The sequence below is a fragment of the Shewanella sp. AC91-MNA-CIBAN-0169 genome, assembly GCF_040310165.1.
Lineage (GTDB): Bacteria > Pseudomonadota > Gammaproteobacteria > Enterobacterales > Shewanellaceae > Shewanella.
Window position 1 is genome coordinate 115,344 of sequence record NZ_JBEOPM010000004.1, and the last position, 115,343, is coordinate 230,686.

General features: G+C 42.0%; 96 protein-coding genes and 1 riboswitch (2 of these 97 cut by a window edge). Of the genes, 50 read left to right on the forward strand and 46 right to left on the reverse strand.

Translation table 11 applies throughout. The annotated features are described in order from the left end of the window. The 5 genes in view from AAEY98_RS05835 to AAEY98_RS05855 are tightly spaced (at most 17 nt apart) and all read right to left on the reverse strand, a layout consistent with a single transcriptional unit that may run on beyond the window. A protein-coding gene (locus AAEY98_RS05835; RefSeq protein ID WP_351015548.1) for a bifunctional molybdopterin-guanine dinucleotide biosynthesis adaptor protein MobB/molybdopterin molybdotransferase MoeA crosses the window boundary here: on the reverse strand, positions 1-1,652 show its 5' portion. The gene continues 166 nt to the left of window position 1, outside the view; the window shows 1,652 of its 1,818 coding nt (coding positions 1-1,652); the start codon lies at positions 1,650-1,652; its stop codon lies off the left edge, out of view. Positions 1,653-1,669: 17 nt separating this feature from the next. Beyond that, on the reverse strand, positions 1,670-2,260 hold the full coding sequence (mobA, locus tag AAEY98_RS05840) for a molybdenum cofactor guanylyltransferase MobA (protein WP_011639329.1): 591 nt from the start codon (positions 2,258-2,260) through the stop codon (positions 1,670-1,672). Beyond that, on the reverse strand, positions 2,244-2,993 hold the full coding sequence (locus AAEY98_RS05845) for an energy-coupling factor ABC transporter ATP-binding protein (protein WP_101088590.1): 750 nt from the start codon (positions 2,991-2,993) through the stop codon (positions 2,244-2,246). The genes mobA and AAEY98_RS05845 overlap by 17 nt, the downstream gene beginning before the upstream one ends. Before the next feature lies 1 nt (position 2,994). Then, the gene (locus AAEY98_RS05850) at positions 2,995-3,702 is read right to left on the reverse strand and encodes an ABC transporter permease (protein WP_101088589.1); all 708 of its coding nucleotides are present in this window, start codon (positions 3,700-3,702) and stop codon (positions 2,995-2,997) included. Next, entirely contained in the window at positions 3,699-4,463 is a 765-nt protein-coding gene (locus AAEY98_RS05855) for an ABC transporter substrate-binding protein (protein WP_392343379.1), read from the reverse strand. Before AAEY98_RS05855 ends, AAEY98_RS05850 begins: the two co-directional genes overlap by 4 nt. A 353-nt stretch (positions 4,464-4,816) precedes the next feature. Between AAEY98_RS05855 and AAEY98_RS05860 the strand changes: the two genes are divergently transcribed. Together AAEY98_RS05860 and AAEY98_RS05865 are read left to right on the forward strand one after the other, a co-directional pair. Then, positions 4,817-6,205 (forward strand): sigma-54-dependent transcriptional regulator, encoded by a 1,389-nt coding sequence (locus AAEY98_RS05860; RefSeq protein ID WP_351015554.1) that lies wholly within the window; start codon positions 4,817-4,819, stop codon positions 6,203-6,205. 56 nt (positions 6,206-6,261) lie between these two features. Then, on the forward strand, positions 6,262-8,352 hold the full coding sequence (locus AAEY98_RS05865) for a sensor histidine kinase (RefSeq protein ID WP_351015662.1): 2,091 nt from the start codon (positions 6,262-6,264) through the stop codon (positions 8,350-8,352). 644 nt (positions 8,353-8,996) lie between these two features. On the opposite strand, the gene AAEY98_RS05870 is transcribed toward AAEY98_RS05865, so the two are convergent. Together AAEY98_RS05870 and AAEY98_RS05875 are read right to left on the reverse strand one after the other, a co-directional pair. Continuing rightward, positions 8,997-9,677: a 7-cyano-7-deazaguanine/7-aminomethyl-7-deazaguanine transporter gene (locus AAEY98_RS05870; protein WP_101088586.1), complete on the reverse strand. Its 681-nt coding sequence runs from the start codon at positions 9,675-9,677 to the stop codon at positions 8,997-8,999. Between the two features lie 306 nt (positions 9,678-9,983). After that, entirely contained in the window at positions 9,984-11,366 is a 1,383-nt protein-coding gene (locus tag AAEY98_RS05875; protein ID WP_101088585.1) for an isochorismate synthase, read from the reverse strand. Between the two features lie 318 nt (positions 11,367-11,684). On the opposite strand from AAEY98_RS05875, the gene AAEY98_RS05880 reads away from it, so the two are divergent. Next, complete coding sequence (locus AAEY98_RS05880; protein ID WP_101088584.1) at positions 11,685-12,878, forward strand: cyclic di-GMP phosphodiesterase; 1,194 nt, start codon at positions 11,685-11,687, stop codon at positions 12,876-12,878. 28 nt (positions 12,879-12,906) lie between these two features. On the opposite strand, the gene AAEY98_RS05885 is transcribed toward AAEY98_RS05880, so the two are convergent. The 4 genes from AAEY98_RS05885 to AAEY98_RS05900 are packed head-to-tail and all read right to left on the reverse strand — an operon-like array spanning position 12,907 to position 17,184. Next, the gene (locus tag AAEY98_RS05885) at positions 12,907-13,338 is read right to left on the reverse strand and encodes a group I truncated hemoglobin (RefSeq protein ID WP_351015557.1); all 432 of its coding nucleotides are present in this window, start codon (positions 13,336-13,338) and stop codon (positions 12,907-12,909) included. Further along, positions 13,338-14,180 (reverse strand): DUF3034 family protein, encoded by an 843-nt coding sequence (locus AAEY98_RS05890; RefSeq protein WP_351015560.1) that lies wholly within the window; start codon positions 14,178-14,180, stop codon positions 13,338-13,340. Before AAEY98_RS05890 ends, AAEY98_RS05885 begins: the two co-directional genes overlap by 1 nt. 15 nt (positions 14,181-14,195) lie before the next feature. After that, the gene (locus tag AAEY98_RS05895) at positions 14,196-16,511 is read right to left on the reverse strand and encodes a putative bifunctional diguanylate cyclase/phosphodiesterase (protein WP_351015563.1); all 2,316 of its coding nucleotides are present in this window, start codon (positions 16,509-16,511) and stop codon (positions 14,196-14,198) included. A gap of 1 nt (position 16,512) precedes the next feature. Beyond that, entirely contained in the window at positions 16,513-17,184 is a 672-nt protein-coding gene (locus tag AAEY98_RS05900; RefSeq protein ID WP_351015566.1) for a methylamine utilization protein, read from the reverse strand. A 154-nt stretch (positions 17,185-17,338) separates the two neighbouring features. On the opposite strand from AAEY98_RS05900, the gene AAEY98_RS05905 reads away from it, so the two are divergent. From AAEY98_RS05905 to ccoG, 3 genes are all read left to right on the forward strand, one after another. Continuing rightward, positions 17,339-17,977, forward strand: coding sequence for a paraquat-inducible protein A (locus AAEY98_RS05905; RefSeq protein WP_351015569.1), 639 nt, complete (start codon positions 17,339-17,341; stop codon positions 17,975-17,977). A 214-nt stretch (positions 17,978-18,191) separates the two neighbouring features. Further along, positions 18,192-19,634, forward strand: coding sequence for a sigma-54 interaction domain-containing protein (locus AAEY98_RS05910; RefSeq protein ID WP_351015572.1), 1,443 nt, complete (start codon positions 18,192-18,194; stop codon positions 19,632-19,634). 172 nt (positions 19,635-19,806) lie between these two features. Continuing rightward, positions 19,807-21,270: a cytochrome c oxidase accessory protein CcoG gene (ccoG, locus tag AAEY98_RS05915; RefSeq protein ID WP_182744914.1), complete on the forward strand. Its 1,464-nt coding sequence runs from the start codon at positions 19,807-19,809 to the stop codon at positions 21,268-21,270. Between the two features lie 148 nt (positions 21,271-21,418). Here ccoG and AAEY98_RS05920 read toward each other — a convergent pair whose 3' ends face one another. Then, a complete protein-coding gene (locus AAEY98_RS05920) occupies positions 21,419-21,931 on the reverse strand; it encodes an aldolase/citrate lyase/malate synthase family protein (protein ID WP_049763561.1) in 513 nt (170 codons plus the stop codon). Between the two features lie 153 nt (positions 21,932-22,084). On the opposite strand from AAEY98_RS05920, the gene AAEY98_RS05925 reads away from it, so the two are divergent. Continuing rightward, on the forward strand, positions 22,085-23,620 hold the full coding sequence (locus AAEY98_RS05925; RefSeq protein WP_101088576.1) for a DUF3612 domain-containing protein: 1,536 nt from the start codon (positions 22,085-22,087) through the stop codon (positions 23,618-23,620). A gap of 76 nt (positions 23,621-23,696) precedes the next feature. Here AAEY98_RS05925 and AAEY98_RS05930 read toward each other — a convergent pair whose 3' ends face one another. From AAEY98_RS05930 to AAEY98_RS05955, 6 genes are all read right to left on the reverse strand, one after another. Further along, positions 23,697-25,037: a sensor histidine kinase gene (locus AAEY98_RS05930; protein ID WP_351015576.1), complete on the reverse strand. Its 1,341-nt coding sequence runs from the start codon at positions 25,035-25,037 to the stop codon at positions 23,697-23,699. Continuing rightward, positions 25,001-25,678, reverse strand: coding sequence for a response regulator transcription factor (locus AAEY98_RS05935; protein ID WP_351015579.1), 678 nt, complete (start codon positions 25,676-25,678; stop codon positions 25,001-25,003). Before AAEY98_RS05935 ends, AAEY98_RS05930 begins: the two co-directional genes overlap by 37 nt. 43 nt (positions 25,679-25,721) lie before the next feature. After that, the gene (locus AAEY98_RS05940; protein ID WP_182744918.1) at positions 25,722-26,480 is read right to left on the reverse strand and encodes a COG4705 family protein; all 759 of its coding nucleotides are present in this window, start codon (positions 26,478-26,480) and stop codon (positions 25,722-25,724) included. 25 nt (positions 26,481-26,505) lie between these two features. Next, positions 26,506-27,315 (reverse strand): COG4705 family protein, encoded by an 810-nt coding sequence (locus AAEY98_RS05945; RefSeq protein ID WP_351015583.1) that lies wholly within the window; start codon positions 27,313-27,315, stop codon positions 26,506-26,508. A gap of 275 nt (positions 27,316-27,590) precedes the next feature. Continuing rightward, the gene (locus tag AAEY98_RS05950; RefSeq protein WP_182744920.1) at positions 27,591-28,223 is read right to left on the reverse strand and encodes a type 1 glutamine amidotransferase; all 633 of its coding nucleotides are present in this window, start codon (positions 28,221-28,223) and stop codon (positions 27,591-27,593) included. Continuing rightward, the gene (locus tag AAEY98_RS05955) at positions 28,220-29,077 is read right to left on the reverse strand and encodes a hypothetical protein (RefSeq protein WP_351015586.1); all 858 of its coding nucleotides are present in this window, start codon (positions 29,075-29,077) and stop codon (positions 28,220-28,222) included. Before AAEY98_RS05955 ends, AAEY98_RS05950 begins: the two co-directional genes overlap by 4 nt. Before the next feature lie 331 nt (positions 29,078-29,408). Here AAEY98_RS05955 and ardA point away from each other — a divergent pair, with 331 nt between their 5' ends. The 5 genes from ardA to AAEY98_RS05980 all read left to right on the forward strand — a co-directional run bounded on the left by ardA (position 29,409) and on the right by AAEY98_RS05980 (position 35,655). Further along, a complete protein-coding gene (gene ardA / locus AAEY98_RS05960) occupies positions 29,409-30,929 on the forward strand; it encodes an acrylate reductase flavoprotein subunit ArdA (protein ID WP_101088569.1) in 1,521 nt (506 codons plus the stop codon). 28 nt (positions 30,930-30,957) lie between these two features. Next, positions 30,958-31,311 carry an acrylate reductase cytochrome subunit ArdB gene (gene ardB / locus AAEY98_RS05965; RefSeq protein ID WP_124016726.1) on the forward strand — a complete coding sequence of 118 codons (354 nt, stop codon included), beginning with the start codon at positions 30,958-30,960 and terminating at the stop codon, positions 31,309-31,311. A gap of 338 nt (positions 31,312-31,649) precedes the next feature. Further along, positions 31,650-32,894, forward strand: coding sequence for a dimethylsulfoniopropionate lyase DddY (gene dddY / locus AAEY98_RS05970; protein ID WP_351015589.1), 1,245 nt, complete (start codon positions 31,650-31,652; stop codon positions 32,892-32,894). Between the two features lie 40 nt (positions 32,895-32,934). Next, positions 32,935-34,062: a hypothetical protein gene (locus tag AAEY98_RS05975; protein ID WP_351015592.1), complete on the forward strand. Its 1,128-nt coding sequence runs from the start codon at positions 32,935-32,937 to the stop codon at positions 34,060-34,062. A 291-nt stretch (positions 34,063-34,353) separates the two neighbouring features. Further along, positions 34,354-35,655 carry an anaerobic C4-dicarboxylate transporter gene (locus tag AAEY98_RS05980; RefSeq protein ID WP_101088568.1) on the forward strand — a complete coding sequence of 434 codons (1,302 nt, stop codon included), beginning with the start codon at positions 34,354-34,356 and terminating at the stop codon, positions 35,653-35,655. Positions 35,656-35,731: 76 nt separating this feature from the next. Here the strand turns inward: AAEY98_RS05980 and AAEY98_RS05985 are convergent, their stop codons facing one another. Further along, complete coding sequence (locus AAEY98_RS05985) at positions 35,732-36,598, reverse strand: LysR family transcriptional regulator (protein ID WP_162024128.1); 867 nt, start codon at positions 36,596-36,598, stop codon at positions 35,732-35,734. Between the two features lie 121 nt (positions 36,599-36,719). On the opposite strand from AAEY98_RS05985, the gene AAEY98_RS05990 reads away from it, so the two are divergent. Beyond that, positions 36,720-37,352 carry a TetR/AcrR family transcriptional regulator gene (locus AAEY98_RS05990; RefSeq protein ID WP_101088566.1) on the forward strand — a complete coding sequence of 211 codons (633 nt, stop codon included), beginning with the start codon at positions 36,720-36,722 and terminating at the stop codon, positions 37,350-37,352. Between the two features lie 45 nt (positions 37,353-37,397). On the opposite strand, the gene gorA is transcribed toward AAEY98_RS05990, so the two are convergent. From gorA to AAEY98_RS06005, 3 genes are all read right to left on the reverse strand, one after another. Beyond that, positions 37,398-38,753 (reverse strand): glutathione-disulfide reductase, encoded by a 1,356-nt coding sequence (gorA, locus tag AAEY98_RS05995; RefSeq protein WP_351015596.1) that lies wholly within the window; start codon positions 38,751-38,753, stop codon positions 37,398-37,400. 76 nt (positions 38,754-38,829) lie between these two features. Continuing rightward, positions 38,830-39,375, reverse strand: coding sequence for a hypothetical protein (locus AAEY98_RS06000; RefSeq protein WP_351009184.1), 546 nt, complete (start codon positions 39,373-39,375; stop codon positions 38,830-38,832). A gap of 78 nt (positions 39,376-39,453) precedes the next feature. Beyond that, on the reverse strand, positions 39,454-40,218 hold the full coding sequence (locus tag AAEY98_RS06005) for a hypothetical protein (protein WP_254439839.1): 765 nt from the start codon (positions 40,216-40,218) through the stop codon (positions 39,454-39,456). A 368-nt stretch (positions 40,219-40,586) separates the two neighbouring features. Between AAEY98_RS06005 and prlC the strand changes: the two genes are divergently transcribed. Together prlC and AAEY98_RS06015 are read left to right on the forward strand one after the other, a co-directional pair. Then, complete coding sequence (gene prlC / locus AAEY98_RS06010; RefSeq protein ID WP_162024123.1) at positions 40,587-42,626, forward strand: oligopeptidase A; 2,040 nt, start codon at positions 40,587-40,589, stop codon at positions 42,624-42,626. Between the two features lie 197 nt (positions 42,627-42,823). Then, positions 42,824-43,504 (forward strand): PilZ domain-containing protein, encoded by a 681-nt coding sequence (locus tag AAEY98_RS06015; protein ID WP_351015601.1) that lies wholly within the window; start codon positions 42,824-42,826, stop codon positions 43,502-43,504. Between the two features lie 278 nt (positions 43,505-43,782). Here the strand turns inward: AAEY98_RS06015 and AAEY98_RS06020 are convergent, their stop codons facing one another. Together AAEY98_RS06020 and AAEY98_RS06025 are read right to left on the reverse strand one after the other, a co-directional pair. Next, positions 43,783-44,160: a carboxymuconolactone decarboxylase family protein gene (locus AAEY98_RS06020; RefSeq protein WP_351015604.1), complete on the reverse strand. Its 378-nt coding sequence runs from the start codon at positions 44,158-44,160 to the stop codon at positions 43,783-43,785. A gap of 58 nt (positions 44,161-44,218) precedes the next feature. Beyond that, the gene (locus AAEY98_RS06025) at positions 44,219-44,575 is read right to left on the reverse strand and encodes a MerR family transcriptional regulator (protein ID WP_192116178.1); all 357 of its coding nucleotides are present in this window, start codon (positions 44,573-44,575) and stop codon (positions 44,219-44,221) included. 338 nt (positions 44,576-44,913) lie between these two features. Between AAEY98_RS06025 and AAEY98_RS06030 the strand changes: the two genes are divergently transcribed. Genes AAEY98_RS06030 through AAEY98_RS06040 form a run of 3 tightly spaced genes read left to right on the forward strand, consistent with a single transcriptional unit; the run spans position 44,914 to position 46,577 of the window. Continuing rightward, a complete protein-coding gene (locus AAEY98_RS06030) occupies positions 44,914-45,489 on the forward strand; it encodes a DUF2975 domain-containing protein (protein ID WP_351015608.1) in 576 nt (191 codons plus the stop codon). Beyond that, positions 45,489-45,698 (forward strand): helix-turn-helix domain-containing protein, encoded by a 210-nt coding sequence (locus AAEY98_RS06035; protein ID WP_011639279.1) that lies wholly within the window; start codon positions 45,489-45,491, stop codon positions 45,696-45,698. Before AAEY98_RS06030 ends, AAEY98_RS06035 begins: the two co-directional genes overlap by 1 nt. Positions 45,699-45,713: 15 nt before the next feature. Further along, entirely contained in the window at positions 45,714-46,577 is an 864-nt protein-coding gene (locus tag AAEY98_RS06040) for an alpha/beta hydrolase (protein ID WP_351015611.1), read from the forward strand. A 63-nt stretch (positions 46,578-46,640) separates the two neighbouring features. On the opposite strand, the gene AAEY98_RS06045 is transcribed toward AAEY98_RS06040, so the two are convergent. The 3 genes from AAEY98_RS06045 to ribB all read right to left on the reverse strand — a co-directional run bounded on the left by AAEY98_RS06045 (position 46,641) and on the right by ribB (position 48,455). Then, the gene (locus AAEY98_RS06045) at positions 46,641-47,027 is read right to left on the reverse strand and encodes a VOC family protein (RefSeq protein WP_351015614.1); all 387 of its coding nucleotides are present in this window, start codon (positions 47,025-47,027) and stop codon (positions 46,641-46,643) included. Positions 47,028-47,170: 143 nt separating this feature from the next. Further along, positions 47,171-47,599 (reverse strand): GNAT family N-acetyltransferase, encoded by a 429-nt coding sequence (locus AAEY98_RS06050; protein WP_101088558.1) that lies wholly within the window; start codon positions 47,597-47,599, stop codon positions 47,171-47,173. A gap of 199 nt (positions 47,600-47,798) precedes the next feature. Continuing rightward, positions 47,799-48,455 (reverse strand): 3,4-dihydroxy-2-butanone-4-phosphate synthase, encoded by a 657-nt coding sequence (gene ribB / locus AAEY98_RS06055; protein ID WP_182744069.1) that lies wholly within the window; start codon positions 48,453-48,455, stop codon positions 47,799-47,801. 94 nt (positions 48,456-48,549) lie between these two features. Further along, a riboswitch (FMN riboswitch) is annotated at positions 48,550-48,720 on the reverse strand. A 275-nt stretch (positions 48,721-48,995) separates the two neighbouring features. On the opposite strand from ribB, the gene AAEY98_RS06060 reads away from it, so the two are divergent. After that, on the forward strand, positions 48,996-49,526 hold the full coding sequence (locus AAEY98_RS06060; RefSeq protein ID WP_101088556.1) for a thioesterase family protein: 531 nt from the start codon (positions 48,996-48,998) through the stop codon (positions 49,524-49,526). A 97-nt stretch (positions 49,527-49,623) separates the two neighbouring features. After that, positions 49,624-50,310 (forward strand): DNA-3-methyladenine glycosylase I, encoded by a 687-nt coding sequence (locus tag AAEY98_RS06065; RefSeq protein WP_351015617.1) that lies wholly within the window; start codon positions 49,624-49,626, stop codon positions 50,308-50,310. Between the two features lie 17 nt (positions 50,311-50,327). Here the strand turns inward: AAEY98_RS06065 and AAEY98_RS06070 are convergent, their stop codons facing one another. Then, positions 50,328-50,945: a TetR/AcrR family transcriptional regulator gene (locus AAEY98_RS06070; RefSeq protein WP_192116172.1), complete on the reverse strand. Its 618-nt coding sequence runs from the start codon at positions 50,943-50,945 to the stop codon at positions 50,328-50,330. Between the two features lie 96 nt (positions 50,946-51,041). Here AAEY98_RS06070 and AAEY98_RS06075 point away from each other — a divergent pair, with 96 nt between their 5' ends. The 6 genes from AAEY98_RS06075 to AAEY98_RS06100 all read left to right on the forward strand — a co-directional run bounded on the left by AAEY98_RS06075 (position 51,042) and on the right by AAEY98_RS06100 (position 60,198). Continuing rightward, on the forward strand, positions 51,042-52,151 hold the full coding sequence (locus AAEY98_RS06075) for an MBL fold metallo-hydrolase (protein ID WP_351009199.1): 1,110 nt from the start codon (positions 51,042-51,044) through the stop codon (positions 52,149-52,151). A gap of 327 nt (positions 52,152-52,478) precedes the next feature. Next, a complete protein-coding gene (locus AAEY98_RS06080) occupies positions 52,479-53,627 on the forward strand; it encodes an efflux RND transporter periplasmic adaptor subunit (protein WP_101088552.1) in 1,149 nt (382 codons plus the stop codon). A gap of 9 nt (positions 53,628-53,636) precedes the next feature. Then, a complete protein-coding gene (locus AAEY98_RS06085) occupies positions 53,637-56,792 on the forward strand; it encodes an efflux RND transporter permease subunit (RefSeq protein WP_101088551.1) in 3,156 nt (1,051 codons plus the stop codon). Positions 56,793-57,211: 419 nt separating this feature from the next. Continuing rightward, a complete protein-coding gene (locus AAEY98_RS06090) occupies positions 57,212-57,751 on the forward strand; it encodes a hypothetical protein (protein ID WP_162024116.1) in 540 nt (179 codons plus the stop codon). 298 nt (positions 57,752-58,049) lie between these two features. Beyond that, a complete protein-coding gene (locus AAEY98_RS06095) occupies positions 58,050-58,745 on the forward strand; it encodes a lytic transglycosylase domain-containing protein (RefSeq protein WP_502959391.1) in 696 nt (231 codons plus the stop codon). Between the two features lie 91 nt (positions 58,746-58,836). Beyond that, complete coding sequence (locus tag AAEY98_RS06100) at positions 58,837-60,198, forward strand: M28 family peptidase (RefSeq protein WP_502959636.1); 1,362 nt, start codon at positions 58,837-58,839, stop codon at positions 60,196-60,198. A 150-nt stretch (positions 60,199-60,348) separates the two neighbouring features. On the opposite strand, the gene AAEY98_RS06105 is transcribed toward AAEY98_RS06100, so the two are convergent. Beyond that, positions 60,349-61,194 carry a 23S rRNA (adenine(2030)-N(6))-methyltransferase RlmJ gene (locus AAEY98_RS06105; protein ID WP_101088548.1) on the reverse strand — a complete coding sequence of 282 codons (846 nt, stop codon included), beginning with the start codon at positions 61,192-61,194 and terminating at the stop codon, positions 60,349-60,351. Positions 61,195-61,324: 130 nt separating this feature from the next. Here AAEY98_RS06105 and AAEY98_RS06110 point away from each other — a divergent pair, with 130 nt between their 5' ends. The 3 genes from AAEY98_RS06110 (at position 61,325) to AAEY98_RS06120 (ending at position 63,746) form a co-directional block, all read left to right on the forward strand. Continuing rightward, positions 61,325-62,101, forward strand: coding sequence for a class I SAM-dependent methyltransferase (locus tag AAEY98_RS06110; protein ID WP_335691895.1), 777 nt, complete (start codon positions 61,325-61,327; stop codon positions 62,099-62,101). 11 nt (positions 62,102-62,112) lie between these two features. Further along, entirely contained in the window at positions 62,113-63,021 is a 909-nt protein-coding gene (yddG, locus tag AAEY98_RS06115) for an aromatic amino acid DMT transporter YddG (RefSeq protein ID WP_101088547.1), read from the forward strand. A gap of 176 nt (positions 63,022-63,197) precedes the next feature. Continuing rightward, a complete protein-coding gene (locus tag AAEY98_RS06120) occupies positions 63,198-63,746 on the forward strand; it encodes an HPP family protein (RefSeq protein WP_101088546.1) in 549 nt (182 codons plus the stop codon). Positions 63,747-63,930: 184 nt separating this feature from the next. Here AAEY98_RS06120 and AAEY98_RS06125 read toward each other — a convergent pair whose 3' ends face one another. Further along, positions 63,931-65,139, reverse strand: coding sequence for an MFS transporter (locus AAEY98_RS06125; RefSeq protein ID WP_162024112.1), 1,209 nt, complete (start codon positions 65,137-65,139; stop codon positions 63,931-63,933). A 103-nt stretch (positions 65,140-65,242) separates the two neighbouring features. On the opposite strand from AAEY98_RS06125, the gene AAEY98_RS06130 reads away from it, so the two are divergent. Next, on the forward strand, positions 65,243-66,031 hold the full coding sequence (locus tag AAEY98_RS06130; protein ID WP_351015625.1) for an AraC family transcriptional regulator: 789 nt from the start codon (positions 65,243-65,245) through the stop codon (positions 66,029-66,031). 211 nt (positions 66,032-66,242) lie between these two features. Here AAEY98_RS06130 and AAEY98_RS06135 read toward each other — a convergent pair whose 3' ends face one another. After that, the gene (locus tag AAEY98_RS06135; protein WP_351015628.1) at positions 66,243-68,378 is read right to left on the reverse strand and encodes a TonB-dependent receptor family protein; all 2,136 of its coding nucleotides are present in this window, start codon (positions 68,376-68,378) and stop codon (positions 66,243-66,245) included. 886 nt (positions 68,379-69,264) lie between these two features. Here AAEY98_RS06135 and AAEY98_RS06140 point away from each other — a divergent pair. Together AAEY98_RS06140 and mdoH are read left to right on the forward strand one after the other, a co-directional pair. After that, positions 69,265-70,944 carry a glucan biosynthesis protein G gene (locus AAEY98_RS06140; RefSeq protein ID WP_351015631.1) on the forward strand — a complete coding sequence of 560 codons (1,680 nt, stop codon included), beginning with the start codon at positions 69,265-69,267 and terminating at the stop codon, positions 70,942-70,944. A gap of 11 nt (positions 70,945-70,955) precedes the next feature. Continuing rightward, entirely contained in the window at positions 70,956-73,139 is a 2,184-nt protein-coding gene (gene mdoH, locus AAEY98_RS06145) for a glucans biosynthesis glucosyltransferase MdoH (RefSeq protein ID WP_350978413.1), read from the forward strand. 401 nt (positions 73,140-73,540) lie between these two features. On the opposite strand, the gene AAEY98_RS06150 is transcribed toward mdoH, so the two are convergent. Next, entirely contained in the window at positions 73,541-74,950 is a 1,410-nt protein-coding gene (locus AAEY98_RS06150; RefSeq protein WP_350978378.1) for an FAD-binding oxidoreductase, read from the reverse strand. Positions 74,951-75,382: 432 nt separating this feature from the next. Between AAEY98_RS06150 and AAEY98_RS06155 the strand changes: the two genes are divergently transcribed. Next, entirely contained in the window at positions 75,383-76,372 is a 990-nt protein-coding gene (locus AAEY98_RS06155) for an AraC family transcriptional regulator (RefSeq protein WP_350978380.1), read from the forward strand. Positions 76,373-76,567: 195 nt separating this feature from the next. Here AAEY98_RS06155 and AAEY98_RS06160 read toward each other — a convergent pair whose 3' ends face one another. Then, the gene (locus AAEY98_RS06160) at positions 76,568-77,455 is read right to left on the reverse strand and encodes a hypothetical protein (RefSeq protein ID WP_350978382.1); all 888 of its coding nucleotides are present in this window, start codon (positions 77,453-77,455) and stop codon (positions 76,568-76,570) included. Positions 77,456-77,953: 498 nt separating this feature from the next. On the opposite strand from AAEY98_RS06160, the gene AAEY98_RS06165 reads away from it, so the two are divergent. After that, positions 77,954-79,387, forward strand: coding sequence for an MFS transporter (locus AAEY98_RS06165; RefSeq protein WP_350978383.1), 1,434 nt, complete (start codon positions 77,954-77,956; stop codon positions 79,385-79,387). A 94-nt stretch (positions 79,388-79,481) separates the two neighbouring features. Here AAEY98_RS06165 and AAEY98_RS06170 read toward each other — a convergent pair whose 3' ends face one another. After that, on the reverse strand, positions 79,482-80,282 hold the full coding sequence (locus tag AAEY98_RS06170; RefSeq protein ID WP_351015634.1) for a sulfotransferase family protein: 801 nt from the start codon (positions 80,280-80,282) through the stop codon (positions 79,482-79,484). A 233-nt stretch (positions 80,283-80,515) separates the two neighbouring features. On the opposite strand from AAEY98_RS06170, the gene AAEY98_RS06175 reads away from it, so the two are divergent. From AAEY98_RS06175 to AAEY98_RS06190, 4 genes are all read left to right on the forward strand, one after another. After that, complete coding sequence (locus AAEY98_RS06175) at positions 80,516-81,622, forward strand: Fic family protein (RefSeq protein WP_351015637.1); 1,107 nt, start codon at positions 80,516-80,518, stop codon at positions 81,620-81,622. A gap of 115 nt (positions 81,623-81,737) precedes the next feature. Further along, complete coding sequence (locus AAEY98_RS06180) at positions 81,738-84,893, forward strand: DUF3427 domain-containing protein (RefSeq protein ID WP_351015665.1); 3,156 nt, start codon at positions 81,738-81,740, stop codon at positions 84,891-84,893. 306 nt (positions 84,894-85,199) lie between these two features. Beyond that, positions 85,200-85,934, forward strand: coding sequence for a glycoside hydrolase family 19 protein (locus tag AAEY98_RS06185; RefSeq protein ID WP_351015640.1), 735 nt, complete (start codon positions 85,200-85,202; stop codon positions 85,932-85,934). Continuing rightward, a complete protein-coding gene (locus AAEY98_RS06190) occupies positions 85,924-86,400 on the forward strand; it encodes a hypothetical protein (RefSeq protein ID WP_162024103.1) in 477 nt (158 codons plus the stop codon). Before AAEY98_RS06185 ends, AAEY98_RS06190 begins: the two co-directional genes overlap by 11 nt. Before the next feature lie 412 nt (positions 86,401-86,812). Here AAEY98_RS06190 and AAEY98_RS06195 read toward each other — a convergent pair whose 3' ends face one another. The 3 genes from AAEY98_RS06195 to AAEY98_RS06205 all read right to left on the reverse strand — a co-directional run bounded on the left by AAEY98_RS06195 (position 86,813) and on the right by AAEY98_RS06205 (position 90,754). After that, positions 86,813-88,129, reverse strand: a complete 1,317-nt coding sequence (locus AAEY98_RS06195; RefSeq protein WP_011639250.1) for an anaerobic C4-dicarboxylate transporter — start codon at positions 88,127-88,129, stop codon at positions 86,813-86,815. A gap of 222 nt (positions 88,130-88,351) precedes the next feature. Then, positions 88,352-89,560, reverse strand: coding sequence for a winged helix-turn-helix domain-containing protein (locus tag AAEY98_RS06200; protein ID WP_351015643.1), 1,209 nt, complete (start codon positions 89,558-89,560; stop codon positions 88,352-88,354). 330 nt (positions 89,561-89,890) lie between these two features. Continuing rightward, positions 89,891-90,754, reverse strand: a complete 864-nt coding sequence (locus AAEY98_RS06205) for a YicC/YloC family endoribonuclease (protein ID WP_182744054.1) — start codon at positions 90,752-90,754, stop codon at positions 89,891-89,893. A 176-nt stretch (positions 90,755-90,930) separates the two neighbouring features. Between AAEY98_RS06205 and rph the strand changes: the two genes are divergently transcribed. Beyond that, on the forward strand, positions 90,931-91,644 hold the full coding sequence (gene rph, locus AAEY98_RS06210; protein ID WP_011639245.1) for a ribonuclease PH: 714 nt from the start codon (positions 90,931-90,933) through the stop codon (positions 91,642-91,644). A 72-nt stretch (positions 91,645-91,716) separates the two neighbouring features. Next, on the forward strand, positions 91,717-92,358 hold the full coding sequence (gene pyrE / locus AAEY98_RS06215) for an orotate phosphoribosyltransferase (RefSeq protein ID WP_101088525.1): 642 nt from the start codon (positions 91,717-91,719) through the stop codon (positions 92,356-92,358). Between the two features lie 83 nt (positions 92,359-92,441). Here pyrE and folE read toward each other — a convergent pair whose 3' ends face one another. From folE to coaBC, 6 genes are all read right to left on the reverse strand, one after another. After that, a complete protein-coding gene (gene folE / locus AAEY98_RS06220; protein ID WP_011639243.1) occupies positions 92,442-93,092 on the reverse strand; it encodes a GTP cyclohydrolase I FolE in 651 nt (216 codons plus the stop codon). 178 nt (positions 93,093-93,270) lie between these two features. Continuing rightward, complete coding sequence (locus AAEY98_RS06225) at positions 93,271-95,247, reverse strand: alpha/beta hydrolase family protein (RefSeq protein WP_101088523.1); 1,977 nt, start codon at positions 95,245-95,247, stop codon at positions 93,271-93,273. 447 nt (positions 95,248-95,694) lie between these two features. Continuing rightward, positions 95,695-97,647, reverse strand: coding sequence for an alpha/beta hydrolase family protein (locus AAEY98_RS06230; protein WP_242445218.1), 1,953 nt, complete (start codon positions 97,645-97,647; stop codon positions 95,695-95,697). A gap of 168 nt (positions 97,648-97,815) precedes the next feature. Beyond that, positions 97,816-98,409 (reverse strand): nucleoid occlusion factor SlmA, encoded by a 594-nt coding sequence (gene slmA / locus AAEY98_RS06235; protein WP_011639240.1) that lies wholly within the window; start codon positions 98,407-98,409, stop codon positions 97,816-97,818. 35 nt (positions 98,410-98,444) lie between these two features. After that, positions 98,445-98,903, reverse strand: coding sequence for a dUTP diphosphatase (dut, locus tag AAEY98_RS06240; RefSeq protein WP_351015649.1), 459 nt, complete (start codon positions 98,901-98,903; stop codon positions 98,445-98,447). Continuing rightward, complete coding sequence (gene coaBC, locus AAEY98_RS06245; RefSeq protein WP_351015668.1) at positions 98,900-100,096, reverse strand: bifunctional phosphopantothenoylcysteine decarboxylase/phosphopantothenate--cysteine ligase CoaBC; 1,197 nt, start codon at positions 100,094-100,096, stop codon at positions 98,900-98,902. Before coaBC ends, dut begins: the two co-directional genes overlap by 4 nt. Positions 100,097-100,598: 502 nt before the next feature. Between coaBC and radC the strand changes: the two genes are divergently transcribed. The 4 genes from radC (at position 100,599) to argA (ending at position 103,612) form a co-directional block, all read left to right on the forward strand. Continuing rightward, positions 100,599-101,276, forward strand: coding sequence for a RadC family protein (gene radC, locus AAEY98_RS06250; RefSeq protein WP_351015652.1), 678 nt, complete (start codon positions 100,599-100,601; stop codon positions 101,274-101,276). A 121-nt stretch (positions 101,277-101,397) separates the two neighbouring features. After that, positions 101,398-101,634 (forward strand): 50S ribosomal protein L28, encoded by a 237-nt coding sequence (gene rpmB / locus AAEY98_RS06255; RefSeq protein ID WP_011639236.1) that lies wholly within the window; start codon positions 101,398-101,400, stop codon positions 101,632-101,634. Positions 101,635-101,640: 6 nt separating this feature from the next. Next, entirely contained in the window at positions 101,641-101,814 is a 174-nt protein-coding gene (gene rpmG, locus AAEY98_RS06260) for a 50S ribosomal protein L33 (protein ID WP_011494790.1), read from the forward strand. A 478-nt stretch (positions 101,815-102,292) separates the two neighbouring features. Beyond that, complete coding sequence (gene argA / locus AAEY98_RS06265; protein ID WP_011639235.1) at positions 102,293-103,612, forward strand: amino-acid N-acetyltransferase; 1,320 nt, start codon at positions 102,293-102,295, stop codon at positions 103,610-103,612. Between the two features lie 114 nt (positions 103,613-103,726). Here the strand turns inward: argA and rarD are convergent, their stop codons facing one another. Together rarD and AAEY98_RS06275 are read right to left on the reverse strand one after the other, a co-directional pair. Then, complete coding sequence (gene rarD, locus AAEY98_RS06270) at positions 103,727-104,635, reverse strand: EamA family transporter RarD (RefSeq protein WP_101088519.1); 909 nt, start codon at positions 104,633-104,635, stop codon at positions 103,727-103,729. A 125-nt stretch (positions 104,636-104,760) separates the two neighbouring features. Then, complete coding sequence (locus tag AAEY98_RS06275; protein ID WP_162024097.1) at positions 104,761-105,225, reverse strand: thioesterase family protein; 465 nt, start codon at positions 105,223-105,225, stop codon at positions 104,761-104,763. Positions 105,226-105,424: 199 nt separating this feature from the next. Here AAEY98_RS06275 and recQ point away from each other — a divergent pair, with 199 nt between their 5' ends. Then, positions 105,425-107,272: a DNA helicase RecQ gene (gene recQ, locus AAEY98_RS06280; RefSeq protein WP_192116157.1), complete on the forward strand. Its 1,848-nt coding sequence runs from the start codon at positions 105,425-105,427 to the stop codon at positions 107,270-107,272. Positions 107,273-107,276: 4 nt separating this feature from the next. On the opposite strand, the gene AAEY98_RS06285 is transcribed toward recQ, so the two are convergent. Then, positions 107,277-109,124 carry a hypothetical protein gene (locus tag AAEY98_RS06285; RefSeq protein ID WP_192116153.1) on the reverse strand — a complete coding sequence of 616 codons (1,848 nt, stop codon included), beginning with the start codon at positions 109,122-109,124 and terminating at the stop codon, positions 107,277-107,279. 521 nt (positions 109,125-109,645) lie between these two features. On the opposite strand from AAEY98_RS06285, the gene leuA reads away from it, so the two are divergent. From leuA to AAEY98_RS06310, 5 genes are all read left to right on the forward strand, one after another. Beyond that, positions 109,646-111,214 carry a 2-isopropylmalate synthase gene (gene leuA, locus AAEY98_RS06290; RefSeq protein ID WP_162024095.1) on the forward strand — a complete coding sequence of 523 codons (1,569 nt, stop codon included), beginning with the start codon at positions 109,646-109,648 and terminating at the stop codon, positions 111,212-111,214. Then, the gene (gene leuB / locus AAEY98_RS06295) at positions 111,211-112,305 is read left to right on the forward strand and encodes a 3-isopropylmalate dehydrogenase (protein ID WP_162024094.1); all 1,095 of its coding nucleotides are present in this window, start codon (positions 111,211-111,213) and stop codon (positions 112,303-112,305) included. Before leuA ends, leuB begins: the two co-directional genes overlap by 4 nt. Next, positions 112,305-113,717, forward strand: a complete 1,413-nt coding sequence (gene leuC, locus AAEY98_RS06300; protein ID WP_101088514.1) for a 3-isopropylmalate dehydratase large subunit — start codon at positions 112,305-112,307, stop codon at positions 113,715-113,717. The genes leuB and leuC overlap by 1 nt, the downstream gene beginning before the upstream one ends. A 19-nt stretch (positions 113,718-113,736) precedes the next feature. Beyond that, entirely contained in the window at positions 113,737-114,342 is a 606-nt protein-coding gene (gene leuD, locus AAEY98_RS06305; RefSeq protein WP_351009231.1) for a 3-isopropylmalate dehydratase small subunit, read from the forward strand. A gap of 480 nt (positions 114,343-114,822) precedes the next feature. After that, a protein-coding gene (locus AAEY98_RS06310; protein ID WP_351015655.1) for an outer membrane protein transport protein crosses the window boundary here: on the forward strand, positions 114,823-115,343 show its beginning. 832 nt of this gene lie beyond the right edge of the window; 521 of the gene's 1,353 nt are visible here — the first part of the coding sequence; the start codon lies at positions 114,823-114,825; its stop codon lies off the right edge, out of view.

The window sequence follows — 115,343 nt, forward strand, 5'->3', positions numbered from 1 at the left end:
GCATAAATACCGCGTAAAAATTCAGTACGCCCCGTTTTACTGCGTAATGCATGCTGTGCAATGGCAGGAATAAACTGAGGTTGCCAGTGAAGTTCGCCAGCTAATTTACGGATAGCAGGTTGCACAAACTGTAAAAATGCCACCATAACCGCCACAGGGTTTCCCGGTAAGCCAAAAAATAGGCTGCGATCAATATTTCCTACCGCGAGAGGGCGACCTGGTCGCATGTTAATTCGCCAAAATTGAGTGTTGCCCACATTGGCGAGTGCCGTTTTAATGTAATCGGCATTACCCACAGATACGCCGCCAGAGCTGATGACGATATCTGCTTGCTCTGCCGCACTGCGTAACGTCGCGGTGAGTATGTGTTCATCATCTTCAATAATGCCTAAATCGATAACCTGACAACCGAGCTTTTTGGCCATCGATAATACGGTATAGCGATTTGAGTCATAGATGCAGTTTGGTTTGAGTGTTTGTCCTGGTTGGCTGACTTCATCGCCAGTTGAAAATACCGCGACGGTAGGGCGTTTAAATAAAGGTAGTCGATCAAATCCAAGTGATGCTAGTAGACCTAGTTCAGCGGCACCTAAGCGTTTTCCTGCCGCTAAAGCGACGTCACCGCTAGCAATATCTTCACCTGCTAGACGTACATGCTGACCTTTAATAATGTGTTCATGTTCAAAAAGGGTTAACAGGTTATCTTGTTCGTTTGCTAGCTCCCGTGGCTGAATGGTGTCAGCGCCTTTTGGCACTGTTGCTCCGGTCATAATGCGCACGGCTTCGCCGTCTTGCAGCATATTGGAGTAATGATGTCCTGCTAATACTTCTGCCACGATTTTAAGAGGTTTATTAGATAAGTTACTAAACGCAAAGGCATAACCGTCCATTGCTGAGTTAGTTTGTTGAGGTACGTTTATTTCAGAAATAATATCATGTGCCAGTACGCGATTATCAATATCGAAAAGACTGACTAATTCAGTGTCCACAATAGGGGTAACTTGGCTTAATACCGCCGCAACGCCTTGGGATACACTAATGCCATGTGGACTGTTTTCCGTATCGTCCATTTGAGCTGCTTTGCTCGCATCAATCGGCAAGCGGACCTCTTCTGCCTGCCAATTTTGTTGATAGTGTTGTACAAAATCAGCAATTTGCGCCACGTTGTTTAAATCTAAGCGCGTTAATGAATCAGGTACTGTGGTTTCATCACAACAGGCAATCGCAACGATATTGTCATCATGTATATGAATCAAAGGTTTATTATGTGCTGCACGGTGTAATTCAATTTTAGGTAATGCCAGCTTCTTAAAGCCTTCTACCAGTACGATATCGACTTTGTCGGCTTCAATTTGACGCAGTAAATGTTGTAATTGTGGGTCGTCATCAACAGGATCTTCAGTCATTAATGCCCAGCGTACATGAGACGCTACCAATACTTGCCTTGCCCCAGCTTTGCGCATTTCGAAACTGTCTTTACCCGGAACATCAACATCAAAATTATGATGTGCGTGCTTAATAACGGCTAAACGTAAACCGCGTTCAATTAAGACCGGAATAAGCTGTTTAAGTAGAGTGGTTTTACCTGTGCCACTGTATGCACAAAATCCCAAAACGGGAATGGACAATGGATTAGAAAATAATGCTGTCATGAAGTACCTCTACTGAATTACTTGGCAATTTGCGTTGCTAACTGCTGTTTTTGTTCTGGTGTATTGATGTTAACGAATGCATTGGGTTGGTCAGCAAAACTTTCTACTGCCACTTTATGTTGGCGATACCAAAAATCAATTTTGCGCTCTCCCGCATCTAAAAAAGCCTGCATCGATGCTGCCAGATGTGGTTTTAGCAATAACACTACGGGTTGTTCATATTCACCATCACTAGCAACAGCAAGGTCGGCTTGTTGTTGCTCTAAAGCCGCTAATAACCTTGCTGTTAAGTCGGTTGGCAGCATAGGACAGTCACAAGGGACCACAAGTAAATAATCAGCTTGAGTCTGTTTTAAGGCGGTAACCATTCCAGCTAAAGGGCCTAAATAACCGCTGTCTTGATCGCTGAAAACGGTGTAACCCCATTGCTCATATTGAGCTTGGTTTCGATTTGCGTTAATCAGGATCTGATCCACTTGAGTCGACAGCTTATTAATTGTATGACAAATCATCGCTTGGCCATTGAGATCCACTAAGCCTTTGTCATTGCCGCCCATTCGTCTTGCCATGCCGCCAGCTAAAATCACCGCATCAATTTGTGGTGCCATAATGTAATTCCGTTGTGTGGGTATCATGTAAATCATCTGTTTGGGGTACATGAATACTGGTATGAATTGTGCGTTGCTTTATATGCCAATGTTGTTGACACAACGCGGTCAGGCCACAAGTTTGATGACTGCTAATTAGCAGTCCTGTGCCGTCTTGTTTGAGTTGATTAATCATCGCGAGCACTAAGCGCTGTGAGTGTTTATCCATATTCGAAATCGGTTCATCAAGCATTAATAGTTTAGGTTGCGCAATCCAAGCTCTGGCAATGGCAAGACGTTGTCTCTCGCCACCCGATAGATCACTAGCATTATGATTCAGTAAATCGGTGAGTTGAGCCATATGAATGGCCTGTTGGATCCGTTTTTTACGTTGTTCAGGCGCTAAAGCCCGCTGATCCAAGGCGTAGGTTAAGTTGTACTTTACTGTGCCTTCAAAAAGATAAGGATGTTGATGTAAATAAACCGCTTTACCTAAAAGAGAGGACGGTCTCCACCACGTTTGAGGCGCAAATCCTTGGCTGGTGATCTGGCCTTGGTTTGGTTTAATTAATCCAGCGAGGAGTTTCATTAAGGTCGATTTACCCGAGCCATTGTCACCTTGCAGGTAAATGACATCACCTTGGCTAAAATGTAAATCAGTTGCGCTAAAGAGTCTCTGCTGATTAAAGGTTACCAGTAGGTTAGTTGCATGAATACTGGCCAAAGAGGTGTCTGAGTCATGTGATAATGTCATTTTAATGACTCCTCGGGACGGCTTTGCCTCGCAATGAACCTAAGATGAAGTTTAACACTACCGCTAATATCAATAAGACTAATCCTAGCGCGATAGCTTGTGCAAAATCGCCTTTGCTCGTTTCAAGTGCTATTGCGGTGGGAATATTACGGGTAACATTCATAATATTACCCCCTACCATCATCGAGCAACCTACTTCAGTTAAAATGCGACTAAACGCTGCAATAATGGCGAGTAGTAAGGGGCCCCGCAGTTCACGACATAAGGTCCAAACCGCGCGTAGCCATGAGGCTCCTAATGTACGAGATGTTTCCCACGCTCTACGATCTACACTGGCAAAAGCGGCTTGCGACAATGCGATTAATACTGGAGCACAAATTAACATCTGTCCTAAAATCATTCCTTTTTGGGTGAATAGCCACTTTAAATCGCCTAAGACACCATTGCGAGTTAACAATAAATATACTAATAAACCAATCACGACAGTGGGAATGGATTGCAATGTTTGCACTAAGTTAGTGACGATCCAGCGGCCTTTGAAATGACTAAACGCGAGGATAAAGCCTAACATCATCGACGGAACAATGGTGATCAACAGCGCGGCAAAAGACACCGAAAATGAGATGTTAATAATTGCCCACACATGTGGGTCAAAAGATAGCAGCAAGCTAAATGCTTGCTGCAATAGGGCTAACCAGCCGTCACTCATTTTTTATAAGTTGCCTTAAACAATTGCTCTCCTTGCACTTTATAATTATTGATCATAGTTTGCGTTGCAGGGCTAATAAACCAATCGCTTAATGCTCTTGCCCCTTTATGATTCAAGTCTGGGTATTTTGTAGGGTTGATCAAAATAATTTGGTAAGGGTTAGCTAATTCCGCGCCACCTTCAAAACTAATATTAAGGTCTAGCTTAGCTTTATAAGCAATAAACGTACCGCGATCCGCTAATGTATAAGCCTGAAACTCATTGGCCATTAATAAGGTTTTACCCATGCCTTGCCCAACGGAGGTATAGCCGCTAAATTCAGGTTTAACGTCCGCATCTTTCCAAATGGCTAACTCTTTCATATTAGTACCAGAGTTATCACCACGAGAAATAAATTTACTTGGCTTATGAGCTATTTTGCTAAATGCTTCAGTGGCATCTTTGCTCGACTTGAGCCCAGCCGGATCATTTTTAGGCCCTAATACAATAAAATCATTTTCCATAATTCCGCGAGGCTCAATACCATAACCGTCAGCAACAAACTGTGCTTCGGCTTCTGGAGCATGAGTCATAACGACATCAACATCTCCCTGACTTGCCAGCTTCAATGCTTTACCTGTACCCGTAGCAATCACTTGTACACTATAGCCTGATTCTGCTTCAAATTTAGGTAACAGCGCACCAAGTAATCCTGAGTTTTCAGTACTGGTCGTGGTCGCTAACTTAATCACTTCATTTGCGAATGCCGTTGTGCTGAACATTGCTCCGCTGAGTACCGATGCCGCCAACAGAATACTAACGCTTGCTTTGAGTTTTAACATTGCCGCTCCTTGATATATTAATAATCATGATGTTCATACTGAAAACTTGTACAAAACATTAAGCCGTTTTGCTTAATTACTAATGCAATAAGCAAGTTAGATGCCAAGCAGTGTTAATGCAATTACAGTTCACGCATAAAATCGAAACTGTGAACTTGCTCCCAAGCTTTAACAATTTATATTAGACAAATTGTCCCACGATCACTTTTCTGTGGTTCATAGTGACCAAGTGATGTGAATTCGATGATACAGTGGTGAAAAGCGCGACAAAATGTCCAAATAAGAGTCCATTTATGAGTCCAAATGAACATATTTCCCCAGTAAGCAAGACCACTATGTCGGTTCTTATCGTTGATGATGAGCCTGGCATGCGTAGTTTTTTGATGAAAGCCTTGGCAAAGAAGTTTGCCTTGGTAGAAACCGCCTCCACAATTGCCCAAGCTGAAGAGTTACGCAGTCACGGCCATTTCGATTTATTGATTGTTGATATTCGATTGCCCGATCGTTCAGGTATCGAGTGGCATGAAGCGCTAGATGATCCAGATCGTCAATCAGATATCATTTTTATGACCGGTTATGCTGATATGGATGTGGCAATCAAAGCATTACGTGCTGGCGCCTCTGATTTCATTATGAAACCGTTTCACTTAGAACAAATGATTACCGCCGTTGACCGCTGTATCGAGAAACGATTGCTAAAGCGTGAAAATTTTATGCTAAGGCGAGAACTATCGCACGGACAGTCATCCACCATTATCGGCAACAGTGAAGCTATCCGTGATGTGAAAGAGGTCATTGAACGCATCGCACCGACTAACGCAGTTGTATTAATTGAGGGCGAATCAGGCACAGGTAAAGAGCTGGTGGCCAGACAATTACATTTACAGAGTGGCCGAAGTGGTGCATTTGTCCCAGTAAACTGTGGTGCCATCGCCCCTGAATTGTTAGCCAGTGAACTATTTGGCCATACAGCGGGCGCATTTACCGGGGCTAAAGGTAATCGTGAAGGGTTATTTAGTTATGCCTCTGGTGGCACGATATTTTTGGACGAAATTGGCGAAATGCCGATGAACATGCAAACCGCTTTACTCAGAGTGCTTGAGCAACGTGCTATTCGTCCTGTAGGAAGTGAAAAAGAAATCGATATTAATGTGCGCGTTGTCGCGGCCACTAATCGTTTATTAATTGATGAAGTTGAAGCGGGTCGTTTCAGACGTGATTTATTTTATCGTTTGAATGTATTGAACATTGTTATTCCATCTTTGCGCTCTCGGCCAGAAGATGTTGTTGAGCTGACTCATTACTTTACCTTGCAGTTGTCACAAGAGCTGGGTATTAAAGATGTTATTTGGAGTCACGAAGACCTACAAGTACTGCAACAGCATGATTGGCCCGGTAACATTCGTGAACTGCGTAATATGATTGAACGTTGCATCTTATTAGGCAAACCGCCTGCGGAATATTGGAAAAAACCAGTGTCAGTTATGGTGAATGATGCGATGGGCTACCCGTTAAATTGGCCATTAAAAGAAGTTGAAAAACAACATGTGACCAAAGTGGTCGATAGTCATAGTGGTAATAAATCTGCTGCAGCGCGAGATTTAGGAGTGTCACGAAAAACATTAGATAGAAAATATAAAGATTGGCTAACCCATGAAAAACAAGGCCTTGAGGAAGAATAATAGTGGTGCATTCTACTGGTATTTTTACGCGAGTTTTCGGTATTAGTTGGCTGCAAATGCAAGCCAAAGTGCGTTATCGGATTTTGTTTTTGACATCATTACCCATCTTATTAACCTTAATTAGCTTAGTATTTATTACCATTTACTGGAATGTCATATACACAGGTAAGCAATTGTTTATGAAGGTAAAGGCTGACTTGGTTGTCGCTAATAGTACCTTGGTGCAAGTGCAGGAACGCCAGCAAGACAAGCTCGACTCGATCAGTGAATCATGGGATTTTCAACATGCATTTAGGCTAATAAAACACAGTGAGCAACAACCTAATCCAAGTGCGATAAGTGCATTAAATATTCTTTTGGCACAACAGAAAAAAGAGTTAGGGTTAGACTTTTTACGTTTAATTAGTGTTGCCGATGCCGCTGGAGATCCTGATTTACGTTTGATGTTACATCAAACCAAACAGAAGGTTTTTTCGGGTTTAATGGTATTGCCAGCCAAACGTCTCGAAAGAATTAACTCAGGTTTAGCAAAACAAGCTCAAATTACATTGATCCCGACATTACATGCTAAAAACCCTAAACAAACCATGGAAACCCGAGGTTTATTAAGTCGAACGCTACTGCCAATAGCCGATCAGTCGGGAAATGTATTTTGGTATTTAGATGGTGGGATGTTGTTTAACCACAATACCGACATAGTCGATAGTATTCGTGACTTAGTATACGGCAAAGGCACTTTGCCTGAACGTTCAATCGGTACCGTAACCCTTTTTTTGGATAATATTCGCATTAGCACCAACGTGCCTATGGAGTTGTTTCCAAAAGACAGCAATAAATCCAATAGAGCCATGGGGACCTTAGTGTCTGATGAGGTTTATCAGCAAGTACTGATAGAAGGTCAAACGTGGATAAATCGTGCCTTTGTACTTAATGATTGGTATATCTCGGGTTATCTACCTTTACTCGATGTTCGTGGCAAAAGGGTTGGGATGGTGTATGCGGGCTTCTCTGAGTCGCCTTTTTTACATAATTATTTACTCAATATTATCGAGCTCGGCACTATTTTAGTTTTCGTGTTATTGATTTCAGGGTTTTTAGTTTATCGCGCTGCTAATAGTTTACTTCAACCTATTGAATATATTCACCAAGTTGTTACCGCAGTACAGTCTGGTCGAAATGTCAGAATTGGTAAATTAGACATCAACGGTGATAACGAGTTGGCGCATTTGGCCGAGCAATTTGACCGAATGTTAGATCAGTTGCAGCGACGTAATACTCAAATTCAAGCGGCAGCAGAGCAGTTGGAAATAAAAGTAGAACAACGTACCCGCAGCTTGCAAGATAAAACAGAAGAGCTCGAACGCAATGTTGCGTTGTTGCATGCCACCAGACAGCAATTAGTGACTAACGAAAAACTGACCGCACTGGGCGAACTGATTGCCGGTATTGCCCACGAAATTAATAATCCTACTGCCGTTATCTTGGGGAACATGGAGCTATTAAAATATGAGCTGGGTGACAATGCTGCGATAGTCGAAGAAGAAATTGAATTGGTTATTCAACAAGTCGGTAGGATAACGACTATCATCCGTAGCCTGCTGCAATATAGCCGTCCTGGTGAGTTTAATGCGCCGATAACATTACAACCTGTGACGCCAATTGTTGAAGAGATGCTGTTATTAGCGCGTCACTCTATTGAGCAACAAGAAGTGAAGTTGATCAAGGAGTTTACGGCTACAGGTTCAGTAGAAGTCAATCGACCTCAGCTATTACAAGTGCTGATTAACTTAATGGTTAATGCTGCCCATGCGATTGAGAATAAAGGACGGATTTGGCTACGAACCTACGACTGGCTAGAAGACGGAATCGCTATTGGGGTAAAAATTGAAGTTGAAGATGAAGGGATGGGGATTTCGAAACAAGATTTGAGTCGTATCTTTGATCCATTTTATACCACCCGTAAAGATGGTACTGGTTTAGGGTTATCTCTGAGTTATGGGATTATTAAACGACTTGGCGGGATGATCGAAGTGAATTCGACGGTAGGCACTGGCACGATATTTACCATTGGGCTTTACCATAAAGCCAAAGATGATCAGCAGCTTGGGCCTTATGAAGGCCTACATTTTGGTGACAGTACACAGTAAAATACTTTACTAAATAGGCAAGAAATAGACAAAAAACAGGCAAAAAAAAGCCGGGTGATTAACCCGGCCACAAAGAGTGTGTGAGCAATGTCGTGCTTGCGAACTCTGCAGACTAATTAAAGGTGATGAAGTCTCTATTTAGCAAACCGAGCTTTGGAACGCAAGTTAATAATAATCATTCTCATTTGTATTTGCAAGTGTTTATCGTCATAAATTTCATTTTTATATATAACTTCTTAAAATTATTAGGTTAGTCATTGATTAATAAGGAAAATATTTTCTCTATTAGCCTTTTGCCATTATATTTAGATGGGTTTATTAAATGAAACTATTTTTATGTGGATTTCAGCGTTGTTTAGCGTAATGGCAAATGGGTTTGTGCTGTCGGAATATACTATTAGCCTTACTAGAGCTACTGCGCAGAGATATAGAGTGAAGTTCTGTGTAAATCCGCTTTAATCTACACTATTTAGTTATATAGCCTCAGGTGAGAATTAGAACGGAATGTCGTCATCCCAGCTGTCGAAAACATTGTAAGCGACATTGATTAACTGCTTATGTAAATCAAGCAATCATTTAAATAAACCTATTATCTAGATTAAACCTATTATCTAGATTAAACGTTTACGCAAATACTATGATGCTCACTTACTTACTTGGATAACAACGTTGTCATTATCGTTGCTGTCATTAAGTAGAATCTTGTCTTGCAGCACTTTTAGTAACACACCATAAGCGGGCAAAAACAAACCTAGGCTCACTATCAGCTTAAAGGCGTAATCCACCGTGGCTATTTCTGGCCAGTGTGTTGCCATAAACGCATCGTTTGAGGCATAAAACGCTACACTGAAAAACACTAAGGTATCAACTAAGTTACCAATTAATGTTGATGCAGCAGGTGCGACCCACCAAGCTTTGGCCTGACGTAATTTTGCAAATACAGTGATATCCATGAGCTGACCAATTAAGTAAGCCACAAAGCTGGCAAAGGCGATGCGAAATACAAAACTATTCCACTCAGCTAAGGCGCTAAAAGCTTGTAATTGACCTTGATGAAACAATACGCCGACTAAATACGACACTACAAGTGCCGGTATCATGGCTTTGAGGATAATGCCTCTAGCGGCTTGCTGACCAAACACTCTCACGGTTAAATCGGTTGCTAAGTAAACAAATGGAAAGCTAAAAGCACCCCAAGTGGTGTGGTAGCTAAACAGCTGAAATGGCAGTTGGACAAGGTAGTTGCTTGCGCAAATAATTAAGATATGAAAACTGACTAATAGCATCAGTGCTCGGCGATATTTCGCCTGGGTTAACGTCAACATATTGTGGCCTTTTTAATTGGGTTAGCGCGGGGTGAGGGAACCCGCTATTAGTTTGGTTAACAGTATTTACTGGTGTTAACGAGGCTATTTAGCCGCCGTTAAACAGATAAGCTAATGTCTGTTATAGAGATTATTATTATTTTAGTTTATTGGCCGAGTTTACGTTACACACATCCATTAGTTAGGCCATATTGAAGGCAATACCAAGGTGTTGGCAAACGCGGGGGCGAGATAATAGCATGTGCTTTGCACAAGCGAAAGATTTCGTCGAGGATAACGCTATTGGTTTTAGTTCGCTGAGGAAGATTAAAAGTCGATTAAAATAGACAGAACTGTGGCTAACTTATTTTCCAGTTCTTGCCATTCAGCTTCAGGATCTGAGCCTGCAACAATGCCTGCGCCAGCAAATAAATTGATTCTTCTCGGCTCTATCAGTGCACTTCTAATTGCGACTGAAAACTCTGATTCATGGTGATTTAAATAACCACAAGCTCCAGCATACCAACCTCTAGCGTAACCTTCACGCTGGCGAATAAAGTTCAGTGCAGCCTCGCGCGGTAATCCACCCACTGCGGGAGTGGGGTGCAGTGCGCGTAATAATTCAAAATCACTAACGCCCGGCTTTAACTGCGCTCGAATAGCGCGGTGCAAATGTTGAATATGATTAAGCTTGAAAATTTTAGGTTGCTCATCAGCACCTACATATTGGCTTAACGGTGTGAGCACATCGACAATATGTTTTCTGACTAACTGATTTTCATGGCTATTTTTAATGTCATCTAATAATGCCTGTGCCAGTACATTATCTTCTTCTGGATTGAGCCCTCGGACAGTTGTTCCTGCTAATGCTTCGGTAAACAGTTCCTGTTGGCGACGTAAATATAATCGTTCTGGTGAGCAAGAAATAAATGCGCGTTCAGGGCTAAATTGGAATCCAAATTGAAAACTATTCGGATTACGGCCTTGCCAACATGCTAGTACTGTCCACGGGTCAATATTGTCATCTACATCTATTTGGCTGTGGCGTGATAATACGACTTTAGGTGTTGAGTTGATAAAATTTGCTTGAGTGACTTGTTCAACTAACTCTTTCCAACGTGAAAAATTAGGTAAATCACTCCGACCCATTAATGTGAGTTTATTTGGCGGCGACAAAGGACGTGGCTTTTGCACCATTGCGATAGCATTTAGGGCAGATTGTATTTCGTCTTCAGGCTCACCATTTTCAAAATTAAGATTCACTAATACTCTAACGTGATTACCGCTACGGCGTAATTCAATTCTGGGTAATATAAAGTGCGCACGACCAAACTCAGGCCAACATTCTACAGTGCGATCAAACGCTAAACCGCCATAATAACGAATATCTTGATGATTGGTTTTATTGCGTTGCTGTTGATAAATTTGCGCTAGGGCATTGTCGTCAACTTGGTCGGCAAAATAAAACGTTTTGCATGAGCCTATGGCGGCGACATCTTCGTTTCTATCGCGGCCGTGCCAATAGATTTTTGGGTATATGGTTTGAGCGCTTAACCAAGATATTAATGGCAGCGCAGCAGTCTCTACAGATAACTGCACGATAGGGTCACAGATCGGCACATTGCGAAGTTGTTCGAGCTTAGTAATTAACTCGCTAAATTGTGATGAAAAAAAGTGACCAGCCAATCTATACCTCTCGTATAACAACATAAGAGTTAACGTTAATAAACCTATTAAATTGTGTCAATTGGCAAGATGAAAGCGTGTGATCTGAATTGCTAATATAGCGTACTCTTTACCAGCATCTTTGTACTGTAAATGGTGCGGCAGCAAGTTGCTCAATATCATCAACAACAGCTTGATTGTTTCTCGTTGAGGTTTTTTACAAAGATCGTGAATCGGAATGTGACCATACGGTAATATTTCCCTAAAAGAAGTAGGCGAACGAGCTAAAGTAGTTCAAAATATAGCTAGTATTATGTGAGCTAGATCCCGTTATTAAAGTTCTCTTTCGGAGTAATTGTTACAATGAATGATTCTGTGGAATCAAGCAATGTCATTAAAATCCCCATCGATAAACTTGCTTTAGGCATGTTTGTGACGGCAATAGATCATCAGCAAAGTAAGGTGGCTATTCGTAATCCCGGACAAATCAAACATCGTGATGCAATTTTAAAGCTGAAAAAAAATAACATTCTGCTTGTGTGGGTTGATGTTGATCGATCTTCAGATACTTGCGGGCTAAAAACAGCAGGTAAATCGAGCTCTGCTAGCAGTTTATTGGTACGTAAAGCGACTGTCACTCGAGATGGTCAACAAGTACAGGCAAAAAAGCTACTTGCTGAAGCAAAAGGCTTAATTCAAAAAGTGATGTCGGAAACCTTCAGCGGTAAAGCCATTGAAGTCAGTCAATTTGAAGATGTCGCCGACAAAATGATTGAGTCTGTTATGGACGATGCGGATGCATTTAAGTGTATTTCTGCACTGCGTACCAAAGATGCTTATTTGCTTGAACATTCTATTAATGTTGCCTTTTTATTGGTGACTTTTGGTAAACATCTTAAGCTTGATCGTGAACTGCTAAAGCAGATGGCTGTGGGGGGGATTTTGCATGATATTGGCAAAATCCAGGTCGATAACGAAATTTTGCACAAACCAGGTAAGCTAACCCCAGAAGAATTTGAGCACATGAAATTGCATCAGTTTTATGCAATTGAAATCATGAATGAAACAAAAGGCTTATCGCAAGTGAGTAAAGATGTGTGCTTAATGCATCATGAAAAACTCGATGGCCGTGGTTACCCTAATGGTTTAAAAGATGAACAAATTCCTCAACATGGGCGTATGAGCTGTATTGTTGATATTTTTGATGCATTAACTGCTTCGCGTTGCTACAAAGAAGCCATGAGCCCGGCGGCAGCGTTTAAAATTTTGATAAGCTTGACCCCATTTCATCTTGATCAAAAGCTTGTTTATGAGTTCATTCGCTGTGTGGGAATATATCCTGTCGGTTCATTGGTGCAGCTATCGGATGAACGAGTCGGAATAGTATGGGACTCTAAAGGGCGTGATGCGTTGCATCCTATTGTTAAGTGTTTTTATTCGATTAAACATAAGCGCTACACTGAAGTGACTATGGTTGACTTACTGAAATCGGAATTGCATATTGAACGTGGTGTATCACCAAGTATGCTTGATGTAGATCCCAGCCAGTTTTACTAATCGGTTATCATCATAAACGGTTGCTCAGCTAATGTTCGATAATATCTTGATACAGTGGTGCTAATTTAGCCAGTAATGCATTGCGGGTTGCTAGTGGGATATGCTGTTGTTTAAGTGCTTCGATTAAATGACCCACAACGGCATCAAAGTCAGCTTGGCTAATGTGTAATCCAATATGTGCATCAAACATGGATGCACCTTGGTACACGCATTCTCCGCCACTGATTACACATAAATGCTCAATAAGCCGTTGGCGAAAAATCTGAATATCAGTTTGTTCAAAATGATGCAGAATACGTTTGTCTTGGGATAAATGGGCTAGAAAGTCATCGGTAATCATACTGACGCCTTTATCTCCTCCCAGTTGCTGATATAGAGTTGTGGGTTGGCTTGCACAGGCAACAGACAGGAATAACAACGCGCCAAAAACGACTATATGATGTTTAACAATATTAACCATTACAGCGTTCCCTCTACAGATAAATACCACCCTTGCTGTTGCTCAAATCCGGCAATGCTGCCTAAATCAACATAAGCGCCTACAACAGAAAGGTGTTTATTAACAAACCAAGCCATAAAAATATCCTGCCAATCATTTTCTTCTGCAAAACCAAGTTGATCAGGCTTTTGTTTGTATTCATAACCCAGTGCAATATTATCGGTTAATAACACCGCAATAGAGGCTTCAGCTTGCAGTTGGTAATCGTTGTTTGTCGCAGTACCAAAACCAAGCAAACCAGTTTGGTTAGCTTTGGTTGCTCTGAGGGTTAAGTTAGTCACCAGATTACGGCCAGCAATGGCATCAAAATAGACTTTACTGGCAGCCAAATAGATATCAACTCCCCAGTCATTCCTTGCCCCAACGGCTTGTGGTAACGCAAAATCGTCCACCCGTTTATATTGTAGCCCTAAGCTAATTTGTGGCATGGCGGTGTATAGCACTTCACCGGCTAGTTTGTATTTTACCCCAACAATATCTTGGCCCAGTTTGCCGCCTAGGGTGTCTAGATCAAAAGTTTGCTTAGCAATACTGAGTTCAAAGCGGTTATCAATGCTTAAGGATGCGCCAATAGAATGTAATGTAAAATCGTCAACATAGACTGCAGTATTCATTGCTGTGAAAGACCATTGGTCTGAGCTTGCATAGCCATTAATGACTGCCCAAGACACTATTCCTCCACCGGCACTACCCTCAATAGTTGTGGCGCCACCAGTAGCGATTACTTTACTTGTCTCAGCGTGAGCAGAAGCACTGATGAGGCTTAATAGCACCGATAATAGAATGCACATTAGTTGATACATTAACGTAGCGTATCCTTAACTGGGGGGCTGATTGTTAGATTGATTAAACTGTTGGAACCACACAATAAAATCATCAGCTTTTAGCGGTTTTGAATACACATAACCTTGAATTATATCGCAATTGAGTTCGCGCAAAATATTGATGCCTTCTTCAGATTCAACGCCTTCAGCCACGACAGATAAATTGAGCCCTTTAATTAATCGAATGCTGCTATCGACAATCATTAAATCAGTTGCATCGGTATGAATATCTTTAATAAAACTGCGATCAATCTTCACTTCATTAACGGGCAGTAACTTTAAGTAAGCTAATGAAGAGTGCCCGGTACCAAAGTCGTCGATGGCAATGGCTAAGCCGATATTTCTAAACTGCTGTAAAACAGCAATCACCGTTTGTGCATCTTTCATCACAGCACCTTCGGTCACCTCTATCGACAGAGCGTTAATCGGTAAATTATTGCTAATCAGTAACTGTTCAATGTCTAACGGCAGCTGAGGATTAGTGAGATCATGGGCAGATAAATTAATCGCCACCGTCAGCGAAATACCTTGTTGCTGCCATTTGGCTAGCTGCTTAATGGTGGTATTTAATACCCAGTCGCTGATCATCGAGATATTACCTGAGTTTTCCGCTAAACGAATGAACTCATCCGGCGGGATAAACCCCAGTTCAGGATGCTGCCAGCGGATCAGGGTTTCTGCGCCATGGCAATGATTGCTCTGAATATTCACTTTAGGTTGAAACACCAAATGCAACTGCCCTTGTGCTAAGGCAATCGGTAAATCACGGATAATCATTAATTCACGTAAATAGCGTTCATCTTCACCTTGTTGATAAGTGGCTATGCCTAGGGATTCCACTCGGGCTTGATTTAATGCAATTTCAGCATGGCGAATTAAAGTATCAATATCATTACAGTCATAGTCACTGGATAAATCAACAATCCCTACCCGCACATTGACACTTATTTTTGAGCCCTGAATAGAAAATGGATTGGTTAATTGTCGTAGATAGTTATCAAGCTTTTCAAGCGGAATACTCGGTTGGAATAGCAACAAAAACGAGTCGCCATCTAAGCGCGATATTAGTTGGGCCGTTGGGGATAAGCTTTCTAAACGGCTGGAAAACAACACCAATAAATCGTCGGCATTGGCAAATCCAATGATGTTATTTAAATGGCGAAAGTTTTTAATGTCTATCATCACTAAACTGCCATGCATTTTACTCAGCAGCAGGCTGAGTTGTTGTTTAGCGGCCAAGCGATTATATAAACCCGTGAGGTTATCGTGTTGTGATTGATAAACTAAATCGTTTTCGCGCGATTCAATATTTTCACGCATTATCGATAAGGTGTTGGCTAATACTTGTAACTCAGCGGGTGCACCTTTAATCGGCGGAGGGTTTTCACCTTGGCCGACTTTGCGAGCAAAATTAACTAATGCATAAATGGGTTTCGTTAAGCCGTCAGAAAACCAAGCGGCAATCATAAACGCCAGTAAACACGTTATCGCGAATATAATTAACATGTTATTGCGCAGGGCATCGAAATTTTGCTGCCACTTAACATTTGACTGATGCAGTACCGCCCACTGATGGCCACTATTTTTATTTAACGCAATGGTGGTCGATAAGTAGTTTGATGGTATGTCATCACTGACCTTATCCACTGTTTTTGCGAGTAGGTTAATACGCGCTAAAACATCTTGTTGTTGAGCTTGGGCTAGGGTTGAGACAATTTCAATTCTGCCAGCGGACTGGTTGATAAAACTGATATCAATTCCGGTAATGGTTTTGGCTTGGTTTGCGACATTCTTGTCCATAGTGAAGCCCATGCCGACCCAGGCTATTAATGTTGGCGCTTTGACGGGTTGCAACACAAATTGGTAACTACTGTGGTCATAATTAAAAATTTCAAATGTGGTTGAGCGGTTTTTGGTTAATGTAAATAACTCATCAATATTGGCAGCAGTGAGACCTTGTAAGCTTGAAGAAAGTAATTTCCCCTGTGGAGATAATAAAATAGCAGCGTCAGCATTAATGCGCCTGCCATGGTTGGCTAACACTGACGATATTGTATCTTGCTCGCCAGTGGCAACAGCGCGTTTAAAACCAAAGTCAGCACTGAGTAACGACAAACTTTGGTTTAGCTGATCGCTTCGATTCGACAACATTTCGACAAAAATATTGGAGCCAATATTAAGATTCTGAGTTTGTTGTTGGCGAAAATCTCGCTGAGTTGCGCTTAATACAAACAACGCAGTAGTTAACTGCATTAAGGTTAATATTAATAGGAAAGCTATTATCAGTCGGTTGCGAAAACTAGTTGGCATGTTATCCCGTGGTATCGCTTGCTTGAAGGTAACTACCAAAGCCGCTAGGTGGTGACGATGGTTTTTCTTGGTGTTCAACATCAATACTCAGCGTTAGTTGATTATGGTCATTGTTTACTATGACCAAAGATGATGGTGTTGCTGTAATCTGCCAAGGATGCCAAATGTTGACTTGGTATTCGCCTGCAGGTAAATCTGTTAATTGGATTTTACCTTGTGCATCACTCACCGAAAAGTAAGGGCTGCTGGCCACATAAATAAAGGCCTGCATGTAATCATGAATATTGCAGCCTATGGCAACTAAACCTGGTTTATCAAATGTAATCGGGTCTTCAGTTGTGCCTACATACAATTTTAACTCAAATTGTTTAGCTTCAGAAAAAGAATAAACATGGTGCCTAGTGCGATCTAAATTAGGAAAATCAACCTTGGCACCTTGTGGCACAGCCAATACAAAAGGTGAGAATACTCGATTTTGTTGGCGCATTTGGTAATGTGCCAAGGTCGATGGCGTTGTATTAGATGGTGACATAGAAATTAACTCTACCACGCTATCGCTTAGCATCACGCCTTGCGCATCGGTAACATTAATCGTCAAAGTAGCCGCTGTAACTGCCGCTGAAAAAAAATACGTTAAACACAACAAACATGTCGTAAATGGATTTATTGGCATGTATTGGCCTCATTATTAAGAGTGTAGCAAGAGTGCCGCGTAGTGGTTAATGGTCTACGTAATATGGCATCATAACCTACAAGAATCAAAATACAGCATCATCACAGCTTAATGCGACTATTTGTTTCGGTATACATCAGCAAACGAGGTGTTCATGAAAATGTATGTATCCATCAGTTTAGTACTGATATCGTTAATCCTGCTTATTCCCGGGGTGACAGAACCGATGTTAACGATAACAGGCACCATTGAAAAGTCGCAGTTAGTGGATACGGGTAAGGATATGTTAATCCAAGATTTAACGGAAGACTCTCGTGCTAATACCCGTGGAATATTGGATATTGCCGCCAGTATGTTAGGGCTAGATACGCTAGAAGGCGAAGTGGAGGTTTTTCGTAATAGCCGCAGTATCATTGATACCATTTCAGCACTATACCAATCACATCATTTCGTCGTTGCCATGTTGGTCGGGTTATTCAGTATTGTGATCCCTGCCGTTAAGTTAATCACCATGCTCATATTACTACTGCCAGTGCCGCCCTTAATTAAGCAAAGATTGAGCAAAATGATCAGTGGTATCGGCAAATGGTCTATGGCCGATGTTTTTGTGGTCGCAATTATTGTGACTTACATGGCAGGTAATGCGTCAGCTGGAATGGGCGACATGCTTAAGACTCAATCTCAGTTTGAAATCGGTTTCTATTATTTTTTAGGCTACTGTATTTTTTCAATCGCTAGCCAGATGATGGTCGACATGACACAAACGCAAAAGTCGCAGAATACCACTCGCTAATATAGACAACTGAGGCTACTAGGTTTGTGAGCTGGCGACATTAAAATTCGACGTTAACGTAAAAAAGGCTTAAATCAGCTTATTATTTTGATGATTCATGGGAATCACGATAACAAGTCATTATGGTTATGGGTAATCGAAGTCGCGATATTTCGCGACTTGTGTTTTGTAATGGTTATAATGGGTCTAAGCTCTAGTAACCTTAAGATTGACTATGACTGACTCTACAACCCCTGAATATATTGGCTCCGATCATTTTTTGCCTAAAAATACTCTGTTGCTTAATGCCATGACAGAGGGCGTGTATGGTTTTGATTTAGCCGGTAATGCGGTGTTCATTAACCCCGCAGCAGAGCAAATGACAGGCTGGAAAAGTGCCGAATTAATTGGCCGAAATATTCACGACTGCCATCATCATAGTCATGCAGATGGTAGTCATTATCCTCAACATGACTGCCCCATTTATCGCACCTTACAAGATGCTATTCCTCGGCAAGTGAACGAAGATGTATTTTGGCGTAAAGATGGCAGCAGCTTTCCGGTGTATTACAGCTCAACCCCAGTATATGATCAGCAACAACTTGTCGGTGTTATCGCGATATTTCGTGATGTAAGCATGCAAAAACATACCGAGCAATCATTGAGACAAGCATTAGCGCAAGTGCAGGCTTTGTCAGAACGGTTAGCATCAGAAAATCAATACTTACTCACTGAGCTACAAGGTCAGCAAGGCGCGTCAGGAATATCGGGTAACAGCCAACCTATCAATCAACTCATGCAACAGATCCACTTGGTCGCTAATACCGACAGTACCGTACTCATTTGCGGTGAAAACGGCACCGGCAAAGAGTTAGTTGCGCGTAACTTACACAGGCTAAGTCATCGTAAAGACCAGCCGATGGTGAGTGTTAACTGCGCCGCATTTTCGACCGCATTGCTGGAAAGTGAACTGTTTGGTCATGAAAAAGGCGCATTTACTGGTGCTACAGCGCGTCGCAAAGGCAGATTTGAATTGGCCAATAATGGCACCTTATTTTTAGATGAAATTGCCGAGTTGAGCTTATCGGCACAATCTAAATTGTTACGGGTGATTCAAGAGCAAAGTTTCGAGCGCGTTGGCAGTAGTGAAACCATTAAGGTCAATATTCGCTTAGTGGCCGCCACCCATCACGATTTAACCGCGCGAGTAGAGCAAGGCTTGTTTCGCATGGACTTATATTACCGCTTGAACGTATTTCCAATTACCGTGCCGCCGTTACGAGAGCGCCGCGAAGATATTCCGCAATTAGTCAGTGATTTAGTCGCATCACTGAGCAAAAAACTCGGTAAAAAAATCACTAAGGTGAGTGCTAAAGGACTGAAGAACTTACAGCAATATGCTTGGCCTGGTAACGTACGTGAGTTGCAAAACCTAATCGAGCGAGAAATGATTTTATCGCAAAGTGGCCATTTACTGTTTAATACTTTACCTGTAGCGGTTGCCACACCGTTAGCTACCCGCACGTTAACCATGGCACAAGCCGAAGCCGCACATATTATTGCGGTATTAAATGCTAGCCACTGGCGTATTTCTGGCCCGTTTGGTGCTGCTGCAATGCTAGATATGCCGGCGAGTACCTTACGATCTCGAATGAAAAAGTTAGCCATTACACGCTAATTTTTATGATTGGTTTTATTAGATCGCGATATATCGTGTAAAAAGTGATATATCGTGACATTATTGTATAAGTATTTTGTTTTAATCGTTTTAAATCATATGATTACAACTATATCTAAGTTGGCTTAGTCTTTGCTATAACAGGGCAATATTGTGTTATAGGAATACATTTATGCCCAAATCATCATCTCAAACTCCGGCAGCGACTGTGCCAGTTGATAAAGCTGCCGTTTCACAACGGATTCCAGTGGTGCAAATTGCTACGCCGTCGACAAAAATTCAGGTTCGAGAACAGAAGGGTGTATTTCAACGGCTGCGTCAGCACAGTAATACGTTACTGATTGCGATTTTTTTCATGATCCCATTTATCAATTATCAAGGCCGACAAGCCATTCTGTTTGATGTCACCGAACAGCAATTCTTTTTCTTCAATATCACCCTGTGGCCACAAGATTTTACCGTTTTAGCGTGGTTTTTTATGGCCGCTGCTTTTGCATTATTTTTTGTCACCGTTTATTGGGGCCGAGTTTGGTGTGGCTTTTTGTGTCCGCAAACCGCATGGACCTTTATATATATGTGGGTTGAAGCCAAGGTAGAGGGCAATCATCATCATCGAGCGGCATTAGACAAAGCGCCATGGTCACTGAGTAAAGTGCGTAAACGAGTGACGAAGCATGCGGTGTGGATGGTGTTTGCCTTGCTAACTGGCTGCGGGTTTATTGGTTATTTTATGCCTGCACGCGAGTTATATGTTGATATTTTTAGCATGAGTAGTGGTTTTTGGACTGGCACCTGGGTGTGGTTTTTTGCCATATGCACTTATTTAAATGCCGGCTGGATGCGTGAAATGATGTGTTTGCATTGCTGTCCTTACTCGCGTTTTCAAGCGGTGATGTTTGACGCCAATACTAAAACCGTGAGCTATGATGCTGATAGAGGGGAATCTCGTGGGCCACGTAAGCGCTCACAAAAAACGGAACTAGGTGACTGTGTAGATTGTAATTTGTGTGTTGACGTTTGCCCCACTGGGATTGATATTCGTAATGGCTTGCAATACGAATGTATTAACTGCGGTGCCTGTGTTGATGCATGTAATCAAACCATGGAAAAGTTTGGCTATGCACCCAATTTAATCAGCTTTACCAGCGAAAATGCCTTAAAAGGACAACCAAAAGCCAGCTTGTTGTCGCTAAAATCGCTTGGTTACGCCAGTGCATTACTGATCATGATTGTGTTGATTATTAGCGATTTAAGTCACTTAAGTCATATACAGCTCAATGTAATCCGCGACCGCCAAACCTTGTATCGTCAAGTGGGTATCGATAAAGTTGAAAACAGTTATCAACTTAAAATTCGCAATAAAACTCAACAAATGGCTTTTTATCAAATCAGTATCAGCAATGACGATCCCCAAAAGCAAACATTGCAAATAGTCACCGACAGCTTGATTGCGATAAAACCTGCAGAACAACTGGATTATCCGTTGACCCTCAGTGGCCGCCTGAGTAACCGCACGAGTGATAGCACCCAACAAACAGTGCAATTTAAGGTGACCCAAATTCAAAGTTTGGAAAATCCAACGCCAACGGAACCTGCTAATGAGATCTCGCAAACATCACGCTTCTTTTGGCCATAATCTCAGTATCTCAGTATGGCGGCATAAACGCGTGTCGACATTATTGGATACTACGCAGCAAAATGGTTAAGTAACAAAAAGGCTTGTCGCATTATTAATGGGACAAGCCTTTTTTGCTAAACGTTCGCAGTGTAATCGCGATAAGCCATTAACGCTGATGTAACGCGTAGTCGCTACCATCTTTAGCGGTAAACACTTTACAGTTGCCTTCAGTTGGCTGACAGCCTGTGTGGATTAAGCTAATCCATTGCTTGTATGGCGTCGGCAAATTCTTAATTGGAATCGCAACTTGAATGTCTTCAATATTAGCCTGGTCTGTGGTGCCCATTTGTCCTTGGCGGTCGAAACAAATCTCAACATGGGTATCATTATTCTTTAATACAACAGATGTTGGTTCACTTTTGTGACCCGTCAATGCCACAAATTGACATGGATTTTGTAAACCACACTGAGAGCCGTCTTTTAAAAATGCCAATAAGTGAGTGTAGTAAACTACATAGCTGCTGACATCTTGGTGCGAGCCTTCAGTTAATGGAAATTGTGCATCCAAAAAGTCTTTGGCGTTTGTGGTGCGATCCTGTTGATTCGTCGTTGCCACAAATTGCTCACCAATGAAGCGGTTAAGGTTTTGGGTGGCTGTTGCGCTTGCTTGAGTAGACATATTCATCGCCTTATTCCTCTTCGTATTGTTGTAGGTCACAAAACCTTTTTCAGTATTGTTTATCATTAAGCCTTGTTCGCAGCTTGATTTTTAGTCTATGCTATTTTTACAAACAATTTCACAATAAAAATTTTACAGTGTGAATTATACAAAATGAGAAATGATAAAAGCTTAATGCGAAAGACCCATTTTTTGGGCACAAAGATAAGAAACTTGCGTAAACGCAATAACTTAACCATGGAAGACTTGTCTGCTCGTTGTATGCGTGTTGACTCAGGTAACTCGCCGTCAGTGTCATACTTGTCAATGATCGAGCGCGGAAAACGTGTTCCAAGCGCTGATATGTTGGCGGTAATTGCAGTGGTTTTTCAAAAAGAAGTGGAATGGTTTCTTGATGATGTGCCAGAAGATGAAGCGATTACGCCTGAAAAAGGCAATAAAGGCGGCATTAGTGGTATGCCGCTAGAGCCGAGTTTTTTGTTCTCCAATGACATTTTGCAAATTGCCATTCCTGAAATGTTGTCGCAAACTGGCACCAGTGGCCGCCAATTTGCTCATTTACTGATCCGCGCGCACCAAGAGCATCATCAAAACCATTTTCCTGATTTAGAGCGTGCCGCCGAAGAAGTCGGCTTAAAACGTATGCCGCTTGCCACCGAAGATATTATCGATATTGCCAAAGGCATGGGCTTAAAAATTAAATGGATCGACCGTGCTCCTAAAGAAGTTATCAACGAAATGGGCTTGAGTTCTAAGCAGTTGGTTACCTCATTTTTTGAGCCACCGGGAACCATTTATATCAGTAATATTCTGAAAAATAGACCCAGCAGATTAAGATATGACTTGGCCGTGCACATAGGTCATTGTGTGTTGCACAATAAAGACGGCTTAAAAAGTGTGATGATGTCTGGTCGCCGTGATGACTTTGATGATGCGTTGGTCCCTCAGTCAAACACCTTGAATGCACAAGATATTTTGCATGCGTGGCGTGATTTTGAATCAAGCTTTTTTGCGGGTGCTTTGCTGTGTCCTAAAGTGCCGTATCGGCAGTTACTTGACCGACATGGCTATGAGATTAGCGTGCATAAACAACTGCAAGTGTCAGCGTCTGTTGCTATGCGCCGCATGACGGTAGTGTCGCCTTATCCGCACTGGCATTACTTTGATGCCTACGCACCGGGTAAGCTAAAAGCGGTTTATCGTGGTAATGGCATTCCTTTGCCTTGGGGTAACATGCGCCTGGTAGAAGACCCGTGTCAGCACTGGGCTGTGTTTAGAATGATTAACGAGCCAGTAGCAGGCACGTCTGCGCAAATATCAATTTTAAATGTCGGTAATGAACCGCGTATTTATTGCTGTGAATCGATTAAGGTTGATGACTCGGCAGGTAATCCGCATGTGTTATGTGCGGGTATTGATTTAAATCCGGCGATTGAAGCGCAAGGCAAAGATGCGCAGTCGATTGCACATGAATTAAAACAAGCTTGCTCAACGGGCGGCGGCTCAATCATTATCCCCAAACATATCCAAAAGGATCTTATCAGTGTGGCGAAAATCCTTAATATTAACTGGATTGAGCGCGGGATTAAAAAAGATGCACAGCTAATTTGCTCGCGTGGAGCAGTGTGCCCACGTCAGCCAAGCTGTTATGCCGCAGGGCGTAATTTATGCGAGGGAGATCAAGGCTAAGTTGACCTTTGTTTATGCCGCATCTGCATAAGTTGATGCGGTATAACAGGCGTGATTAAACGGCACCTCAATCCTGTTAAAGAGCAAACTGCACTGTAATGCAAAGCCCGCAGTTATTGACGGCATCGGTTGGCGCTAAGCTAATTTTTGCATCCATTTGCTGCACAATACTCGCCACAATCGCTAATCCCAACCCTGAGCCATATTCGTTACTGCCCAAGACTCGATAAAAGGGTTCAAACACTTTTTGAGCTTCATCTGTGGCGATACCAGGACCTGTGTCTTTGATGGTCATCTCAATGTATTGCTCTGTTTTAGTAATGCTTAAATCAATTTTACCGCCATTTGGGGTATAGCGAATCGCATTGTCGATAAGGTTGTGAATTAAGGTTTTTAAACGAATGGGATTGGCATTGAGTTCGGCGTCGTTATCTTGGCTAAAGCCCAAATCAATCTCTTTCGCTTCTGCCAGTGGGTATAGATCTTCAATCACCTCAACGAACACCATTTTTAACGATATTTTTTGAGGTTGTTGGACGCTGTTGTCTTGTTGACGCGCCATCGACAATAGTTGTTCTAGTAGATGAATACTGCGACCTATTCCGGCTTGTAGTGCATTAAGCTTCTGGCGCGCATCGTCCGTTAACTCTGTTTGCTGAAGACGTTGTGCCTGTAACGACAGCGCAGTTATGGGCGATCTTAATTCATGAGCGGCATCGACAATAAAGCGCTTTTGGCTAGCAATAACCTGGCTATTTTTGCTGAGTAAACGATTAATTGCCTCAACAAAGGGCACTATTTCACTCGGTAATTGAGTGGTGGGAATTAGCTGTAGGTCGTGCTCAGTTTGACGGTCAACTTCGTGGGCTAAAATACTAATCGGGCCAAGAATTTTGCCTAAAATATACCCCAGTAATAACAGTAAAATTGGAATTAATACTAACAATGGCATCAGAGTGTGCAGCGCGGTTTCAAACGCAATATCGTCACGAATAGCAGTATCTTGGGCGATGGCGATACGTTGAGTGGATGACAAGGTGCGTACAAACACTCGCCAAGATTGGGTGGCTAAATTAACCGTATGAAATCCATCGGTTAAATTGTTCGGCAAGGCTAGGGTATTTTGGGCTAAGGCATTGCTTGCTGAGTTACTACCCAATAACTGCACTGAAACCTGAAACTCCAACTGATCTTGGCTTAACGGGGTGAGTGTTCCGTCGTTTAGCGTAAGCGAGTAATGGTCAAACAGCACGGCCATTTGTTGCAATACATCATCTTGGAGCTCATGGGCTTCTTCAAAGGCACTGCTAAAGGTAAAGCTGGCTGCTATTATCGCAACAGACAAAATGGCTGCTGAAATCCAATAAGATAAGCGTGTTTTTAACGAATTACTGGGGCGTTTTTTGACACCATCCATCCTACACCTCTGACATTTTTAATGGTTTCTGTACCCAATTTTTTACGCAAACAATGAATTAAAAACTCTACAGCATTACTTTCTACCTCTTCACCCCAGCCATAAATTCGTTCTTCTAAATCACTTTTTGAATGAATCGAACCGGGTCGAATAAGCAATGTTTGCAGTAGGGCGAACTCGCGGTTAGACAGTAAAATATTATCTTGAGTGAGGGTTTTGGCTTCATGTGTGGCTGGATTTAGCCAAACAATATTATTGGTTAATTCTGATGTATGTTGGTTGGCATTGCGCCTTGTTACTGCACGAATGCGTGCCAGTAGTTCGGTTATATCGAAGGGCTTAACGAGATAATCATCGGCACCTAAATCGAGCCCTTTGACTCGGTCTTCTAGGTTGTCTCTGGCGGTAATAATGATCACCGCCAGTGCGGGATGCTGAGCTCGAATATATTGCATTACTTGTAAACCATCCAGTTTAGGTAAGCCAAGGTCGAGCAACACCACATCGTATTGCTGGCAACGTAAACTGTGCAGTGCCGCTTCACCATCGCATATCCAATCAACCGCATAGGCGACATCTTTTAAGGTGCTTTGCATGGCATCGCCAATCATTTTATCGTCTTCTACTAATAAAATACGCATAGCACCTCAATCGGACACAATGACACAAAGTGAAAAGTCTTGATTAATGATGTGTTGTCGCGGCTTGCTGCTTAAATAACATTAAACACAACACCATACCAAAGAGTAATGCGGCCGACGCACTAAAGCGACTAAATTCTAATCCACCATGACTAATGGGTTTATCTAAAAAGTCACCCACCACGGCACCTAAAGGTCTGGTTAAAATAAAGCTTAGCCAAAACAACAGAGTGCGAGATATTGAGCTCCAAAGATAGGCAGCTAATAACACTAATAACAGGCTACCAAAGATTAACGCACTGACATCATAACCAAGGCCTGCACTGTCTACTGTCCAGTCGCCTAGCGCTGTACCTAAGGTTTGTGACAGTAAAATCGTCACCCAATAAAAACATTCGGTTTTGGTATTGTTTATCGACTGATTCGACAGGCTACCTGCACTGACGTACCAAATTGAAAATGACATACACAACAAGCTCACTAGTAGCAATGTGCCGCCGGTATAACCTATGCCTAGTGAGCGGTCGGCAAAGTCAGCCATGGTTGTGCCAGCCGTCGTTGTAGCAATAATAGTGGCCCAATAAATACTCGAAGAATACTGTTTACTGCGAATTTGTATTGCTACCGCTATCGCGAATAAACCGATAAAAATAACTGAGCTAACTAAGTAGCCGAGGTTAAGCGACATCGATAAAGCATCTCCTGCCGTTTCGCCTAAGGTGGTGGCCAGTATTTTTACCAACCAAAATATTAAGGTGACTTGTGGCACTTTAGTCAGCGCTTGCTTTTGTAGTGTGTCCATATAGATGCTCACTTTTGTTGATAGATTATTGGCTTTTTTGCTGTTTGGCGCGAACGGTTAGGTATGCCACAAGTGCAATAATAATCACTAAAAACACAATGCTGGTGCTGGTGGTACCAAACCCTAGGCCGCCTTTACGAATGGGTTGTGACAGTAAGTCGCCGATAGATGCACCGAGTGGACGAGTTAATATATAAGCCAGCCAAAAGCACAATACGGCATTCGTCTTGAAGCGATAAAAGACTAGGCTTATCAGCGTAATTAACCCACCAAATACGATTGCCGACATGCCATAACCTACATTCATATCTTCCGATACCCAATCGCCCACAGCAGTACCAAGTGCGAAGGTAAATAGAATGGCCAACCAATAAAATAGCTCACGTTTAAGAGTGACAATGGAGTGGATGGATAAGGTGCGTTCTTTACTGAACCAGTATGTAAATGTTGCCGCTAATAATGCGCTAAACACCGCTGTCGATACCGGTAGAGGCACATCGAGTTTGTCTGTAAGAATGTCGGTGACTAAGGTGCCAAAAATACTGATAAGCACCACAACACTCCAATATGCACCTGGGCGATATTGGCTTTGTTTAAGCTGCACCCATAAGGCGAAAAGTAAAAATACTCCCATGATGATGCTGGTATTAATCATGCCTACGTGAAGATGGAAGCTAAGATAATCTGCTGCGGTTTCACCAACGGTGGTCGACATCATTTTGATGACCCAAAAAATCAACGTGATTTCAGGTACTTTGTTGAGCCAACTGTGTTGCGGTGCATTGCTGCTATTTAGGGTATTGCTGGTTACTGGTGTGATGACTATTGGTTTCATGTGGACTCCTGATCCAGTAGTGAAACATGCTGTAGTCATATAGTGCCGAGCAATACTTAGCCCAAACATAGGGCTAAGTATAGAGCGACTTTTTTCGGTTATTTTTTAGCGATAGCATTTGGCTTGGTTATTAGACTAAGACATATAGGTAAACCATTTCGTTAAGCACTTACGGAGGTACTTTCATCAAATACTTTTGTGAACCATTACGGCGCATTGATAATTTTTATGCAGTTCTGGGCGCCATATATTGCGCTATAGATTACACCTAATTTTCAACAAAAGTGCTCAGTAAGTAGCTTAAAAAAGAACGGTTCGAGAGTATCTTGCATAGCGTGAGTGTGCGGTGTGTTAGTTACAGGGCACTCATCACCAAAATGACTGACGAGTTGCCCTATTTGCGCGGAATTCCATTCAGGATGAAACTGCAAACCAATAGCCTGTTGGTGGTGATACATTTGCACATTACACTGTGCTGAACGAGCCAGCGACACAATACTGTCAGGTAAGTTGATGGCTTGATAATGCCACTGCGGCACAGCCATTATCGTACCATCAGCAAAGGTTACCTCATGCCAACCCAGTTCAGGATTAGGCATATCAATGACTTGGCCACCAAGTTCAATTGCCAATAACTGCGCGCCCAAACAAATGGCCAATAAAGGGACTTGTTGAGTTAATGCCTGTTTAATTAATCTTGACTCGGTTTGCATCCAAACAGGGTTATCCACCACATTCATCGGCCCACCTAAAATAATTAATCCTCGGTAAGCATCGAGATTTTCGGGCAAAGATTCTGGTGCATAAAAACACTCAAGTTCGATACTGTGTTGTTTAGCCCACAGTGCCATTCTACCGACGCCTTCGGCAGGGTGATGCTGAAATACTGCAATAGTTTTGTGGATCATTTCAGTTCATCCAACTCTATATACACTCTTGAAACCGTAGTTATTGGACGAGTGATGTTTGGCTTTGTGTTTGGGGCCACTAGAGAAGTGTTTTTAGGTGTTGTGTCTGGTAATGCAGCACGAAGTTGGGCTTCATTGTTAAATAAGTTTGCCGTATCAATAGGAATAACTATTTCTGCGGGTAAGCTATTGCCAACATTATCGAGGCGTACAATATGATCGGCATCGGGTCGAGTCGTCAGGCGTTTAACGAGAAACTGTACCTTATCGTCAGGGGTATTATTAACCTTAAGGTAAGTATTGTTGCTGGTTTTTTGTTGCTCGAACTGAGTATCTAATTCATTGAATACTAACACCCTAGTCACGGTTAGCCCTTGGTTCTTCCATTGCATTTCACCGCCGCGTTCAAAATGGCCTTTAACAATATCAACGTTTAAATGTTCAATATGACTTGGATGAGCGGGAGATAGCATCGATAGGTCAAATTGTTGCGGCACTATGGTCCAAATTGGATATCCGCTAGCTGCCGATAACGTTAAGCCGTTGATTACCGCTGTGTTGATCTGAGGATCATCAAAGGTTAGTTGCAACACGACTTGGGCATTATGTGGGAGGTGAAACATCGGTAAATGCGAGGCAAATAAACCATATTCACTGCCAAACAATAGCATGCCGTGAAGTCCAACTCGAACTTGTGGCGTTACAGGGCTATTCGATGAGGTATCAACTTGTGTCGCGTTGGTAGTCAGTGGCAGTAGCATCAAAATGGCCAATAAACCCCGACTGAAATACTTGTAAAAGCGGCGTATGGATAATGGCGAAAACAGTGTGGTGATATAGCGATTTAATAGCATATTAGCGGCTCTTCTGTGTAGATGGCAGATGGGGCCGTCCCCGATGTGAATACCTGTCGATGAAAAGTGGTGAATGTCAGGCTGAGGTCGTCCTCAATGGGTTAATCATATCGATTAAATATATAATTAACCAGTTGTTATGCAGGGTAACTCACAATATGGATTCAGTTCCAAAAGCAAACCTATGCAGTAATTTTATTGAAAGTCCTACCTACAATTGATTAGTCGACATTCGCTGTTATTTGCACCAAACATTAACAATAGTTCCCGTTTTGGAATTGATTCCATCGCTATGATGAAGCGTCAATAATATAAAAAGGGGTGATAACCTATGAGCAATATAGATCTATTAGGGCGCCGTAAGTTTATTGCAGGTCTAGGTATTGCTGCTGGTGCAGCGATGGTAGCACCAGCAATGGCAGTGTCTGAAAAGGCAGATGGTGTTAAATGGGACAAAGAAGTTGAAATCGTCATTATTGGTTCTGGTTTTGCGGGGTTAGCTGCCGCAATCGAAGCCACCAAACATGGTGCAAAAGACGTTCATATATTTGAAAAAATGTCCTATTTTGGTGGTAACTCGGCGATTAACGGTGGGCTTTTTGCCGCACCAGGCACGCCGATGCAAAAGAAAGAAGGTGTTGAAGACTCGGTAGACCGAATGGTTAATGACCAATTATTGTCTGGCCGTGGCATTGCCGATGAAGGGTTATTGCGTCATGTCGCATCTCATGCGGTTGAAGCGTTACAAATGACCTTAGATGCAGGTTCTGAATACCATCCTTACTTACAACAACTAGGTGGTCACTCGGTTGCACGTACTTACCAAACCTCAGTAAGTTGTGGTGCTGGTATCACCCAACCATTGTACAAAGAGTGTAAACGTATTGGTGTAAACACCCACAATCGTTCAAAATTTGAAGGATTCCTCGTTGGTAATAAAGGCGAAGTTGTTGGTGTTAAAATGCGTCAAAATTATCACTTTGGCGAAGACCAGCCTGGTAAAGTCCTCAATATTCGCGCCAAACGTGGTGTGATTATGGCTACCGGTGGCTTTGCGCAAAACGTTGATTTACGTATGGCGCAAGATCCAACCTTAACTGCAGACGTTGGTTGTACCAACGCACCAGGTGCAACAGGCGAGGGTATGTTCGAAATGTTCCGTTTAGGAGCTATTCCTGTGCATTTGGCTCACATTCAATCAGGCCCTTGGGCTTCACCTGATGAAGGTGGCTTTGGTTATGTGTCTAACTATTCAATTTTCAACTTACCTCATTCAATTGCTGTTAGCCGCACAACCGGTAAGCGTTTCATGAATGAAATTGCCGATCGTAAAACACGTGCTGATGCTGAATTAAGTAACCGTGATGAAAAAGGCAATCCTGTACCACCACTGTTGATTTCAAGCTTTAAAGACTCTAAAGCACATCCAAATACCGAAAAAGTGATTAAGTACAATGTCGGTTGGAAGTTTGAAAGCCTTGAAGAGTTGGCAACACACTTTGGTGTCCCTCTAGCTGGGTTAAAAGCACAAATCGCTGAATACAATGGCTATGTAAAATCTGGCGAAGATAAGCAGTTTGGCAAAGATATGACGTTGGCTAAAAACAAAATGATCGAAGCGCCATTTACTGTCGTTCGTTTGTGGCCAAAAGTGCATTACTGCCAAGGTGGTGTAAAAGTTAATACCAAAGCCGAAGTAACAGATAGCTTTACTGGTAAGTCTATTACTGGTCTTTATGCCGCGGGTGAAGTGTGTGGTGGTATTCATGGCGTTAGCCGTTTAGGTAGTTGCTCTATCCCAGAATGTATGGTGATGGGCATGACTGCTGCTAGAAGTCTTATGAACGTTTAACCAGACCAGTGAACAAGAGGAATCATTAATGAAAAACTTTAATATTATACTTGGGCTGGTACTACTTGGATTAACCAGCTTATCAGTACAGTCAGCAGAGATCCGTGACTACCATAAAGAGGTTATCGGTAAAGACTGTAAAACTTGTCATGATAATGGCATCAAGCAGTTTCCATCTGATCAGTCCTGTTTGCAGTGTCATGATGTTGATGACTTAGCAAAGAAAACCGCCAGAAGTGAAGAAGACAAGTGGCAGAACCCACACAATAACCTTCACTATGGTAAAGATGTACCTTGCCAAGAGTGTCATGGCGAACATACACCTAAAAAACCATTATGCAGTAACTGTCATACGTTTAAGTTTGATAAGCATAAAGGGTAAACTAATTTAAATTGATATTAGTTTTAAAAGCCGCATATTAATATGCGGCTTTTATATTATAGGTGATTATCTTTTTCATTATTCATTATTCATTATTTATTATTTATTTTTAATTTAGATTTTAACTTATTAGATATTAAGTTATTAGGTTTTTAATTATTAGGCTTTTAATTATTAGGAATTTAAGGTTGAACGCCTAAGACTTTTACAATCACTTTTTAGATGTTAATTGTATTTTTGTTGTTTATATTTGTTGTAAGTATGTTGGATGTAATTTTTTGGAATTAATTCCAAGGGTAACATTCATCCGTCTTAAATAATAAAGAAAGATGGATGATATGAAATATAATACCTTGTTCGTTATGATGTTGTTATCTAGTTCTGCTATGGCGAGTGAAATACCTAGTTTTTTAGATAAGAACGATGTCGATAATGCTGAGTTCACTTGTTTAGGAGAGGAATCTCAGTACGATAAAAATGATCAAAAATATGTCGATATTTTATGGAATGAAACACTGCAATATTTACAATCTTACGCGGTAGCATTAACCAATAGTGAAAATGGTCCATGTTTAAATTCAGACCAAGCAATGTACGATTCTACCGAAGGTGGTAAGAATATGTGCATCATGGATCGCAGAGACATGAAGCTATTAGTGAAAAACATTTATCAAGTTATTAATAATCCAGATAAAGCGAAAAAGTGTTTTGGTGCGCGCCAAGACGTCGATTGGATTTACAGCCCTGGTGGCCAATTAGCTGAAAAATCCCCCGTAGCTAAATGGCTTAAACGTGCAACATTCGATTCCTTTTTTGACACAAAAGTCACTAATAAAGACGTGCGTAAACTCGGCAAAGAGTTTACTAAAAACTTTACTAAAATGGTGACGGGCGATGAAGTGAAAATGCCCTCAGCTTTCCCAACAGATATTAGTGCCAATGCATTACCTAATTTATGGGCTGCAGCAGGTTGGTACCCAATGTATGCTGAAGAAAGTAAACGCAATGATAAAAACTTCAACAACATTCGTGGTGGTTATGCCTATGCCGAAATTTTTGGTCACTGGGGACTATTACGCATAGACGAAATTAACGGAGAAAAGGTTGGTGCAGAAGTCGGTATGACAGTGCAATCAGTCGATACCTTATATCCCTATCATAACCATGCAATATCTGAAATTTATTACAACATGCGCGTGCCTGCGTGTGCGAATGAGTTTAAGAGCTTTGCCGTGCGTGAAGATTCACCGTTAATTAACACCGTTAAAGACGACGACAACGTTAGACAAGTTCAGTTTGATGCAGGTCAACACAATGGGCAGACTATGTGGCTGTCGAGCAGTGCTGATATCGATCCGCTAATGTATTTTCATCAAAATACTATCCATGCCTTTGAAGTCGATGGCAGCTGCGAAGCTAAGCCAGAAGAGCGCGCTATCGTGTCTGTTTGGGCAAGAAGTAATGCCAACGACAAGCGTAATGACTATGGCACCACATTGCTTTGTGAGTCAGCTAAAAACCCCGGTACACCTGCTCATAAAGATGAAGTTATTCAATGTGACTTAACAAAAATAAAATGGTAACGGCCAAGTTATTAATTATCGAATTGGGAAATACAATAAAATGAAATTATTAAAGTTATCTTTATTATCTACTTTAGTATCGCTATGCATGGTTTCTTTTTACTCTACAGCACAAGATGTTGAAGATGGAATTAACGTATCCGGTACCTTAAGAGCTAATTATTCATATAAGCAATATAGTGATAGTTCTAAAGATAAATCAGGTGATTTAACCTTTGAGATGGCATCCGTTAAATTCAACGGTAAATTAGATAATTGGGGTTTATCTTCTGAATATCGTTTTTATGATGGATGGGAAGCACTACGTTATGGTTATGCCTTTTATGATTACTCAGAACAATTGCAAATTCAATTTGGTATAAATCAAGTACCATTTGGTAACCCGGGTTTTATTTCAAATAGTTTTTGGTTTGGCGTACCGTATTATTTAGGTTTTGAAGATGATTATGATGCAGGTATTAAAACGGTTTATTCAAATAATGGTTGGGGAACTGAGTTTGCGTTTTATAAAGGCGCTGAATATGGTGCCAGTCGTAATGAACGATATTCAACAGACTTATATTCTGGCCAAGTCAACGGCACTGACTATTACAATGAAGAAACTAACCAATTAAATTTACGCCAAACCTATGCGATGGAGTATGAAGGCGGTAAAACCGTGGTGGGTGCTTCGGTCGAGGTAGGGCAGATTTATAATAGTAATACTGGCAATAATGGTGACCGATATGCCGTCGCGTTACATCTCGACAGTAGTTATAAAGGTTGGGCGCTGCAGTTACAGGCAATGCAATATGAGTACAATGCTGCTGATGCGTTAGACGATAACAAGCTTGCGGTATCGGCTTACGATTGGCAGTACGAAATTGCAGCTAAAGCGCAAGCTTATAGCATAAACATTGCTAAAACGATCACTACCAGCTGGGGCAGTGCAAAAATCTATAATGACTTTGGCGTGGTAACCCCCGATGTTGACAATGAAGACTATGACAACAGCTATCAAAATGTTACTGGTGTTGCGTTATCTTCAGGACCAACATACACCATGATTGATTTTATTATGGGTAAAAATATGTATGCCTCTACGCGTGATAATGGTCATGTTGGCTTACCTGAAATGGGTGATAGCTGGGACCACCGCATCAATATCAACTTTGGTTACTATTTTTAATCGCTAGTTTATTCGTTAGATAGTCACGTTTCACTTTTATCTCCTCTTAAATGCCAATCCTTGGATTGGCATTTTTCTATTTTCATCCCCGTTAACATCTCTGCTCCATCACAGCTTTTTCAGTTAACTGGCCAATAAACCTGCAGACAAAACACCTCTTTTGGCTTGCAATGCAGTTAATTGATCCACGTCTACATTCGTAAAATCCCAACAGAGTACTATCACGATCTCTAAAGCAGTAATCCCTGCTATTTCATTCAAGACATTTAGGTTTTAAATAGAGTTAACACTATGATGATATTAGAAATAATTATTGTGCTTGGGGCGATTTACCTCGGCGCAAGAATGGGCAGCATAGGGATAGGTTTTGCTGGAGGTGTAGGGGTATTAATTCTTACCGTTGGATTAGGGTTAACGCCAGGTGCTATCCCCATCGATGTAATGCTGATTATTATGTCGGTTATTACCGCCATAGCTGCGATGCAAGAAGCGGGTGGCATGGACTATTTGGTATCTATTGCTGAAAAATTACTGCGTAAGCACCCGAAACACATTACTTTTTTAGCACCAATAGTGACTTACACTATGACCTTATTTGCCGGAACTGGTCATACAGCATTTTCGACGCTGCCTGTGATTGCCGAAGTGGCTAAAGAGCAAGGCATACGACCATCTCGGCCGTTATCTATTGCCGTAGTGGCATCACAAGTGGCGATTACTGCATCGCCTATTTCTGCTGCCGTGGTATTTTTCTCGGGTATTTTAGAGCCGTTTGGGGTGGATTATTTAGTGTTGTTGGCTGTGTGTATTCCATCGACGTTTATTGCTTGTTTAATGGGTGCAGCAGTTGCGTCGATACTCGGCAAACCGTTAGCACAAGATCCTATCTATCAACAGCGTTTAGCCAGCGGATTGGTGAAAACCCGTGGTGAAACTCAAGTCACGTTATTACCGGGTGCTAAGCGATCGGTGGCCATATTCTTGATTGCGATAGTGGCGGTGATGTCTTATGCCACTGCGATATCTGACAAAGTGGGCTTAATTACACATCCAGTGCTGTCGCGCGATGTGGCTATTATGTTGTTTATGCTCTCTGCCGCAGCAGCAATAACGTGGTTTTGCCGTTTAGATGCCAGTAAAATTTCTAACGCATCAACATTTAAGTCTGGCATGTCGGCGTGTATTTGTGTGCTGGGTGTAGCCTGGTTGGGTGACACTTTTGTGTCTAATCATATTGACGAAATTAAAAACGTTGCAGGAACCTTACTTCAAAGTCAGCCTTGGCTGTTATCGGTAGCGTTATTTTTTGCCTCAATGTTGTTGTATTCACAAGGGGCAACCACTAAAGCGTTAATGCCTGCTGCATTGGCGATTGGAGTGAGTCCATTAACGGCAATAGCCTCATTTGCAGCGGTTAGCGCGTTATTTGTATTACCTACTTACCCAACGCTGTTGGCTGCCGTAGAGATGGATGACACTGGCTCAACGCGGATTGGCAAGGCGGTTTTTAACCACCCATTTTTGATTCCTGGCGTGGTGACAATTACGTCGAGTGTGTTATTGGCCTTTTTGTTTGGCAGCCTAATGCTGTAAGGCATAGTGGAAACGAGAGTAGATATGTAGATATGTAGATAGTAGAGCAGGCAGAGCTGGTTGATGTGAGAACTGGCTAGTCGAGTTGATAGCCCTTGTGCTCGACATTGGCTTTAATCAAATTAATCAGCTGTAACGTAGCGTAGGTTTGCGTATCTGGGTTGAGATAAAGCGATTCATTAAACATGGGCAGTATAGGTAATCCATGTTCAATCGGGTCTAGCACCTGCATTTGGTCGGTGATTCTAAATTCGGCTATTGGCGCAATCACTAAGTCGTTCTCGACAGCCATGCATAAGGCTTGTGGTGATGGGGTCGACAGCAATACATTAATGGGCCGCATCGAGAGTCGATGGTTAGCAAACACTTGCGCTCTAATCGGGCAATTTTCTGGATATAAACCCATCAGGATCGTCTTGCGCTTATGAGCGTTGCCTTCGACCGCCGCAACCCACTTAAAGCGACGAGTAAAGAGTAATTCGCCGTTAGTCGGTAGTTGCCAATGGGTTGCGACAATGACGTCAAATTCCCCTTGGTGTAAGCGTTTGTATAAGTTACCACTTACGTCAGTGTCGATAACAAGCTCTATGTTAGTAAATTCGCGGATAAATTCTAATAAACAGCTGCTTAAGTAGCACTTTATAAAGTCGGTGGGTACACCAAGGCGGATCACTTCACGGTTTTGGCAATCTTTTAACTCATCAATAGCTTGTGAATTAAGTTGCATCATTTTATAGGCGTAGTTAAGCAGCGTTTCACCAGACTCGGTCAAGGTCACGCCTTTGTTGTCTCTAATCAGCAAGGTTTGGCCGACACTTTCTTCAAGTTTTTTAACTTGTAGGCTAAGTGTTGATTGGGTTCGGCAAATTTTATCGGCTGCTTTAGACAAGTTGCCACATTCAGCAACAGCAATAAAACTTTCTAATAATTCTATTTTTAACATGGGCTATTGAATAAGTTCATAGTGGTATCAGTATTACTCAATAAAGGGTATCCACAAAGCTTGCTATAGTGTAAATGTGAACTGTTAACGCTTTATTAACCCAAATAAGATGAGGCCCGAAATGAGCAGCTGGGAACAACGTGGCAACTATCTGATAGAAGTATCACAACGTTGTTTAAAAGGGCATAAAACCTTTGATTTATGCCGCTCGCATTTAGTTCAAGCTAGCCAGATATCTAAAGGCACCATCTACAATCACTTTACCTCAGAGGCCGACTTAATTATTGCCGTTGCCTGTGCGGACTACCGCAATTGGCTGATGCAAGCTGAACAAGACACGCAGCAGTATAGCGACCCTTATTTACGGTTTATTTTTCATCATTGCCAACGTTTGTATCGTATTTTGTCTGAGCAAGCATTTGTCATTGCCCGAGTGGTTCCTAACGAGGCCGTTTTATCACAAGCGAGTGATTACTATCGTGAGCGCTTTGATCGCGTGCTTGAGCAATATAAACAGTGGAATGCACAAACCTTAACGGAAATTGGTGAGGTCAGTGGTTTTAACCGTAGTGAGTTATTGTGTGACTATTTACGCGGTGCGATGATCAATAGTGATGATGCGCAAAAGCACTATAACGATGCAGAAATGTACTATCAACATAGTTTTGCTATGACGCAACTTATGGGGCATTCACAAAAGCGTCCACCTAATATTAAGGTGTTTGTACAGTGGTTGGCTGACAAAAAGGCATAAAAAAACCGTGTTTAATAACACGGCTTTTTATTAACTATTAGTAACTTAACGCATAGTAACAAACTCTTCTGCGCCAGTAGGATGTATCGCAACAACTGAGTCAAAGTCTGCTTTGGTTGCGCCCATTTTCATTGCCACGCCAAAACCTTGCAGTATTTCATCCATGCCAAAACCGATACCGTGAATACCGACAACCACTTCATTATCACCCGCACAAACCAGTTTCATTTTGCAGGCTTGGCGATGTGCTGTAACAGCTGAGTACATAGAGGTAAACGTTGAGGCGTAAACCTTAATATTGTCTTGGCCATACTTTTCAGCGGCTTCTGGTTCAGTTAAGCCCATGGTGCCGATGGGTGGATGGCTAAATACCACTGTCGGAATTAAGCTGTAATCCATTTTGGCATCAGGTATGTTGCCGAATAAACGTTCTGACAATAAACGACCCGCTTTAATCGCGACGGGAGTTAATTCAACACCGCCCGCCATAATGTCGCCAACACAATAAATACCTTTCGCGGTGGTATTTTGCTGCTCATCAGTAATGACATAGCCTTTAGCATCTAACTGCACATCGGTATTTTCTAAGCCGATATTGCCCGTTGATGGTGAACGACCAATAGCCCAAATTAGGCAGTCAATCGTTAAGCTTTGGTCATTTTCTAATAGTAACGTCAGACTACCATCAGCATTTTTGGTGACCGATTTAGGTACGCTGTGAGTATGAAGCGTTGGTCCATCGGCGGCCATAGCATCAACTAATGCGTCGGTCAAAATTGGGTCAAAGTTACGTAGTGGTGCATGCTTACGTACTAATAAATGAGTTTCGCTACCTAGTGCATGTAATACACCCGCCACTTCAACAGCTATATAACCGGCACCCACAACTGCGACACGCTTAGGTTGTTCACGTAATGCGAAGAAACCGTCTGAGTCGATACCGTATTGTGCACCAGGAATGTTAGGAATTGTTGGTGCTCCGCCAGTGGCAACCACAATATGGTCGGCAGTGTAGTGCTCGCCATCAACTTCAATGGTGTTGTTATTAATAAAGCGACCATAGCCATTTAATAAGGTGACCTTATTGCTCGCAAATCCACGGCTATAAGCATCATGAATGCGACTAATGTAGGCTTCACGATTGTCGACTAGTGTACTCCAATCGAATTTATTGACGGTAACATCAAAACCATAGTCTTTAGCGTAGAGGTTCAGCGCTTCAGCGACATGAGCGCCATACCACATGACTTTCTTAGGGACACAGCCGACGTTAACGCAAGTGCCGCCAACGTGTTTTGCTTCAATAATTAATACTTTTGCGCCACGCATTGCTGCACGGTTTGCTGAGGCGATGCCGCCACTGCCTGCGCCAAGCGCGATATAGTCAAAATGTTGAGCCATGATGATCTCCACTAGTTTAATGTATCCATTGTAGGGGGGATTGTGTTTGCAATCTAGTCGTTAAACCAATGCATTGTTAACGTTTATGTTGGCATTCACCACGGTCAACGTTATTAGGGCCGCTGGTTGCGCACTTAAGACAGGTCCACTCGCTTTCCCTAATATCAATTTCATCTTGATAATGACTAAATTGACTGTTTTGGGTCTGACGTTGTTTTTTCTGAAGATGTTTTATGCGGTTATTGAGCCAGCGACAACTTGGATCATTGGCGATTGTTTTACTGGCTATAGCCGTGTTGGTTATGGTGGAGTGCTTTGAGATTGATGAGCGCGTGTTGTTTTGTTTGGTTGTTGGTTTTTTGTGGCTTGGTTTAAGGTAAATATCGTCGGCTCGATATTCTAACGCTGAGCGTTGCTCGGTGGGGATAATAATCACATTACCTTGATGATCGGTCGCATATTGCGACGGGAGTGAGTTGGCATTGTCATTGGTTAATGGGGGGCGTTTATCGGGCTCTTTGATAATTAGTTTGGTGAGCTCGCTGGCAAGTAATGAGGTACTGAGTAGCATCATCCAAACAGTAAATAATACAAATAGCATATTGATAAGTCGAGTTAACATAAGCTTCCTTGCTTGAGTAAAGGTGGCATCCAGTAGCCCCTTTAGTCTAGTCTTGGATTGCTAAAATGCTAGCAAAGCTTAAAAACTCAGTTTGAAATGCACCCCTGCATAGGTTTGATCTAAGCTGCCTTGAATATCGTCGGCACTGGCTTGTTGCTTAATGTCTCCTTGAGCGATGCTGTGGCTAATGTGCGCAGACAATGCCATTGAATCATTAAGTTTCTGTTCGGCTTCTAGTCCAAATTGGAAATGGTTAGCACCGTTGTGTTCTTCACTGCTGTATTGAAAATCAAACCCCTGAACAATGTAAGGTGTCAAAGTGAAGTGTTGAGTGATTTCCCATGGACTATGTATGCTCAGTTCAATGAAATAGCCGCCAGCTTCGGTTGCATAAGTGTAGTTAACCGCGGGTACAAACCACGTTAATCCATTAACCGTTAACGCGCCGAAAAACTCATTATCAGAACAGCGCTCATCGCCATAAAATTCTAAGCGCTGATAGCCTACTGTGGCATCAATATTATTAGTGAGATGTAAGGTATATTCTAACCCTAGGTTCCATTCCACATAGTTCACCTGGTCTGCTCGACCTACAATGGCATAAACAGCGAGGTCGTTTTGTTCAATATTGGCCACTGCCCATGCAATACCGCCATGATCTAAATTGTCACGACCTTGAGTGACATAATTATTTTCCCAAGCAACATCAACCCCTGCAGTCGGCTGGTATTCTGCCGTGGCGAATGCTGACGAGGTTGTCAGTAAACACATCATAATAGCCATTGTGCGATAAAAGGCGCGGCTACAATGGTTACGGTTTGATAGGCAAAAATCAAAGGTCATGTTTATTGAACTCATAATAGAAAAATGGAACAGTGCTTTTAATAAAGCGAATGGTAGTCCTTTTAACGTGAAAATAAATGATAATCAGTCTCGTTTGGGATCTGCCTGTCAATATTGATTGTGTAAATGAAGTGTAAAGTTAAATTGGGACCTGAGTCACTCTATTTATTGAATAAACCAGCTAGGTAGTAGAGCTGGTTATACATTAAATCAACGATAATATGGTCAAATTTGGCGATAAGAAGGTCAGATTATCGCCTCGAAACCGAGGTTATATTTATTAGGATAAATTGTTTTTACGCTTGAAAACGGCAACATTTAACCCAATATAGGCTAAATACTCACGCGACATATTTCGAGGAATCTTTATGAGCAATCCATTGCTAAGTAGCGCAGAATTACCAGAATTTTCAAAAATTAAACCTGAACACATTCAGCCTGCAGTTGAGCAAGCCATTGCCAAATGTCGTGAGACTATTGAAGTACTATTAGCAAAAAATAGCCAATACACTTGGGACAATCTCATTGAGCCTCTTGAAGACGTTGACGATGAGTTAAGTAAAATGTGGTCGCCGGTGTCACACATGAACTCGGTGATCAGTAGTGATGAATTACGTGATGCTCACGATGCTTGTTTGCCGTTGTTGTCAGATTACGGCACCTATGTTGGCCAGCATCAAGGTTTGTACGAGGCGTATAAATCGATTCATGAATCGACAGACTTTGCCCTGTTAACTCAAGCGCAAAAAATGGTGATAGAGCAGAGCTTACGTGATTTTGAATTGTCGGGTATCGGTTTGGATGACAGTCAAAAAGCGCGCTATGGCGAAATGGTTAAACGCTTATCTGAACTCACCAGCAACTTTTCTAATCAACTGTTAGATGCCACCGAAGCGTGGACTAAGCTTATTACCGACGAAGCAGATTTAGCGGGTTTACCTGAGTCAGCCATCGCCGCAGCTAAAGCTATGGCCGACGCTAAAGAGCAAAAAGGTTGGTTATTCACCTTAGACTTTCCGTCTTATTTACCCGTAATGACCTATAGCGAAAACCGTGAGTTACGCGAAGAGTGTTACCGTGCATTTGTCACTCGCGCATCTGACCAGGGCCCGAATGCCGGTGAGTTTGATAACACCAATAACATGAATGAAATTGTGGCATTGCGTCATGAGTTAGCCAATTTACTCGGTTTTGCCAGCTACGCAGATAAATCGTTAGCCACCAAAATGGCAGAAAATCCAGCACAAGTATTGGGCTTTTTAAATGAGTTAGGCGAACGGTCTAAAGACCAAGCGTCAACTGAATTAGCCGAACTGCGTGCCTTTGCCAAAGACCATTACAACGTGACCGAAATGGCCTCATGGGATTTGAGTTTTTACGCTGAAAAACTGCAGCAACACAAGTACGAAGTGTCGCAAGAAATATTGCGTCCGTATTTCCCAGAAGACAAAGTCTTGTCAGGCTTGTTCTATACCGTTAATCGCTTATTTGGTTTAACCATTAGCGAACAAAAAGGCGTAGACACTTGGCATAAGGATGTTCGTTTCTTCCATATTCATGACGCCGATAAAGTACACCGTGGCAGCTTCTACCTAGATTTGTATGCTCGTAGCGGTAAACGTGGCGGCGCATGGATGGACGATTGTCGTGGTCGCCGGGTTACCTCTACTGGTTTGCAAAAGCCGGTAGCGTATTTAACCTGTAACTTTAATGGTCCTGTCGATGGCAAACCGGCATTGTTTACCCATGACGAAGTCACCACCATGTTCCATGAGTTTGGCCACGGCATTCACCACATGTTAACCAAAGTGGATGTGGGCGGAGTGTCGGGTATCAATGGTGTACCTTGGGATGCGGTAGAGCTACCAAGTCAGTTTATGGAAAACTGGTGCTGGCAAGAAGAAGCGTTAGCGGAAATATCTGGTCACTATGAAACGGGCGAACCATTACCCAAAGTATTGTTAGATAAAATGCTAGCGGCCAAAAACTTCCAGTCGGGCATGATGATGGTGCGCCAACTTGAGTTTTCACTGTTCGATTTTAGAATGCACCACGAGTTTGACCCCGCTAAAGGCGTCGATATTCAAGGCATTTTAGACCAAGTTCGCAGCCAAATTGCGGTATTAACCCCGCCAAGCTTTAACCGTTTTCAACACGGTTTTGCGCACATTTTTGCGGGTGGTTATGCCGCAGGTTATTACAGCTATAAATGGGCCGAAGTATTATCGGCAGATGCGTTCTCGCGTTTTGAAGCCGAAGGTATTTTTAATGCTGAAACAGGTAAAAGCTTCTTAAATAACATTCTTGAAATGGGGGGAAGTGAAGAGCCAATGGAGCTGTTTAAACGCTTCATGGGCCGTGAACCCAATACAGATGCTTTATTGCGTCACTGTGGTATTGCTGTTTAATAGGATTCATTAAAGGAAGAGGAGGCGCTGAATAAGTGTCTCCTCTTTTTATATCAGCTGCATATTATTTAACCATAAACGTTCGATAAACGTACATTAATTAAAGTTGGTGACACTTTTTACTTTTAAAAGATATATATCTATTGCCTTAGTGATATTAACGCCATACATTTATGGTTGAAAACTTATAATTACACTTGAATGGATTCTTAACATTGTCAGCCATCCCAAGCCCTATCTTTTTCGAACTAACACCCGGGAAAATTGTTGATTTACAGATCGACCACCCCGTTAAGCTTCGCATAAAAGCGATGTTAGTTGGGTATGATCTCGGTCAATATATTATCTTAAAACATCCAGCGCCGCATAATATGAGTAACTATGGCGATGTATTTGTTGATGGTAATGTTGTCGTCGTTCGATACCTATTAGAAGGTCAGCAAGGCGAGTGTTATGCGTTTAAATCGACAATTAGGAATATCACAAAGATCCCTGAAAAATTTATCTTTTTACGCTACCCAGATAAAATTGAAAATCGCCAGCTTAGAACTCATCAACGTTTCATTACTCATTTACCTGCATCAATTGTTGCAAAAGAAAATCAAGATGTTAAAAAAGCCGCTCAATTAAAGGGTATGATTTCGGACATATCAGCCAAAGGCTGTGGGTTTGTATTTAAAACGGATAACCCAAAAATCAAAGTGAATCAAAAAGATATCTTCATTATCATACGTTCTCCTAGTGATAAAGAAATAACCATTCCGGCAAAGGTGTGTAATAGCCGTTTTGAAAGTGGGAAAGTCAATGTGGGTATTCAATTTGAAGAAAATGATTTGCAAATTAAGGATCTATTGAATCAGCTTTTCATTGAGTTATAACGGAAAATACCAAAGAAATAATTCGTTAATAGGTTTTTTGTAAGAGTTGATCATTCCATAACATAGCCAATGCTGTTTAAAAATCGACCTTAAGTGTCTAACTAAAACATCTATAGGTTGTATACCAGTAATTTATTAATTTGAATTTTACATTTATTGATTTAGTTTTGTGTTAATCGATAAATATGAAAAATAATTGTAATAATCATGTTGAAAATCTACACTTATTTAATTCTTACAGTTATTAATTGGCGGTATTAAATACTATCGGTCATTTGTTATGCCTTTCGTTCTTGAAGGACTTCTTTAAACGCGAACATGCCATTTAACGCTGCTGGAAAACCGGCATAAATAGACATTTGTAACAGCACTTCTTTTACTTCTTCTTCGCTGCAACCAACATTCAAAGCGGCATTTAGATGGACTTTGAGCTGAGGCCTACAATTGCCTAAAGCGGTTAGTGCCGCAAGAGTGGCTATTTCTCGCGACTTTACATCTAAGGCGGGTCGGGTATAGATATCGCCAAACGGATATTCAATGGTAAATCGGGCTAAGTCAGGGCAGATATCTTGCAGGCTTTCGATAACATTATGACCTGCTTCGCCGTCAATTTTTGACAACTGTTCCAGACCTAAAGTGAATCTTGAGTTTGGCATTGATGTACTCCTATCGATAAGTAGAAGCCATACCTTACAAGTTAGAGTTAACTCTAAGTCAACGGACTTTATTGGCTTCATACAAACTAATTTTGTTTTCTAACGCCAGTAAATGATTTTGCTGAAGTTCAATGTGAGCCTGTAACTGGTCTTTGTGACACTCAAGTAGTTGTTGGCGGTCTAACACAGTACCTGGCCCTAATGATCGCAATTGGGCATATTGCTGAATTTTGGTTAAAGCCATCCCCGTGTCTTTAAGGCGTTTGACAAAATTAATCCATTCTAAGTCTTTGGCTGTGTAGACTCGATGGCCACTGCTATTTCGTTGAATGTTGTTGAGTAAACCGACTTTTTCATAATAACGCAGCGTATATGAAGATAATCCGGCTAACGTCGAAAATGCTTTCATATTCATCACTTTACTCCTGAGTTAATGGTTTTTTCTGTTAAACCTTTATAATACAATCAGTTATTAACGATACCCTCATGTGTTATAGATGTAAAACAAAGCTATCAAGTAAAAGTTGTTGAGCATTATCAACAAACTTATGTCATCTATCTCGAGTTAATAGCATAGGCACTTTAATCATTTATTTCGATAGTCATTTATTGTGATTCAAACGGGTGATTTGGCATTCTGACTAATAGGTACATTAGCTTTAATACATTTAAAGTATCGTTTATCGATAATTTATTGCTGATAAAAGGTTTGTGTGTTAACTTCAGTTTAACATTAACCAGCTTAGAATGATCATGGATAGAATTGTCTCGTTAAGTAAATGGATTAAATTGCTGATTGTATTTTTAGCTTTATTACAAGTCACTAGTTATAGCGGCACTATGGTGTTCGGAGAATTCCAAGTGGGTGAATATGTGTTAACCATTGATTGGTGGGGTTGGTTTAGCAGCTATCTAGCCGTCGACTTTGGTACACCTTGGCAAGCACTCGCTCAAAGCCTTTATGATGCGGGATTTCATCCTGGGATCATTCTGGGCAGTGTTGAAATTCTACCTTACCTGTTTATTTACTATTTTCTCTACCAACTTTTTGGCCTGTATCAGCAAGGTCATGTGTTTACTCCACGTAACTTCCGCTGCTTGAGCCGTATTGCCTTAGTATTTTTAGTCTGGATTTTACTCAGCCTTTTCTACCCGATGATCATCGCATTTACATTGCACTTTAGTGGTACATCTAGTGCGGTACCTGTTTATTTTAGCCTTGGCAGTCAAGAATTAAAGTATGCACTTTTCGGAATGATTTTTTACTGTGTGGCATGGGTAATGAAGCATGCAACTGAGCTTCAAGAAGAGGCGGAGTTGACAATTTAATGGCCATAATTATTGAGCTGGATGTGATGTTGGCAAGGCGAAAAATGAAGTCCACTGAACTAGCTGAATTGATAGGTATAACCCCTCAAAATTTGTCGGTGCTTAGAAGTGGCCGCGCAAAAGCGATTCGATTTTCGACACTAGACGCTATTTGCCAGCATTTACAATGCTCGCCAGGTGACATTTTAGTCCACAAGGACGATGAATAAATTAAGGACAATAATATGCAAAATTTGCTTAAAAAAATAACCACAGTAGCAATGTTAGGCACCACAATGCTGGTTACTTCAGGGTGTACTATGCGCCTAAGTGAAAGCACCTTTATTGCCAGCGATGAAGTCCCCACAGCCTTTACCGCTGAGTTTACTCAACAATTACAGCAGGCGATGCCTAATCATTTGATTACCCCAGTCAGCTTAGAGTCAATTGATCACGTTAAGTTAAATGGTTTTTATATCGATAACCCCAATAGCCTTACAACCTTGGTCTTTTATCAAGGCAACGGCATGAAAATCGAACCACATGGCCTGTCGGTACTGACCACATTATCAACGCTCAATACCGATATTTTAGTAATGGATCGTCGTGGATTAGGGGCAAGTGAGGGTCAACCAAGCATTAACAATATTATTGCAGATGCACAGCAACAACTGGATTATTTACATCAGCAATATCAGCCTGAAAAAGTGATATTGCACGGTTACTCACTAGGCAGTTTTATTGCCGCTGATTTAGCAAAAAATAATAAAATAGATGCGCTGGTTTTACACGGTTCAGCAACTAATGCCGACGACTGGGTTGATGAAAAAACACCGTGGTATATGGCACCTTTTATGACTTTGGAAATGTCAGAAGATTTTCGTAAAACAGATAATAAGCAAGTGGTAGCGCAATATTATCAAGGGCCATTATTGGTGATTGCGGCAGAAGATGATGAAGAAGTCCCGCCTGAACTGTCTGAAAAACTGTTTGTAGCTAGTCAGTCAGCCAATAAGCAGTTAATTATGGTGCCCAACGTTGGCCATCAAGGCATGTTAGACGATGCCAGTACCATGAGTCAGTATCAAACGTTTATTACTGCATTGTGATTTAGTTTGTCTCCAAGTTAATTTCACATGGATGTGAACAGATTTATTAAGCCACAATAGTTGCTATTGACCTAAAGGCGGCTGCCATAACTCGACTTTATTACCTTCAGGATCGATGACCCACGCAAACTTGCCGTATTCAGATTCATCTATTTTATCGAGGACATTACAGCCTTCTGCTTTGAGGGCTGCGACGACAGCGTGAAGGTCTTCAACGCGATAGTTGATCATAAATGGGGCTTGGCTTGGGGAAAATTGGTCGCTTTTCTCTGAACTCACCGCCCAGATAGTGGTTCCACCTACGGGCTTGTTATTTGAGTCGCTCCAAGAAAAAGCCGCGCCGCCCCATTCTTGAACATCAATGCCGAGATGACGCTTATACCAAGCCTGCAATGCAGGTGCATCTTTTGCTTTAAAAAATATGCCGCCGATACCTGTGACGCGTTTCATGTGAACCTCCATATATCATGTTTAAAACCATGTTCTGCTATAGGGCTAGCGTCCTAATATTGGTTGCTGAGTAATATGTTAACGTTACAAATATGCTTTTTTTAAAGTGTTACAACCAATTTTTTATGTGGGTTGGAATGAGTCTATGAGCTGCTAATTTGCATAAAATATTCGTGCTGATCTTCACCGGTAATTTCAAACCCTAACCTTTTGTATAGTTGCAACGCAGGGTTCTGTTTTAATACAGTTAACTCAATCAATTTTGGCTTCGAGTCTGTGATAATTTGTTGTAATATTTTTTGACCAAATCCTTGCCTTTGAAACAATGGATGGATTTGGATCTGCATGATTTCGACTGTAGCTTCACTGACTCGATATTTTAACGTCCCGATTAACTCGTTGGCGTACATGACCAGATAAGAGCATTCATAAGCATCGTTTAATCTATATTCATGTTGCGCATCAGACAAGAACTGCCCAGACTTTTCTAAATGCTCAACCATGGTTAATTTACGTAAATCGAGTAGGTAGGTTTTGTCTTTTTCGGTGGCGGGAATAAATTCACATCTCATTTATACCTCGTTGCGCATCGGTTATGACGTTTGACTTGTAATATGACATTACTATAAGCCAAATAGAACTTATTCTATATTTAAGATATTTTTTTATAACTTATTAGATGTAAAAAAAGAGGCGCCATTTAATAATGCGCCTCTTATTTTTATCTGATAGTGCGTCACTCTTGTGACAGCCTATTAATGACTTTATTAATTACGCCAGCTTTAAATCATACTGGTTACGGTACATCACCATGTCTTCGATGGTGAGTACAGGCATGTTGTGCTTAAGGCCAAAGGCGATAATTTCTGGTGTTTTGGCCATGCTGCCATCTTCGTTGGCCAGTTCGCATAATACGCCAGCTGGCATTAAGCCTGCCATTTGCATTAAGTCGACAGTGCCTTCGGTATGACCGCGACGAGACATCACTCCGCCAGCGCGAGCACGTAATGGGAATACGTGTCCAGGATGAGCCAAGTCAGATGCTTTGGCATCGCGGTTTGCGGCAGTTTTAATGGTGGTCACGCGATCTTGAGCGGAAACGCCAGTGGTAACACCATGCTTTGCTTCAATGGAGATGGTAAACGCAGTTTGATTGGCGCTGTTGTTATTAATAACCATTGGCGGCAATTGTAACTTGTTGGCGTGTTCGTCAGTTAAGCATAAACACACAATGCCGCTGCATTCGCGGATCATTAATGCCATTTGGGCTGTGGTTAAATGCTCGACAGAATAAATAATGTCGCCTTCATTTTCACGATCTTCATCGTCTAGCAATAATACGCCTCGGCCTTCTCTTAGCGCGGCTAGTGCGAGTTCTACTCGGGTGATTGGATCGCCAAATTCGGCAAGTAGTGATAACTGATTCATGGTTGTACTCCTAAAATGACCAGAATCAGGGCTTGTAAAGAGGGATATAAATCCAAAACAAATTGCATCAACAAGCCGGGGCTAATTGATGTATCTCTATTCTCTCTCATCCGGACTGTAACCGTCGGCTCTGGACTGTTAGACATTACTCATGAGTAAATACCTAAGTCACCAGATCTGCTGACCTCGACGAATCGAGCGCTCGCGGGCTCACTTTTTCAAGTTTACCGCCGGTGGGGAATTGCGCCCCGCCCTGAGAATTATAAACAATGTGTTTGCGCTGATTTGGCTGTAATCGACTCAACGACTAAGGCGTTATTGTTAGTAAGTTAGGTGAAACTCAGTTAACTCACTGTCAATTTAATCAAAACGCCTCGCTATGTTAATCAGTTAAGCCACAGATGAAAAGGGGGATAAGTCTCAAAAAGAGTAACAAATAAAGTGTAATGCCAATTTTGTGCTACCAAATACAGCTAAAGCCGCTTGCTCGCTGGTATGACCTTTGTTAGCCTGTCGCGCTTACATTAGGAGTAACCGTGCATGAATCTGTATTTTCGTATTATTTTGTTGTTTTTATGGCGAATAGGTCATTGTAAAAGTATTGGTTTTTTAGGCACTAGCCGAATTGATTATCGTGCTTTACCGTTAGATTGCGATATCAATATGCATTTAACTAACTCGCGTTATCCTGCTTTTATGGATTTAGCGCGCACCTATTTGATTGCCGAAATGGGTTTGATGAAACAGTTTCTAAAAAACAAATGGTTACCGATAGTGAATGCGGCAGAGTTTACTTATATCCGCGATATTAAGCCGTTTGAAAAGTTTACCATTGAAACTAAAATCGTTGGTTGGGACGAAAAATACTTTTATATTGAGCATCGTATGGTTACCGCCCGTGGTTTACATTGCATTGCGCATGTTCGTGGTGTGTTTGTATGTCGAGGTAAACAAGTGCCTATTGAAACCTTAATTGCTGCTGCCGGTTACACAGGTGACACACCTGAAATGCCTGCTGAAGTGGTTAAATGGAAACAGTTTTTACAACTTAAAAAAGAACGTAATATATAGCGTTAGTTGTTTTTGGTATCAATGTTAATGTTTAAAGATCAACAAGCCTTTATCTGCCGTATTGGCAGATTATTGCTTGGGTTAAAGGAGCTACGCGGTGGCATTAGAAAAGTTCAGTGATATTTGGGCGCGAGCATGTGAGCGTAAAGGCGGGCCAGCGGCAGTTAAGTCATTGCTGCCTGGCACTCTCGATGCCGATGAAATCGGCGAATATACTGATGCGCAGTTATTGTCTGTTATGAGTAAACGCGTGTTTCAAAGTGGCTTTGTGTGGCGAGTGGTTGATAACAAATGGCCTGCGTATGAAAAAGCCTTTTTTGACTTTGAACCAATGAAGGTGCTGATGCTGTCACCCGATCAAATTCAACAGCGGGCAACCGACCCAGTGCTTATTCGGCATCAAAAGAAAACCCAGGCGATTGTTGATAACGCTTATATGATCCAGCAGATTAATGCAGAACACGGCAGTTTTGCGGAATTTATTGCTCATTGGCCAAGCGATGACATTACTGGTTTGTGGCAAGTGCTTAAAAAGCGCGGCACCCGTTTAGGTGGCAATACTGGGCCTTATTTTTTACGTGCAATAGGTAAAGATACCTTTTTATTAAGCCAAGATGTGCAGTCATATTTAACTGCTCATAACGTCGTTGATGCTGGCTTTACATCGCAAACCGCTTTACGCCAAACCCAAGCTGCATTCAATCATTGGCAACAAGAATCTGGCATGAGTTTAGCGCATATCAGCCGTATTATTTCATTCGGTGTGGGTGATAACCGAGTGTAGAGTAGCCAACAATGGACTTATGCCTGATAACGACATAAAAACATGGTAACGATGCTTGCGGCAATGTCATCTTTTTGTTGTTCGTTTAATGGCTCTTCGACTTGAAATATTAATGGCCAAAAACATTGGCCTTTAATCAAGCTTTGCACTTCTGTTTGGGCCAGTTCAACATTTTTCACTGTTAAGCGTCCGTCCAGCGTTGCTGCTTTTATCCAGCGCAAAATAGCCGTTTCTTCTTTAATTACCTTTTGTAATTCTTCTTGCATTTCAGTGGTATAAAACAGATGGCCAATCACCATTCGCGATACTTCAACGTGCTCTTCTGATTGAATATAATCCATATCAAAACGCACCAACTGTTGCAGTTGTTCAGCCAAAGGTTGATGTGAGTCATATACCACAGAGGGTTGAGATAATGCTTGTTGCCATAAATCAGTCATCAAGGTCATCACCAAAGCTTCTTTGGTGGCAAAGTGGTTGTACACTGTTCGCTTAGACACTCCAGCTACTTCGGCTAATTTATCCATACTCGTTGCCGCAACCCCTAATTCTTTAAAGGTTGTTCTAGCTGCTTCAATAATCGCGGCGCGTTTAATCTGGCTGCGTGTTTGCTTTTCTGTGTTCATTGGTTTCATCTAATCAATCTTATTGTAATATTTTACACTGAGTAGTTTACTTTTCAACAAGGGATTATTAAACTACACCGTGTAGTTTACTTTTGGAAGCGATAGATGAAAATATTAATGAGTCTTTTAGTCGCGCTTGGTGCATTGATTGTGATTATTTTGATCAATAAATATTGGACTGAATCGCGTGGAAATAAGACACAAATCTTCAGCAATACCGAGAAAGTCTATCAAGCGGGTATTAGCAGCTTATGGCCAATTGCCAAAGCCTATTGGTCGACAAAGCGTCAAGCGCCCATTCCCCAAGGTGTGATCCCATTAGAAGCATTAACCCCAGAGATATTGGCTCAATCGACACAAGATACCGTTTATCGTTTAGGTCATTCGACGTTATTGATGCGTCTTGATGGCGAATATTTATTGATTGATCCGGTATTTAGCGAGCGAGCATCACCGGTGCAGTGGGCAGGACCGAAACGTTTTCATCAATCGCCAATCAGTATTGCTGATTTACCGGCAATAAAGGCGGTGATTATTAGCCATGATCATTACGATCACCTCGATAGCGCTGCCATTGAGCAATTGGCTACCAAGGTGCAACATTTTGTTACCCCACTTAAAGTGGGTAAGTACTTAACGGCTTGGGGCGTTGATCCTATTCAAGTGACCGAACTGGAATGGTGGCAGTCTGTTGAATTAAATGGCTTGAGTATTACCGCGACACCCGCGCAACATTTTTCAGGCCGTGGCTTGCTTGATCGGAACCAAACCTTATGGGCGAGTTGGGTTATTCAAGGTTTACAACATAAGGTGTTTTTTAGCGGAGACAGCGGCTATTTTAATGGATTTAAAGAAATTGGTGAGCGTTATGGGCCATTTGATCTCAGCATGATTGAAACGGGCGCCTATAATGAATTGTGGAGTGATATTCATATGTTGCCAGAGCAAAGCCTACAGGCGCATATTGATGTTAAAGCAAAGGCAATGATGCCAGTACACAATGGCACTTTTGATTTAGCGTTACATGATTGGTTTGAGCCTTTTGAACGTATCAACCTGTTAGCTAAACAGCAAAATGTCACCTTGTTAACGCCAAAATTTGGTCAAGCGGTGATGTTAGCCAATCCGCAAGCTAGCGAGTTGTGGTGGCGTGCCATTATGCTTGAGCCACAAAAAACAGATGAATTAAATAAGGTTGTCATCAACAATAACTAAGTTAATGTATTAACAGTGTACGTAGGCATGGATAGTTAATCCATAAATTGACTTTACCAGCATGTTACCAGGTAGTGTATTTAATGACTTAATAGGTAATGTTTGTTTGATTACCTGCGTATCGATTACAGTTTGATAACATATTCAATATATTTAACTGAAACTTATTATTTATTTACAATTTATTCGCATTAGCTTAGTTGTTTGAATTTTATACCTATGCGATAAAGTACACAGAAAATTTAACAGTTTAATTTTAGCTATTTTCAAATGAAATTCCTCAAGACTGAGGTGTCATATTGAAAATAAATTGGAGTAGGAGCACTCATGCACAAAGCATTGAAAGTCGCCGCAGTTATTTCTGCTGCATTATGGATTACCGCATGTGGTCAAGGGGATGAAAATGCCCAGTCACAGCAACCGCGACCACCTACACCCGTTGGCGTGATGACAGTTGAAGCAATTTCGCAAGCGATTAAGGTTGAATTACCGGGTCGAAGCCGTGCCTTTTTAGAAGCTGAAGTGCGTCCACAAGTGTCAGGTATTATCACTAAGCGTGCTTTTACCGAAGGCACCGAAGTTAAACAAGGTCAATCTCTGTATCAAATTGATGCAGCCACTTATAAAGCGGCATTAGTGAGTGCAGAAGCCGATCTTGCTAGCGCAAATGCGGGTTTAGCCTCAGCAAAAGCCAAAGCGGCGCGTTATGCCAAATTAGTCAAAACCAATGCAGTCAGTAAGCAAGATTTTGACGAGACGGAAGCGTTATTTAAAGAAGCACAAGCTTCAGTAGCGGTAGCGAAAGCCGCTATTAATACCGCGACCATCAACACCGAATATACTGAAGTTAAAGCACCGATCTCTGGTCGTATTGGTAAGTCATCTGTTACTGCTGGCGCGTTAGTGACCGCTAATCAAAGTAATACCTTAGCGACAATTCAACAGCTTGATCCGATTAACATCGACATCGTTCAGTCAAGTGCACAATTATTGCGTTTAAAAGCCAATTTACGTTCAGGCCAGTTATTGAAAAGTGACAATGCTAAAGTGACCTTAATTCTTGAAGACGGCAGAACATACGATCAACAAGGTATATTACAATTTGCTGAAGTGAATGTAGACGAAACTACCGGTTCAGTGACGTTACGTGCCGAGTTCCCTAACCCTGACGGTACCTTGTTACCCGGTATGTATGTGCGTGCGCTATTAAATGCTGGCCAAGACCCACAAGCTATTTTAGTGCCTCAACGTGCTATTACCCGTAATTCCAAAGGCCAAGCGGTTGCAATGATAGTAAACCAAGACAGTAATGTTGAAATGCGCGTGGTACAAACCGCTGAAGTGATTGGTCATCAATGGCGTATTGTCGATGGTTTGTCTGTTGGCGATAAGTTAATTGTCGAAGGATTACAAAAAATCCGCCCTGGTGCACCGGTTTCTGCACAGGTGTTAACGGCTGACCAACCACAAAAGTAGGGAATCATTATGGCTCGTTTTTTTATTGATCGCCCTATTTTTGCGTGGGTGATTGCACTATTAATTATGCTTGCAGGTGTGTTAGCCATTAGAGGCTTACCCATTGCGCAGTATCCAAGTATTGCACCGCCAACCGTAGTGATCAGTGCTTTCTATCCTGGTGCGTCTGCCAAAACCATGGAAGACACAGTCACTCAGGTGATTGAGCAGCGCATGACTGGGCTTGATCACTTACGCTATATTTCTTCAACCAGTGACAGTTTTGGTAATGCGAAGATTACCCTAACGTTTAATGCAGAGGCTGATCCAGATATTGCTCAAGTACAAGTTCAGAATAAGCTGCAAGCGGCTACGCCATTGTTGCCTACTGAAGTTCAACAGCAAGGTGTACAAGTTAACAAGTCCAGTTCTGGATTTTTAATGGTACTTGGTTTTGTGTCTTCTGACGGTTCGATGGGCAAAAGCGATATTTCTGATTATGTTGCTGCCAACGTTCAAGACCCAATGAGCCGTGTACCTGGTGTGGGTGAACTCACGCTTTTTGGTGCGCAGTATGCGATGCGTATTTGGTTAGACCCGTTTAAGTTAACTCAATACAAATTAACCAGTATTGATATTATTGCGGCAATACGTGAGCAAAATGCCCAGATATCAGCAGGACAATTAGGTGGTGCCCCCTCGGTTGCAGGTCAAGAACTTAACGCGACCGTATCAGCACAGAGCCGCTTACAAACCCCTGAGCAATTTAAGCAAATCATTGTTAAATCTGACTCATCAGGTGCCAATGTTTATTTAGGCGATGTCGCCAGAGTTGAGTTAGGTGCAGAAAGCTACGCAGTAGACTCATATTACAACGGTAAACCAGCGTCGGGCCTTGCATTCAAGCTGGCTACAGGCGCGAATGCGTTAGACACGGCAGAAGGCATTAAAGCCAAAGTTAATGAGATGAAAGAGTTTTTTCCTCAGGGACTTGAAGTCGTTTATCCCTATGATACAACGCCATTCGTAGAGCAATCGATAGAAGGTGTTGTGCACACATTGATAGAAGCCATTGTGTTGGTATTCTTGATTATGTATCTGTTCTTACAAAATTTTAGAGCAACGCTTATTCCTACCATCGCTGTACCAGTAGTATTGCTAGGTACGTTTGCGGTGCTATCAGCAGCAGGTTTCACCATCAACACCTTAACCATGTTTGCCATGGTGTTGGCCATTGGTTTGCTGGTGGACGATGCGATTGTGGTGGTGGAAAACGTCGAACGCGTGATGTCGGAAGAAGGCTTAAGTCCGCTGGAAGCCACCCGTAAATCGATGGATCAAATTACCAGTGCGTTAGTGGGTATTGGTTTGACCCTGTCAGCTGTATTTGTACCAATGGCATTTATGTCTGGGTCGACAGGGGTTATTTATCGTCAGTTCTCGATCACCATTGTATCGGCTATGGCCTTGTCGGTGTTTGTGGCAATTGTACTAACGCCTGCGTTATGTGCCACCATGCTAAAGCCTGTTAAAAAAGGCCATACTCATGCAGATACCGGTTTCTTCGGTTGGTTTAACCGTAAGTTTGATGCCATGACATCACGTTATGAATCAAGTGTTGGCAGTATTTTAAAGCGTTCATTCCGTGTCATGTTGATCTACGTTGGTTTGGTTATTGCAGTGGCCTGGATTTTCTTACGCATGCCAACTGCATTTTTACCCGATGAAGACCAAGGTATCTTGTTTACCCAAGCTATTTTGCCAACCAACTCAACCCAAGAAAGCACGGTTAAGGTCTTAAAAGAGGTATCCGACTATTACCTTACCGAAGAGAAAGAACTCGTAAATTCAGTGTTTACTGTGGCGGGCTTTAGTTTTGCGGGTTCTGGTCAAAACATGGGTATTGCGTTTGTGAGCCTAAAAGATTGGTCCACACGTGAAGCGCCGGGTGAAGATGTTAAGTCGTTAGCGGGTCGAGCTATGGGTCGCTTTATGCAAATTAAAGAAGCCTTAGTGTTTGCCTTTGTGCCGCCATCAGTGATTGAACTTGGTACCGCAAATGGTTTTGACGTTTACTTAAAAGACTTAAACGGTCAAGGACATGCCAAGTTAATTGAGGCGCGTAATCAATTATTGGGCATGGCTGCGCAAAACGCTAATCTTGTAGGGGTTCGTCCAAATGGCCAAGAAGATGCGCCTATCTATAAAATTAATGTTAATCACGCCAAATTACGTGCTTTAGACATTGATATTAATAGTGTGAACAGTGTTTTGGGTACCGCGTGGGGTGGGTCGTATGTGAATGACTTTATCGACCGTGGCCGAGTTAAGAAAGTTTATGTTCAGGGTGAGGCTAAATACCGTATGCAACCTGGCGACTTAGACTCTTGGTATGTGCGTAACAATAATGGTGAAATGGTGCCGTTTTCGGCATTCGCATCAGGTTCCTGGGAGTTTGGTTCACCTCAGTTACAACGTTTTAACGGTGTGCCTGCGGTTAACATTCAGGGCGCTACAGTCCCGGGCTACAGTACCGGTGCGGCGATGGATGCACTTGAAAAAATGGCTGAGAAGCTTCCACCTGGCTATGGCTTAGAGTGGAATGGTTTGTCGTACGAAGAGCGTTTGTCGGGTAACCAAGCGCCTAGCTTATATGCGTTATCTATTTTAATCGTATTTTTAGTGTTAGCGGCATTGTATGAAAGCTGGTCGGTACCATTATCGGTCATTTTAGTTGTTCCACTCGGGATTATTGGTGCCTTACTGGCAATGAGTGCTCGTGGTCTGCCTAATGACGTATTTTTCCAAGTAGGCTTGCTAACCACGGTGGGCTTGGCGACTAAAAATGCCATTCTAATTGTCGAGTTTGCTAAGGAATACTACGAGAAAGGCTCAGGCTTAATTGAGGCAACCTTGCATGCTGTTAGAGTACGTTTACGCCCAATTCTAATGACCTCTTTAGCATTTGGTCTAGGTGTTGTGCCATTAGCGATTAGCTCAGGAGTAGGCTCTGGTAGCCAAAATGCCATCGGTACTGCGGTATTGGGCGGTATGATGACCTCCACCTTCTTAGGTATCTTCTTTGTGCCGTTATTCTTTGTGGTGGTTGAGCGCATTTTCAGTAAGCGTGAAAAACCGACTGAAGAGGAAAATGAAAAAGTTGATAATGATAGAAAAGATATTTAATTTTTTACATTATTGATTGTTAAAAGCCCAGTTTTGCTGGGCTTTTTTGTGACTATTGTTTATCTATAGATGCAGCTGCTAATAAATAGCCTTAATGGTGTTAAGTCAGCATTATTAAACGATATTTTGATTATTTTAGCAGGGGAAACTGTAAATGTGTTTAAAAAACACTCTTGTGCGAATGGTTTTAGGTAGTTGATAAAACTAAAGATTAAAATTTTAACTGTACAGTATTCAACCGTGTTAGTACTATTTTTTTGTGTTATAGTTAAGATCTGAATCAAAACAGTTTATTAACATCTATTGGTGTTTGGCTTACTCTTTTGTGGTTTATTTTTAGTAAAGGTATCGCCAATAAAGATGAACTTTTGATTAAATAATGATTATGATAGTGAATAACAATAATAAAGGATGTCACCATGCAGGCGCTGTTTATAAGCCTCACTTTAGCCGCTATTCTGGCTTATCTTTGGTATGCCAGTTTACTTAAAAAACGCACTTCAGCCATTGAAGCGCTGAAAGTGATCGACTCAAAAATTGATAAAAGACTGACATTGTTTACCGAGCTATGTCAGGAAAAACCATCTTATCCACGCCCTTTAACAGATGACCAACAAGCCCAGTTGGAGCAACTAAAACTGTTACAGCCCGAACATGATTGGGAACAACCGATTGAAGAGTCAAATATGGCTGGTGGCTCTTTGTCGGTATCGATAGCCGCTTGGCAGCAGATTGATCAAGGTTTAGAAGCGCTATTAGCTACAGTGAATAAAGACAAACTGAGTGCGGATCAGCTCGCTGAATATATACAGCTAGAGCTCGACTTTGTGCACGCAGAAGACTTTTACCGTAAAGCCGTAGATGAGTTAAACAGTGGGGTTAAAATTTTCCCAGGTTCGGCGGTGGCAAAATTCGCCCGTATCGCGCCGATGCCTATATTCGATCAAGTGCAGGAATAGTCACATGACATGGCGTAATCGGCAGACGCTATTGGGTATCGCTACCTTGTTGGCTTGTATTTGTGTCCCTATACAAGCCAAGCAAGTGGTTTATCCTGCCGTGGAAGACGTTGAAAAGCCGCAAATCAAAGCTAAGTATATTCCTCAGCAAGCCGCAGCAAAAAAGCAGTTATCGTTACAGCAATCTCAAACTACCACAGCTGAAAATCACCCCGCGCCGACTATAGAAACATATAACGTGTTGAGTCGCCGCAACACTAAGCCTGTCGATGAGCAATCAATTAATGATCAGCTGTCGTTGAATGCAGGCTATGTAGGAAACAAACAGAAACCGCGTACCTTAACCAATAATTATGCGTTAACGAAAGCGGGCACAGTATCGAGTAAGCCTCGTGTTAAAGCCAGTTACTCCGAAAATGGTATTGTCAGTGATTTAGGCGTTGAAAAGCGTAAAGTGTTTCAATACAAACAAACCAATGGGGTAATGGTATTTAGCGACCAACAACCGCTGGATGCAGACTATCAAGTGTTATTGTATGAATGTTTTGCATGCCGGGTCGATTCGGTTATCGATTGGTATAAGATCCCATTATTTCCCTCACATTTCGCCGCCGACGTCGCTTTAGCCGCGCGGCAGTATCAGCTTGATCCTGCACTTATTCGAGCAGTGATCCATGCAGAATCAGCGTTTAAAATTGGCGCATTATCCAAAGCAGGTGCCAAAGGCCTAATGCAATTAATGCCAGGTACTGCTAGCGATATGGACGTCGATGATCCTTTCAATGCTCAACAGAATATTCGTGGTGGCAGTCGTTATCTTGCGCAGCTATTAAGCCAATTTAACGGCGACATTGACCTTGCGTGTGCGGCATACAATGCCGGCCCAACGACGGTGATGCAATACCGCGGTATACCGCCCTATCCTGAAACACAAGCTTATGTGAAGCGCGTAAAAATATTATTAAAACGCTACCAAAAAGCATTAGCCAGTTAATTTAAGGTATTTATTAATGAACCATGTAATTCATAAAGTACAACCTAAGCGGGTCAAACTCAGTCGTAACAACGGTTATTGTTTAGCGGGTATGGCCGGGTTGCTGATATTGGGTGCTGTAACCGTGCCAGCATTTGCTGCCGACAAATCAACGTTTGTTGCCCCATCACAAGAAGATGTGCGTTTATACGACATTGCTACCGCACCACAAGCTAAGCGGATTGAACAAGATATTCGTACCTTAGTTGGCTTCGGGACCCGTCATACCTTGTCGGATACCCAATCTGATACCCAAGGTATTGGTGCCGCTAGGCGCTGGATTGAAGCTGAGTTTAATCGTATATCCAAAGAATGTGGTGGCTGTTTAGAAGTGGTAACGGTTAGTGACACTGTTCAAGGTAAACGAATCGAAAATCCAACTGAAGTGGTTAACGTTATCGCGATTCAGCGTGGTAAAACGGATCCTAAGCGTGTGGTGATGATGAGTGGCGACATTGACTCTCGCGTTAGTGATGTGTTGGATGCTACCTCAATTTCTCCTGGTGCTAACGACAATGCATCGGGTGTGGCTGGGGCGCTAGAAGCTGCACGAGTATTATCAAAATATCAATTTAACGGCACTATCGTTTATGCTGCATTGTCGGGCGAAGAGCAAGGTTTGTATGGCGGCAATATTTTAGCTGACTATGCCAAAACGCAAAATTGGCAGGTTCAAGCAGTATTAAATAATGACATGATTGGCAATATATCTGGCATTAATGGCGTGTTGAATAACAGCAGTGTACGGGTGTTTTCTGAAGGCGTACGTTTTGCCGAAACCGCAGATGAAGCCAAAGAACGCTATTTTAGTGGCGGCGAAAATGATTCTGCTTCACGCAATTTAGCTCGTAAAATTAAATCGCTAGCCGACCAGTACATGACTAATTTAGAGGTGATGTTGGTGTATCGACTCGACCGTTTTGGTCGTGGTGGGCATCATTTACCGTTTAATCAGGCTGGTTTGCCTGCCGTGCGGATTATGGAAACCAACGAGAACTATAATCGTCAGCATCAAGATATACGGGTAGAAAATGGTATTGCGTATGGTGATGTGATTGAAGGTGTTGATTTTGGATTTACCGCCAAACTGACCGCACTTAATGCGCTAAGTTTAGCGTCACAAGCATGGGCACCCGCGCCACCAACCAAGGTGACCATTGCAGGGCAAGTATCGCCGAGTACCACCTTAAGTTGGGCCAGTAGTGACGACAAAACCGTTGTCGGTTATCGCGTATATTGGCGCTCAACAACGGTAGCGGAATGGACTCATAGCCGCTATGTCGGCAAGGTTAATCAGTTCACGTTAGATAATATGGTTATCGACAATTATTTGTTTGGTGTCGCGAGTGTCGCCGCGAATGGCAATGTTAGCCCGGTGGTGTTTCCGGGTGCAGCAGGTGCATTCTTTAAATAACGCTCTGTAACAGCAATTAAAGATAACCAACAAAAATGCCCAAACCGTTGCAGCGGTTTGGGCATTTTGCGGTTTGGGCATTTTTATATAATCAATAATCAGCAATCATTCTTCACATAGCACAGCAACATAAACCCTGCGGAGGGTAAATTATTCGTCCACTTCCCACTTCACAGTAGTATGACCGTCAGCACGGCCTAATAGTGGCGTCAAATAATCTAACGCCTCTTTAGCCAATACATCCAATTGCCAAGGTGGGTTTATTACCCATAAACCCGCGGCCGTCATACCAAACTCGTCACTGTCAGCACTCACCGCTTGTTCAATACGCAGTTGTCTCTTAATGCCACTATTTTTTAGTAGCGTTAACATTGCTTCTGTTTGCTCACGTTTGACCACTGGATACCATAAAAGAAATGTCCCAGTTGCAAAGCGTTTGTGGGCTTTAATGATGGCTTGAGCAACATCTTGATAGTCGGTTTTCATTTCATAACTTGGGTCGATTAATATCACTCCACGACGTTCTAATGGCGGTACCGCGGCAATTAATCCCTGTAAACCATCACCTTTAATGACTTTGACTTGTTTGTCTTCAACAAAATAATCTGCTAGTAACTCATGGTCAGTACCGTGGAGTTCGTGTAACACCATACGATCTTGCGGACGAAGCTCAACATCTACAATAGCGGGTGAGCCAGGGTACACGGTTAACTCGCCATCAAACTCAGCGTTAAAGTGCTGCACAGTTTCAACATAGTTGGCCAATGCGGTGGGTAAATTAGCGTGGTCCCATAGCTTGGCAACACCCTCTAGATACTCTCCGGTTTTTTGGGCGAACTCATCGGTTAATGAGTAGGCACCAGCGCCTGCATGAGTATCGATATACACATAAGGTTTATCTTTTTTCTGCATGGCTTTTAATACTTGAATAAGCATAGAGTGCTTAAGTACATCGGCATAATTGCCTGCATGATAACCGTGGCGATAACTGAGCATGGGCATTTCCATTTACTAAATGAGACAGCAAAAACTGTGTAATAGCGACATTATAAGTTTTCTAGCGTGCGAGGTATAGGTGTTCACTGGTGATGGCTTTTGGCATAATGGCGTAGTTTCTTACATTGGCATGGTAATCATCTTGTTGCAGACACCTATCTTCTTTAATCAGCAGTATCCCTCATTAGTCGATATAGCCCAGCGCTGGCAGTTGGTGTGGGACAAAGACGCCGCTTTTGAATTGCGTTTCGAGCAAAACTGCTTGAGTTTACATAAGCGAGATGAGCCTAAGCTTGACGGCATTAGCGTTGACTTTGTGTCTGGTGCTGTGGCGCATCGACGTAAGTTTGGTGGTGGACGCGGTCAATCGATTGCTAAAGCTGTCGGGCTAAAGCAAGGCGTAACGCCCATCGTAGTTGATGGCACCGCAGGGCTTGGTCGAGATGCTTTTGTACTGGCAAGCCTAGGCTGTAAAGTGATTATGGTTGAACGTCATCCTGTAGTGGCGGCATTGCTTGAAGATGGTTTACGCCGCGCTTATGAAGACGCTGAAATAGGCGAGTGGATGCGCGATTTGATGAGCTTATTTCACGGCTCAAGTATCAGTGCGTTAGCCGACGCCGCGAAGTCGTCTGGCACCGAGATCGATGTTGTTTATCTTGACCCTATGTACCCACACCGCGAAAAATCAGCACTGGTTAAAAAAGAAATGCGCGTGTTTCAAACTCTGGTCGGCGCAGACTTAGATGCAGATGGACTGTTAGCACCCGCTATGGCACTCGCCACTAAGCGCGTGGTAGTAAAGCGTCCTGATTACGCAGAAGACTTGAATGGTGTTAAACCGAGTATGGTGTTAGCGCAGAAAAAAAACCGCTTTGATGTCTATGTAAAATCCGCGATGAAATAACGGTGGGTTTGGTGTCTTATATTCGCGACAATAAGTATACGTTTTATGGCGTTATTGCCATTTTGCTGTGGAGTACCGTCACGGCATTAATCCGCGATTTATCCGAATTATTTAGTCCCATTGCTGGTGCTGCAATGATGTATACCGTCAGTGCGTTATTTCTAATGTCGGTTATGGGAATACCCAAAATAAAAGATTACCCTAAACGATATTTATTTATCGGCGGCGGGTTATTTGTCACTTATGAAATCTGCCTCGCATTATCTTTAGGCATGGCCAATAGCCGACTTCAAGCAATGGAAATGTCGATTATTAACTACTTATGGCCTGCGCTGACGATATTGTTAAGCGTTATTATTAGTCGTAACAAAGTGAATGTTTTGGTTTACCCGAGTATTTTGTTGGCATTTACAGGTGTTGCTTGGTGTATTGCTGGCGACCAGGGTATTTCACTTAGTCTGTTGTTAAGTAATATTTCGGACAACCCATTAACCTATTCTATGGCCTTTTCAGCGGCATTTATTTGGGCGATTTATTGCGTAGTCACTCAAAAAATCAGTAACGGAAAAAATGCCATTACACTGTTTTTTAGTGCGACAGCGACAACGTTATGGATACAATATTTTTTAAGTAATGAACCCAGTTTACACTTCACCTTACCATCAACTTTTACACTATTACTTGCTGGTATGGTAATCGGCACCGGTTATGCTTTGTGGAACCAAGCGATTATTGGTGGAAATATTATATTGTTAGGCACCTTGTCATATTTTACCCCAGTGTTTTCGACCATGTTTGCTTCTGTTTATTTGTCGATTTCGCTCACGGGGTCATTTTGGCAGGGCGTAGCATTGGTTACGTTAGGCTCTCTTATTTGTTTTTTAGTCACTAGAACCAAAAAACCGTCTTTATCTCATTAATATTCACATCATTAGATCATCACGAGATCACTAAAGTAGCATTACCTTATTTCCAAGAGGATTTTGCTTGGGTGTAATTGCAATTATGTTTCTTTAGCGCTAATTTGCTGCTCGCAACCGTATTCCGCAGATCACACACTAATAACGCATCACTCTATTTCACTCGGATTAACATAATGAGATTCTATTTTACTCGCATGCGATCAAAGGATATTTGTCCTCCCAGGCAACCGCTTAAGAAAATTATTTGGTCATGGATTGGCGCATTTTGTGGTATTTATTTAGTTGCAGGCTTAGCGTTTTATACGGCCGCGAATCCTATGGGGAGCATGTTTGTAATAGGGTCTTTTGGTGCGTCAGCAGTGTTGGTTTACGGTGCCCCCTTAGCGGAGTTTTCTCAGCCCCGTAATTTAATAGGTGGCAGCGTAATATCAGCGTTAATTGGTGTTGCAGTTTATCAAGTCTTTACTGATTATATCGTGCTTGCCTGCGCTTTGGCTGTATCACTATCTATTGCGTTAATGTACTTTACCAGAACCCTTCATCCGCCCGGCGGTGCCACAGCATTGATTGCTGTTATTGGTGGTGAAAACGTTCATCAGCTAGGCTTTCTTTATGCCTTAATGCCAGTTTTTTTAGGTACGGTATTACTCCTGATCGTCGCGTTAGTGGTCAATAACCTTTCCACAGACCCCAAGCGTCACTATCCTGTTTATTGGGTGTAAGCGTCCGGTGCGGTAGATACTCTGTCGTGACCGCAACTCGTTTAGCTCAATGATTTATTTTTGAAGTGACCTACAACATTTTCGGCTTGACCTGATGTTGCTCAATATCGTTTTTCTCCAATGAAGTTTGCTTGATCGGGATAGTGATATTAAGTGTATAACTCAGTAATCAAGCCGTGTATTTCTAGTTAACCGACTTATGTAATGTGGTGTTTCTGCCGCCACCTAAACCACATAGTGCACACAGCACACCAGCAATCGCACATAACCATAATGGCGCATCCCAACTGCCTGTTGAAGTGTGCAACGCGCCCGCCACCATAGGCCCAACGGCTGCCAGTAAATAGCCCACACTTTGTGACATACCAGAAAGCGATGCGGCTTGGTGCGGATCATCGGTGCGTAAACTAATAAACGATAGCCCCAAAATAAAACAGGCCCCAGAGCAAAACCCCAGCATTAGTGTCCATACAAAAGCAAAGTGAGGCATGTAAAGCAGCCCAAGTGCACTGCCTGCACTGAGTAGTGCCAAAATAAAACTTAGCGCGCTTTGATCTTTTAATTTAGCCAGTAACGGAATTAATATTAAGCCAGGAAGTGCTGTCGCAATTTGAAAGGCACCATGATACGCCCCCGCTTCAACGGCCGAGTGGCCAGTGTCGGTCAATATGCTTGGCAACCACGTAATGATGATGTAATTCAGAAATGAGTTTAGGCCTAATAACAAGCTAATTTGCCAGGCTAATAGATAACGCCATACACTTTTCGAGGGTGCCGATTGATGTGCTGAATAAGTTGGTTTCGTGTGTTTACCCAGCTGAGCGGTCCACACAATTAAGCTGGCAACTGTGATGATGGCTGCCGAGCCCAGTGCCAGTTGCCAGCCTAAGCCATTGAGTTGACTAAGCGGAAATACCAGAGCCGAAAACCCACCTGATACCACTCCCATCGTGAGCACGTAGGCTGAGGTCATGAGCGCAATTTTAGTGGCAAAATCTCGTTTTATCAGACTGGGTAGTAACACGTTTGCAATTGCGATACCGACGCCAATAATGGCAGTACCAATGAGTAACATGGCTGATGAGTCGACAAATCGAGCTCCAATACCGAGCAATATCAGTATTAGCGCGGCAAACAAGGCATGTTCTAATCCTTGTTTTCGGGCAAAAAAAGCCGCCATAGGTGAAACAATCGCAAAGGCAATTAGTGGCAGAGTGGTTAAAAATCCAGCTTGAGATCCGCTTAGGCCAAAGTGACTAATAATTTGCTCCAGCACAGGAGCAATGCCGGTAAAAGGCGCGCGTAAATTAGCTGCAATAAGCAAAATTCCTATGACGAGTAATGCGCCAGAGAATCGAGACTGTGGTTTAGTATTGTCAGTTTGTAACGTCATTAGCTGCTTTAGATTTCACTTAATAATGGTTGCTAGTATAAAGATTTGTCGAACTATATAATTTAGAGATAGTGACATTAAATAACGAAAAACTGACAAAATTATGTTTGAAGCAATTGGCTGGGATGAAATAAAGAATTTTGAATATATGCCGCAACCCATTATTGCCAAGATAGAGCACGCCTGTGCCAGCCATGAGATCCCTTTACACACTCACCCTAAAGGCCAGTTAATTTTAGCTTTGCATGGTTATGTTACCTGTGAGGTATCGGCAAAAATGTGGATGGTGCCAACTCATAGCGCTATCTGGATCCCTGCAAATAAAGTTCACAGTAATCGCGCCTCAGATAATGCTGAGCTCTGTCATGTATTTATTGATGGCAGCATGCAAGGAATGCCGCAAAATACCTGTACATTGGCTATTACGCCTTTAGTTAAAGAGTTGATGTGCGCGCTTGCTGGTAGCGATCAGCATTATCGTGTAGACAGTAAAACCGCACGACTTGCACAGGTACTATTTGAGCAACTCATTGAGATGCCTATTCAACATTTAGACTTTGTTCTGTCTAAAAATGTGGTGATTCAAGCGATGAGCCAGCAATTGATAAATCAGCCTAACGATAGAAAAACACTGCCGCAATGGGCCAAACAATTTGCTTTAACAGAGCGTACATTGGCGCGACTTATCACAAAAGAAACCGGGATGACATTTGGCAAATGGCGCACTCAACTGCATATCATTATTTCACTACAAGCGCTTTCAGATAAACAGAGTGTGCAACAGGTGTCTGAGTTATTAGGCTATGAGCCGGTAAGCGCATTTATTACCATGTTTAAAAAAGTAATGAAAATATCACCGATGAAATACATGAACGAGTTAAATGCTTACTAGCCTCAATGTAGGAGAATAAAAGCCTATCAAATAAGCTTATGTCCAGCAGAGCTGCTTCAATTTATTTGTGATGTTTTGGCGTAATATCGCATTTGAGTAACGGATAAAATAAAGCCTCAACATTTGTGTTGAGGCTTTATTTATATAACAGTTTTGTATGCGATGAATATGCTAGTCGAGATAACAATACTCATCTTAGAAACGTTGTCGATTAGAAGGTGTAACCGACATCTAAGCTCAGTGATCTTCCTGATGCAGGCACTCGTCCTGCAGGAGACACATCTAAGCCTCTAAAGTAGTATTCGTTATCAAATAGATTATTGACGGATAATCCCACTTTTAGGCCGTGATTATCTTGTTTGAAAAACTCAGTCCCAATATTGAAGTTAACCACGGTATACGCAGGCACTTCACCCGATGTACCAGATACATTCTCTTCAACTGTGTTAGCCAGGTCGGCAAATGATTTGCTGTAATAAAATGCCATTAATCCTAAATCGACATCCTTAATACTGTATAAAGCGCTGGCAGAAAGTTGATGTTTAGACACATAAGCCAATTCGTTACCGGCAAATTCTCCATCAAGTTGTTCAGTATCTAAATAGTTGTAGGCACCCGTTAGAACCAGATCTGGTAGCGACATCGGTGAGTAAGTGCCTTCTAGCTCAATACCTTGATTACGAGTTTGGCCAATATTGACGAACAGACTAACGTCACCGTCGTACTCGATTTTATTTTCAAAATCGATACGGTAAGCGGCAATACTTAAATTACTGCGTTCTGTTGGGGTAAAGCGTACGCCTGCTTCATAGTTCCAAGATAGCTCTGATTCTAGAGTTTGATCTTTAGGCCATAATTGCGAAATCTGCGGGGTTCTCAATGAGCGTTGAGCATTAGTATACGCAAACCAATTTGAACTGAACTCATAACCCAAGGTGATGCCAGGAAGCCACTCGGTTACGTGATTATCTTGGCTATAATCTTGGCCAACATTGGTGAAGGTCATGCGCACATCTTCATATCTTATGCCAGGGGTAACCGAAAGTGTGTCGTCAAAGAATCCCACTTTATTACTCACATAATAGGCCATGGCATTGGTATCCATTTGCCAGTCACGCGGACGAGTTGCTGTTTGAGTCGATTTTTCTATGTGGTTTAGTTGGTAGCTAATGTCTTCATTAATATAACGAGCGCCGGCGATAATGTGCTGACTAATATCACCATCAATAAGCAGGCTTGCCGTTGGCTCAATGCCAAACACGGTAAAGTCGCGTGGAGAGTTACGCAGATGAGTAGCATCCTGGGTGGTATCACTCCAGCTAGTACCTAAATTACCGTCGGTGTCTTTGCTTGAGTCATAAAAATCCCACTGAAAATTACGTGAACTTTTATTACCAAATACTCTGAGATCAATCTCACCATAATCGATAACTTTCGAGTCATCGAGAACATGGCTGTATTTCAATGACACTCGTTTAGTATTGGCATTAAATTCATCATTAGGGCGTAGAGATTGCTCTCGATCAGCTTCATATGCGGGGGTATTTAAGGCACCTGGTAACTCAGAAAAAGCATCGTAATATTGTAGCGTGGCATCTAAGCTGTTTTGCCCATCGATATTCCATAGGGTCTTTAACATTAGGTTTTTAATGTCGGTTTCGGAGTGTTCACGAAACGATTCCCCTTTGGTGATGTTGCCATCAAAACGCATCGAAAAATCTTCATTTACCGCGCCGCCAGTGCTGATGTTGGTATCAAATAAGGTATTACTGTCACCAAAGAAGGTCATGCGTTCATTAACGCTAGTTTCCCAGTCGGTTGGGATTGACTTTGAAATGAGGTTAATCACGCCGCCAACGTTGTTAGGACCGTACTGAATCGATGCTCCGCCGCGTGCTACATCAATTCTATCTATCATGAATAAGGTGGCAGGGAATAATGACTGGCCGGTGTGCCCATATGGCGCAAGTGTCATTGGGATCCCATCGAGTAAGAGCTGGGCGTAGCCACTGCGGCTGCTGTCTAGGCCTCGTACTGATATATTAGGTAAAACCCCTGTTCCGGTTTCATCTTTAATTTTAATGCCAGGGACTTGCTGTAATGCGGTGTCAATTGACCTCGCTGCAGTACGCTCTATTTGATCAGAGGTAATGATTGAGCGGTTACCGGTATACGTTTTTAAATCTGCAACTTCAGAATTGCCTAATAAGCTCCCCGTCACCACAATGACTTCAGGTTTGGCTTCAGTCTGACTTTTGTCGTCAGCAACTACTGCCGAGCTAGCAAAACTGGCTGCAATGGCCACAGCAATTGTGGTCAAAGTGAATCTGGACTTTTCAGTTAACATGCATATTCCCTATGTTTCGTTTGGTCTGTTTTAAAGTGATAAGTTGGCTGTAAACGTGTTAAAGACTATTCCCCCGATCTTCAGTAATCTCGATCGTCAGCAATCAAAGATGCTTTGGTGTAAACAAGTGCGATGTTTAAGCGTTTTATCGATGGCGCAATATGGAGTGTTTTTTGGCGGGGGGAGAAAGGGCTGAATTTACGATTTCAAAAATAGTGTCTTGGTTACTTGGTGCGAACTTCAATGAGCTGGAGGTAAACATAATGGTCAAAACATATTTTTGGTATTGATTTTGATAATTATTCTCATTTGAGCTAAGGCCGTCAAGGTATACACCAGTACTTATGGTGTTATTACTGTAGAACTCTTTGTTTCAATAAAGTTATTAAGATATATTTTATAATTTAATCAATGTGATGGGGTATTTTCTATTAGTTGCTTTTGTGAATGTAAACTTTTAGTAAATAGTCAGTCAGTGTGAACTTGGCGTACTAAATATCATTGATAGCAGGGCAATTCACTCATACTCGTTTTTATCCTAAATAGAGGGGATTCTCTTCGGCCTGTGTTTTAATAAATAATTGTATTTAAAGGTTATTAAATATTGAGGCTACAATTATTCTATTTGCTGTGACCTAAATCAATAACCTGTAAATGTAATGTATAACAACACGGTCGTTTTCGCTCTCCTTGTGTGCTATTTGGATATATCAATAGATTAAAATGTTATAGCTGCTAATGAGATTTATTGATGAATACTTGTGCAAAATTTTGGCGTTCTGATATCGTTCGCGAAATAGAGCATAGGGTTGTGTACCAAGACATTTTGCCGCAATAACCGCTCTGAAACTTGCATATTAACGCTGTATTTTTTAGGTAGCCTATTATGGTTAGCTTACTGAGTTGTCGTACTTCGGTCTCATCTCACACTGTAAAAAAAGCGCTAACGCGTTTGTCGTTAGCCATGGCCGCAGGGCTTTGTTTTAATCTTGCTGCACAAGAACCCACTCCGCCTATTATTACACCCACATCGCCAAGTGTGACTATACCGCTGCAAACTTATGCAGATGAACAATCGACCGTTAAATCAGCTAATAATCTGAATACAGAAACCAAAGTACGTTTTGCCAAAACAGCTAACTTTGATTCTGATTCTGTGGTTAAGATTGCCCGCCGATTAGCGCAAAAACCGTATGTGGAACTTAAAGACCCATTACCGCCTGGGTTGGCTAAAATTTCCTACGATGAATATCGAGATATTCGCTTTAAGCCAGAAGCTTCTATTTGGAAAGCTGAAGGTTTGCCGTATCAAATGCAGCTCTTTCATCGGGGTTTTTATTTCCAAGACTTGATTGAAATTGCTCTAGTTGAAGGTAAGCAAGCTAACCATTTAGCCTATAACTCAGAGTTTTTTACTGCAGGTGATGTGTTAAGTCAGCGTTTACCGACCCAAGATATTGGCTATTCTGGTTTACGCATCCATTATCCACTCAATAACCCTGCGTATTTTGATGAGCTTATGGTATTCCAAGGAGCGAGTTATTTCCGTGCTTTGGGTAAAGGCAGCGATTACGGCTTGTCTTCAAGGGGCTTAGCATTAAATACCGCTGAACCAGAAGGCGAAGAGTTTCCGATATTTCGTGCCTTTTGGGTTGAACGCCCAAACACCGACAGCAACTTAATTGTGGTGCATGCCTTGCTAGACAGCCCTAGCGTATCAGGAGCATATCGATTTTCTGTTAGACCCGGCGATAACACCCATATCGATGTGGAAGCGACCTTATTTCCACGCGTGGATTTAGTTAAAGTTGGCTTAGCGCCTAGCACCAGTATGTTTTTACATTCAATGAATGGTCGCCAAAACACCGATGATTTTAGACCCGAAGTGCATGATTCTGATGCGCTATTGATCTTAAATGGTCGCGGTGAACGTTTATGGCGTCCGCTAGCTAATCCAAAGCAATTGCAAGTCAGTGCCTTTATGGACAACTCGCCTCAAGGGTTTGGCTTAATTCAGCGTGAACGTAGTTTTGATGCGTATCAAGATCTCGAAGCCCATTATGAGCGTCGCCCAAGTTTATGGGTTGAACCGGTCGGAAATTGGGGCGCGGGTGAGGTGGTGTTAACCGAAATTCCAACAGACTCTGAAATTCATGACAACATCGTCAGTTACTGGAAACCTAAACAACCTATCGCAGCCGGTAGCGAGTTTCATTTTACTTATCGGTTAATTTGGGGCAGCGAGCCCGAAGTTGATGATGGCACTGTGATTGTGGCCCGTACCGCCAGTGGCCGGGCTGAGATTGCTAAAGCCACACCGAGACGCTTGTTTGTTATCGACTATCAAGTTAAAGAAGGTAATAACGACGAAATCCCGGTCGCCAAAGTGCAGAGTTCAGCAGGCGTTGTGACCAATGTGGTGGTGTCTCGTCAACCTAAAACCAATGGCTATCGTTTGGCGTTTGAAATGGATCCACAAGATGCTGAATTGATCGAGCTACGTGCTGAGCTGAAGTTTACTGGCCCACGCGATGTCGAAACTTGGCTTTATCGTTGGACGCTTTAAGCATGAACATGATGCAGCCTGATGCTGATATTAGTGCCGTCGACCCTATGTTGGTCGGTGGTGCAGCAATGCCGTTGGAGCGACCAGGCCCAATGGAACCGCAAAGTTTACGTGCGTTGTCCGAAGGCATGCCACGTAAAAGTATTATTGCCAATGGCGTAAAGTCAGACGGATTACGCCGTCTGTTAGTGGTTGGCAGCGCTTTTATCATGTCGGTTATGGCTATTTACGAGATGGTGTCGGTGTTTAATGTCGGTGGAGTCACGCCACTTGAATACATCGTTTTAGTGTTGTTTGCGGTTAACTTTTGCTGGATTGCATTGGCATTTAGCGGCGGTATAGCCGGCTTTATTATGCTACTCAAAAAGCCCACGACAGAAACCGCCGAAAGCATAAAGCTGCATACCCGCACCGCGATATTAATGCCGACATATAACGAGTCACCCGATCGCGTTTTTGCTGCAGTTGAAGTGATGGCGATGGCATTGGTTGCATCCGGCGAAAGCCATGCGTTTGACTGGTTTATATTAAGCGATACTACCGACCCCGATATTGCGTTGGCAGAAGAACAAGCATTTTTAATATTGCGTCATCAAGTGAGTAAAGATGCGCGGGTGTATTACCGCCGTCGGCGTAAAAATGATGCTCGTAAAGCCGGTAATGTGGCCGACTTTTGTAAACGCTGGGGCGCTAGATACGACCATTTGTTGGTGCTAGACGCCGACAGTTTAATGGAAACCCATACTATTGTTAGTTTGGCGAGACGGATGCAGGCTGATCCCGATGCTGGACTTATCCAAACCATTCCGTATTTAATCAATGGCAACACCTTAATGGCGCGGTTACAGCAATTTGCTGCGCGAATTTATGGTCCGGTTATTGGTACAGGTTTATCTTGGTGGACCCACAAAGAAGGTAACTTTTGGGGCCACAATGCCATTATCCGCACCCAAGCTTTTATGAGCGCTGCAGGGTTACCCAACCTTGCAGGTAGACCGCCATTTGGTGGTCATATCATGAGCCACGACTTTGTTGAAGCAGCCTTGATTCGACGTGCTGGTTGGAGCGTGGTCATTGCCGCAGACCTTCCAGGGTCTTATGAAGAATGCCCACCGTCTATTGTCGATTTAGCGGTGCGCGATCGCCGTTGGTGCCAAGGCAATTTACAACACTCACGGGTGTTGTTTAGTAAAGGATTACATTGGGTTAGCCGCTTACACTTACTCACGGGGATAATGGCTTATTTATCATCGCCATTTTGGTTAATGCTGATTTTGTCGGGCTTAATGCTGGCATTACAAGCACACTTTATTCGCCCAGAGTATTTTACTGATCAATTCTCTTTGTTTCCCACCTGGCCAGTAATGGACTCAGACCGTGCACTACGGTTGTTTTATATCACCATGGGCATATTGTTTGGTCCTAAAATTCTTGGGATCATATTATTACTGAAAAATAGCATCATGAGTAAGCAGTTAGGTGGCAGAGGCAAAGCCATTATTAGCGTGGTAGTTGAAGTGATATTGTCGGCACTGATTGCGCCAATAATGATGCTTATCCACTGCGGTGCGGTGATGTCTATTTTAGCCGGACGCGACAGCGGTTGGGCGCCACAACGACGTGACGACGGCAGTTTACCTTGGCTAACCCTGATTTATCGTCATCGTTGGCACATGTTAATTGGTGCGTTATTAGGTTACGCCGCAGTGCTTGATTCGCTTACCTTGTTGGCGTGGATGAGCCCAGCGCTAATTGGTTTATGGCTTGCAGTGCCGCTTTCTGCCATGACAGGCTCAGAGCGCTTTGGCTTATGGGTAAAAGGCCTAAAAATATTGGCAACACCGGAAGAGGTATGTGCGCCGAAGCTGAGCCTAGATTCACAACAACGCCGTAACGAATACGTTAACGCCATTGCAGAGCCGTGGACCTTATCAAGGCTATTGAAAGACTCAGAGCTAATGGATTTACATTTAGCCATTATTGACAAAAAACCGCATCGTTTGCCAGGTTCAGCGGTTGAATCACTCGAAGCCATTACTCGGGTTAAAGTACAAGAAGCACAATGTCAGCATGACATTGTAAAGCTGTTTACCCGTCAAGAATTGGCATATTTACTGGGCAATCCTTTACTGCTAAAACAATTACAAAAGCTCCCTGAGGAGTTTGTTATCGAGGGCTTAGTGTCTTTTTGTTAGGTGATTTTTGGGCGGTTTATCCCGCTCGGATAATGACCTACAAAATAAGATGGTGGATTCAATTCACCATTTAAGCGCTACATTGGTGGTAACGTGTCGTCGCACCCCCTTAAACGGACCCCTTTGTTAAACAGGGTTGGACAAGGCGTTCTGGCACGCAGAAACGATTGTTTAATCCGCCTCGGCCTAGATGTGAACGACACAGCGACGCTTTGTCGATTAAGCTGATAAAAAATCTATTTTACCAACAGGTTAGTTAACACACTTTGTCGTGCTAATGCCGTTGACCTTGCTTTTATTCATCACCCCGCCTTTGAAGGCTTAATTAGCGTAAGCCGAAAATATTGTTCGGCTGACGCTATTGCTTGCTAATTTAGGAGACTATATTTAGTGGATAATATTTAGGGGACAATATTTTGATTAATCCTAAATAGATTGGCGGGGTCGAATTGCTGTTTTATGCTTTTGAGCCGAGCAAAGTTCGAGCCATAGGCTTCGCCAATACTGTTGTTATCGCCTTCTGGGATAAAATTCACGTAAATACTGCCCATTGAATATTGAGTTAACTTTGCATGTAACTGCCGCGCCCATTGTCGACAAAGCTCGTCGTCTTGTGCATGTTGCCAGCGGGTGTGAATATTCATGGTGAAGTGTGCATCACGATTGAGCCAGGGCGTTTCGTGCGGCGCCACCTTTGTCATCGCCCCGCCAAGGTGAGCAATAAAAATTTCACACTCATCGCTGGGTAAGGTTTGGATGGCGTGTGCTATTTCGGTCACGGTTTCAGTGTTGAGCTGCGCCATATCAAGACTTTTCCAATAATTTCTGGCGCCTTCGGCTAACAAGGGATCAAATGCGGCTTGCCAATCAACAAACGGCATCGGCCCCACCACGTCGGCAATGGGTTGGCCAATTTTTCGAATTTCTGCTGTGGCAGCCTGACCTTGGGCAATATCGCCCACATAACACATAGCCAATACCACCACTTTTTTACCATGCCACTCTTCCGGTAAAAACGGTAAGGGTGGTGCTTTGCGCATCACCACCCAACAACTCAGTTCTTCAGGAGCCTTATCGATGGCGGCTTGATACTGTTGCAGCACGTTTTTCACATCATTAAAGGGGTGTACTACCATGCCAGCTAATACCTCTGGGCCAGCTTGATGCAAATTAAATTCAAATTCAGTGACCACACCAAAATTACTGCTTCCACCCCGTATTGCCCAAAAGAGATCCGCATGTTGGTTGGAATTAACCTCGAGTAGTTCGCCTGTTGCGATGACCAGCTTAGCCGAGCGCAGACTATCGATGGTTAAACCAAATTTTCGGGTTGTCCAGCCAAAACCACCGCCCAGGGTCAACCCCGCAATCCCCGTGGTTGAATTGATCCCAGTTGGCACCAGCAGACCATATTGTTGCGTCGCCTTGTCAACATCCGCTAAGGTTGCGCCGGGGCTGACCTTGACGGTTTGTTGTTGTTGGTTAACGATGACATCTGTCATCTTTTGAAAATCAATTACCAGTCCACCATCCGCTAATGCCTTACCGGCGATATTATGGCCGCCCGATTTTATCGCTAACAAAATGCCATGGGTACGGGCGAAATTGACAGCTTTGACCACCGCTTGTTCATCGCTAACGCGAACAAATAAACTCGGTTTTATATCAATCATGCCATTCCATAAGGCGCGGGCGTCATCATATTTTTTTGAGTCAGGCATGATGATCTCTCCCGATAGAGAGCTGTTAATGTCGCTTTTCTTTAAGGCTACAGCCGTGCCATCTATTTTTTTAAAACGTATTGTATTCATATGCTTATTACTCCTATCCATTACTGCTCTACTTCAAGATTATCGTTCTATATTCGAGGTTTTGAATAAGCTATAAACATCAGTGTTTCCCCAGTCATTGCATAATGATGCCGAGATCAAAACCACCCAATCCAGTAGGTCATTGAATTTTATTGAATTGACCTTGAATACTGATTTTTACGGGGCAAGGCTTTGATAATCAGCAGTGAGCACGGTTATCTGCCCGCCATGTAAAAAGCATAGTTTATCTTGGGTGGTATACCGCGAATAGTGAATAGCCATTGCGCTTTAATTAATGTCCAATCGTCCATTTATTAACCTAAACTTTGAACGCGAGTAAAAAAATTGAGTAATGAAGCTCTCAATAAAACCAAATTGAACAAACAAGAATTGTGCAAAGCTAGCTTTTGCATAAATTAAAGGATGATTGATATGGATATATTGTCAAAAGTACTCGATACCATACATATAAAAGGTGCGCTCTATTTTGAAGTGGAAGCGGCAGAGCCATGGGTATTAGTTAATCCAACGATGAATTTAATTGGTTCTTTTATGTTGACCGAAGTAGAACATGTTATTCCTTTTCATATTATGTTGGACGGCAACGGCTGGGTAAAATCTGACAATAAGCTGATGGCACCATCAAGACTTGAATCTGGCGACGTCGTTATGTTTCCTAAGGGTTCAAGCCATTCCTTGACATCCAACATCAATAATTGGCAGGGAATAGCAGCGGATGCCCGTTTTTATCAACAAACTGCTGCAAAAAAACAACCGTTTACATTAGTAAAAATTGGTGAAGAAGGTGAGCGCTCAAAACTTATTTGCGGCTATATCGGTTTTAATGCCCAGCCCTTAAATCCGCTGTTAAAGACCTTACCAGACATGCTGGTGGTCAAAGAGCATGTGGGTAGTGAGGGGGTGATGAAGCAATTACTCGTTTCTACCTTAAGTGAAATGCGCAAGTCCAGTGAGGGGGCGCGCAATATTGTCACTAAGTTAAGTGAATTAATTTTTACTCAGGCCTTAAGGCAACACATGGAAAATCTTGCGGACACGCAGGGCCAAAGTTGGCTCGCGGCCATGAAAGATGAGCACATAAGCCGGGCGCTGATATTGATCCATCAAGAGCCGTTTAAAAAATGGAACCTAGCAATACTCGCTATTGAGTGTGGCATGTCCCGCTCATCACTGGCGGAGCGATTTAATCATTATGTTGGACAACCACCGATGCAATATATCAATCGCTGGAGAATGCAACTGGCTTCAAAGCTATTATCTGATGGCATGAGTATTGTGTGCGTTGCTGAGCACGTGGGTTATAGTTCAGAATCGGCCTTTCAAAAAGCCTTTAAACGTTATGTTGGCCTGACTGCTGGCGAATGGCGAGCCAAACAACAAAAAATGCTGACAAATAGTTAAATGACAAAACGCCAGTTAAGTTATTGCATCATGTAGATCATATCGTTATGGGTAGGCGCTTTGATGCGGATGAAGGCCGTACGGCCTAGTTTATTTTTATTGTGTCGTTTTGATTTAACCAAAATCACTGCAGTAAAAAAGCCCTGTCGGTTAATGTCGCCAGAGCTTTTTACCATTGACCACGTTACAACAGCATTATGCTTTTGGTGACGGGCACCCAAGATAGTCTTTTAGTGTTGCGTTAAATAAGGTGGCTTTTATGTCTACCGATAGATCTGTTGTGCTATTTGAAGTGGCACCTGCTTTGGGTAAATGTTGTAGCATATAATCAGGTGAGTAATCTGGTTCAGCCACCGTGGCGACCCATTCACAAGCTGTTTTTTTTTGTTCTGACGCAAGAAACTCCGCAAGCTTTTGCTCAAAATGTTGTTGTTCAAGAGCTGATAGCTTCCAAATAGAGTTTTTTTTAATTAACTCTACCACTGCGTGTGATGGCTTGTGGGTGACCCGTAGAGTATCAAAATACACATATGCGCCGGCTAAAAAATAGCCGTTAATTGCCGCGTTATAGTCTTGTGATTGTATACAAGCAGCAACAGAATGAAACAGCACAACAGGTGTTGTGTGATTATTCAATTGGCTAGGCATTAAGCAGTTTACTTCACTAGGTGGTTTAGCGTAATCAGGGATCACCACCGCGACTTCAGGTTCTGCTGGAGACGGCGTGCACGCCGGAATAAGCCTTTCATCTAATACTTTTATTTCCCAGTCATCTTTATTGCTAGGTCCATGCTGTGCGGATACGACGTAACGCATGCACTCTTTGGCTAATAGCGGATAAACTAATGTTGAAGAGGCTTTTTTGCTGCGTAGTGGTCCTGTGGTGCTTAGGTGTACAGTGTGATATCCCGGTTTAATATTTTTTGTCAGCTTACCGCTTTGAAAAGCACCATCAATGGCGATAATCTCAACATTATAATTGTCAGCATCTGATATCTTACTTTGACTACCATCAATCATGGCGTAAGGCGTCGACTGGCATCCTACTAAAACAAAACAACTGATAATTAAGGGTAATTTCATATTTTTTATACTTTCATTGTGAAATGGTGTATCTAATAAACACACTTTAAGGTGTTCAAAGTGTGTGACTTATTTGTTTATATTGATTTTATGGACAGGGACTAGATAACGAAAGGGCATAAAACCGCCAATATCAATAAGCGTACATTGCATTGAGTTAACTGACGAAGCACTTTCCATAGCACTTATTTTGTTTTACTAATGTAATTTTTTTGTTTCATTTTAGTCAAGGTAATTATTAACCTAAAGATGGCTCAGCGCAGGTTAAGCCTGAAGATATTGCTTGTTAAATTTTGCAGTAATACCAGCGCAGTGCGCACTTTAGCTTACAATCACAATAGCGGATTATGTGATCGCTATAGATTGTTAGCTGGGCACTTATCAGCCATACTTTTAAACATTAACGTTAACTTGAAACGTCAATTTGTGGCGTTAATCCGTGGCGTAAACCCATATCCTTAATCTGTTACTTATCAATGGCGTGCATTCATACCTCTTATGGCTTTAGAACCTTCATCTAGCAGCACTAATTCTTGTTCACGCAGTCGTGATAGATTGTCGTGGCTACGGTGTACCTTGCGCCGCAGCCAGCAAGAGGCGGTTGCATCGTCAACCATGACGGCCACCAGTGATAACTTTTTTAATGCTTATGCCATATTCTTAGGGGCTAGTTTAGGCCAAATGGGTTGGGTAACTGGCTTACCTCAATTGTTTGGCTCACTGGCGCAACTGTTGTCTGTGTGGTTAGCAAGCCACTTTAGCCGTCGGCAATTTATTGTGGCATGTGCAGTGTTACAAGCCGTAGTCGTGTTAGGTATGGGCGCGTTAGCGGCATTTAGACCAGATAATGCAGTGTGGTTATTTATTGGCTTAGCGGTGTTGTATCAAGGGTTTATCAACCTAATCCAACCGCATTGGCGTGCCTGGATGGGCATGATTGTACCGCAACGCCGACGAGGTGCTTTTTTTGCTTCACGTACTCGATTAACCATGATGGCCTCGCTGAGTGTGTTCTTTGTCGGCGGCGGTATTTTAACCTTAACCGACTCAATGCAAATGGCATGGTTGGGCTTTAGTTTACTGTTTTCGATTGCGGCAATGGGCCGGTTTACTTCAGCCTGGTTATTACTGCAAATGCACGACCCCGAGCCTAGGCTCGCCAAAGCGTCTGGGGTGTTTAAACAAACATTTGGTAATTTCCGCGAAGCATGGAAAGACAAAACTTTCCGCCATTACAGTTTATTTGTTGCGGGTATGCAGTGCATGGTTGCCATTTCGGCACCTTTTTTTGCAGTATACATGCTGGAAGAACTGCATTTTACCTATTTTGAATTTGTGCTTTCTAGTGTGGCCTCTATTTTTACGCAGTTTATTACCTTGCGATTCTGGGGCCGATTTAGCGATCTGTACGGCAATAGATTAGTGATGATCATTACCAGCTGTTTAATTCCTGGTTTGCCGTTATTGTGGCTTTTTTCCGACAACTATCTGTATATATTGGCGATTCAAGCCTTTTCCGGTTTAGCCTGGAGCGGCTTTACCTTAAGTACTGCCAATTACCTCTACGATATTCGACCTTTCCGTAGTGACTTTGCCATTTATGCCGCATTACAGGCGGCATTGAGTGCGGGTTTTGTGTTTGTTGGTGCGATGGTGGGGGGCGTCATTGCCTCGTATGCAGCAGAGTTTTTAATCTGGACAGGTTTAAACGCTTGGTTAACCAACCCCATATTTTTGGTGTTTATGGTATCGACCACCATGCGATCGCTGGTGGCATTGTGGTTTATTCCGCGCTCAGTTGAACCCAAAGCGCGCCCAAGGCCGCAATTACTGACACTTATTTTCCGCATCCGTGGTTTTAATGCCATATCGGGTGTCAGTTTAGATTGGTTAACCGTTGCTAAGAAAAAGCGTTCTAAAAATAAAGACTAAGAAAGGATAACTAACAATACTAATCTAGGCGGTAATCAAAAAACTTACGTTTATCTGGTCCAGAAACATTAGCGCTAATTTTGTTGGGGTTTAACTAATCTAGGCGGTAATCAAAAAACTTACGTTTATCTGGTCCAGAAGCATTAGCGCTAATTTTGTTGGGGTGCTTATATTCATCCCAACTGGCCACATTACGGCCCATATTTAACTGTGGAAAGTTAAGCTGTGGAAAGCTCAGCTGCGGAAAGTTTTGCGGCTGAGATTGAAGTTGTGGATATTGAAGCTGCCTAAATTTAGCCGTATCGGGCTTAGGTAAATCAATAAACTGCAGCAACGTAGCAAAGCTACCAGCAACACTTATATCAATGGTAATAAAGTCATCTCGCCCTGCAAAATAACTCATTACTTGTTGCTGGTGGCGCTGATAACAGGCCGTTAAATGCGCTTCATCAAACACATCCTCAACCTGCCATATATCAAAGCTATGATTAAAGCTGCGCTTCATTATTGGATGAAAACGGCCCTTGTCTTTATCTAAATGCACTAACATTCTGCCCAGTAACATTTGCATCGACGGCAACCACTTATCCATCGGCCTATCTAAATAGACAAATTTAGCGTTGGGAAATAACGCATCTAACTGCTGATAATCACTAAAACACGGCGCATCAGACACCGCATCGGCCAACATAAACGCCTGCTTCGTAAACGCCTGGTGGGCAACGGTTAACCCTTGCTCAAGCAACGCCACACTCACACTCGTGGTGCCCGTCCGCGGCAGGCCAATAATAAATACTTTATTTGCCTGTTCATTTGCCACAGTGGGTTTAGGCAAAGCGGCTTTAGGCTTAGCGGCTTGTGGTGATGTCGATACTTCAGTTAGCTTGGATGTCATTAATTACAGTCGCATAGTGTTATAGAAATTAAAGGTTATAGAGACAATAAACGATTATACCGAAATGCCTGTCAAGGTGTTATCGAGCTTGCTAATGGGAGCCATGAGGCAATTAATCATCCTATTCGCCTCACCTGGTGAGGCGAATAAATTGCTATTTGCCTCATGTTGTAAGTAGAATAGCTTGGTATGTGCATCAATACAGTATTTTAGTCAGCTAAACAGGGGTTAATATGTGGATTTGGCAACAGCAAGAATGGCCAGAGTTTGTATGGGATAATGCTCGTATAAGTGCACTATTGAGGCAAATTCAATTTAACCAGGGTTTGCTGCTGGGTAAAATAGGTTCTGAATCCGCTAGTCAATGGACACTCGATACCATGCTGGCCAATATCGTTTATTCAAGTGCTATTGAAGGAGAAAAGCTTAACGCATTTTCTGTACGTTCCTCTTTGGCGAATAAGCTTGGCGTGAGTGAAGAAAAACCTTATCCAACTACTGCACAAACAGATGGTTTAGCTGATATCACCTTAGATGCGCTACAAAACTGGCAACAGCCACTTAGCCTAACGCGTATTTTAGATTGGCATTCAATGTTATTTCCAGAAAACCAAACGGGGTTTAATCCTGTTGTTGGCGGTAAGTTACGTGGTAATGAACCTATGCAAGTAGTATCGGGGCGTTTAGACAAACCGACAGTGCATTTTGAAGCGCCTCCACGCAATACACTAGATCTTAACTTAACGCAGTTTTTTGAGTGGTTTAATCAATCACGAAATCAACCTAATGTCGACCCGCTCGTGCGCGCAGCCATCACCCATTTGTGGTTTGTCACCTTGCACCCGCTTGATGATGGTAATGGACGTATCACCCGTTTGCTCACCGACTTAGCACTCGCGCAAGCTGAGCATCGTTCTATTCATTTTTACACAATGTCAGTTAGTATTCTTGAGCGACGCAAAGCCTATTACGCAATATTAGAGTCTACCCAGCAAGGTGGCTTAGATATCACACCTTGGCTGCTGTGGTTTTTAGACACCTTAAATGACGCTATTCAACACACGCTCAATAGCATTGAGCAAACTACTGCTAAAACCCAATTTTGGCGTCGAGTGGACCAACGCTTACTCACTCCAGCGTTAACCACAGAACAAGTGAGAGTGCTAAATAGATTACTTGATGGTGACTTTAATGATGGGATCAGTAGTAGCCAGTATCAAAAAGTCGCTAAAGTCAGCCGCGCCACCGCCACCCGACATTTGGCTCAATTAGTTGAGCAGCAATGTTTGGTCAAAACCGGCGCGGGCGGCAGAAGCACAAGGTATGTGTTGGTGCGCTAATTTAATCGTTGTTCTGTAAGCATTTTATTGATAAATAATATTATTCTTAGTCGTAATATGCACTTATTGCTATGGTATATTCTTAGTGTTTTCACTTTCAAAAGGCCTATCTGACATGGAACAAGTTGGTATTTATGAAAAGCTTATTACTCAACTGATAGATAAAAGCATCAATCGTGATGTGTTCTATTTAGGTGAGCGGCCATTAGAAAGCGCTGAGGCCAGTGTTTGGCTATCGAGGTTTTTGACCAAGATAATGGAGAGTGCCATTGGTGCAATCCCTAGCGGAGACAATCAACTCACAGAGCAAATCGGTTTGGCAAATAAGTTAGTGCTTTGGTTGAAAGATCATGTTCAAGATGATCAATTGATTACTGAAAACTTACTCGATAGTAAAGGCCGTATATTAACAGCGCTATTTGATAAAAAAAATCCCATATCGACGGACTTTCCTGCGTTTACTAAAGCCATTTATCCGCTAACAGGATTAAGCCAAAGTGAACTTTTTTGTGGTAGCAACGCCGGAATTTCTTTAGACACAGAGTTAAAGCGCGAGATCCGCTCAGCAGACAAAATTTATTGGTTAGTGTCTTTTATTAAGTGGGCTGGCATTCGGATTTTTAAAAATGAACTTGAAGAGTTCACTCGAAGTGGCAAGACCCTGCGGATCATTACGACATCTTATATGGGGGCGACAGATGCTAAAGCAGTCGAGTTTTTAGCAAGCCTGCCAAATACTGAAGTTAAATTGAGTTACAACACTAAGCGCGAGCGTTTGCATGCGAAATCTTATTTGTTTTTGCGCAATACAGGATTTCATACCGGTTATATTGGGTCATCGAATTTATCGCATTCTGCGTTGACCAGTGGTCTTGAATGGAATTTAAAAATAACCACCCAAGAAATTCCTCATATAATCGATAAATCCCTCAACACCTTTGAGTCATATTGGCAATCCAGTGAATTTGAATTATTTGATGGCAATATTGAAGCTAAAAACAAACTTCATGAAGCATTGCGTGAGGCTAAAGGTAGTTATAGCGAAAGCAGCACCTTTCATTTTGATATAAAACCTTTTGCACATCAGCGAGAGATTCTTGAGCAGTTAAATGTTGAGCGTAGTATTCATCAGCGGTATAAAAATCTAGTAGTTGCAGCTACGGGCACTGGTAAAACGCTTATTTCAGCGTTTGATTTTGCCCGTTTTTATAAACTGCATCCAGAAGCTAATTTCTTATTCGTGGCTCATCGACAAGAAATTCTTAAGCAAGCATTGTCTGCGTACCGTGGTGTATTGAAGAATAATCAGTTTGGTGAATTGTGGGTTGCTGAGCACAAGCCTAATAGCTACCGGTATTTGTTTGCTTCGATACAAAGCTTAAACCTGCAATTATCAAGCTTACCGCTCACCACTGATTTTTATGATTATATTGTGATAGATGAAGTTCATCACATTGCAGCCAGTAGTTATCGAGGATTATTAGCGCATTTCTCACCCAAGATTTTATTGGGGTTAACAGCCACGCCAGAGCGTCATGATGGGCAAAACATTCTGGATGACTTTTGTGGCGTAATAGCTGCAGAAATTCGTTTGCCCGAAGCAATCAATCAGCGCTATTTATGTCCTTTCCAATACTTTGCTATTGATGATGATACCGACCTTCGCAAAATTAAATGGCATCAAGGGCGATATGATATTGCAGAGCTAAGTCATTTATATACTCATAATGAACAAAGAGTTGTGCGCATTATTAGAAGCCTTAATGACACGGTCACTGACATTCGTCAGATAAAAGCTTTGGCGTTTTGTGTCAGCAAAGAACATGCAGAATACATGGCGAAGAAGTTCAACTTAGCCGGTATTAGTGCGGATGTGCTCACCAGTGATAATAGTCATGAGCGGCAACAAAAACGCCAGAGTTTAATCAGCGGTCATGTACACATTTTGTGTGTGGTGGATATTTTTAATGAAGGTGTCGATATTCCAGACGTTGATACATTATTGTTTTTACGTCCAACCGAAAGCTTAACCATTTTTTTACAGCAGCTAGGACGAGGATTGCGTCTAACCGATGATAAACAGTGCTGTACAGTATTGGATTTTGTGGGTAATTCTCGTGATGAATACGACTTTTCACAAAAGTTTCGCGCGCTGGTTGGTAAAACGAATCAATCGATTAAAGATGAGATAACCAATGACTTTCCTCATTTGCCATTAGGTTGTCGAATCGAGTTAGAAGAACAGACTCAGGCAATGATTTTACGAAATATTAGCCGTGCAACGATGAATGTTAGCAGGTTGCGACAGCTGATCAATAATTTCGAGCACCAAAGTACGCTTACCTTAAGCTTGGTTAATTTTTTACGTTTTAACCCAAATGTTAATTTAGAAGATATTTATAAGCTAAAAATGAGTTGGCTAGAACTCGTTGAGAGCGCAAATAGAAATCAAATAAATGAGCCAAATTTAGATACGAGTCTGGCTAAAGCCTACTATCGCGCGATAAATAATCATTTGTTCGCTTGCAGTTCTATCTCATATTTACAGTTTTTAAAGCAGCTAATTATCGATAATTTCAGCTTCGACGATACCAATGCAACTCAGCGCCAATTTGCATTAGCGTGCCATTATAACTTTTGGGATAAGTCGGGTGCCGAGCTAGGTTTTGCCAGCCTTAAGCAAAGTGTTGCGGCATTGAGACATGCTCGATTACAAGCTGAACTCCTTGATGTCATATCGTTACTTATCGATCGTATCCATCATCATGAACTTGAAATGCATATCCCCACATTAGATGTCTTAAAAGTGCATTCAAGATATACCAGAGAACAAATACTCGCAGCCAGTGGAGCCAGCTCCTTTGATAGAAAATCCACCGCCCGTGAAGGCGTTTTAGTTCTTAAGGAGCGTAATGTTGAATTGCTGTTTGTGACCTTGAAAAAGTCAGTAAAGCAGTTTTCTCCCACGACTATGTATCATGATTATGCGATTAACGAGTCGCTATTTCATTGGCAATCTCAAAATAGTGCAAGACCAGAATATGGAAGAGGTTTGGGCTATATTGAGCATGAAAAAATGGGCCGTAAATTGATTCTGTTTGTGCGAGAGCAAGCGAAAGATGAAAACGGCCGAACCATGGGCTTTGTCAATTTTGGTGAAGTGATTTATAGGAAACACGCTGGGGCGCAGCCAATGAATATAACCTGGAAATTAATGACTCCTATGCCAGATGCTATGTGGCACGAAGCCGCGAAATTGGCGGTAGGATAAGCTAGCCATATCGTCCTCTGCAGCTGTTGAAAACAGGATGTTTTCGTCAAGCCCCCATGGATGGGTTTACGGTGTATCGTTTTAGGAAACATGTTGATAATTGGGATATTTCGTATTAATAACTTCAATAGTATTTAAGTCGTATTAACTTTAGAGTGAAGATATTTGGGGGTTATTATTTGGGGTGTATTCAGGAATGCTTCGTCATTATTGAAGATTATATACTCAAATGTAATCCTGTCGTATCCTATTTAAATTAAAGTGGGTTTACAAATTATATGTAAATAGTTAGTACAAAAGGAATTGATGATGTCTATATATAAGTCTTCAAATAGAGTTGAAAATCAAACTCTGAGTTTATCGCACCTTAGAGCTATTTGGAAAAGCGAACACAATGTGAGCGATAAACTATTAAGTGAAGTGGCTGAAGAGTTGAATTATAACGTTAATAAGTGTCAACTTAATACAGAATTAAGAATGTGTCACTTTATCGCTCAAGTAATGCATGAAGTTGGAGGTAAATTCAACTTAGAGGAGAATCTTAATTACAACGAAATGGCTTTGATATCTATATTCTCACATTATGGACGAACTCCTTCTGATGCAAAAGATCACGCATATAACAAGGCTACTAATAAAAAAGCGGATATCGAAGCTATTGCAAATCATGCATATGCGAATCGAATGGGTAATGGCAGTGTAGAGTCTGGTGACGGCTGGAAATATAGAGGTAGAGGTATACTTCAATTAACCGGGAAATCAAATTATATTTCAATGAAAACAAAGCATAATAACTTGTGGAGTGCAAGTGTCGATTTTGTCGCAACCCCCGATTTATTACTACAACCCAAATTTGCAGTAAGATCTGCTCTAATATTCTGGCTGGAACATCAGCTTTATAGAAAAGCAGATATAGGGGAAAGTCGAATGGTTACGGATAGTATTACTAAAGTCATTAATAGTAAGACAACAAGTTACAATAAACGTCATGATAATTTAACTGATTTATTAAGAAGAAAGGTATTTAAAGATGTTTTTTAATAAAGGCTTTTATTTTTTTATAGTATTTTTAACTTCATTTTCACTAAATGCAAATGAGTTCAGATTATCTGAGTGGACTGATCAAGAGTATTTGTTATATTCTCCCTCTGAAGGTGCTGCTGAAGTAATTATAAACCGTCAAGCGTCAAATGACTTACAGTTAATTGCTGTTATACATGCTAGGTGCGAAGGAATAGATTACAGAGTTCCAGTAATTAGGGGGTACTTTGAAACAGGAGTGAGTAGTGCGGAATATTTGGAGTATGTCATCTTCAAATATGAAGATAAGATATATTCACCAATAAAATCAATTAGTTCATATTATGTTATTCCAAGTGATAAAAGTGAGTCTGTAAAACCTCATTTTTTAGAGTTTGAAACACAAAATACGACAGGCGGTTTTTGTAAGTATATAAATAACAAGACCGAATATGACAATCCTATTTATATTCAAAGTGATAAATGACATTTTCAGCGTTTTTGATGCAAACTAATACTCAACGGCTCAACTTTTGTGGGGATGTTTGACATTAAATTCAGTATTGCTTTGAAGCAGACTTGTTCTAGCCTAGATATTTTCGCTTTTGCGATTGATCAGACAAGATCTTTTCTCCAAGTCTCATGGATGGATTTTTGCGTGTTGCAGATGGCGATATGGTGGGCGGATTAACCCATGAACCTGTCGATAACTCATCAGATAATTGTAGTTTTCTAGGTCTTCGTTTTTAGTTCATCGGTCTTTAGGTTCTCAATGATTAAACACAAAAATGGCAGCCACTTTGGCTGCCATTCTTATTGATGCTAGTAACTTATTTGGGTCAATTCACTAGCGGTTTATCACTTTAGTTCTTAGCTCAAAGCCAAAGCGCTAGCTAGGGCTAGTTAATAGCCATCGATATAAAGTAACCCACAAATGTTGCGGTTACTACGCCAATAAAGCCTGGAATAATAAAGCTGTGGTTGAGTACATATTTACCAATGTGGGTGGTGCCGGTTCTATCAAAACTAATTGCCGCTAAATCGCTTGGGTAGAATGGGAAGAAGAAGTAGGCATAACACGCTGGCAGTACACCAATTAATACTGGTGCTGGAATACCGAGTGAATACCCTAATGGCAACATAATGGTTAATACCGCAGCCTGACTTTTTAAGAAAATAGACGACACAAACATCGCAATAGCAAATGTCCATGGATACACGCTGACAATGTCGCTTACCGCACTCACTAAATAGGTTTTATGGTGTTCAATAATGGTGTCACTCATCCATGCGATACCAAAAATGATAATGACCGCAGTCATACCGGCGGTAAACACGTTACTGGTGACAATTTTTTTCGGTGAGATATTGGTGGCGAGTAATATTACTCCACCGACTGACAACATCATAAATTGAATCGCTACCGACATGCTGACGCCAGCTGGCAGTATTTGCTTACTAAACATCGCCACCATGATAACGGCAAATATACCCAGTAAAAATACTGTTAAGCCTTTCTTTGCGGTCGATTCGGCCTGGGGTGTTTGCACCTCATCTGCTTTTGGGTCGGTTAATGCTTCACGAAACTCATCATCTGTTAAACGTGCCTGAAACTCTTCATCTTTATCTAAATCTTTACCGCGCTTTAAGCTCCAAGTACACGCTACTAGTAAGCCTGTTAGTGTGGCGGGAATGGTCACCATGAGTACATCAAGTAAGTTAATATCTAGATTATTATCAACGGCGGTGGCAAGCACTACTGCTGCTGCTGCGGCAATTGGGCTGGCAGTAATACCCATTTGTGATGCTACAGTTGCCATGGCTAATGGACGTTCTGGGCGGATGCCTTTTTTGTACGCCACATCGTAAATTACAGGAAGAAGGGGATAAACAGAATGACCAGTACCAACCAGAACGGTTAATGAATAGGTACATAGTGGGCCTAAAAAGACGATATGTTCAGGATGTTTGCGCAACAGCTTTTCAGCAAACTTTACCAACAGCTTTAAACCGCCTGTGGCCTCTAACGTCGCCGAAGCCGCCACTACGGCTAGAATAATTAACATTACACTGATAGGTGGCGCACCTGGTGCAACGCCAAATACAAATGCGAGTACCGAAACACCTAACCCGCCCAATAAACCAAAGGCGATACCGCCATGGCGAATACCAACAAATATCACCGCTAATAACAGCAGCATGTGTATATAAAACATCGTGTTTTCTCCCCGCGTAGGTTTTTATGTAGGTTGTTATTATTTTTAACCTTTTGAAAGTATCTCACTACATCTTTGGGGTTAGTGATGTAACTCAAGCTATTGAATTGGGTATGGTAATAAATGTTTAAAACGTGAACAACATTACATATCAGTGCGTATATTGTTTTGCGTCACTTTTATAGGGGAGGGTGAACTGTATTCGAAGCACAAAGTATGCAGTTAACTACTCTGTTGACTTGCTTTGAGTAACATTTTAGCAATCGTTTTATCGTTACATTGTATTAGCTGCCAACGCTGGCAGTTGTTGAATGTGCAGTAGTGATCAATGGCCTCGATTAACGCAGCAACAAAATGTGTTTTGTCATTTAATTCATCATGTTGGTTCGTCAATTTTTGCGTTTCAATGTGCAGGTTTTGCAGTAACAAACATTGGTTTTTACGGTCGGCTTTTACATCCACGCGGCCAACAAAACCGTCACGCCATAGAATGGGCAGTGAATAATAACCGAATTGGCGTTTAGCCTCAGGCACATACACTTCTATTTGGTAATCAAACCCAAACCATTGCCGAAGCTTTTGGCGTTGAATGACTAAATTATCAAACGGATTAAGTAGCCAGACTTTATTGTGAATAGCAGTGGGTAAGGTGAGCGTAGGTTGGTAGAAGTAAACGTGTTGTGTATTGGCGCTGGGGTCGGTAAAGCTGGCGATATCACCTTGTTCGCACAGTTGCGCTAATGTTTGGCTGAGTAGAGGTTTAAGGCCTTTGCGTAAATATTGTATTTGCTGCAAATTACCAAAACCATGCGCCGATAAATAACGCTGAATCAAGTGTTGGGCAAATTCTGTATCGCTAGGCACTGTGGTGTCGGTATGCTTGGGTAGTACTCGCTCGGTTAAGTCGTACACTTTTTGAAACTTGTCGCGCCTAGCAACCATTAACTCGCCTTGCATAAACAACTGCTCAAGCGCTTTTTTAGCCGGTTTCCAGTCCCACCAAGTGCCATTTTTAGTGTCTGATTCATGGGTGAACTGACTGGTTTTTAATGGACCTTCGGCACTAATACGGGCTTTAACTTCACGCATGACTTTATGTTCTGGTTCAAACCAATGCTTACCACCTTGTTGTAATTGCTGTTTGCGATACAGGCTAAAACGGTAATCTTCAATAGGCAGATAAGCAGCCGCATGGGACCAGTACTCAAACACGGTTTTATCGCTCATTGCTGCATCTAACATGGTGGCAGAATATTCGGGCAGACGACTGTGTAATACATGATGATGCGCGCGTTCAACCACATTAATAGAGTCAATTTGCACATAACTTAATTGCTGGATAAGCTTTGGCAATGACTCCAAAGGCTGTAATAAACCTTGCTGCTGCATACTTAGCTGTAACCATTGTTTAGCTGATAAAGGGTTTGTCATTAAGCGCCCTATATTGAATGGGTAAACAAATTAAAACACGAGGATAAGTGCCATTGTAGGTCGAATTTTATAGTAGTGTACATCTCGCTGTTTATGATGGGTCTCTATAAATGACGGCGAGAGAATGTTGATATTTTTCACACGCTTTAGCGAGTAAATCTCACCTTAACGGTTACAGCGTGTAAGTTGTATTTTAATGCTTACAGCATGTAAGCCTGAGCTGTTTACTCATTAACATATTCAGCATTGGCTGAAAAATCCAAACCTAAAATCCAAAAAATTAAGCCCAGCAAATGCTGGGCTTAATGTTACTACGTCCAAGCTTTAAGCTTACTCGACGTTTTGGATCTGCTCGCGCATTTGCTCAATCAGTACTTTTAATTCAACTGCGGCAGAAGTGATTTCTGCGCTGATTGATTTAGAGGCTAGGGTGTTTGATTCACGGTTAAACTCTTGCATCATGAAGTCTAGACGGCGGCCTTCGCTGCCACCTTTTTTAAGGATGCGGCGAGCTTCAGTTACGTGAGCTTCAAGGCGGTCCATTTCTTCGGCAACATCTTGCTTTTGCGCCAATAACACCATTTCTTGTTCGATACGGGCAGGGTCTAATTCACCAGCAATATCGGCTAAGCGGTTAGTTAATTTGTCGCGTTGATACTGCATTACCGTTGGCATGTGTTCACGCACAACCTTCACTTGCTCCATTACGCCGTCTAAACGGGTCAGTAGCATGTCTTTAATCGCTTCACCTTCACGGCCGCGAGCTTCGATAAACTGATCGATGGCACTGTCGAACGCGATCATTAAATCGGCACCTACACTATCCATATCTTGCTCTGCTGCGGATAGAACGCCAGGCCAGCGCAGTATATCTGTTAGGCTGAGTTCGCCTTGTCCGGCTTCTTGTTTTAACCAGTTTGCTGCACTTAATAGCTGTTTGGCTAAATCTTGATTCAGTTGTAATTCATTACTGCTGTTGTCGGCGAGTTCATAACGTAAATTAACTTCGATTTTGCCGCGGTTAAGGCGTTTACGTAAGCGATCGCGTAAGACAGGTTCAAAGCTGCGAAACTGCTCAGGTAGGCGCAGGTAGGTTTCTAAGTAGCGCTGGTTGACTGAACGGATTTCCCATGAGGCGGTGCCCCATTGTGCTTTGTGCTCGATACGAGCGTAGGCTGTCATGCTTTGGATCATGAAGTGTCCTGTTATGTTATTACGCGAATGTGAGTTGATTATAGCCGTTTTAGCGGATGGGATTAAAGGATTAGTCGATAGATTTGTGGCTTATCGCTGCTTACCATGGCATCTAACGGCGTGAAGCTCTATAATATGGGCTCAAATATGATATGAATTCGACTACAGGACTTTTCATGCGCCCAAGTAACCGTACACCAGCTCAAACTCGCCCTATCACTATTACGCGTTCTTTTACTGCACATGCTGAAGGCTCTGTTTTAGTTGAGTTTGGCGACACAAAAGTATTATGTACAGCAAGTTTCACTGAAGGCGTTCCACGTTTTCTTAAAGGCCAAGGCCAAGGTTGGGTAACTGCTGAATACGGTATGTTACCGCGTTCAACTCACAGCCGCATGGACCGTGAAGCGGCTCGTGGTAAGCAGTCTGGCCGTACTCAAGAAATTCAACGTTTAATTGGTCGTGCATTACGTGCAGCTGTAGACATGAAGTTGTTAGGTGAAAACACTATCGTTATCGATTGTGATGTTATTCAAGCTGATGGCGGTACGCGTACTGCGGCTATTACTGGTGCTTGTGTGGCGTTAGTTGATGCGCTTAACTGGGCTCGTGGTAAAGGCATTATTAAAGCTAACCCACTTAAGTTTTTAATTGCTGCTGTTAGTGTTGGTATTTACAAAGGCGAAGCGATCAGTGATTTAGAATACATTGAAGACAGCGCTGCTGAAACTGACATGAACGTTGTGATGACAGAAACCGGTAAGATTATTGAAATTCAAGGTACTGCAGAAGGCGAACCATTTAGCCATGAAGAGTTACTTGAGTTGTTAGTGTTAGCTAAAAACAGTATTCGCGAAATTGTCGATGTGCAAAAAGCCGCATTAAGTTAATATGCTGTTGAAAAATGAGGACCGATTACGGTCCTTTTTTTTAATCTAAAATTTGATGAAAGAGGAATAACCGTGAAAGCCTATCAACGCGAATTTATTGAGTTTGCTTTAGCCCGCCAAGTATTACGTTTTGGTGAGTTTACCCTTAAATCTGGCCGTACGAGTCCGTACTTTTTTAATGCAGGATTGTTTAATACGGGTAAAGACTTAGCGCGTTTAGGTCGCTTTTATGCTGCGGCGTTAATGGACTCGGGTATTGAGTTCGATTTGTTATTTGGCCCAGCGTATAAAGGTATTCCGATAGCGACAACCACAGCTGTAGCGTTATGCGATCATCACGATGTGGATATTCCTTACTGCTTTAATCGTAAAGAAGCCAAAACCCACGGCGAAGGTGGCAGTTTGGTGGGCAGCGAGTTAAAAGGCAAAGTCATGTTGGTGGACGATGTGATCACCGCTGGTACGGCTATTCGTGAATCGATGGAAATTATTAATGCCCACAATGCCCAACTTGCTGGTGTGTTGATTGCACTTGATCGTCAAGAAAAAGGTAAGGGCGAGCTGTCGGCGATTCAAGAAGTTGAACGCGATTTTGGTTGTCAGATTGTGTCGATTATTAAGCTTGCTGATTTAATCAGTTACTTGTCTGAAAAGCCGGGTATGGAAGCAGAACTTGCTTCAGTTAGCGCGTATCGTGAGCAATACGGCATTTAATCTTATTCAAATTTAAAACAAAAACGCAGCTCCTAGATGACAACATCGGTGGCTGCGTTTTTATTTGCGTGTTATTTACCACATTATTTTACTTGGTGTAAAAACTCGGCGCGGGTAGCTGGGTTTGATTTAAAAATACCGCCAAGCGCTGTAGTGGTAGTAGAGCTAGTTGAGTCCATGACGCCGCGGGATTTAACGCAGTAATGTACCGCATCCATTTTTACCGCAACGTCTTTGGTTTCAAGTAGAGTTTGCAGTGCCACTAACACTTGTTGGGTTAGGCGCTCTTGTACTTGTGGGCGTTGGGAAAAGAAGCGCACGATACGATTGATTTTAGACAAGCCAATAATTTTTGTGCGTGGCAAATAAGCCACCGTTGCGAAGCCATCAATGGTCACTAGGTGGTGTTCGCAGGTGCTGGTAAGACTGATGTCTTGTACACGCACCATTTCATCTACACCCATTTTGTTTTCGATAACCGTGATCTTAGGGAAGTTTTCGTAATCAAGCCCAGAGAATATTTCGTCGACATACATTTTTGCGATACGACGAGGAGTATCAACTAAGCTGTCGTCGGTTAGGTCGAGTGACATTAAGGTCAAGATTTCACGCATATGGTGTTCAATTTTGACTTTACGTTCTTCAGGCGTGGAAGTTTTTGGCAGCATTGGGGTTTCTAACCCACGGTCTTTTAGCGCTGCTTGTACTTTTATTGCGGCTTCACTGAGTGCCATATATCCTCCAACTACTCGATATCACTGTTTATATGAGTGTACGTTAATACCCACTTGGGCGCCCGTTAAGGGACGAGGAGAATAACGCGATTTGCGCTAAATTAATACTGTAGGTAACAAAAAAGCCGACCCCGTTAGTCGGGTATCGGCTTTTTGTGGTTAAACGTCTAAGCGATATCTACTTTACGTTTAGGTTCTCTTTGATGAACTTAAGCATTTTGTCATAATACTCAGCCCGATTTTCATCGTTGTAGAAGCCATGACCTTCATCGTCTAATATCATTTTTTCAAATGGGTACTCATAAGCTTTCAGCTTTCTCTCTAGTGCTTCATATTGCTCAATTGGCGCTCGTTCATCTTCACCGCCATGTACAATTAATAGCTTAGCTTTTAGCTTGTCGATATTTTCTGATGGTGACATAGCTTTCAGGATAGCGGCATCTTGACCAAGTGCTTTTTTCAAATAACTTAAGCCCATCCGGCGATCTGAAACATCACCTTTATGGAACATTAATGCTAGATCATATACACCAGCAAAACCTACTGCGCATTTGAATAAATCAGGTGCAAGAATCGAACTCTGGAGTGCGCTGTATCCACCAAAACTACCACCGACAATACAGATACGATCTTTATCGACTATGCCTTGTTCAATGACATAGTTAGTGGCATCAATAATATCGTATTGTATTTCAGCACCCCATTTCTTATATCCGGAAAATTCAAAGTCATCTCCATAACCACCAGAGCCACGGAAATTGACTTGTAAAACAGCAATACCTTCTTTTGCAAGCATTTGGTTTTGTGGATCAAATTGCCACCAATCTCGAATGCCATGTGGACCACCATGGGGGTTTACCACTAGAGGTAAGTTTTTAGCGTCTTTGCCTTTTGGCAACGTCAGATAACCGTGAATAGTTTGTCCGTCTCGACTAGTAAATTTAATCGGCTTAACTTCAGCCATATCATCTGGTGTTAACCATTCTCTTGCTGAAACTAAATATCCAAGTTTCATTGTTTCAGCATCGAAAGTGTAATAATCGCCTGGATTGCGATCATTAAAGGCAAACACTATCCACTTATTACCATTGCGAGTTTGACTGACTAAATGCACTTGATGGCCGGGAAGGGCTACTATTAAATCTTTTAGAATTTTTGCTTGTTGATTGTCTGGATTAACAAAGGCATAAGTTGGGTATTCTGCTTCATATTCAACCGCATAAAGTTCTTTTGATACTTCACTAATCCAAAGCTGACTAGGATCGACTAATTCATCTTTTATTAGCGATTTCTTGTCACCGGTGGTGAGGTTAACAGTATAAATACCCAGTGTTTGGTTGTTAACTCGCCCCGCGGCATAGATTATGTTTGGATCCTTGGTAAATGCCACTGGAGTAAAATCATCTAGACCGAGATTAAGCTGATCAATATTAATCCAGTCGCCTGATTTATAATAAAAAGATTGTTCAATATCGTCTTTATTTGTACCTTTAACAAGCCTAACTTCGCCATCGTGATCAGTAATAAATTGTGAATAGCTAATAGGCGCGTAGGTAATTTTTCGGCGTGTGCCTCTATAGACATCAACTTTAAAAACAATATGAAGGTTATCTGCTGTTGAAGTACTTCCAGCCCCCCAAGGCAGCGCTTGGACAAGCATGTATCTGTCATCATCTTGTAAAGGATCTAAAATAAATGCTGTACCGCGGTAAGGAGTTTTTTTCTTAATGCTTGAGCCAGTTTGCTGTTCGTTATTTTCGTAGCCAAAAAGATATTCAGCTTGAGAACCATCAGCGTTTACGGCCATTAGTTCACCGTAATACTGAGGATGATCATCCCAACCCTTTAAGTACTCTTTTTCAAATACAATACGATCATCGTTTACCCATACATAATTTCCGACTTGGGCATTAGTACCAAATTGAATAGCATGGACAATTTTTAAGGTTTTTGCGTCTAAAATAATTAAAATACGTTTATCGTCATTGATTGTTTTTGCACTGATATAGTCACCACTAGGTGAATATTTAACATTGCTGTATTCAGACGATTTACTAAACAATTTTGCAGTTGTTAGTGTGTCAGATGCAAAAGATGATGTTATGAAGGCAGGGTAAAGTAATAAAGCCAAAGCGATAAGCTTGGATAGTTTCATTGTACATCCTTGTGGTTTGTTGTGTTTTTGTTTTTATTGTTGCCTATTTGTTTCTGGCGCAATTTTAAAATAAAAGAGTATTTATTTCAATCAAAGAAAGATTAAGTTGTATCAGTATTTTTATTCAGAAGAAACAACATGTGAGGTATAAAATGCGCAGCATAAATACAGTCCGTGTAATTAATGTTAAAAATGTAACGGTATTGTATTTAATTCAAGTGGTCGGAGCAATACGTACTCATTATTTATTCATTGAGATGAGGTGGAAATATGGACGTATATTACGACTTCCAATTTATGTTGATACCCGTTTGGTTGGCCTCTTTGCGCGGTTGAATTTGCTTGAAAGTCATAACGCAGGTACAAAAAAAGCCGACCCCGTTTGCCGGGTATCGGCTTGTTGATATAATATTTTTTAGCTCATTAGCTCATTAGCTCATTAGCTCATTACGATTTAATGTTTAGGTTCTTTTTAAGAAATAGAAGCATTTTTTCATAATATTGGGCACGATTGTCATCATTGTAGAAACCATGGCCTTCATCATCCATCACCAGTTTTTCATAGGGATAATCATGTGCTTTAAGGGCTTTTTCTAGTGATTCTAGTTGTTCAATGGGCGCTCGTTCATCGTCACCGCCATGCACTAGAAGCAAGTTTGCTTTCAGCTTATCTACATTTTCTGAGGGAGACATCGCCCTTAGTACTTCACTATTTTGACCTAAAACATTTTTAAGGTAACTAGTACCCGAAGCACTATTTGCAATATCTCCTTCATCGAACATCAGTTCTAAATTATAAATCCCTGCAAAACCGATAGCGCATTTGAACAGATCGGGTTCAAGTATTGCGCTTTGCAATGCACTATAACCACCAAAACTACCACCAGAAATACAGATACGGTTTTTATCTACATAACCTTGCTCAATGACATAATGAGTGGCATCGAGAATGTCATATTGTATTTCTGAACCCCATTTTTGGAATCCAGCTTGTTCAAAGTTTTGTCCAAAACCACCTGAACCACGAAAATTGACTTGTAATACAGCCATCCCTTGATTTGCTAGCATTTGGTTTTGAGTATTAAACCCCCATTCATCTCTTACTCCATGCGGACCACCATGGGGATTGACTACAAGAGGGAGGTTTTTCGCTTCTTTATCATAAGGTAATGTCAAATAACCGCTAATGACTTTACCGTCTCGGCTGGTAAAACTAATTGGCTTCACTTCTGACATTCGCGCTGGGTCGAGCCATTTCTTGGCAGAGGCTAAGTGTTGGAGTGTGATGGCCTTGGTATCAAATATATAATAATCACCGGGATTTCGATCGTTAAATGCCACCACGATGAGTTTTTCTGAATGACGAGTTTCGCTAACAATACGAACTTGATGGCCAGGTAATGATGCGAGCAACTGCTTTAGCAATTTTGAATGACTGTCTTCTGGATTGACGAAAGCGTAAGACGGATAACCATTTTCAAATTCAACTGCATAGAGTTTTTTGGTAGCTTGGTTTATCCAGTAATTACTGGGATCACTTTTGTCATCTTTAATAATTTGTGTTTTTTCACCTGTTTCTAGATTGATTTCATAAATCCCTAAGGTTTCGCCTTTTACCCGAGCCGCTGCATAAATACTGTTTTTATTTTCGGCAAAAGATATTGGGTAGAAATCATCCAAATTGAGTTTGAGGTTATCGGTGTTAAGCCATTCGCGGTCTTGACGATAAAATACTTTTGTTATGTTGTTTTCATCTTCGCCTGCAACAAAGCGTACTTCACCATCGTGATCGGTTAAAAATCGAGAGTAACCTATAGGCGAAGTGGTGACTTTTCTGCGGAACCCTTTGTATAAATCTACACGGTATACAGTCTGTGATAATTCATAGTTTAAAGAATTAGACTCATTCCATGGGATTGCATTGACGAGCATATAGCGGTCGTCATCGGGAAGGGGATCTAAAATAAATGCCGTTGCTCTTATGGGGGTATTTTTCTTCAGATGTGAACCAGTTTGTTGCTCGCCGCTATTAAAACCAAAAAGGTAAGTTGCTCTTGAGCCATCGGCATTAACAGCCATTAGCTCACCATAATACAGCGGTACGTCACTCCAACCTTTTAAATATTCTTTTTGCAGTACGATTCTTTCATTATTGACCCAAGCGTAATTACCTACTTGGGCATTGCCAGGGAAAAATATCGCGTGATGTATTTGTTTTGTTTTTGCATTTAATATTAGTAGCTTGTCTTTACCATTATGTTTGGTTATTGCACTAATATAGTCGCCTGTTGGAGATATTTTTACATTGCTAAATTCAGCCCCTCGGCTAAATAGTCGTGCAGTAGAAAGGCTTTCTGCTGCAAATGCATGGGTGAATAGGCCACCACAGACAAGTAACATAATGGTTAGGTATTTGGTGAAAATCATGAGACATCCTTGTTTAATCGTTCGTTCTTACTTCGTTTTTATGTGGTATAAATATTCGATCTGATACGGTTTAAGGGTAAAGGAAGAGTAAGTAGCATTGGCAGCAAAAGGACCGAACTAGCATCCTTTATTGATGCGATATTAACTTCTTAACAATTGCTGTTGAATAAACGTCCACTGTTCATCAAAGTGTTGTGTTGGCTTTTGTTTAAACTCACTGCGGACAAATTGTGAAATACGTCCTTCTGCAAAGGCTAGCAACAAGTTAGCTAAAATAGCTTCATCGATATTAAAGCCTACGCCTTCACGCAAGGTTTTTTCACGTAGAATTTGTTTGATGTGTGTTTCTATTTTGGCAAATAATACGTCAATTCTACTGCGTAAACGCTCGTTTTCACCTAGCAAGGCATCGCCATTAAGCACCCTTGAGATGCCTGGGTTACGTTCAGAAAATACTAATAGCAGGTGTAATACCAACTGGCAGCGGGTCATGGTGTCTTTTTCTTCGTCCATGATGATGTTTAAGCGTGATAAAATCGCATCTTCAATAAATTCGATTAAGCCTTCAAACATCCGCGCTTTACTGGGGAAGTGTCTATACAGAGCAGCTTCTGACACGCCCACTTCGGCGGCGAGCTTTGCTGTTGTTATACGTTGACCTGGGCTGGTTTCGAGCATTTGTGCTAAGCATTGTAAAATATGCTCACGACGATTTATTTTAGGGCTTTCAGCCATTATCTGTTCCTTGGCTCAGTGACTACTTGAAAAGGTTATTTGGTGCCTGAATGACCAAAACCGCCTTCTCCACGATCTGAGCTATTAAACTCATCCACTACGGTAAACGTTGCCTGTACAACGGGTACAAACATCAATTGGGCTAATCGATCGCCAATTTCGAGAGTAAATGGTTTATCACTTCTGTTCCAACATGACACCATTAACTGTCCTTGGTAATCGGAGTCAATTAAGCCGACTAGATTACCCAAAACAATGCCATGTTTATGGCCCATGCCTGAGCGCGGTAAAATCACAGCGGCAAGGCCTGGGTCTGCCACATGAATGGCGATACCTGTTGGAATCAATACAGTTTGACTTGGCTCAATGACCATTGCGGCGTCGATCATGGCACGTAAATCCATGCCTGCGCTACCGGGTGTCGCATAAGCTGGCAATGGGAATTCACTGCCTATACGTGAGTCGATAATTTTTAGTTCAATGGGTGTTTTCATGATTTTTTTAATTGTTTTTCTATCAATGTAAGTAATTGGCGCGCCAGTGTCAGTTTGTCTGTTGCGGGCAGTTGTTGGCTGCCGTCTTGCCAAAATACCTGTAGTGCATTGCTATCGGCATTAAAGCCTAAGCCTTGAATAGAAACATCATTGGCGGCAATCATATCAAGCTTTTTGCGTTGCAGTTTGCCCCTAGCGTATTGCTCTACATCGTTGGTTTCTGCTGCAAAGCCTACCGTAAATGGACGAGGAGTATGCTGAGCTACCGTGGCTAAGATATCAGGATTCCGCACTAGCGCAAGTTGCATTTGTTCAGCCGATTTTTTGATTTTTTGATCTGCGACATCAGCTATTCGATAATCGGCTACTGCGGCGCAGCCAATAAAAATATCATGTTGTTCAACCTGCCCCATCACAGCATCAAGCATTTGTTGTGCTGAACTCACATCAATACGTGTGACACCTGCTGGCGTGGCTAGATTAACCGGACCTGAGATTAATGTGACGGTTGCACCCATTTCCGCAGCTGCTTGGGCTATAGAGAAACCCATTTTTCCTGAGCTGTGGTTGGAGATATAGCGCACTGGGTCAATCGCTTCACGCGTTGGCCCTGCGGTAATGAGTAACTGATGACCTTGTAATATCTTGGGGCCAAAAAATTGTATCAGTTGTTCTGCCATAACCACGGGTTCTTGCATTCTGCCAGGGCCGACTTCACCGCATGCTTGATTACCTGAGGCGGGTTGCCAAATGGTAAAGCCTTTACGGGCTAAATTAGCCATGTTTTCTTGGGTCGCAATATTTTGGTACATTTGCTGGTTCATTGCAGGGCAAACAATGACGGGGGCGCTGGTCGCTAAACAGGTTGTTGTTAACAAGTCATCTGCCATGCCGGCATTAATACGTGCCATTAAATTTGCCGTAGCAGGTGCAAGCAATACAACATCAGCCCAACGAGCGAGTTCGATATGACCCATAGCCGCCTCTGCTGCGGGATCGAGCAAATCTGAGGCTACTGGATGGCCTGAGAGCGCTTGTATGGTTAATGGGGTGATAAACTCCATCGCGCTCTGAGTCATGATGACACGCACGTCTGCGCCACGCTCTTTTAATCGGCGGATCAAGTCTGCACTTTTATATGCGGCAATACCGCCACCAATTCCGAGTAATACTTTTTTATTTGTCAGCATGATGCACATTATCCGACTCAAACCTAATTGCGGCTAACAATATCACAAAGCTATGACAATTTGCGCAGATCCAATCTCAAAAATATCGACCATACTGTGTAATACCAATCCTATTAAATATGTGATCTTTCAGCGGGAGTTCAAAGTGCTGTAGGCAAGGCAGATGATTGAAGCGAATAGTGATTCTATTTTGAAAACATCTAACGAAGCATAAAGTACTTTGAAACCCGCCAGAAAGGAGTCTCTCAGGTATTCCACTTCTGTGTTGCATCGATTTAAAAGGGAACAGCCATTTCTACATCAATGCGCCTTGAATTAAAAAACCTGAGAGACTCTGAACTGATCAGATATTTAATGAGATTGGTATAAGCAATTCGAACTCTATTTTTGAAAAAGACAACAATTCGTTATTGGTACTGTGCTTGCTGATTCTGCGTTGTTTTTGTTATTCAGAGTCGACTTAATGCGTTTAATGGCATCGCCACATTGAATATAAGGGACATTCATGGGAATTAAAGATTGGCCACAAGGAGAAGGACCGCGAGAAAAATTATTGCTCAAAGGTGCAGGGCATCTTTCGGATGCAGAATTGCTTGCGGTGATATTACGTAACGGCCTTCCAGGGCAAAATGCAGTGGATTTAGCCCGAAACATGATTAATCAGTTTGGTGGTTTGCGCAGTTTACTGAGTGCACCTAAAAGCCAAGTATGTAAATTAGCCGGTGTTGGGCCGGTAAAATATGCTCAATTACAGGCTGCAGCGGAAATTTCTAAGCGAATTGCCCATGAAAATCTACAAAGAGGGCAAATTTTGACAAATCCTGATTTAACTCGGGACTATTTAATGAGACAATTGGCAGACCGATCCTATGAAGTGTTCGCCTTACTATTGTTGGATACCCAACATAGAGTCATTCAATTTGTAGAATTATTTCGTGGCACCATCGATTCTGCTTCTGTTTATCCTCGCGAGGTTGTAAGCCTTGTTTTGGAGAAAAAAGCGGCAGCGGTAATTGTGTGTCACAATCACCCGTCTGGCATTGCAGAGCCAAGTCAGGCTGATCGGCGAATAACTGAGCGAATAAAAAATGCATTGGCAACCATAGATGTTTCTTTGTTAGATCATATGGTTGTAGGTGATCAGGAGATAGTCTCCTTTGCCGAGCGTGGGTGGATTGTATAAACACTGCTTGATCTTCTATGGTCAATCGTGTATAAAATGCGCCCTCTTTGTGCCTCGGGCGACGGCCATACGAGGCACATTAATGCTCGAGCGTTAAAAATTTGTTTTGGAGAAGATTGACATGTCAAGAGTATGCCAAGTAACTGGCAAGAAGCCAATGGTTGGTAACAACCGTTCGCACGCAAAAAATTCGACTCGTCGTCGTTTTTTACCTAACCTACAAAACCACCGTTTTTGGTTAGAAGAAGAAAAGCGTTTCGTGCAATTACGTGTATCTACTAAAGGTATCCGTATTATCGACAAGAAAGGTATTGAAGTGATTGTTAAAGAACTTCGTGCCCGTGGCGAGAAGGTATAATAGAAAATGGCTAAATCTAAAGGTAATCGTGAGAAGATCAAATTAGTATCTAGTGCTAAAACTGGTCACTTCTACACTACTGAAAAGAACAAGCGTAACATGCCTGAAAAAATGGAAATCAAGAAATTTGATCCAGTCATTCGTCAGCACGTTATGTACAAAGAAGCTAAAATCAAGTAATTGATTTTTGATTCTTAAAAAAGCCCCTTAATTGGGGCTTTTTTTATGCCTGTTTGAAAATAGTCTATACTGAATCGAACAATAATCAGCTGAGTAAACACCGTTAGTCAGGTTCTGAATTTAGTCTATACAGCAGTTGTTTATGTCACGAGGTGCATGGCTAATGTCATTGGATTTTATTGAGCCATTTCCGCATGGTCATATCGCCATTATGTTGAAATATTGCTATACAGATGTGATGCAAATATCATAATTAAATGCGTAAAGTATTATTAACGGCTAAAACAAGCTAACTTTTTGGCTGTAATGATTTTTTCATAATAAATTGAGACACTGTGTTTTACTTAAAGTGAAATAAAATGCTTTAAAAGTGAATTAAAATGCAATACCATTCTTTTTTGATACAGCAAACCGTCATGTGGCATTTATTGTCATCGTCATTAATGAACATCAAACCTATACCGAGGTGAATTTGCCCGTGAGAACCACTGAATTAGTTGATGGATTTCGTCATTCTGCACCCTATGTTAATGCTCATAGAGGTAAAACTTTTGTCGTTATGTTGGGTGGTGAAGCATTAGCGCACCCACAATTCCGCGGTATTTTAAATGATGTGGCTTTGTTGCATTCACTTGGGATTGAGGTGGTATTAGTTTATGGAGCAAGACCACAGATTGACGCAGGTTTAAAGGCGGCTGGAATTGAGCCGGCATATCACAATGGTATTCGTATTACCGATGATGAAACCCTGAAGATTATCAAGCAGGTTGCTGGGGCGACTCAATTTGATATTACTGCTAGGTTGTCGATGAGCTTGGGCAATACGCCAATGCAAAATGCGCAAATAAACCTTGTGAGTGGTAATTTTGTTATTGCACAACCATTAGGTGTAGATGACGGTGTCGATTTTTGTTTAAGTGGCAAGGTGCGCCGTATTGATGCGCAAGGCTTACGTCGTCAATTAGACAATAACGGTATTGTATTAATGGGGCCAATTGCCGCTTCTGTTACAGGTGAAAGCTTTAACCTGACCGCTGAAGAAGTTGCGACCCAAGTAGCGATTAAGTTAAAGGCCGATAAGATTATTGGTTTTAGTGATACCAACGGCCTTATCGGTAAAAATGGTGAAGTGATTGCCGAGCTGATGCCGGACGATATTGAAGAAATGCTTAAGACGATGGCTGTAGATGACCATACTTCAGTTGGCACCGTTGCATTCTTAAAAGCCAGTATTGAAGCATGCCGCCGAGGTGTACCTCGTTGCCACTTAGTCAGTTATTTAGAAGATGGTGCGTTACTGCAAGAGTTGTTTTCACGCGAAGGGATTGGTACCCAAATTGTTACCCAAAGCGCCGAACGTTTACGTAGAGCGACTATTAGCGACATAGGCGGTATCTTAAACCTTATTCGCCCATTGGAAGAGCAAGGCATTTTGGTGCGTCGCTCACGCGAGCAACTCGAGATGGAAATTGAACAGTTTATGCTGGTTGAGCGCGACAACTTAGTGATTGGTTGTGCAGCTTTGTATCCGTTTGAAGAAGACAATGCGGGTGAGTTTGCGTGTTTAGTGGTTCATCCTGATTATCGCGATGCTGATCGTGGTAGCATTTTGCTTAATAACATTATTGGCCAAGCTCGCGTGCGTGGTTATTCACGTCTATTTGCGTTAACGACCCGTAGTATCCATTGGTTTTTAGAGCATGGCTTTAATATTGTTGATGTTGAAGAACTGCCGAATAAGAAAAAACAGCTGTATAACTATCAGCGTCGTTCAAAAATTCTTGCGTTAGATTTGTAGAAGTAACAAGGCCGTTAACACATAAAAAAGCCGGATGAGTATAAAATCATTCGGCTTTTTTGTGGGTGAAGCATCAGTGCTTTGAGTGACTTCATTTTCCCATTGTAGAGCTTATTATGCTGACGCTTTGGCTAAGGCGTTACGTCGTTGACGTTGCAATATCATGTCGCCAACAAAGATAACTAACGCGCCCCAAATAAATCCAAAGGTAATGCCTTTTTCTATATCAAACGGTTCATTAAACAGTTTTACCGCCAAGATGAACATGATACTTGGGCCAATATATTGGAAAAAACCTAAAATCGAAAATGGAATTCTGACAGCGGAACCAGCAAAACACAGTAACGGAATCGTTGTGACAATACCCGCAGCGACTAGGAGTAAATTGAGGTCGAGAGTGTTGGTTAGCATGCTCGTTGTCGAACTGTCTAAGGTGATGAATAGATAACCCAGAGCGATAGGTAACAAGATTGCTGTTTCGACTAATAAACCTGATTTTGCGTCAATATTAACTTTTTTGCGCAGTAAACCATAAAACCCAAAGCTGGCTGCCAAGGCTAATGATAAAAGCGGAATAGAGCCAAAAGAGATCAACTGCACTAGTACCCCTATACTGGCCAACGCCACTGCAACCCATTGCAATTTTCGCAAGCGCTCACCCAGAAATACCATTCCTAATAAGACGTTAAACAACGGGTTGATAAAATAGCCTAGGCTAGCATCGAGCATGTGGTCGTTGTTGACTGCCCAAATAAAAATCAGCCAATTAGCGGCAATTAATATAGAGGTGATCAGCAATATTAGTAATTGCTTGGGCTGTTTTAAAATTAAACGTAAACGGCTAAATCCACCAATAAATTGCATCAAAATAACCATGAATATAAATGACCAAATGACACGGTGCATTAATATTTCGGTGGCAGGGACATGATGTAATAACTTGAAATAAAGCGGGGCAATACCCCAGATGGTGTAGGCGCAAATGGCGAGAAGCACCCCTTTACGATATTCTAAATCAGGCATAGTCAGTCAACAGTGGGGAGAACTAAAAGAGAGGGCGATTGTAGGTCGCCCCCTAGAATGACACAAGTGCTTAAGCGATTTCTTTTATCGCTAGAGTGTCAGTTATATATTGCGATAATGACCGTTTAGCCCACCATATATGTGCCAGTTCCAAATGCGATGTGAACACCTTGTTCATTGTGTAATTCCATCCGGCAAACGGATACACGATTACCAGAGCGAATAACCGTGCCAGTGCCAGTGAAGATTTCACCCCGACCGGGACGTAAAAAGTCGACCCGCATATCAATAGTGCCTAAGGTGGTTAAGCGTTGTTGTAATTCTTCAAGAGTCCAATCTTCTCTACTGGCAACTAGCCCAGCAAATACCGTCAGTCCGCCGACAACATCAAGTAATGTCGCAGTGACACCACCATGAAGAATATTTTGATGAATATTGCCGATAAGTTCGGGTTTCATTTTTATCACCACTTCAACCCCATTGATGTCGTAGTGTTTGATATCTAAACCGAGTAAATTATGAAATGGAACATGTTGATCAAAAATATCAGCAACTTGCTGTAAAGCTTGAGTTTGAATAGATGTGGTCATGAGCAATCCTTGTCGTTTTATTCTTATTATCGTTGTTATTTATAGGGGAGACTTACTGCCATAGAGTATTTAATCTAACCCTAAAGTGGCGTCGACTCAATCATCTATCTTGGATGAAAACAACGCAAAGGTGTTTTGGTTCAAGACATCTGTGGCTCAGTGCTTTAAAATGAGTGCCCTTTGAATGATGATGTTGTTAATGGATACTCCGATTTCGACCAATATTGCGTCCTCAGATGTGTTGACGACAGAGCAAGATGTACTTGCAGCGAGCTTGCAGCAAGTTTTTGGTTATCGTGCCTTTCGTGAAGGGCAGCGAGAAGTCATTGAGCAAAGTTTACAGGGCCAAGATACCTTAGTGATTATGCCTACCGGTGGCGGCAAAAGTATGTGCTATCAATTGCCTGCTATTGTGTTGCCTGGTGTGACCGTGGTGGTGTCGCCATTAATTTCGTTAATGAAAGACCAAGTCGACAGTTTACTGCAAAGTGGTGTGTCAGCTGCTTATCTCAATTCATCTTTACCGCGTGAGCAAAGTGCTGAGGTGTTACGTAAATTACATGCTGGTGAGATTAAATTGTTGTATGTCTCTCCAGAGCGACTTTTGCGTCCTGATTTTATTGAGCGTCTGCAATCGGTTGATGTTTCAATGTTTGCAGTTGATGAAGCCCATTGTATTAGCCAATGGGGCCATGATTTTAGACCTGAATATGCGGCATTAGGGCAGTTAAAAGAATATTTTCCTTACTTACCTTTAATGGCCTTAACTGCAACCGCAGATCATGCCACGCGTTTGAGTATTTGCGAGCGCTTAGGGGTAACCCCTTATACCTTGTTGTCGAGTTTTGACCGTCCAAATATCCGTTATACCGTGGCTGAAAAGCTTAATGCGGCTAATCAATTACGTCAGTTTCTAACTATTCAAAATGGCACTAGTGGGATTGTGTATTGCAGCAGTCGTCGTCGAGTTGATGAGGTGGCCGAGCGTTTACGCTTACAAGGATTTAATGCTCAAGCATACCATGCCGGTTTGAGCCAGGAAGAGCGTGGTAACGTTCAAGATAAATTTCTAAAAGATCAAATCGATATTGTGGTGGCTACGGTGGCCTTTGGCATGGGGATTAATAAATCTAACGTACGCTTTGTGGTGCATTACGATATTCCTAAAAGCATTGAAGCTTATTACCAAGAAACAGGCCGTGCAGGCCGCGATGGTTTAGATGCAGAAGCTTATATGTTATTTGATCCTGCCGATATAGGCCGGGTTAGGCATTTGATTGAGCAATCTGAACCTGGGCCTCAACAACAAGTCGAATTTCATAAATTGCATACCATGGCAGCATTTGCTGAAGCGCAAACGTGTCGTCGCCAAGTGTTGTTAAACTACTTTGATGAAGTGGCATCAAAACCTTGTGGTAACTGTGATATCTGTCTTGATCCACCCAAGCGATATGATGGTACTGAAGATGCGCAAAAAGTACTGTCTTGTATTTATCGTTTACAGCAACGTTTTGGTATCCACCATGTAATTGAAGTATTGCGCGGTTCAAAAGCGGCCAACATAGTGGATAGAGGCCATGATAAGTTATCGACATGGGGCATTGGTAAAGATAAATCAACTGAGTTTTGGCTCAGTGTTATCCGCCAATTAATTCATTTAGGTTTGATGAGTCAGGATATTACCCGCGGCTCTGCAATTAAGCTTAACCCTGCCGCAAGACCAATCCTTAAAGCTGAGTTATCGCTAATGTTAGCGGAACCTCGGATTCAATTGATTGATGTAAAGCGCAAACCCAATGGACGTGCACCGCAACAGTATGATCGTAAGTTGTTTGCTCGATTAAAATTACTGCGTCGCGAACTAGCTGAGAAAAATGACATTCCACCCTATTTAGTCTTTAACGACGCAACACTCGCAGAGATGTGTGCGATGCTGCCCACAAGCCCTGGCGAGATGCTCGCGGTAAATGGTGTTGGGCAGATTAAGCTTGACCGATTTGGTGGCGAATTTTTAGATGAAATTTCTGATTATTTGACCAAAGGTTAGTGATTTAGTTTTCATCATTAGAACTGTTTTTCTCTTGAGATTTTATTTTATTTAATTGATTTAATACTGCTTTTTTAACGAGTACTTCAAAAGTATCAAGTTGTTGTAAACTCGCCATACCAATATTTACTTTGAGCTCGGATTTCCATTCACCAAGTACTTGCTCTATTTGGGTTATGACTCTTGCCGCCCCCACTGACGATGCGTGTGGCAAGATAATAATGAGTTCATTAGTATTATGCCGAAACAATTGGTCTTGCTCTCTAAGTGTATTTTTGAGCCGCGGAATAATAAAGGGTATATCCTCAATATTGTTATTACTGATATTAATCAGTAGCATACTTAATTGATAGTGCCCTTGTTTGGCATTATCTAACATATTGTCTATACGGTGCTGCTGGCTTTCTTCTTGAGCATTCACATTATTGAGTCGCTGTGGTTTACGGGCCAAAAATAGGACTAATCCAACAGACAGTAACAAAATCATCAAGGCGGTAATGGTTAAATTTTGATTGATGTTGCTGACAGGTTTCTCTGGTGGTGTACTGGCTTCACTTTGTGCTGTTATTCTGGCTTTATACTGCATAAAGTGGGCATTGTTTAACTTGGCCGCAGCTTGTTTAGCGGCACCAAAACGCTGCACCTGAAATTGATAAGCCGATTCAAATTGATTTTGTTCAGCGTAATATTGACTGATTATCTGGTTAAACTCCTCTAAATCCGAAAATTGCTCAAGTTCAGTGGCTTGCTCAATAATTTCATTTAGTAGTGACAAGGCTTGGTTGTCTTTATGTTGTGCAAAATACACTTTGGCTAATGTACGCTTGATGCGCATGACGTAAATAGGCTCTTGGTATTTAGTGAATAGTTCTATGCTTGATAATGCGAGTTTTTCGGCGATGGTGTAATCACCAACATACAAATGAATTATCGCAAGCAAAGCATATTGGTTTGCCAAATCTCTTTCAGAGTCTATATTTGCACTGACACTTTCTGCTTTATTTAAAAAATATAGTACTTTGGCTTTATCATTTAGCGCTATGTTTATAAGCGCTAAATTGAGAGTTACTGTAGATTTTATTTTTCCAAAAAAAGAAATATCTTTATAAGCTGCTTCGGAAAAATGCAGTGCCTCTACATAATCACCCATAGAGAAAAATACATTAGATATTTCTGATTGTATAAATGAAAGCGGCAACAAGTACCAATGCTGAAATTGGTTTTGTGCTTCATCATAAATATCTAAGGCAAAACGCAAGTCTTCAATGGCCGAATTATAATTTTCTAGGCTAGTATTTTGTCTACTTCTGGCATAAAGGCTGTTTACAATCGCTTGTTTTTCAGAATAACGCTTGGCTAATCGTAACGCTTCTTCGGTGAGTTGTTGTTCTTGTAGCGTGTTGCCAAGGCTTTGGTGTGCATCGGCTTGGCACTGTATAAAGTAAGGGCGAGCGGTATCGTATTTAAACTGTCTGGCCTTCATTTCCCCTTGTTTTGCCAAGGTGATTGCCTGATTAAACTCACCAAATTCCAGCAAATTAAAGCAATGAAGTAGTGTTAAGCGCAGAGCATTTATATCGGTTAGTGGTTGTTTAGCGTGTTGTTGCTCGAGTGAATCAATGAGTATTTTGGCGTTTGCAGATCTTTGAGTATTAATATTGCTGATCACATCGAGTTGTTCTCGAGCGCTCAGTTGTTGAGTTTCGGCAATGATATCGGCTGAGAGTAATAAACGTTGCGATGGTTGAGCCAAAACTGCCGTAGTCGCTAAATATAGTGTGAGGCCAAAGATTAAAGCAAAAATGCGACTAAAGTTATATTCAATACTCTTTTTCGACAACATCATCGTCATATATCTACTTAACATGGGGTGATAGCAGTATACGATTATTTATATCCAGATACATAAAAATATAATCGATGCAGCAACTTAGATTGATGTTTATTTGCACTTTGAGAGGTAAGTTCATTAATTGAAAGCGAATCAATATTGGCTGATAATGTCGCTGGTTAACTGTAATGAAGCACTAGTACGCTATCATCTTTTTCACGTTGACCAAATTAGGGTTGACACAGAAGGCTGGTCGCGTTACATATTAGGCATAGACATATTTTGTACGTCAATCATTTAGCATAATTAGTTATTAAAAGTGAATACTAACGTCATGAATACACAATCAGCTTTACTCGGACTCCTTCTCCTCTCACGCACATCCTGCGCGGAGTCCTTTGTGTTACATGTAAAATAATTCATTAAACATACACAAACCCCGCGCTAATTGTCGCGGGGTTTTTTTTTAGCCCTTTTGAAATGAAGCCGTTGTGTACCTCGCAGCTAATTCAAATAAACATGATGGTCGATGGAGAAATTCGATGTCCAATAGAGTCATAATCTTTGATACTACCTTACGTGATGGTGAGCAAGCATTAGCAGCCAGTTTAACCGTTAAAGAAAAGCTACAAATTGCGTTGGCTCTAGAGCGTTTAGGTGTAGATGTAATGGAAGTGGGTTTTCCTGTTTCTTCTCCGGGCGATTTTAAATCGGTGCAGACCATTGCTAAAACCATTAAAAACAGCCGTGTGTGTGCGCTATCTCGTGCACTTGAAAAAGACATCGATGCTGCAGCCCAGGCTTTGTCGGTTGCCGATCAATTTCGAATTCATACCTTTATCTCTACTTCGACCATTCATGTTGAAAGTAAATTGAAGCGCTCTTTTGATGATGTATTAGAGATGGCCGTTAATGCGGTTAAATACGCCAGACGATTTACAGATGACGTTGAGTTTTCATGTGAAGATGCTGGTCGCACACCAATCGATAATTTATGTCGTATGGTTGAGGCGGCGATTAAAGCCGGTGCTCGTACCATTAATATTCCTGATACCGTAGGTTATACAGTGCCAAGCGAGTTTGGTGGCATTATCCAAACCTTATTTAATCGGGTTCCTAATATCGATCAAGCCGTTATCTCGGTTCATTGTCATGATGATTTAGGCTTGTCGGTGGCCAATTCAATTGCTGCAGTTGAAATGGGCGCCCGCCAAGTTGAATGTACTATTAATGGTATTGGTGAACGTGCCGGTAACTGTTCGTTAGAAGAAATCGCCATGATTCTTGCAACTCGCAAAGATTTGTTAGATTTAGACTGTGGTATTAATGCCAAAGAAATTCACCGCACCTCATCGCTAGTGAGTCAATTATGTAATATGCCGATCCAAGCCAATAAAGCGATTGTGGGAACCAATGCATTCTCTCATTCATCGGGCATTCATCAAGACGGTATGCTTAAAGCCAAAAATACTTACGAGATCATGACTCCAGAAAGTATTGGCTTAAACCGTAATAACTTGAACATGACTTCACGCTCTGGTCGCCATGTGATTAAACATCGCATGGAAGAAATGGGTTACCAACAAACTGACTATGACATGGACAGTCTTTACGAGCAGTTTTTGACCTTAGCAGATAAAAAAGGCCAAGTGTTCGATTATGATTTAGAAGCATTGGTATTCATGGAGTCGCAAGCGCAAGATGACGATAAGTACCAGCTTCAGCACATGATGGTGCATTCTGATTCGACTGAAGGTGTCGCCACTGCCACGGTACGTATTGCGGTTGATGGCAACGATATTACTGAGGCTGCTACGGGCAATGGTCCTGTTGATGCAGCTTATAATGCCATTGCACGCGCAACAGAGCGTAAAATTAATATCACTAATTACAAGTTAAGCGCGAAAGGCGAAGGTCAAAATGCGCTTGGGCAAGTTGATATTACCGCAAAATATAATGAACAAATGTTCCACGGCGTTGGCTTAGCCACAGACGTCGTCGAAGCATCAGCTCAAGCGTTAGTACATGTGATGAACTTAGTGTACCGCGCAGATAAAGTGGCTGACTTTAAACAACAGATCCATAAAGAAAGGGAGTTAGGCGGCGTATGAGTTATCAAATAGCAGTTTTGTCGGGTGATGGTATTGGTCCTGAAGTGATGGCTGAAGCGCGTAAAGTGCTCAGTGCTGTTGAGACACGTTTTGGGCTGGATATTCAATACACCGAATTTGATGTCGGCGGTATTGCCATTGATAACCATGGCTGTCCTTTACCTGACGCGACTTTAAAAGGCTGCGAAGCCGCGGATGCGATTTTATTCGGCAGTGTCGGTGGCCCTAAGTGGGAAAATTTGCCACCAAACGATCAACCTGAACGCGGCGCATTATTGCCATTGCGCGGACACTTTGAGCTATTTTGTAATTTACGCCCAGCCAAATTACATGACGGCTTAGAGCATATGTCACCGCTTCGTAGTGATATATCAGCCCGTGGTTTTGACGTGTTGTGTGTCCGTGAATTAACTGGTGGTATTTACTTTGGTAAGCCGAAAGGGCGCCAAGGTGAAGGAGATGATGAAGAAGCCTTTGATACCATGCGTTATAGCCGTCGCGAAATTAGTCGTATTGCTCGTATTGCTTTTGAAGCCGCGCGTGGACGTAAAAATAAGGTGACTTCGGTAGACAAGGCAAATGTATTAGCCTGTTCAGTATTATGGCGCCAAGTGGTAGAGGAAGTTGCTAAAGACTTTCCGGATGTCACTTTAGAACACATCTATATTGATAACGCGACTATGCAGCTATTACGTCGTCCTGATGAGTTTGATGTGATGTTATGTTCTAACTTGTTTGGTGATATTTTATCAGACGAAATTGCCATGTTAACTGGCTCTATGGGGTTATTGTCTTCGGCAAGCATGAATAGCTCTGGTTTTGGCTTATTTGAACCTGCCGGTGGCAGTGCGCCAGATATTGCTGGCCAAGGTATTGCTAATCCGGTAGCACAAATTTTATCTGCTGCATTAATGTTACGTCACAGCCTAAAGCAAGAAGAGGCGGCAAGCGCTATTGAGCGTGCAGTGACAAAAGCATTGGCAAGTGGTTATCTAACGGGTGAATTATTGGCTGCAGACAAACGCAGCGAAGCTAAGTCGACAGCGCAAATGGGTGACTTTATCACCCAGGCAATAAAGGAAGGTGTGTAATGGCCCAAGTGACAGGTAAAACCTTATATGAAAAAGTGTGGGACTCACACATTGTTGCCAGCCCAGAAGGTGAAGCGCCAGTTGTGTATGTTGATCGTCATTTAGTCCATGAAGTCACATCACCACAAGCATTTAGCGGTTTAAAAGTGGCTGGGCGTAAACTCCGCGCGCCACAAAAAACCTTTGCCACAATGGACCACAATACCTCAACGCGCAGCGCCAGTTTAGATGCGTTAAGCCCAATGGCGCGTACTCAAGTTGAAACACTGGCACAGAATTGTAAAGAGTTTGGCGTGCGCTTGTATGACATTCATCATCCTAATCAAGGCATTGTTCATGTAATGGGGCCAGAGCTGGGGATTACCTTACCCGGTACTGTGATTGTGTGTGGTGATTCTCACACCGCGACCCATGGCGCATTTGGCGCGTTAGCATTTGGTATTGGCACATCAGAAGTTGAGCATGTGTTAGCAACCCAGACACTACGTCAGTTAAAAGCCAAGAATATGAAAGTTGAAGTGCGTGGCAAAGTAACCGATGGCGTGACGGCTAAAGATATCGTGTTAGCGATTATCGGTAAGCTTGGCATGGATGGTGGTACAGGTTTCGTGGTTGAGTTTTGTGGTGAAGCCATTGAAGCATTAACCATGGAAGGCCGTATGACCTTATGTAATATGGCCATTGAAATGGGCGCTAAAGCTGGCATGGTTGCGCCTGATGAAACCACATTTAACTATCTTAAAGGTCGTGAATTTGCGCCTAAAGATGCAATGTGGGAACAAGCTGTTGCAGCATGGTCTGAGCTTAAATCTGACGCAGATGCTGTGTTTGATGTTGAAGTGGTATTAGATGCCAACGATATTGCGCCGCAGTTAACCTGGGGCACTAACCCTGGTCAAGTCGTTGCGATTGATGGTGTAGTACCTAATCCAGAAACTGAAACCAACAGCACCAATCGCACCAGTATGATTAAAGCATTAGAGTATATCGGCCTGACGCCGGGCACTAAGATGACTGACATTAGCATTAATAAAGTGTTTATTGGCTCTTGTACTAACTCGCGTATTGAAGATTTACGATCCGCTGCTGTGCACGCTAAAAACCGTAAAGTTGCAGAGGGTGTTGTGGCGATTGTGGTACCTGGTTCTGGCCAAGTGAAGTTACAGGCAGAGGCAGAAGGTTTAGATAAAATCTTTATTGAAGCTGGTTTTGAATGGCGTTTACCAGGTTGCTCGATGTGTTTAGCGATGAATGATGACCGTTTAGAAGCTGGCGATCGTTGTGCATCAACCAGTAACCGTAACTTTGAAGGCCGCCAAGGCCGTGGTAGTCGTACTCATTTGGTGAGCCCTGCTATGGCAGCCGCTGCAGCAGTAGCTGGTCACTTTGTTGATATTCGCAAACCTTACTAAACCGAGAGAGGAGATAAACATGCAAGCATTTACTGCCCATACCGGTTTAGCGGTAGCCATTGATAGCGCTAATGTCGATACCGATCAGATTATTCCTAAGCAATTTTTGTCTAAAGTCACCCGTGACGGTTTTGGTGTGCACTTATTTCATGATTGGCGTTACTTGGATGATGCAGGCGATAAACCCAATCCTGACTTTGTACTTAATCAGCCACGTTTTAAAGGCGCTTCTATTTTATTAGCACAAGAAAACTTTGGTTGTGGATCGTCGCGCGAGCATGCGCCATGGGCACTAGCTGATTTTGGCTTTAGAGTGATCATCGCGCCGACGTTTGCCGATATTTTTTACGGTAATTCGATTAATAACGGTCTGTTACCCGTTAAATTAACATCGGCACAAGTACAACAATTAATGGATGAAGTGGCAGCCAATGAGGGAGCAAAAATTACCGTTGATTTACAAGCTCTCACAGTTACGTCACCTTCAGGAAGCGTGTTTGATTTCACTATAGTGGAGTCTGCTCGACATAAGTTATTGAATGGTCTTGATGCGATTGGTTTGACGTTGTCATTTGAACAACAAATCAGTGATTATGAAACTCACATACCTGCTTGGTTCGCATAATCGGCTATTTCGGAATGTTTGAGAGTACCGTTTAAATAGCATGAACTATAAATTAACAACCTCTTGATGATGTCATCAAGAGGTTTTTTTGTTTTTAATTGTAAACGTTTTTATGTCACTATTTTGTAATATAAGTACTGGGTGGACTTATTTTAGATGAATATCGTTAATTATTTAAGCTCACTAGTGTGCTATGTAAAGTTATTTAACCTAATGTTTTTAAATGATAAAAAATAACTTTTCCTTATGTGATATTAAATCGGTTTACAGCTATACCGCTTTTAGTTTCTTTTTTATAGCAGAAAATTAAAAGTTTGATCATGATCACAATTTTAAATTCAATCACTCACTTCTTGTTCCGTCTCTTTACGCAGTTGCAAAGCTTTTTTGGATCAGTACACTGGCGGCTTCATTTAAATCGAGTTTTTGCTCTATAAAAATCGATTTATGCAGTTTGAAACTAAGACACAGAGAATCATAATGAAAAAAACAGTGTTAACACTGGCGATTAGCGCCATTGTATTTGGGGCAACAACTCAAGTGAACGCGGCAGGTTTTCAACTTGCAGAATATTCAGCGACAGGTTTAGGCCGTGCATTTGCTGGTGAAGCGGCTATTGCAGACAATGCGTCAACTCAAGCGCGTAATCCAGCCATGCTAGCTTATCTAGAAGGCCGCCAAGTATCAGCGGGTGGCATTTATGTTATGCCAAATGTTGATGTGGTTGGTGATGTCGGCATTTCTTCACCGTTATTAGGCTCAGAGCCATTAGTGATTGGTGCTGACGCATATGATGTTGCTGATAATGCATTTGTGCCAAACTTTTATTATTCAAACCAGTTGAATGATCAATGGACTTGGGGTCTAGCGGTTAATTCAAATTATGGTTTAGCAACAGATATTCCGGTAGCGGATGCAGCGGCTATTTTTGGCAGTAAAACCTCAATTACCACAGTCGAGTTTAATCCCAATGTTGCTTTCCGCATTGATGACTCATTCAC

What these genes read in the sequence shown, in the direction of transcription:
- AAEY98_RS06060 (WP_101088556.1), top strand. Translation starts at nt 48,996, where the DNA reads ATGAATCTGTATTTTCGTATTATTTTGTTGTTTTTATGGCGAATAGGT.
- AAEY98_RS06230 (WP_242445218.1), bottom strand. Translation starts at nt 97,647, where the DNA reads ATGTTACTTGTCTGTGGTGGCCTATTCACCCATGCATTTGCAGCAGAA.
- AAEY98_RS06160 (WP_350978382.1), bottom strand. Translation starts at nt 77,455, where the DNA reads ATGAAATTACCCTTAATTATCAGTTGTTTTGTTTTAGTAGGATGCCAG.
- ccoG (WP_182744914.1), top strand. Translation starts at nt 19,807, where the DNA reads ATGCCCAAATCATCATCTCAAACTCCGGCAGCGACTGTGCCAGTTGAT.
- radC (WP_351015652.1), top strand. Translation starts at nt 100,599, where the DNA reads ATGGGAATTAAAGATTGGCCACAAGGAGAAGGACCGCGAGAAAAATTA.
- AAEY98_RS06200 (WP_351015643.1), bottom strand. Translation starts at nt 89,560, where the DNA reads ATGACAAACCCTTTATCAGCTAAACAATGGTTACAGCTAAGTATGCAG.
- ardB (WP_124016726.1), top strand. Translation starts at nt 30,958, where the DNA reads ATGAAAAACTTTAATATTATACTTGGGCTGGTACTACTTGGATTAACC.
- prlC (WP_162024123.1), top strand. Translation starts at nt 40,587, where the DNA reads ATGAGCAATCCATTGCTAAGTAGCGCAGAATTACCAGAATTTTCAAAA.
- folE (WP_011639243.1), bottom strand. Translation starts at nt 93,092, where the DNA reads ATGGCACTCAGTGAAGCCGCAATAAAAGTACAAGCAGCGCTAAAAGAC.
- AAEY98_RS06190 (WP_162024103.1), top strand. Translation starts at nt 85,924, where the DNA reads ATGTTTTTTAATAAAGGCTTTTATTTTTTTATAGTATTTTTAACTTCA.
- AAEY98_RS06180 (WP_351015665.1), top strand. Translation starts at nt 81,738, where the DNA reads ATGGAACAAGTTGGTATTTATGAAAAGCTTATTACTCAACTGATAGAT.
- AAEY98_RS05860 (WP_351015554.1), top strand. Translation starts at nt 4,817, where the DNA reads ATGAGTCCAAATGAACATATTTCCCCAGTAAGCAAGACCACTATGTCG.
- ribB (WP_182744069.1), bottom strand. Translation starts at nt 48,455, where the DNA reads ATGAATCAGTTATCACTACTTGCCGAATTTGGCGATCCAATCACCCGA.
- slmA (WP_011639240.1), bottom strand. Translation starts at nt 98,409, where the DNA reads ATGGCTGAAAGCCCTAAAATAAATCGTCGTGAGCATATTTTACAATGC.
- AAEY98_RS06000 (WP_351009184.1), bottom strand. Translation starts at nt 39,375, where the DNA reads ATGTTAACTCGACTTATCAATATGCTATTTGTATTATTTACTGTTTGG.
- AAEY98_RS06105 (WP_101088548.1), bottom strand. Translation starts at nt 61,194, where the DNA reads ATGCTCAGTTATCGCCACGGTTATCATGCAGGCAATTATGCCGATGTA.
- AAEY98_RS06110 (WP_335691895.1), top strand. Translation starts at nt 61,325, where the DNA reads ATGGTAATCATCTTGTTGCAGACACCTATCTTCTTTAATCAGCAGTAT.
- ardA (WP_101088569.1), top strand. Translation starts at nt 29,409, where the DNA reads ATGAGCAATATAGATCTATTAGGGCGCCGTAAGTTTATTGCAGGTCTA.
- AAEY98_RS06225 (WP_101088523.1), bottom strand. Translation starts at nt 95,247, where the DNA reads ATGAAACTATCCAAGCTTATCGCTTTGGCTTTATTACTTTACCCTGCC.
- AAEY98_RS05855 (WP_392343379.1), bottom strand. Translation starts at nt 4,463, where the DNA reads ATGTTCAGCACAACGGCATTCGCAAATGAAGTGATTAAGTTAGCGACC.
- AAEY98_RS05910 (WP_351015572.1), top strand. Translation starts at nt 18,192, where the DNA reads ATGACTGACTCTACAACCCCTGAATATATTGGCTCCGATCATTTTTTG.
- AAEY98_RS05945 (WP_351015583.1), bottom strand. Translation starts at nt 27,315, where the DNA reads ATGAAACCAATAGTCATCACACCAGTAACCAGCAATACCCTAAATAGC.
- AAEY98_RS06090 (WP_162024116.1), top strand. Translation starts at nt 57,212, where the DNA reads ATGCAGGCGCTGTTTATAAGCCTCACTTTAGCCGCTATTCTGGCTTAT.
- AAEY98_RS05935 (WP_351015579.1), bottom strand. Translation starts at nt 25,678, where the DNA reads ATGCGTATTTTATTAGTAGAAGACGATAAAATGATTGGCGATGCCATG.
- gorA (WP_351015596.1), bottom strand. Translation starts at nt 38,753, where the DNA reads ATGGCTCAACATTTTGACTATATCGCGCTTGGCGCAGGCAGTGGCGGC.
- AAEY98_RS05880 (WP_101088584.1), top strand. Translation starts at nt 11,685, where the DNA reads ATGAATGATTCTGTGGAATCAAGCAATGTCATTAAAATCCCCATCGAT.
- AAEY98_RS06275 (WP_162024097.1), bottom strand. Translation starts at nt 105,225, where the DNA reads ATGACCACATCTATTCAAACTCAAGCTTTACAGCAAGTTGCTGATATT.
- AAEY98_RS06140 (WP_351015631.1), top strand. Translation starts at nt 69,265, where the DNA reads ATGGTTAGCTTACTGAGTTGTCGTACTTCGGTCTCATCTCACACTGTA.
- AAEY98_RS05850 (WP_101088589.1), bottom strand. Translation starts at nt 3,702, where the DNA reads ATGAGTGACGGCTGGTTAGCCCTATTGCAGCAAGCATTTAGCTTGCTG.
- leuD (WP_351009231.1), top strand. Translation starts at nt 113,737, where the DNA reads ATGCAAGCATTTACTGCCCATACCGGTTTAGCGGTAGCCATTGATAGC.
- AAEY98_RS06185 (WP_351015640.1), top strand. Translation starts at nt 85,200, where the DNA reads ATGATGTCTATATATAAGTCTTCAAATAGAGTTGAAAATCAAACTCTG.
- AAEY98_RS06030 (WP_351015608.1), top strand. Translation starts at nt 44,914, where the DNA reads ATGGATAGAATTGTCTCGTTAAGTAAATGGATTAAATTGCTGATTGTA.
- mobA (WP_011639329.1), bottom strand. Translation starts at nt 2,260, where the DNA reads ATGGCACCACAAATTGATGCGGTGATTTTAGCTGGCGGCATGGCAAGA.
- AAEY98_RS06165 (WP_350978383.1), top strand. Translation starts at nt 77,954, where the DNA reads ATGGCTTTAGAACCTTCATCTAGCAGCACTAATTCTTGTTCACGCAGT.
- AAEY98_RS06155 (WP_350978380.1), top strand. Translation starts at nt 75,383, where the DNA reads ATGGATATATTGTCAAAAGTACTCGATACCATACATATAAAAGGTGCG.
- AAEY98_RS06175 (WP_351015637.1), top strand. Translation starts at nt 80,516, where the DNA reads ATGTGGATTTGGCAACAGCAAGAATGGCCAGAGTTTGTATGGGATAAT.
- AAEY98_RS06195 (WP_011639250.1), bottom strand. Translation starts at nt 88,129, where the DNA reads ATGTTTTATATACACATGCTGCTGTTATTAGCGGTGATATTTGTTGGT.
- AAEY98_RS06120 (WP_101088546.1), top strand. Translation starts at nt 63,198, where the DNA reads ATGAGATTCTATTTTACTCGCATGCGATCAAAGGATATTTGTCCTCCC.
- AAEY98_RS05845 (WP_101088590.1), bottom strand. Translation starts at nt 2,993, where the DNA reads ATGACATTATCACATGACTCAGACACCTCTTTGGCCAGTATTCATGCA.
- rarD (WP_101088519.1), bottom strand. Translation starts at nt 104,635, where the DNA reads ATGCCTGATTTAGAATATCGTAAAGGGGTGCTTCTCGCCATTTGCGCC.
- AAEY98_RS06170 (WP_351015634.1), bottom strand. Translation starts at nt 80,282, where the DNA reads ATGACATCCAAGCTAACTGAAGTATCGACATCACCACAAGCCGCTAAG.
- AAEY98_RS06025 (WP_192116178.1), bottom strand. Translation starts at nt 44,575, where the DNA reads ATGAATATGAAAGCATTTTCGACGTTAGCCGGATTATCTTCATATACG.
- AAEY98_RS06035 (WP_011639279.1), top strand. Translation starts at nt 45,489, where the DNA reads ATGGCCATAATTATTGAGCTGGATGTGATGTTGGCAAGGCGAAAAATG.
- AAEY98_RS06285 (WP_192116153.1), bottom strand. Translation starts at nt 109,124, where the DNA reads ATGACGATGATGTTGTCGAAAAAGAGTATTGAATATAACTTTAGTCGC.
- recQ (WP_192116157.1), top strand. Translation starts at nt 105,425, where the DNA reads ATGGATACTCCGATTTCGACCAATATTGCGTCCTCAGATGTGTTGACG.
- AAEY98_RS06125 (WP_162024112.1), bottom strand. Translation starts at nt 65,139, where the DNA reads ATGACGTTACAAACTGACAATACTAAACCACAGTCTCGATTCTCTGGC.
- AAEY98_RS05950 (WP_182744920.1), bottom strand. Translation starts at nt 28,223, where the DNA reads ATGATCCACAAAACTATTGCAGTATTTCAGCATCACCCTGCCGAAGGC.
- AAEY98_RS06070 (WP_192116172.1), bottom strand. Translation starts at nt 50,945, where the DNA reads ATGAAACCAATGAACACAGAAAAGCAAACACGCAGCCAGATTAAACGC.
- leuB (WP_162024094.1), top strand. Translation starts at nt 111,211, where the DNA reads ATGAGTTATCAAATAGCAGTTTTGTCGGGTGATGGTATTGGTCCTGAA.
- AAEY98_RS06005 (WP_254439839.1), bottom strand. Translation starts at nt 40,218, where the DNA reads ATGACCTTTGATTTTTGCCTATCAAACCGTAACCATTGTAGCCGCGCC.
- rpmG (WP_011494790.1), top strand. Translation starts at nt 101,641, where the DNA reads ATGGCTAAATCTAAAGGTAATCGTGAGAAGATCAAATTAGTATCTAGT.
- leuC (WP_101088514.1), top strand. Translation starts at nt 112,305, where the DNA reads ATGGCCCAAGTGACAGGTAAAACCTTATATGAAAAAGTGTGGGACTCA.
- AAEY98_RS05875 (WP_101088585.1), bottom strand. Translation starts at nt 11,366, where the DNA reads ATGTTGTTATACGAGAGGTATAGATTGGCTGGTCACTTTTTTTCATCA.
- AAEY98_RS06020 (WP_351015604.1), bottom strand. Translation starts at nt 44,160, where the DNA reads ATGCCAAACTCAAGATTCACTTTAGGTCTGGAACAGTTGTCAAAAATT.
- AAEY98_RS05900 (WP_351015566.1), bottom strand. Translation starts at nt 17,184, where the DNA reads ATGCCAATAAATCCATTTACGACATGTTTGTTGTGTTTAACGTATTTT.
- AAEY98_RS05955 (WP_351015586.1), bottom strand. Translation starts at nt 29,077, where the DNA reads ATGCTATTAAATCGCTATATCACCACACTGTTTTCGCCATTATCCATA.
- AAEY98_RS06050 (WP_101088558.1), bottom strand. Translation starts at nt 47,599, where the DNA reads ATGAGATGTGAATTTATTCCCGCCACCGAAAAAGACAAAACCTACCTA.
- AAEY98_RS05865 (WP_351015662.1), top strand. Translation starts at nt 6,262, where the DNA reads ATGCAAGCCAAAGTGCGTTATCGGATTTTGTTTTTGACATCATTACCC.
- AAEY98_RS06075 (WP_351009199.1), top strand. Translation starts at nt 51,042, where the DNA reads ATGAAAATATTAATGAGTCTTTTAGTCGCGCTTGGTGCATTGATTGTG.
- AAEY98_RS05920 (WP_049763561.1), bottom strand. Translation starts at nt 21,931, where the DNA reads ATGTCTACTCAAGCAAGCGCAACAGCCACCCAAAACCTTAACCGCTTC.
- AAEY98_RS05975 (WP_351015592.1), top strand. Translation starts at nt 32,935, where the DNA reads ATGAAATTATTAAAGTTATCTTTATTATCTACTTTAGTATCGCTATGC.
- AAEY98_RS05870 (WP_101088586.1), bottom strand. Translation starts at nt 9,677, where the DNA reads ATGTTGACGTTAACCCAGGCGAAATATCGCCGAGCACTGATGCTATTA.
- AAEY98_RS05940 (WP_182744918.1), bottom strand. Translation starts at nt 26,480, where the DNA reads ATGGACACACTACAAAAGCAAGCGCTGACTAAAGTGCCACAAGTCACC.
- AAEY98_RS05930 (WP_351015576.1), bottom strand. Translation starts at nt 25,037, where the DNA reads ATGGATGGTGTCAAAAAACGCCCCAGTAATTCGTTAAAAACACGCTTA.
- AAEY98_RS06040 (WP_351015611.1), top strand. Translation starts at nt 45,714, where the DNA reads ATGCAAAATTTGCTTAAAAAAATAACCACAGTAGCAATGTTAGGCACC.
- AAEY98_RS06135 (WP_351015628.1), bottom strand. Translation starts at nt 68,378, where the DNA reads ATGTTAACTGAAAAGTCCAGATTCACTTTGACCACAATTGCTGTGGCC.
- AAEY98_RS06045 (WP_351015614.1), bottom strand. Translation starts at nt 47,027, where the DNA reads ATGAAACGCGTCACAGGTATCGGCGGCATATTTTTTAAAGCAAAAGAT.
- mdoH (WP_350978413.1), top strand. Translation starts at nt 70,956, where the DNA reads ATGCAGCCTGATGCTGATATTAGTGCCGTCGACCCTATGTTGGTCGGT.
- rph (WP_011639245.1), top strand. Translation starts at nt 90,931, where the DNA reads ATGCGCCCAAGTAACCGTACACCAGCTCAAACTCGCCCTATCACTATT.
- AAEY98_RS06130 (WP_351015625.1), top strand. Translation starts at nt 65,243, where the DNA reads ATGTTTGAAGCAATTGGCTGGGATGAAATAAAGAATTTTGAATATATG.
- AAEY98_RS06080 (WP_101088552.1), top strand. Translation starts at nt 52,479, where the DNA reads ATGCACAAAGCATTGAAAGTCGCCGCAGTTATTTCTGCTGCATTATGG.
- AAEY98_RS06085 (WP_101088551.1), top strand. Translation starts at nt 53,637, where the DNA reads ATGGCTCGTTTTTTTATTGATCGCCCTATTTTTGCGTGGGTGATTGCA.
- AAEY98_RS05980 (WP_101088568.1), top strand. Translation starts at nt 34,354, where the DNA reads ATGATGATATTAGAAATAATTATTGTGCTTGGGGCGATTTACCTCGGC.
- AAEY98_RS05890 (WP_351015560.1), bottom strand. Translation starts at nt 14,180, where the DNA reads ATGTATCAACTAATGTGCATTCTATTATCGGTGCTATTAAGCCTCATC.
- AAEY98_RS05885 (WP_351015557.1), bottom strand. Translation starts at nt 13,338, where the DNA reads ATGGTTAATATTGTTAAACATCATATAGTCGTTTTTGGCGCGTTGTTA.
- AAEY98_RS06100 (WP_502959636.1), top strand. Translation starts at nt 58,837, where the DNA reads ATGGCCGGGTTGCTGATATTGGGTGCTGTAACCGTGCCAGCATTTGCT.
- AAEY98_RS05990 (WP_101088566.1), top strand. Translation starts at nt 36,720, where the DNA reads ATGAGCAGCTGGGAACAACGTGGCAACTATCTGATAGAAGTATCACAA.
- rpmB (WP_011639236.1), top strand. Translation starts at nt 101,398, where the DNA reads ATGTCAAGAGTATGCCAAGTAACTGGCAAGAAGCCAATGGTTGGTAAC.
- AAEY98_RS05985 (WP_162024128.1), bottom strand. Translation starts at nt 36,598, where the DNA reads ATGTTAAAAATAGAATTATTAGAAAGTTTTATTGCTGTTGCTGAATGT.
- leuA (WP_162024095.1), top strand. Translation starts at nt 109,646, where the DNA reads ATGTCCAATAGAGTCATAATCTTTGATACTACCTTACGTGATGGTGAG.
- AAEY98_RS05925 (WP_101088576.1), top strand. Translation starts at nt 22,085, where the DNA reads ATGAGAAATGATAAAAGCTTAATGCGAAAGACCCATTTTTTGGGCACA.
- AAEY98_RS06150 (WP_350978378.1), bottom strand. Translation starts at nt 74,950, where the DNA reads ATGAATACAATACGTTTTAAAAAAATAGATGGCACGGCTGTAGCCTTA.
- dddY (WP_351015589.1), top strand. Translation starts at nt 31,650, where the DNA reads ATGAAATATAATACCTTGTTCGTTATGATGTTGTTATCTAGTTCTGCT.
- AAEY98_RS05905 (WP_351015569.1), top strand. Translation starts at nt 17,339, where the DNA reads ATGAAAATGTATGTATCCATCAGTTTAGTACTGATATCGTTAATCCTG.
- AAEY98_RS05895 (WP_351015563.1), bottom strand. Translation starts at nt 16,511, where the DNA reads ATGCCAACTAGTTTTCGCAACCGACTGATAATAGCTTTCCTATTAATA.
- AAEY98_RS06205 (WP_182744054.1), bottom strand. Translation starts at nt 90,754, where the DNA reads ATGATCCAAAGCATGACAGCCTACGCTCGTATCGAGCACAAAGCACAA.
- dut (WP_351015649.1), bottom strand. Translation starts at nt 98,903, where the DNA reads ATGAAAACACCCATTGAACTAAAAATTATCGACTCACGTATAGGCAGT.